General features: G+C 47.9%; 118 protein-coding genes, 1 other RNA gene, 4 pseudogenes and 1 riboswitch (2 of these 124 cut by a window edge). Of the genes and pseudogenes, 80 read left to right on the top strand and 43 right to left on the bottom strand.

The genetic code is table 11. The annotated features are described in order from the left end of the window. Window positions 1-138, bottom strand: partial view of a GbsR/MarR family transcriptional regulator gene (locus tag ACKTRM_RS15865; RefSeq protein ID WP_007409974.1) — the 5' portion only. 420 nt of this gene lie to the left of the window's left edge; only the first 138 of its 558 coding nucleotides appear in the window; the start codon lies at window positions 136-138; the stop codon falls past the left edge of the window. A 260-nt stretch (window positions 139-398) separates the two neighbouring features. Between ACKTRM_RS15865 and opuCA the strand changes: the two genes are divergently transcribed. Genes opuCA through opuCD form a run of 4 tightly spaced genes read left to right on the top strand, consistent with a single transcriptional unit; the run spans window position 399 to window position 3,835 of the window. After that, window positions 399-1,538: an osmoprotectant ABC transporter ATP-binding protein OpuCA gene (gene opuCA / locus ACKTRM_RS15860; protein ID WP_003151651.1), complete on the top strand. Its 1,140-nt coding sequence runs from the start codon at window positions 399-401 to the stop codon at window positions 1,536-1,538. Between the two features lie 20 nt (window positions 1,539-1,558). After that, window positions 1,559-2,212 carry an ABC transporter permease gene (locus ACKTRM_RS15855; RefSeq protein ID WP_003151654.1) on the top strand — a complete coding sequence of 218 codons (654 nt, stop codon included), beginning with the start codon at window positions 1,559-1,561 and terminating at the stop codon, window positions 2,210-2,212. A 37-nt stretch (window positions 2,213-2,249) separates the two neighbouring features. Continuing rightward, the gene (opuCC, locus tag ACKTRM_RS15850) at window positions 2,250-3,143 is read left to right on the top strand and encodes an osmoprotectant ABC transporter substrate-binding lipoprotein OpuCC (RefSeq protein ID WP_123912820.1); all 894 of its coding nucleotides are present in this window, start codon (window positions 2,250-2,252) and stop codon (window positions 3,141-3,143) included. A 17-nt stretch (window positions 3,144-3,160) separates the two neighbouring features. Then, window positions 3,161-3,835: a glycine betaine/carnitine/choline/choline sulfate ABC transporter permease OpuCD gene (opuCD, locus tag ACKTRM_RS15845; RefSeq protein ID WP_012118473.1), complete on the top strand. Its 675-nt coding sequence runs from the start codon at window positions 3,161-3,163 to the stop codon at window positions 3,833-3,835. Window positions 3,836-3,870: 35 nt separating this feature from the next. Here opuCD and ACKTRM_RS15840 read toward each other — a convergent pair whose 3' ends face one another. Beyond that, window positions 3,871-4,404, bottom strand: coding sequence for a GbsR/MarR family transcriptional regulator (locus ACKTRM_RS15840; RefSeq protein WP_003151660.1), 534 nt, complete (start codon window positions 4,402-4,404; stop codon window positions 3,871-3,873). A gap of 285 nt (window positions 4,405-4,689) precedes the next feature. Between ACKTRM_RS15840 and ACKTRM_RS15835 the strand changes: the two genes are divergently transcribed. The 9 genes from ACKTRM_RS15835 (at window position 4,690) to ACKTRM_RS15795 (ending at window position 12,533) form a co-directional block, all read left to right on the top strand. Beyond that, on the top strand, window positions 4,690-5,835 hold the full coding sequence (locus ACKTRM_RS15835; RefSeq protein WP_012118472.1) for a betaine/proline/choline family ABC transporter ATP-binding protein: 1,146 nt from the start codon (window positions 4,690-4,692) through the stop codon (window positions 5,833-5,835). A gap of 16 nt (window positions 5,836-5,851) precedes the next feature. After that, the gene (locus tag ACKTRM_RS15830) at window positions 5,852-6,505 is read left to right on the top strand and encodes an ABC transporter permease (RefSeq protein ID WP_007409977.1); all 654 of its coding nucleotides are present in this window, start codon (window positions 5,852-5,854) and stop codon (window positions 6,503-6,505) included. Window positions 6,506-6,519: 14 nt separating this feature from the next. Continuing rightward, on the top strand, window positions 6,520-7,437 hold the full coding sequence (locus ACKTRM_RS15825) for an osmoprotectant ABC transporter substrate-binding protein (protein WP_012118471.1): 918 nt from the start codon (window positions 6,520-6,522) through the stop codon (window positions 7,435-7,437). Window positions 7,438-7,455: 18 nt separating this feature from the next. Further along, the gene (locus tag ACKTRM_RS15820; RefSeq protein ID WP_007613829.1) at window positions 7,456-8,133 is read left to right on the top strand and encodes an ABC transporter permease; all 678 of its coding nucleotides are present in this window, start codon (window positions 7,456-7,458) and stop codon (window positions 8,131-8,133) included. A gap of 110 nt (window positions 8,134-8,243) precedes the next feature. Continuing rightward, window positions 8,244-8,957 carry a lantibiotic protection ABC transporter ATP-binding protein gene (locus ACKTRM_RS15815; RefSeq protein WP_012118470.1) on the top strand — a complete coding sequence of 238 codons (714 nt, stop codon included), beginning with the start codon at window positions 8,244-8,246 and terminating at the stop codon, window positions 8,955-8,957. Next, window positions 8,954-9,688 carry a lantibiotic immunity ABC transporter MutE/EpiE family permease subunit gene (locus ACKTRM_RS15810; RefSeq protein ID WP_012118469.1) on the top strand — a complete coding sequence of 245 codons (735 nt, stop codon included), beginning with the start codon at window positions 8,954-8,956 and terminating at the stop codon, window positions 9,686-9,688. Before ACKTRM_RS15815 ends, ACKTRM_RS15810 begins: the two co-directional genes overlap by 4 nt. Beyond that, window positions 9,685-10,455: a lantibiotic immunity ABC transporter MutG family permease subunit gene (locus ACKTRM_RS15805; protein ID WP_012118468.1), complete on the top strand. Its 771-nt coding sequence runs from the start codon at window positions 9,685-9,687 to the stop codon at window positions 10,453-10,455. Before ACKTRM_RS15810 ends, ACKTRM_RS15805 begins: the two co-directional genes overlap by 4 nt. A gap of 21 nt (window positions 10,456-10,476) precedes the next feature. Continuing rightward, entirely contained in the window at window positions 10,477-11,139 is a 663-nt protein-coding gene (locus ACKTRM_RS15800; protein ID WP_007613820.1) for a response regulator transcription factor, read from the top strand. Then, window positions 11,130-12,533 (top strand): sensor histidine kinase, encoded by a 1,404-nt coding sequence (locus ACKTRM_RS15795; RefSeq protein WP_012118467.1) that lies wholly within the window; start codon window positions 11,130-11,132, stop codon window positions 12,531-12,533. Before ACKTRM_RS15800 ends, ACKTRM_RS15795 begins: the two co-directional genes overlap by 10 nt. A gap of 84 nt (window positions 12,534-12,617) precedes the next feature. On the opposite strand, the gene ACKTRM_RS15790 is transcribed toward ACKTRM_RS15795, so the two are convergent. From ACKTRM_RS15790 to ACKTRM_RS15780, 3 genes are all read right to left on the bottom strand, one after another. Then, window positions 12,618-12,935: a winged helix-turn-helix transcriptional regulator gene (locus tag ACKTRM_RS15790; RefSeq protein WP_003151672.1), complete on the bottom strand. Its 318-nt coding sequence runs from the start codon at window positions 12,933-12,935 to the stop codon at window positions 12,618-12,620. Between the two features lie 81 nt (window positions 12,936-13,016). Continuing rightward, window positions 13,017-13,448, bottom strand: a complete 432-nt coding sequence (locus ACKTRM_RS15785) for a helix-turn-helix domain-containing protein (protein WP_012118466.1) — start codon at window positions 13,446-13,448, stop codon at window positions 13,017-13,019. Between the two features lie 24 nt (window positions 13,449-13,472). Next, window positions 13,473-13,883 (bottom strand): helix-turn-helix domain-containing protein, encoded by a 411-nt coding sequence (locus ACKTRM_RS15780; RefSeq protein WP_003151677.1) that lies wholly within the window; start codon window positions 13,881-13,883, stop codon window positions 13,473-13,475. Between the two features lie 195 nt (window positions 13,884-14,078). Here ACKTRM_RS15780 and ACKTRM_RS15775 point away from each other — a divergent pair, with 195 nt between their 5' ends. The 8 genes from ACKTRM_RS15775 (at window position 14,079) to ACKTRM_RS15740 (ending at window position 20,259) form a co-directional block, all read left to right on the top strand. Further along, the gene (locus ACKTRM_RS15775; protein ID WP_087920807.1) at window positions 14,079-14,264 is read left to right on the top strand and encodes a helix-turn-helix domain-containing protein; all 186 of its coding nucleotides are present in this window, start codon (window positions 14,079-14,081) and stop codon (window positions 14,262-14,264) included. Window positions 14,265-14,387: 123 nt separating this feature from the next. Beyond that, entirely contained in the window at window positions 14,388-14,618 is a 231-nt protein-coding gene (gene secG, locus ACKTRM_RS15770) for a preprotein translocase subunit SecG (RefSeq protein WP_003151681.1), read from the top strand. Between the two features lie 118 nt (window positions 14,619-14,736). Next, window positions 14,737-15,477, top strand: a complete 741-nt coding sequence (locus ACKTRM_RS15765) for an alpha/beta hydrolase (RefSeq protein ID WP_007409986.1) — start codon at window positions 14,737-14,739, stop codon at window positions 15,475-15,477. 18 nt (window positions 15,478-15,495) lie between these two features. After that, on the top strand, window positions 15,496-17,829 hold the full coding sequence (gene rnr, locus ACKTRM_RS15760) for a ribonuclease R (RefSeq protein ID WP_012118465.1): 2,334 nt from the start codon (window positions 15,496-15,498) through the stop codon (window positions 17,827-17,829). Between the two features lie 139 nt (window positions 17,830-17,968). After that, window positions 17,969-18,439: an SsrA-binding protein gene (smpB, locus tag ACKTRM_RS15755; protein ID WP_003151688.1), complete on the top strand. Its 471-nt coding sequence runs from the start codon at window positions 17,969-17,971 to the stop codon at window positions 18,437-18,439. A gap of 167 nt (window positions 18,440-18,606) precedes the next feature. Then, window positions 18,607-18,969, top strand: a transfer-messenger RNA (tmRNA) gene (ssrA, locus tag ACKTRM_RS15750). A 75-nt stretch (window positions 18,970-19,044) separates the two neighbouring features. Continuing rightward, window positions 19,045-19,350 carry a barstar family protein gene (locus ACKTRM_RS15745; RefSeq protein WP_012118464.1) on the top strand — a complete coding sequence of 102 codons (306 nt, stop codon included), beginning with the start codon at window positions 19,045-19,047 and terminating at the stop codon, window positions 19,348-19,350. A gap of 114 nt (window positions 19,351-19,464) precedes the next feature. Continuing rightward, a complete protein-coding gene (locus ACKTRM_RS15740; RefSeq protein ID WP_023357135.1) occupies window positions 19,465-20,259 on the top strand; it encodes an SDR family NAD(P)-dependent oxidoreductase in 795 nt (264 codons plus the stop codon). Between the two features lie 51 nt (window positions 20,260-20,310). On the opposite strand, the gene ACKTRM_RS15735 is transcribed toward ACKTRM_RS15740, so the two are convergent. After that, window positions 20,311-21,192 (bottom strand): LysR family transcriptional regulator, encoded by an 882-nt coding sequence (locus ACKTRM_RS15735; RefSeq protein WP_023357134.1) that lies wholly within the window; start codon window positions 21,190-21,192, stop codon window positions 20,311-20,313. A gap of 151 nt (window positions 21,193-21,343) precedes the next feature. On the opposite strand from ACKTRM_RS15735, the gene ACKTRM_RS15730 reads away from it, so the two are divergent. The 9 genes and pseudogenes from ACKTRM_RS15730 to ACKTRM_RS15690 all read left to right on the top strand — a co-directional run bounded on the left by ACKTRM_RS15730 (window position 21,344) and on the right by ACKTRM_RS15690 (window position 28,402). Next, a complete protein-coding gene (locus ACKTRM_RS15730; RefSeq protein ID WP_012118461.1) occupies window positions 21,344-21,883 on the top strand; it encodes a GNAT family N-acetyltransferase in 540 nt (179 codons plus the stop codon). Beyond that, window positions 21,880-22,692 (top strand): annotated as a pseudogene (locus tag ACKTRM_RS15725) (amino acid ABC transporter substrate-binding protein). The gene ACKTRM_RS15730 and the pseudogene ACKTRM_RS15725 overlap by 4 nt, the downstream one beginning before the upstream one ends. A gap of 25 nt (window positions 22,693-22,717) precedes the next feature. After that, entirely contained in the window at window positions 22,718-23,530 is an 813-nt protein-coding gene (locus ACKTRM_RS15720; RefSeq protein WP_012118459.1) for an amino acid ABC transporter substrate-binding protein, read from the top strand. 22 nt (window positions 23,531-23,552) lie between these two features. Next, window positions 23,553-24,275 (top strand): amino acid ABC transporter permease, encoded by a 723-nt coding sequence (locus ACKTRM_RS15715; RefSeq protein WP_012118458.1) that lies wholly within the window; start codon window positions 23,553-23,555, stop codon window positions 24,273-24,275. 15 nt (window positions 24,276-24,290) lie between these two features. Continuing rightward, complete coding sequence (locus ACKTRM_RS15710; RefSeq protein ID WP_012118457.1) at window positions 24,291-24,998, top strand: amino acid ABC transporter permease; 708 nt, start codon at window positions 24,291-24,293, stop codon at window positions 24,996-24,998. Then, window positions 24,995-25,774, top strand: a complete 780-nt coding sequence (locus ACKTRM_RS15705; protein WP_012118456.1) for an amino acid ABC transporter ATP-binding protein — start codon at window positions 24,995-24,997, stop codon at window positions 25,772-25,774. The genes ACKTRM_RS15710 and ACKTRM_RS15705 overlap by 4 nt, the downstream gene beginning before the upstream one ends. Continuing rightward, window positions 25,771-26,778, top strand: a complete 1,008-nt coding sequence (locus ACKTRM_RS15700) for an LLM class flavin-dependent oxidoreductase (RefSeq protein ID WP_012118455.1) — start codon at window positions 25,771-25,773, stop codon at window positions 26,776-26,778. Before ACKTRM_RS15705 ends, ACKTRM_RS15700 begins: the two co-directional genes overlap by 4 nt. 11 nt (window positions 26,779-26,789) lie before the next feature. Continuing rightward, window positions 26,790-27,077, top strand: a complete 288-nt coding sequence (locus ACKTRM_RS15695; protein WP_012118454.1) for a glutaredoxin family protein — start codon at window positions 26,790-26,792, stop codon at window positions 27,075-27,077. Beyond that, window positions 27,074-28,402, top strand: a complete 1,329-nt coding sequence (locus tag ACKTRM_RS15690) for an LLM class flavin-dependent oxidoreductase (RefSeq protein ID WP_012118453.1) — start codon at window positions 27,074-27,076, stop codon at window positions 28,400-28,402. Before ACKTRM_RS15695 ends, ACKTRM_RS15690 begins: the two co-directional genes overlap by 4 nt. 201 nt (window positions 28,403-28,603) lie before the next feature. Here the strand turns inward: ACKTRM_RS15690 and ACKTRM_RS15685 are convergent, their stop codons facing one another. Genes ACKTRM_RS15685 through ACKTRM_RS15675 form a run of 3 tightly spaced genes read right to left on the bottom strand, consistent with a single transcriptional unit; the run spans window position 28,604 to window position 31,026 of the window. Beyond that, window positions 28,604-29,389 (bottom strand): amidohydrolase family protein, encoded by a 786-nt coding sequence (locus ACKTRM_RS15685; RefSeq protein ID WP_007410004.1) that lies wholly within the window; start codon window positions 29,387-29,389, stop codon window positions 28,604-28,606. Window positions 29,390-29,392: 3 nt separating this feature from the next. Beyond that, a complete protein-coding gene (locus tag ACKTRM_RS15680; RefSeq protein ID WP_012118452.1) occupies window positions 29,393-29,809 on the bottom strand; it encodes a carboxymuconolactone decarboxylase family protein in 417 nt (138 codons plus the stop codon). After that, window positions 29,809-31,026, bottom strand: coding sequence for an MFS transporter (locus ACKTRM_RS15675; RefSeq protein WP_012118451.1), 1,218 nt, complete (start codon window positions 31,024-31,026; stop codon window positions 29,809-29,811). Before ACKTRM_RS15675 ends, ACKTRM_RS15680 begins: the two co-directional genes overlap by 1 nt. A 103-nt stretch (window positions 31,027-31,129) precedes the next feature. On the opposite strand from ACKTRM_RS15675, the gene ACKTRM_RS15670 reads away from it, so the two are divergent. Next, a complete protein-coding gene (locus ACKTRM_RS15670; protein ID WP_012118450.1) occupies window positions 31,130-31,981 on the top strand; it encodes a helix-turn-helix transcriptional regulator in 852 nt (283 codons plus the stop codon). A 354-nt stretch (window positions 31,982-32,335) separates the two neighbouring features. Beyond that, a complete protein-coding gene (locus ACKTRM_RS15665) occupies window positions 32,336-32,971 on the top strand; it encodes an FMN-dependent NADH-azoreductase (protein ID WP_012118449.1) in 636 nt (211 codons plus the stop codon). 44 nt (window positions 32,972-33,015) lie between these two features. Here ACKTRM_RS15665 and ACKTRM_RS15660 read toward each other — a convergent pair whose 3' ends face one another. Further along, window positions 33,016-34,056 (bottom strand): oxidoreductase, encoded by a 1,041-nt coding sequence (locus ACKTRM_RS15660; RefSeq protein ID WP_012118448.1) that lies wholly within the window; start codon window positions 34,054-34,056, stop codon window positions 33,016-33,018. Between the two features lie 138 nt (window positions 34,057-34,194). Between ACKTRM_RS15660 and csoR the strand changes: the two genes are divergently transcribed. From csoR to ACKTRM_RS15630, 6 genes are all read left to right on the top strand, one after another. Further along, on the top strand, window positions 34,195-34,500 hold the full coding sequence (csoR, locus tag ACKTRM_RS15655; RefSeq protein WP_003151723.1) for a copper-sensing transcriptional repressor CsoR: 306 nt from the start codon (window positions 34,195-34,197) through the stop codon (window positions 34,498-34,500). A 75-nt stretch (window positions 34,501-34,575) separates the two neighbouring features. Beyond that, complete coding sequence (gene copZ / locus ACKTRM_RS15650) at window positions 34,576-34,782, top strand: copper chaperone CopZ (RefSeq protein ID WP_015240581.1); 207 nt, start codon at window positions 34,576-34,578, stop codon at window positions 34,780-34,782. 83 nt (window positions 34,783-34,865) lie between these two features. Then, window positions 34,866-37,295: a heavy metal translocating P-type ATPase gene (locus tag ACKTRM_RS15645; RefSeq protein WP_023357132.1), complete on the top strand. Its 2,430-nt coding sequence runs from the start codon at window positions 34,866-34,868 to the stop codon at window positions 37,293-37,295. Window positions 37,296-37,444: 149 nt separating this feature from the next. After that, window positions 37,445-39,556 (top strand): heavy metal translocating P-type ATPase, encoded by a 2,112-nt coding sequence (locus ACKTRM_RS15640; RefSeq protein WP_012118445.1) that lies wholly within the window; start codon window positions 37,445-37,447, stop codon window positions 39,554-39,556. Between the two features lie 117 nt (window positions 39,557-39,673). Beyond that, the gene (locus tag ACKTRM_RS15635) at window positions 39,674-40,345 is read left to right on the top strand and encodes a DsbA family protein (RefSeq protein ID WP_012118444.1); all 672 of its coding nucleotides are present in this window, start codon (window positions 39,674-39,676) and stop codon (window positions 40,343-40,345) included. Further along, a complete protein-coding gene (locus tag ACKTRM_RS15630) occupies window positions 40,335-40,754 on the top strand; it encodes a disulfide oxidoreductase (protein ID WP_012118443.1) in 420 nt (139 codons plus the stop codon). Before ACKTRM_RS15635 ends, ACKTRM_RS15630 begins: the two co-directional genes overlap by 11 nt. A 33-nt stretch (window positions 40,755-40,787) precedes the next feature. Here ACKTRM_RS15630 and ACKTRM_RS15625 read toward each other — a convergent pair whose 3' ends face one another. After that, on the bottom strand, window positions 40,788-41,588 hold the full coding sequence (locus ACKTRM_RS15625) for a zinc-dependent metalloprotease (protein ID WP_012118442.1): 801 nt from the start codon (window positions 41,586-41,588) through the stop codon (window positions 40,788-40,790). 222 nt (window positions 41,589-41,810) lie between these two features. Between ACKTRM_RS15625 and ACKTRM_RS15620 the strand changes: the two genes are divergently transcribed. The 5 genes from ACKTRM_RS15620 to ACKTRM_RS15600 all read left to right on the top strand — a co-directional run bounded on the left by ACKTRM_RS15620 (window position 41,811) and on the right by ACKTRM_RS15600 (window position 51,016). Further along, window positions 41,811-42,419: a trimeric intracellular cation channel family protein gene (locus ACKTRM_RS15620; RefSeq protein ID WP_012118441.1), complete on the top strand. Its 609-nt coding sequence runs from the start codon at window positions 41,811-41,813 to the stop codon at window positions 42,417-42,419. Between the two features lie 191 nt (window positions 42,420-42,610). Then, the gene (gene helD / locus ACKTRM_RS15615) at window positions 42,611-44,926 is read left to right on the top strand and encodes an RNA polymerase recycling motor HelD (RefSeq protein WP_012118440.1); all 2,316 of its coding nucleotides are present in this window, start codon (window positions 42,611-42,613) and stop codon (window positions 44,924-44,926) included. A 174-nt stretch (window positions 44,927-45,100) separates the two neighbouring features. Then, window positions 45,101-46,909 (top strand): assimilatory sulfite reductase (NADPH) flavoprotein subunit, encoded by a 1,809-nt coding sequence (locus tag ACKTRM_RS15610; RefSeq protein WP_012118439.1) that lies wholly within the window; start codon window positions 45,101-45,103, stop codon window positions 46,907-46,909. A 27-nt stretch (window positions 46,910-46,936) separates the two neighbouring features. Further along, on the top strand, window positions 46,937-48,652 hold the full coding sequence (gene cysI, locus ACKTRM_RS15605; protein WP_012118438.1) for an assimilatory sulfite reductase (NADPH) hemoprotein subunit: 1,716 nt from the start codon (window positions 46,937-46,939) through the stop codon (window positions 48,650-48,652). 348 nt (window positions 48,653-49,000) lie between these two features. Next, window positions 49,001-51,016: a Na+/H+ antiporter gene (locus ACKTRM_RS15600; RefSeq protein ID WP_012118437.1), complete on the top strand. Its 2,016-nt coding sequence runs from the start codon at window positions 49,001-49,003 to the stop codon at window positions 51,014-51,016. Window positions 51,017-51,055: 39 nt separating this feature from the next. Here ACKTRM_RS15600 and ACKTRM_RS15595 read toward each other — a convergent pair whose 3' ends face one another. Continuing rightward, window positions 51,056-51,541 (bottom strand): hypothetical protein, encoded by a 486-nt coding sequence (locus ACKTRM_RS15595; protein WP_012118436.1) that lies wholly within the window; start codon window positions 51,539-51,541, stop codon window positions 51,056-51,058. Between the two features lie 221 nt (window positions 51,542-51,762). Here ACKTRM_RS15595 and ACKTRM_RS15590 point away from each other — a divergent pair, with 221 nt between their 5' ends. Continuing rightward, entirely contained in the window at window positions 51,763-52,593 is an 831-nt protein-coding gene (locus ACKTRM_RS15590; RefSeq protein WP_007410023.1) for an aldo/keto reductase, read from the top strand. A gap of 33 nt (window positions 52,594-52,626) precedes the next feature. Here ACKTRM_RS15590 and ACKTRM_RS15585 read toward each other — a convergent pair whose 3' ends face one another. The 7 genes from ACKTRM_RS15585 to modA form a co-directional block, all read right to left on the bottom strand. Beyond that, window positions 52,627-53,772: an ABC transporter permease gene (locus ACKTRM_RS15585; RefSeq protein ID WP_012118435.1), complete on the bottom strand. Its 1,146-nt coding sequence runs from the start codon at window positions 53,770-53,772 to the stop codon at window positions 52,627-52,629. Window position 53,773: 1 nt separating this feature from the next. Then, entirely contained in the window at window positions 53,774-54,868 is a 1,095-nt protein-coding gene (locus ACKTRM_RS15580) for an ABC transporter permease (protein ID WP_012118434.1), read from the bottom strand. 23 nt (window positions 54,869-54,891) lie between these two features. Beyond that, the gene (locus tag ACKTRM_RS15575; protein WP_012118433.1) at window positions 54,892-55,827 is read right to left on the bottom strand and encodes an ABC transporter ATP-binding protein; all 936 of its coding nucleotides are present in this window, start codon (window positions 55,825-55,827) and stop codon (window positions 54,892-54,894) included. A 119-nt stretch (window positions 55,828-55,946) separates the two neighbouring features. Continuing rightward, window positions 55,947-57,050, bottom strand: a complete 1,104-nt coding sequence (locus ACKTRM_RS15570; RefSeq protein WP_041482269.1) for a sensor histidine kinase — start codon at window positions 57,048-57,050, stop codon at window positions 55,947-55,949. A gap of 5 nt (window positions 57,051-57,055) precedes the next feature. Then, a complete protein-coding gene (locus ACKTRM_RS15565; RefSeq protein WP_012118431.1) occupies window positions 57,056-57,703 on the bottom strand; it encodes a response regulator transcription factor in 648 nt (215 codons plus the stop codon). Between the two features lie 94 nt (window positions 57,704-57,797). Then, window positions 57,798-58,481, bottom strand: coding sequence for a molybdate ABC transporter permease subunit (gene modB, locus ACKTRM_RS15560; protein WP_023357129.1), 684 nt, complete (start codon window positions 58,479-58,481; stop codon window positions 57,798-57,800). Further along, a complete protein-coding gene (modA, locus tag ACKTRM_RS15555; RefSeq protein ID WP_012118429.1) occupies window positions 58,462-59,259 on the bottom strand; it encodes a molybdate ABC transporter substrate-binding protein in 798 nt (265 codons plus the stop codon). Before modA ends, modB begins: the two co-directional genes overlap by 20 nt. A 117-nt stretch (window positions 59,260-59,376) precedes the next feature. Here modA and ACKTRM_RS15550 point away from each other — a divergent pair, with 117 nt between their 5' ends. Continuing rightward, entirely contained in the window at window positions 59,377-60,303 is a 927-nt protein-coding gene (locus tag ACKTRM_RS15550; RefSeq protein ID WP_012118428.1) for a substrate-binding domain-containing protein, read from the top strand. A gap of 30 nt (window positions 60,304-60,333) precedes the next feature. Here the strand turns inward: ACKTRM_RS15550 and ACKTRM_RS15545 are convergent, their stop codons facing one another. Together ACKTRM_RS15545 and ACKTRM_RS15540 are read right to left on the bottom strand one after the other, a co-directional pair. Beyond that, window positions 60,334-62,190 (bottom strand): LTA synthase family protein, encoded by a 1,857-nt coding sequence (locus ACKTRM_RS15545; RefSeq protein ID WP_012118427.1) that lies wholly within the window; start codon window positions 62,188-62,190, stop codon window positions 60,334-60,336. Between the two features lie 41 nt (window positions 62,191-62,231). After that, a complete protein-coding gene (locus tag ACKTRM_RS15540; RefSeq protein WP_003151759.1) occupies window positions 62,232-62,714 on the bottom strand; it encodes a metal-dependent hydrolase in 483 nt (160 codons plus the stop codon). A gap of 183 nt (window positions 62,715-62,897) precedes the next feature. On the opposite strand from ACKTRM_RS15540, the gene sspJ reads away from it, so the two are divergent. Further along, the gene (gene sspJ, locus ACKTRM_RS15535; protein ID WP_012118426.1) at window positions 62,898-63,038 is read left to right on the top strand and encodes a small acid-soluble spore protein SspJ; all 141 of its coding nucleotides are present in this window, start codon (window positions 62,898-62,900) and stop codon (window positions 63,036-63,038) included. A gap of 121 nt (window positions 63,039-63,159) precedes the next feature. Beyond that, a riboswitch (Lysine riboswitch) is annotated at window positions 63,160-63,340 on the top strand. A 110-nt stretch (window positions 63,341-63,450) separates the two neighbouring features. Further along, complete coding sequence (locus tag ACKTRM_RS15530) at window positions 63,451-64,863, top strand: amino acid permease (RefSeq protein WP_007613722.1); 1,413 nt, start codon at window positions 63,451-63,453, stop codon at window positions 64,861-64,863. Between the two features lie 157 nt (window positions 64,864-65,020). Here the strand turns inward: ACKTRM_RS15530 and ACKTRM_RS15525 are convergent, their stop codons facing one another. Beyond that, window positions 65,021-65,959 carry an iron-hydroxamate ABC transporter substrate-binding protein gene (locus tag ACKTRM_RS15525; protein ID WP_012118425.1) on the bottom strand — a complete coding sequence of 313 codons (939 nt, stop codon included), beginning with the start codon at window positions 65,957-65,959 and terminating at the stop codon, window positions 65,021-65,023. Between the two features lie 247 nt (window positions 65,960-66,206). Between ACKTRM_RS15525 and ACKTRM_RS15520 the strand changes: the two genes are divergently transcribed. The 3 genes from ACKTRM_RS15520 to ACKTRM_RS15510 are packed head-to-tail and all read left to right on the top strand — an operon-like array spanning window position 66,207 to window position 69,076. After that, entirely contained in the window at window positions 66,207-67,244 is a 1,038-nt protein-coding gene (locus ACKTRM_RS15520) for a FecCD family ABC transporter permease (RefSeq protein WP_029973587.1), read from the top strand. Beyond that, window positions 67,244-68,254, top strand: coding sequence for a FecCD family ABC transporter permease (locus tag ACKTRM_RS15515; protein ID WP_012118423.1), 1,011 nt, complete (start codon window positions 67,244-67,246; stop codon window positions 68,252-68,254). Before ACKTRM_RS15520 ends, ACKTRM_RS15515 begins: the two co-directional genes overlap by 1 nt. Before the next feature lie 18 nt (window positions 68,255-68,272). Beyond that, complete coding sequence (locus ACKTRM_RS15510; RefSeq protein WP_012118422.1) at window positions 68,273-69,076, top strand: ABC transporter ATP-binding protein; 804 nt, start codon at window positions 68,273-68,275, stop codon at window positions 69,074-69,076. Between the two features lie 38 nt (window positions 69,077-69,114). Here the strand turns inward: ACKTRM_RS15510 and ACKTRM_RS15505 are convergent, their stop codons facing one another. The 3 genes from ACKTRM_RS15505 to ACKTRM_RS15495 all read right to left on the bottom strand — a co-directional run bounded on the left by ACKTRM_RS15505 (window position 69,115) and on the right by ACKTRM_RS15495 (window position 71,040). Continuing rightward, complete coding sequence (locus ACKTRM_RS15505) at window positions 69,115-69,537, bottom strand: regulatory YrvL family protein (protein WP_012118421.1); 423 nt, start codon at window positions 69,535-69,537, stop codon at window positions 69,115-69,117. A 69-nt stretch (window positions 69,538-69,606) separates the two neighbouring features. Then, complete coding sequence (locus tag ACKTRM_RS15500) at window positions 69,607-70,767, bottom strand: oxalate decarboxylase family bicupin (RefSeq protein WP_012118420.1); 1,161 nt, start codon at window positions 70,765-70,767, stop codon at window positions 69,607-69,609. A 117-nt stretch (window positions 70,768-70,884) separates the two neighbouring features. Then, entirely contained in the window at window positions 70,885-71,040 is a 156-nt protein-coding gene (locus tag ACKTRM_RS15495) for a YvrJ family protein (RefSeq protein ID WP_012118419.1), read from the bottom strand. A 242-nt stretch (window positions 71,041-71,282) separates the two neighbouring features. Between ACKTRM_RS15495 and ACKTRM_RS15490 the strand changes: the two genes are divergently transcribed. The 5 genes from ACKTRM_RS15490 to ACKTRM_RS15470 all read left to right on the top strand — a co-directional run bounded on the left by ACKTRM_RS15490 (window position 71,283) and on the right by ACKTRM_RS15470 (window position 75,625). Further along, entirely contained in the window at window positions 71,283-71,819 is a 537-nt protein-coding gene (locus ACKTRM_RS15490; RefSeq protein WP_087920805.1) for a sigma-70 family RNA polymerase sigma factor, read from the top strand. Then, entirely contained in the window at window positions 71,816-72,052 is a 237-nt protein-coding gene (gene rsoA, locus ACKTRM_RS15485; protein ID WP_003151778.1) for a sigma-O factor regulator RsoA, read from the top strand. The genes ACKTRM_RS15490 and rsoA overlap by 4 nt, the downstream gene beginning before the upstream one ends. A 172-nt stretch (window positions 72,053-72,224) precedes the next feature. Continuing rightward, window positions 72,225-72,944: a response regulator transcription factor gene (locus ACKTRM_RS15480; protein ID WP_003151779.1), complete on the top strand. Its 720-nt coding sequence runs from the start codon at window positions 72,225-72,227 to the stop codon at window positions 72,942-72,944. Next, window positions 72,941-74,683: a HAMP domain-containing sensor histidine kinase gene (locus tag ACKTRM_RS15475; RefSeq protein WP_012118418.1), complete on the top strand. Its 1,743-nt coding sequence runs from the start codon at window positions 72,941-72,943 to the stop codon at window positions 74,681-74,683. The genes ACKTRM_RS15480 and ACKTRM_RS15475 overlap by 4 nt, the downstream gene beginning before the upstream one ends. A 63-nt stretch (window positions 74,684-74,746) precedes the next feature. Then, a complete protein-coding gene (locus ACKTRM_RS15470; protein ID WP_012118417.1) occupies window positions 74,747-75,625 on the top strand; it encodes an SMP-30/gluconolactonase/LRE family protein in 879 nt (292 codons plus the stop codon). 51 nt (window positions 75,626-75,676) lie between these two features. On the opposite strand, the gene ACKTRM_RS15465 is transcribed toward ACKTRM_RS15470, so the two are convergent. After that, window positions 75,677-76,468, bottom strand: coding sequence for an SDR family NAD(P)-dependent oxidoreductase (locus ACKTRM_RS15465; RefSeq protein WP_012118416.1), 792 nt, complete (start codon window positions 76,466-76,468; stop codon window positions 75,677-75,679). 187 nt (window positions 76,469-76,655) lie between these two features. Here ACKTRM_RS15465 and ACKTRM_RS15460 point away from each other — a divergent pair, with 187 nt between their 5' ends. The 11 genes from ACKTRM_RS15460 (at window position 76,656) to ACKTRM_RS15410 (ending at window position 86,491) form a co-directional block, all read left to right on the top strand. Further along, window positions 76,656-77,600 carry an ABC transporter substrate-binding protein gene (locus ACKTRM_RS15460; protein ID WP_012118415.1) on the top strand — a complete coding sequence of 315 codons (945 nt, stop codon included), beginning with the start codon at window positions 76,656-76,658 and terminating at the stop codon, window positions 77,598-77,600. After that, window positions 77,563-78,609, top strand: a complete 1,047-nt coding sequence (locus tag ACKTRM_RS15455) for a FecCD family ABC transporter permease (RefSeq protein WP_012118414.1) — start codon at window positions 77,563-77,565, stop codon at window positions 78,607-78,609. Before ACKTRM_RS15460 ends, ACKTRM_RS15455 begins: the two co-directional genes overlap by 38 nt. After that, the gene (locus tag ACKTRM_RS15450) at window positions 78,606-79,832 is read left to right on the top strand and encodes an ABC transporter ATP-binding protein (RefSeq protein ID WP_012118413.1); all 1,227 of its coding nucleotides are present in this window, start codon (window positions 78,606-78,608) and stop codon (window positions 79,830-79,832) included. Before ACKTRM_RS15455 ends, ACKTRM_RS15450 begins: the two co-directional genes overlap by 4 nt. Next, the gene (locus ACKTRM_RS15445; protein ID WP_007613687.1) at window positions 79,829-80,398 is read left to right on the top strand and encodes a cob(I)yrinic acid a,c-diamide adenosyltransferase; all 570 of its coding nucleotides are present in this window, start codon (window positions 79,829-79,831) and stop codon (window positions 80,396-80,398) included. Before ACKTRM_RS15450 ends, ACKTRM_RS15445 begins: the two co-directional genes overlap by 4 nt. A 164-nt stretch (window positions 80,399-80,562) precedes the next feature. After that, window positions 80,563-81,831, top strand: coding sequence for an MFS transporter (locus ACKTRM_RS15440; protein ID WP_012118411.1), 1,269 nt, complete (start codon window positions 80,563-80,565; stop codon window positions 81,829-81,831). 166 nt (window positions 81,832-81,997) lie between these two features. Then, complete coding sequence (locus ACKTRM_RS15435) at window positions 81,998-82,378, top strand: protein liaI (RefSeq protein ID WP_007410056.1); 381 nt, start codon at window positions 81,998-82,000, stop codon at window positions 82,376-82,378. A gap of 13 nt (window positions 82,379-82,391) precedes the next feature. Beyond that, complete coding sequence (gene liaH / locus ACKTRM_RS15430) at window positions 82,392-83,069, top strand: stress responsive protein LiaH (RefSeq protein ID WP_007410057.1); 678 nt, start codon at window positions 82,392-82,394, stop codon at window positions 83,067-83,069. 105 nt (window positions 83,070-83,174) lie between these two features. Continuing rightward, window positions 83,175-84,044, top strand: a complete 870-nt coding sequence (gene liaG / locus ACKTRM_RS15425; RefSeq protein ID WP_012118410.1) for a LiaG family protein — start codon at window positions 83,175-83,177, stop codon at window positions 84,042-84,044. Between the two features lie 26 nt (window positions 84,045-84,070). Continuing rightward, window positions 84,071-84,802, top strand: coding sequence for a cell wall-active antibiotics response protein LiaF (gene liaF, locus ACKTRM_RS15420; RefSeq protein ID WP_012118409.1), 732 nt, complete (start codon window positions 84,071-84,073; stop codon window positions 84,800-84,802). After that, window positions 84,799-85,881: a two-component system sensor histidine kinase LiaS gene (gene liaS, locus ACKTRM_RS15415; protein WP_012118408.1), complete on the top strand. Its 1,083-nt coding sequence runs from the start codon at window positions 84,799-84,801 to the stop codon at window positions 85,879-85,881. Before liaF ends, liaS begins: the two co-directional genes overlap by 4 nt. Continuing rightward, entirely contained in the window at window positions 85,859-86,491 is a 633-nt protein-coding gene (locus tag ACKTRM_RS15410; protein ID WP_012118407.1) for a response regulator transcription factor, read from the top strand. Before liaS ends, ACKTRM_RS15410 begins: the two co-directional genes overlap by 23 nt. Window positions 86,492-86,532: 41 nt before the next feature. Here the strand turns inward: ACKTRM_RS15410 and ACKTRM_RS15405 are convergent, their stop codons facing one another. The 3 genes from ACKTRM_RS15405 to ACKTRM_RS15395 are packed head-to-tail and all read right to left on the bottom strand — an operon-like array spanning window position 86,533 to window position 90,159. Continuing rightward, the gene (locus ACKTRM_RS15405) at window positions 86,533-87,645 is read right to left on the bottom strand and encodes a Ger(x)C family spore germination protein (protein ID WP_012118406.1); all 1,113 of its coding nucleotides are present in this window, start codon (window positions 87,643-87,645) and stop codon (window positions 86,533-86,535) included. Beyond that, window positions 87,642-88,742: a spore germination protein gene (locus ACKTRM_RS15400; protein WP_012118405.1), complete on the bottom strand. Its 1,101-nt coding sequence runs from the start codon at window positions 88,740-88,742 to the stop codon at window positions 87,642-87,644. Before ACKTRM_RS15400 ends, ACKTRM_RS15405 begins: the two co-directional genes overlap by 4 nt. Next, window positions 88,717-90,159, bottom strand: a complete 1,443-nt coding sequence (locus tag ACKTRM_RS15395) for a spore germination protein (protein WP_012118404.1) — start codon at window positions 90,157-90,159, stop codon at window positions 88,717-88,719. Before ACKTRM_RS15395 ends, ACKTRM_RS15400 begins: the two co-directional genes overlap by 26 nt. Window positions 90,160-90,275: 116 nt before the next feature. On the opposite strand from ACKTRM_RS15395, the gene ACKTRM_RS15390 reads away from it, so the two are divergent. Further along, complete coding sequence (locus ACKTRM_RS15390) at window positions 90,276-90,461, top strand: YvzF family protein (protein ID WP_003151806.1); 186 nt, start codon at window positions 90,276-90,278, stop codon at window positions 90,459-90,461. A gap of 67 nt (window positions 90,462-90,528) precedes the next feature. Further along, window positions 90,529-91,917 (top strand): class II fumarate hydratase, encoded by a 1,389-nt coding sequence (fumC, locus tag ACKTRM_RS15385; RefSeq protein WP_007410064.1) that lies wholly within the window; start codon window positions 90,529-90,531, stop codon window positions 91,915-91,917. 36 nt (window positions 91,918-91,953) lie between these two features. Here the strand turns inward: fumC and ACKTRM_RS15380 are convergent, their stop codons facing one another. Further along, a complete protein-coding gene (locus tag ACKTRM_RS15380) occupies window positions 91,954-92,829 on the bottom strand; it encodes a TetR/AcrR family transcriptional regulator (protein ID WP_007410065.1) in 876 nt (291 codons plus the stop codon). Between the two features lie 178 nt (window positions 92,830-93,007). On the opposite strand from ACKTRM_RS15380, the gene spxO reads away from it, so the two are divergent. Continuing rightward, a complete protein-coding gene (gene spxO / locus ACKTRM_RS15375; RefSeq protein WP_003151811.1) occupies window positions 93,008-93,172 on the top strand; it encodes an anti-adapter protein SpxO in 165 nt (54 codons plus the stop codon). Window positions 93,173-93,198: 26 nt separating this feature from the next. Here the strand turns inward: spxO and ACKTRM_RS15370 are convergent, their stop codons facing one another. Further along, a complete protein-coding gene (locus ACKTRM_RS15370; RefSeq protein ID WP_012118403.1) occupies window positions 93,199-94,554 on the bottom strand; it encodes a sensor histidine kinase in 1,356 nt (451 codons plus the stop codon). Continuing rightward, window positions 94,551-95,228: a response regulator transcription factor gene (locus tag ACKTRM_RS15365; protein WP_007410069.1), complete on the bottom strand. Its 678-nt coding sequence runs from the start codon at window positions 95,226-95,228 to the stop codon at window positions 94,551-94,553. The genes ACKTRM_RS15370 and ACKTRM_RS15365 overlap by 4 nt, the downstream gene beginning before the upstream one ends. A gap of 276 nt (window positions 95,229-95,504) precedes the next feature. Here ACKTRM_RS15365 and ACKTRM_RS15360 point away from each other — a divergent pair, with 276 nt between their 5' ends. Beyond that, window positions 95,505-96,866, top strand: a complete 1,362-nt coding sequence (locus tag ACKTRM_RS15360; protein ID WP_012118402.1) for a S1C family serine protease — start codon at window positions 95,505-95,507, stop codon at window positions 96,864-96,866. A 46-nt stretch (window positions 96,867-96,912) separates the two neighbouring features. Here the strand turns inward: ACKTRM_RS15360 and ACKTRM_RS15355 are convergent, their stop codons facing one another. Then, window positions 96,913-97,377 carry a Dps family protein gene (locus ACKTRM_RS15355; RefSeq protein WP_041482217.1) on the bottom strand — a complete coding sequence of 155 codons (465 nt, stop codon included), beginning with the start codon at window positions 97,375-97,377 and terminating at the stop codon, window positions 96,913-96,915. 89 nt (window positions 97,378-97,466) lie between these two features. Next, on the bottom strand, window positions 97,467-98,309 hold the full coding sequence (locus ACKTRM_RS15350; RefSeq protein ID WP_012118400.1) for an oxidoreductase: 843 nt from the start codon (window positions 98,307-98,309) through the stop codon (window positions 97,467-97,469). A gap of 130 nt (window positions 98,310-98,439) precedes the next feature. Here ACKTRM_RS15350 and ACKTRM_RS15345 point away from each other — a divergent pair, with 130 nt between their 5' ends. From ACKTRM_RS15345 to ACKTRM_RS15330, 4 genes and pseudogenes are all read left to right on the top strand, one after another. Further along, entirely contained in the window at window positions 98,440-100,221 is a 1,782-nt protein-coding gene (locus ACKTRM_RS15345; RefSeq protein ID WP_012118399.1) for a M3 family oligoendopeptidase, read from the top strand. Window positions 100,222-100,339: 118 nt separating this feature from the next. Continuing rightward, window positions 100,340-100,777, top strand: coding sequence for a YusW family protein (locus tag ACKTRM_RS15340; RefSeq protein WP_012118398.1), 438 nt, complete (start codon window positions 100,340-100,342; stop codon window positions 100,775-100,777). Between the two features lie 155 nt (window positions 100,778-100,932). After that, on the top strand, window positions 100,933-101,757 hold the full coding sequence (locus tag ACKTRM_RS15335; RefSeq protein ID WP_012118397.1) for an ABC transporter ATP-binding protein: 825 nt from the start codon (window positions 100,933-100,935) through the stop codon (window positions 101,755-101,757). Window positions 101,758-101,759: 2 nt separating this feature from the next. Next, a pseudogene (locus ACKTRM_RS15330) lies at window positions 101,760-102,027 on the top strand (YusU family protein). A gap of 192 nt (window positions 102,028-102,219) precedes the next feature. Here the strand turns inward: ACKTRM_RS15330 and ACKTRM_RS15325 are convergent. Both ACKTRM_RS15325 and ACKTRM_RS15320 read right to left on the bottom strand, forming a co-directional pair. Further along, the gene (locus ACKTRM_RS15325; RefSeq protein WP_012118396.1) at window positions 102,220-103,260 is read right to left on the bottom strand and encodes a ketopantoate reductase family protein; all 1,041 of its coding nucleotides are present in this window, start codon (window positions 103,258-103,260) and stop codon (window positions 102,220-102,222) included. Between the two features lie 13 nt (window positions 103,261-103,273). Then, entirely contained in the window at window positions 103,274-104,020 is a 747-nt protein-coding gene (locus ACKTRM_RS15320) for an acetoacetate decarboxylase (RefSeq protein ID WP_012118395.1), read from the bottom strand. A gap of 120 nt (window positions 104,021-104,140) precedes the next feature. Between ACKTRM_RS15320 and ACKTRM_RS15315 the strand changes: the two genes are divergently transcribed. Then, the gene (locus tag ACKTRM_RS15315) at window positions 104,141-105,028 is read left to right on the top strand and encodes a LysR family transcriptional regulator (RefSeq protein WP_012118394.1); all 888 of its coding nucleotides are present in this window, start codon (window positions 104,141-104,143) and stop codon (window positions 105,026-105,028) included. A gap of 34 nt (window positions 105,029-105,062) precedes the next feature. On the opposite strand, the pseudogene ACKTRM_RS15310 reads toward ACKTRM_RS15315, so the two are convergent. Then, a pseudogene (locus tag ACKTRM_RS15310) lies at window positions 105,063-105,326 on the bottom strand (hypothetical protein); the annotation flags it as partial. Between the two features lie 94 nt (window positions 105,327-105,420). On the opposite strand from ACKTRM_RS15310, the pseudogene ACKTRM_RS15305 reads away from it, so the two are divergent. Beyond that, window positions 105,421-105,570, top strand: a pseudogene (locus ACKTRM_RS15305) (hypothetical protein); the annotation flags it as partial. Here ACKTRM_RS15305 and ACKTRM_RS15300 read toward each other — a convergent pair. Further along, window positions 105,524-106,399 carry a LysR family transcriptional regulator gene (locus ACKTRM_RS15300; RefSeq protein ID WP_012118393.1) on the bottom strand — a complete coding sequence of 292 codons (876 nt, stop codon included), beginning with the start codon at window positions 106,397-106,399 and terminating at the stop codon, window positions 105,524-105,526. The pseudogene ACKTRM_RS15305 and the gene ACKTRM_RS15300 sit on opposite strands and share 47 nt — an antisense overlap. A 132-nt stretch (window positions 106,400-106,531) precedes the next feature. Between ACKTRM_RS15300 and ACKTRM_RS15295 the strand changes: the two genes are divergently transcribed. Both ACKTRM_RS15295 and ACKTRM_RS15290 read left to right on the top strand, forming a co-directional pair. Then, window positions 106,532-107,272, top strand: a complete 741-nt coding sequence (locus ACKTRM_RS15295) for an SDR family NAD(P)-dependent oxidoreductase (RefSeq protein ID WP_012118392.1) — start codon at window positions 106,532-106,534, stop codon at window positions 107,270-107,272. A gap of 18 nt (window positions 107,273-107,290) precedes the next feature. Then, entirely contained in the window at window positions 107,291-107,671 is a 381-nt protein-coding gene (locus ACKTRM_RS15290) for a tautomerase family protein (protein WP_041482216.1), read from the top strand. Between the two features lie 34 nt (window positions 107,672-107,705). Here ACKTRM_RS15290 and ACKTRM_RS15285 read toward each other — a convergent pair whose 3' ends face one another. The 4 genes from ACKTRM_RS15285 to ACKTRM_RS15270 all read right to left on the bottom strand — a co-directional run bounded on the left by ACKTRM_RS15285 (window position 107,706) and on the right by ACKTRM_RS15270 (window position 110,523). Next, a complete protein-coding gene (locus ACKTRM_RS15285; protein WP_007410079.1) occupies window positions 107,706-109,301 on the bottom strand; it encodes an MDR family MFS transporter in 1,596 nt (531 codons plus the stop codon). Window positions 109,302-109,321: 20 nt separating this feature from the next. After that, window positions 109,322-109,783 (bottom strand): MarR family winged helix-turn-helix transcriptional regulator, encoded by a 462-nt coding sequence (locus tag ACKTRM_RS15280; RefSeq protein WP_003151828.1) that lies wholly within the window; start codon window positions 109,781-109,783, stop codon window positions 109,322-109,324. 138 nt (window positions 109,784-109,921) lie between these two features. Beyond that, a complete protein-coding gene (locus tag ACKTRM_RS15275; RefSeq protein WP_003151830.1) occupies window positions 109,922-110,254 on the bottom strand; it encodes a spore coat protein in 333 nt (110 codons plus the stop codon). A gap of 11 nt (window positions 110,255-110,265) precedes the next feature. Continuing rightward, a complete protein-coding gene (locus ACKTRM_RS15270; RefSeq protein ID WP_012118389.1) occupies window positions 110,266-110,523 on the bottom strand; it encodes a hypothetical protein in 258 nt (85 codons plus the stop codon). Window positions 110,524-110,612: 89 nt separating this feature from the next. Here ACKTRM_RS15270 and ACKTRM_RS15265 point away from each other — a divergent pair, with 89 nt between their 5' ends. Next, window positions 110,613-111,521: a proline dehydrogenase family protein gene (locus ACKTRM_RS15265; protein WP_012118388.1), complete on the top strand. Its 909-nt coding sequence runs from the start codon at window positions 110,613-110,615 to the stop codon at window positions 111,519-111,521. 29 nt (window positions 111,522-111,550) lie between these two features. Here ACKTRM_RS15265 and ACKTRM_RS15260 read toward each other — a convergent pair whose 3' ends face one another. Next, window positions 111,551-111,691: a YuzL family protein gene (locus ACKTRM_RS15260; RefSeq protein ID WP_003151836.1), complete on the bottom strand. Its 141-nt coding sequence runs from the start codon at window positions 111,689-111,691 to the stop codon at window positions 111,551-111,553. A gap of 190 nt (window positions 111,692-111,881) precedes the next feature. Here ACKTRM_RS15260 and ACKTRM_RS15255 point away from each other — a divergent pair, with 190 nt between their 5' ends. Further along, window positions 111,882-112,163: the 5' portion of a 3-hydroxyacyl-CoA dehydrogenase/enoyl-CoA hydratase family protein gene (locus tag ACKTRM_RS15255; RefSeq protein WP_012118387.1), read on the top strand. It continues 2,088 nt past the right edge of the window; only the first 282 of its 2,370 coding nucleotides appear in the window; the start codon lies at window positions 111,882-111,884; its stop codon lies beyond the right edge, outside the window.

The following is a 112,163-nucleotide window of genomic DNA, read 5'->3' as shown; positions in this document are numbered from 1 at the left end:
CGGCTTGCGGTTCATATAAATAATACCGAGCACACGTCCAAGTGTGGCCGGCATTCCGAATGTATGCATATTCTCGGCGATTCTCTCAATGAGATGCTCTTCAGCATGCCCGATGATATCAAGAGCGTTTTTTTCCACGGCTGATCATCCCTTCACTGGCTTTTCATGCTGACAATATATCATATTTTTTACAGTTGATGAAAAAGATGATGCGGCAGGATATGCGAGCTATCGGGAGCGATTGTAAGAACATCCGCATTGTCAGCGGGATAACATGAAAAAATACGTATATTGTATATAATTTCAACACATTGTAAACTTTTTATTTTACAAATTTCATCTTATAATAAAGATTATACTTTTCAGAAAAATAACGGAACCCTTCGGAGGTGCACGGATTGCTGAGATTAGAAAATGTATCAAAAGTCTATAAAGGCGGAAAAAAAGCTGTCAACAGCATTGATTTAAATATCGAAAAAGGCGAGTTTATTTGTTTTATCGGGCCGAGCGGCTGCGGAAAAACGACGACGATGAAAATGATTAACAGACTGATTGAGCCGTCATCCGGAAAGATTTTTATCGATGGCGAAAACATTATGGAGCAGGACCCGGTGGAGCTGAGACGGAAAATCGGCTACGTCATTCAGCAGATCGGACTTTTCCCTCATATGACCATTCAGCAGAACATTTCCCTCGTGCCGAAACTGCTGAAATGGCCGGAACAAAAGCGGAAGGAACGGGCGCGGGAGCTTTTGAAGCTCGTCGATATGGGCCCGGAATATTTAGACCGCTATCCTCACGAGCTGAGCGGGGGACAGCAGCAGAGAATCGGCGTGCTGCGCGCCCTTGCAGCGGAACCTCCCCTTATTCTCATGGATGAACCGTTCGGAGCGCTTGATCCGATTACGCGGGATTCCCTTCAGGAAGAATTCAAAAAACTGCAAAGAACATTGAATAAAACGATTGTGTTTGTAACCCACGATATGGATGAAGCTATTAAGCTGGCTGACCGGATCGTCATTTTAAAAGCGGGAGAGATCGTTCAGGCCGGCACTCCTGATGACATTCTCCGGAATCCGGCTAATGAGTTTGTCGAAGAATTTATCGGCAAAGAACGGTTATTGCAATCAAGACCGGATATTGAACGCGTCGAGCAGATGATGAATAAAAAGCCTGTCACCGTTACGGCGGACAAAACGCTTTCGCAGGCGATACAGGTGATGCGGGAACACCGTGTCGATTCCCTGCTTGTCGTTGATGACCTGAATGTGCTGCAAGGATATGTGGATGTCGAAATCATTGATCAGAACCGGAAAAAAGCGAGCCTCGTCGGCGACGTGCTCCGCTCTGATCTGTATACAGTCGAGCAGGGGACACTGCTGCGCGATACCGTACGCAAAATTTTAAAGCGCGGAATGAAATATGTACCCGTCGTTGATGAACAAAGGCATTTAGTCGGAATTGTCACGAGAGCGAGCCTTGTCGACATCGTTTACGATTCAATCTGGGGCGAGGAAGACCAGCTGGTGACAGGCTGACAAGGGGAGGAACGCTTACAATGAATGAAATGATCAAGTTTTTGCAGACGAACGGCGGAGAACTGTTATATAAAACGTGGGAGCATTTATACATTTCGATCATCGCCGTCATATTAGGCATTGTCGTCGCCGTTCCGCTCGGAGTGGCGCTGACGAGAATGAAAAAGGGCGCAGGCGCCGTCATCGGCGCCGTCAACATTGTGCAGACCTTGCCGAGTCTCGCGATACTGGCGTTTTTTATCCCGCTGTTAGGCGTGGGAAAGGTGCCCGCGATCGTCGCGCTGTTTTTCTATTCGGTGCTGCCGATTCTCAGGAACACGTATACCGGCATTCAAGGCGTAAACAAAAATCTGCTGGAATCGGGAAAAGGCATCGGCATGACGGTCTGGGAGCAGATCAGGCTTGTGGAACTGCCGCTTGCGGTTCCGGTGATCATGGCGGGCATCCGTACATCCACCATTTATCTGATCGGCTGGGCGACGCTTGCTTCCTTTATCGGGGGCGGCGGGCTCGGAGACTATATTTTTATCGGCCTGAATCTCTATCAGCCTGAATATATTATCGGCGGCGCCGTGCCGGTCACCATTTTAGCCATTATCATTGATTATCTGCTAGCGGCGACGGAACGGAAGGTGACGCCGAAAGGGCTGAAAGGACTGAAGGAAGTATCATAAGGAGTTGGCTGTTTTGAAAAGAAACCAAAAGAGATGGATGTGCGTACTGGCGCTGTCAGCTGCTCTGCTTCTAGGCGGCTGTTCCCTTCCCGGCCTGAGCGGGGCTTCCGATGATACGATCAAAATCGGGGCGCAAAGCATGACGGAATCAGAAATTATCGCCAATATGATCGCACAGATGATTGAGCACAATACAGACTTGAATACGGCATTAATTAAAAACCTCGGATCGAACTATGTCCAGCAGCAGGCGATGCTCGGCGGTGAAATCGATATCGCCGCGACGCGCTACTCGGGAACGGATTTAACGAGCACCCTCGGCATGGAAGCGGAAAAAGACCCGAAAAAAGCATTATCCATCGTCCAGAAGGAATTTGAGAAACGCTTCCATTACAAATGGTTTGATTCTTACGGATTTGAGAACACATACGCTTTTACCGTCACGAAAGAACTTGCGGAAAAAGACCATTTAGACAAAGTGTCCGATATTAAGAAGCATGCGGATCAATTTAAGCTCGGTGTAGACAATGCGTGGCTGAAAAGAAAAGGCGACGGCTATAAAGGCTTTACCGACACGTACGGCTTTGAATTCGGCACAACCTATCCGATGCAGATCGGACTTGTATACGATGCCGTGAAAAACGGGAAAATGGATGCCGTCCTCGCCTATTCAACGGACGGACGGATTAAAGCGTACGATCTGAAAATTTTAAAAGACGACAAGCGGTTTTTCCCGCCGTATGACTGTTCGCCGGTCATTCCCGACAGCGTGCTGAAGCAGCATCCTGAACTGAAGGGCATTGTGAATAAACTGATCGGCAAAATCGATACGGAAACGATGCAGGAATTGAATTACGAGGTGGACGGCAAGCTGAAAGAACCGTCCGTCGTCGCTAAAGAATTTTTGGAGAAACATCATTATTTTGAATAAGAAATGAGGTGGGGCAAATGGAAGTGCTGCAGCAGCTCGGCACTTATTATTCTCAAAACGGCGCCTATGTGCTTCAGGAGTTTTACCGCCATTTTCTCATGTCGGTATACGGCGTTTTATTTGCGGCGATCGTCGGTGTCCCGCTCGGCATCTTCATTGCCAGGCACAGAACATTAAGCGGCTGGGTATTCGCGGTGACAAACGTGATTCAGACCGTGCCGGCGCTTGCGATGCTTGCGGTGCTGATGCTCGTCATGGGGCTCGGCGCCAATACGGTGATATTGTCGCTGTTTTTATATTCGCTTCTTCCGATCATCCGGAATACGTACACGGGAATCGCCAGCATTGAACACGCTTATCTTGAATCGGGAAAAGCGATGGGCATGACCAAATTTCAGGTGCTCCGCATGGTGGAGCTGCCGCTTGCGCTTTCCGTCATCATGGCGGGGCTGCGGACGGCGCTCGTCATCGCGATCGGCATTACGGCAATCGGAACGTTTGTCGGCGCGGGCGGACTCGGTGACATTATTGTCAGGGGCTCAAACGCCACGAACGGAACCGCGATTATTTTGGCCGGCGCCATTCCGACAGCGCTGATGGCCGTTATCGCAGATCTTGTGATGGCATGGCTGGAGCGGGCGCTGAGTCCGGTGAGAAAGAAAAAACGAACCAAAGCGCCGAATGCGGCATGAAAAAAAAACGCCTTGCGGGTCAGGGCGTTTTTTTCTTATGGCTTCGGAACATGCTTGAAAATTTCTTCGCTTTCAAAAAACTCGATCAGGCGGCTGATCCAGTTGTAGTAATCAAGCCAATCCTTTAATTCTTTCAGCAGTTCGTTGATTTTTTCCTCAGCTTCTTCCGGCACGCCGTTTTCAAGGACGGCTGTCAGTTCGCGGTTCAGCTTTTTATGCATCATTTTATTTTTGCTGACGACCTTGCTCCATGTGGCCGTAAACAGCGTAATAAAGGTTTGGTAATAATCCTGCTCGACGTCGTATAAATCTTTGCGGACGCCTTTTTCAAACACTTTTTCCGCCAGATTGACGTCAAGCATTTCACGGACCGCCTGGCTCATTCTCGTTTTGCTCATGCCGGTCGCTTCTGATAATTCAGTTAAGGTCATCGGCTTGCGGTTCATATAAATAATGCCTAAAATGCGCCCCACCGTCGCGGGCATTCCGAATGTATGCATATTTTCAGCGATTCGTTCTATCAAATGATCTTCAGCTTGTTCGATTACGTGTAACGGATCTTTCTCCAACAGTTTCAATCCTTTCAGTCAGCAATTCCGATGTCAATATACCACATTTTTAAACCGGCGGAAATGCTCTTCCGAGAGAATTTGGCAGTAATCCGGAGCAATAAGAAGAACTTTGCCGGTCAATACGGGTTAATCAGTGCTTACACAACCTTTATATATAATATGGACAAATTGTAAACTTTTTAATTTACAAAGTTTAATTTATAATGGAAAACGTTCAATTGTCTGAAAAGTTAAATTTGAATTTAACGAATTGAATAAACTTCATCGTGGAGGTGTGAGTGTTTGCTGACATTAGAAAATGTCTCGAAAATGTATAAAGGCGGGAAAAAAGCCGTCAACAGCATCAACCTGAATATCGCCAAAGGCGAATTTATTTGTTTTATCGGGCCGAGCGGCTGCGGCAAAACGACGACGATGAAAATGATCAACCGCTTAATTGAACCGACAGAAGGCAGAATCCTGATAGAAGGCCGAAACATTATGGAACAAGACCCGGTGGAACTCAGAAGAAGCATCGGCTATGTCATCCAGCAGATCGGGCTGTTTCCGCATATGACCATTCAGCAGAACATTACGCTCGTTCCGAAGCTTTTAAAGCATCCTGCCGAAAAACGGAAGGAACGGGCGCGGGAGCTTTTAAAGCTCGTTGATATGGGGCCTGAATATTTAGACCGTTACCCTCATGAACTGAGCGGAGGACAGCAGCAGCGAATAGGTGTATTACGGGCACTTGCCGCAGAGCCGCCGCTCATCTTAATGGATGAACCGTTCGGGGCGCTTGACCCGATTACGAGAGATTCCCTTCAGGAAGAATTTAAAAAACTGCAAAAAACCTTACATAAAACCATCGTATTTGTTACCCATGATATGGACGAAGCCATCAAGCTTGCGGACAGAATCGTCATTCTGAAAGCGGGAGAAATCGTCCAGGCCGGAACGCCTGATGAGATTCTCAGATTTCCGGCGAATGAATTTGTTGAGGAGTTTATCGGCAAGGAACGGCTGATCCAATCATCCAGCCCTGATATTGAACGGGTGGAGCAGATCATGAATCCCGATCCCGTGACGGTAACACCTGAGAAAACACTGTCAGCCGCCATTCAGCTGATGCGTGCCGAGCGGGTGGATTCGCTGCTCGTCATTGATGAAAAGAACGTTCTCCAAGGTTATGTCGATGTGGAGATGATTGACCGCAAACGAAGACAAGCGGTAACCGTCGCGGAAGTGCTTTACCGGGATCTGTACACGGTCAGAAGCGGCACTCTGCTCCGCGACGCCGTCCATAAAATTTTAAAAAGAGGCATGAAATTTGTGCCGGTCCTTGATGAAGCCGGCCGGCTAACGGGAATCGTGACAAGGGCAAGCCTCGTTGACATCGTCTATGACTCCATCTGGGGAGAAGAGAATCAGCTCGCGGTGATGTCATGAGGAGGCTTCAATTGATATGAATCAGACCGTGCAATTTTTACAGGCAAATGGAGGAGAGATGCTTTATAAAACATGGGAGCATCTGTACATCTCATTAATCGCCGTCATGGCGGGCATTCTCGCCGCCGTTCCGCTCGGCGTCCTGCTGACGAGGATGAAAAGAGGAGCCGGCGCCGTCATCGGCATCGTCAACATCATTCAAACTTTGCCGAGCCTTGCCATTCTTGCGTTTTTTATTCCGCTTTTAGGCGTAGGAAAGATCCCGGCCGTTGCGGCGCTGTTTTTCTATTCGATGCTGCCGATTCTCAGAAACACGTATACGGGGATTCTCGGCGTCAATCGGCATCTTTTGGAATCGGGAAAAGGAATCGGCATGACGGCATGGGAGCAGATCAGGCTTGTAGAGCTCCCGCTTGCCGCTCCGGTCATCATGGCGGGCATCAGGACGTCTTCGATTTATTTAATCGGCTGGGCGACGCTCGCCTCCTTTATCGGCGGAGGCGGGCTGGGAGATTACATTTTTATCGGCTTAAACCTTTATCAGCCGGAGTATATTATCGCAGGCGCCGTTCCGGTCACAGTGCTTGCGGCAGCCGTCGATTACATGCTGGGGATGACAGAACGGAAAGTCACGCCTGACGGGCTGAAAAGCATAAAGGACGCTTCATAAGGAGGAGGTCTCTCATGGGGAATAGATGCAAAAAACGGCTGCTCGCAATGGCCTGTATCGGCATGCTGCTCCTTGGCGGCTGTTCGCTCCCAGGATTGAGCGCCGCGTCGGAGGATACCATCAAAATCGGTGCGCAAAGCATGACCGAATCAGAAATCATCGCGAGCATGCTCGGACAGATGATCGAACATCACAGCGGGTTGAAGACAACGGTTATTAAAAATCTCGGCTCCAATGCCGTACAGCAGCAATCCTTGATAAACGGTGATATTGATATCGCCGCGACGCGCTATACAGGTGACGCGCTGACCGGGACGCTTCGCATGGAGCCGGAAAAAGACCCGGACAAAGCGCTGCGGCTCGTTCAGCGTGAATTTCAAAACAGATATGACATGAAATGGTTTGATTCTTACGGCTTTGATAATACATACGTCTTTACCGTTTCCGGACAGCTTGCCCGCAAGTACCATTTAGAATCGGTATCCGATGTCAAAAAAGAAGCGTCTCATCTGAAATTCGGCGTAGATAACTACTGGATGAAGCTGAGAGGCAACGGATATCAGGATTTTATGAACACATACGGAATGTCATTTGAAGGCACGTATCCGATGCAGATCGGCCTTGTTTACGACGCGCTGAAAAGCAGAAAGATGGATATCGCGCTCGCTTATTCCACCGACGGAAGAATCATCGCTTACGGACTGAAAACGCTGAAGGATGATAAGCGGTTCTTTCCTCCGTATGACTGTTCACCCGTCGTTCCGGATCAAGTATTAAAAGAGCATCCCGAACTGGAGGGCGTGATCAATCAAATGATCGGCGCGATTGATACAAAGATGATGCAGAAAATGAATTACGAAGTTGACGGCCGATTAAAAGAGCCGTCCGTCGTGGCCAAGGAATATTTAGAAAAACATCATTACTTTGAATAACGGAAAGGAGATGTGCGGATGGACACGATGAAGGAGCTGTTTACGTATTATGCTCAAAACGGCAGTTATGTTCTGTATGAGTGCTGGCGGCACTTTCTCATGTCGGCGTACGGCGTCGTTTTCGCCGCCGTTTTCGCCATTCCGGCCGGAATTGTGACAGCAAGGCACGGGCGTCTCGCCGGCTGGGTGTTTGCTGTGGCGAACGTGATTCAAACCGTTCCGGCGCTTGCGATGCTCGCCGTCCTGATGCTCGTCATGGGACTCGGCGCCAATACGGTCATCACGGCTTTGTTTTTGTATTCACTGCTGCCGATTCTCAGAAATACGCACACGGGCATTATCAATATCGAGCACGCTTATCTCGAGTCGGGAAAGGCGATGGGCATGACGAAATACCAAATCCTTCGTATGGTGGAGCTGCCGCTTGCGCTTTCCGTCATTATGGCGGGTCTCCGAACGGCGCTCGTCATTGCCATCGGCATCACGGCGATCGGCACCTTCGTCGGGGCGGGCGGCCTCGGCGATATGATCGTCAGAGGGTCGAACGCGACAAACGGAACCGCCATTATTTTGGCGGGCGCCATCCCGACCGCGCTGATGGCGGTAGCCGCAGACCTGCTGATGGCGTGGCTGGAACGAGCCCTCAGCCCGGTGAAAAAACAAAAAAGAAAGCTGATCGTACGCTCAGCCTCATGAAAAAAAGCATTCTTCCGCGTGAAGGATGCTTTTTTTGATTTCTTGATTAAATTTTGATAACTGCGCTGTAAAGTCTTACTTATCAAATAACAAAGCAGAGGGGTAATCAAATGAGCAACATCTTAGAAACGAGACAGCTGCAAAAATCATTCGGCAGACAACAGGCAGTGGCTGATGTGTCTCTATCGGTTAAGCGCAACAGTATATACGGCCTGCTCGGTCCGAACGGCGCCGGAAAATCAACGACTCTTAAAATATTGACCGGAATCTTGCAGCAAACATCTGGCGAGGTTCTGTTCGACGGACATACATGGAAGCGCGAAGACTTGAAAAGCATCGGTTCCCTGATTGAAGCGCCGCCGCTTTACAGCAACCTGACAGCTGCTGAAAATCTGAAAGTCCGCTGCGTGATGCTCGGGCTGCCTGATTCAAGAATTGCGGAAGTGCTGGAAATCACGGGATTAACGGGAACCGGAAAAAAGCGCGCCGGACAATTTTCTATGGGAATGAAGCAGCGTCTCGGCATTGCGTTAGCATTATTAAACCGTCCGTCGCTCTTAATTCTTGATGAGCCGACAAACGGATTGGACCCGATGGGAATTCAGGATTTGCGGGAATTTATCCGCTCCCTGCCCGGACAGGGAATGACGGTTATTTTATCTAGCCACCTGTTATCAGAAGTCGAGCAGATCGCAGACCATATCGGAATCATCAGTGACGGCGTTTTAGGATATCAGGGAGAAATCAGCCGGGAAGACGATCTGGAGCGGCTGTTTCTGGAGGTAGTCAAATCAACACGGGAGAAAGCGGGGACAGGAAAATGATTCAGTACATGCAGGCGGAACACCTTACATCTAAAAGAACATTTATCAGAAAGCTGATCATTCTTATCCCGCTTCTGAACACGGCTTTTTCTTTTCTGCTGAATGCCGCCTATTTTATGACGGGCACGTTCAATTGGTGGGCGGTTATTTTCATGCCGCTCATGATTGCTCTAATGTGCGGTTTATCTGTTAAAAAAGAGAAAAAATCTGCGATTGACCGCGCGGTGTACTCACTGCCGGCTGACTTGAAGAGCATATGGTTCTCAAAAATAAGCTTGATCGCGCTGTATTCACTCCTGTCGCAAATCGTCTTTTTCATCATCATGTTTTTTCTTGGCCTTGTGTTTCCAGCAATTGCTGCGGTTCAGCTGAAAGGTATTGAAGCAAGCTCCCTTTTGTGGCTGACGACGCTTTGGGAAATCCCATTGTGCTTATGGATTGCCAGGCAGTTCGGGTTTACGGCAGTCATCCTCATGAATATGATCGCCGCCTTTGTTTTGGGTATTGTGCCGGCGTCCGGTTCATTGTGGTGGCTGAGTCCATGGAGCTGGTCAGTCCGGCTGATGTCACCGATTCTCGGGATCCATCCGAACGGAATTCCGCTTCCCGCAAACAGCGGCTTATTAAACGGAAACGTGATCATTCCGGCTATTATTCTTTCTATTCTTTCTTTTATCGCAATAAGTTTTGTTTCCGCCGTGTCTTTTTCAAAAGGGGGAAACCGGTCATGACCGTGCTTTTACGATATATGTGGGCCGATGTATTAAAAATGAAGCGTACGCCGCTCATATGGATGCATGCTGCGGCGCCGGTTTTATGCGCGGGATTTTTCCTGTTGTCTATGTATGGAAGGGTTCAGGAGCCTTATATGCTGTACAGTGTGTTTTTCAGCGCGATTGCCGTTTTATACCCTTTCATCATCAGTATTGTCTGCGGCATGTCTGCCTCCGTCGAGGAACAGGCGGGTCATTTTCAGATGATGCTGGCGGTTCCGTATTCTAAAATTATCAGTTTTGCGGGAAAGCTGCTTTTGCTGCTCCTATTGAATGTGTTATCGGCAGGTCTTGCCATCTGTCTTTATTTGGCGGGGATGAAATTTGTTCTTCACATCAATGATCTCCCGTATCTTCTCTTTTTAAAAGGAGGGGCGTGGCTGATTGCCGGCAGTATTCCGCTTTATATGATGTCTTTTTTTGTCAGCATAAAGTACGGCATGGGACCGTCCGGACTTTTAGGAGGAGCGGGATTATTAATGGCGGCGCTCATGAATACGGGACTTGGCGATACCATCTGGCGTTTTTTCCCGTGGGCATGGAGCGTGCGGCTTTCGGGCCTTGCAGGACTGCTGCATTTTGACAAAGTCAAAAAAGAGTTCCTCCCTTATGTAAGATACGATATGAGATTCGGAGAAATAATGTTATATTTTTCTATAGTGATATTATGTCTGGCCGGCCTCTATTGGTGCAGAAGATGGGAAGGGCGGCGTTCATATGAATAAAGGCAAGGAGCGATTCGGCCGGTGGCAAACATTTTAGCAATTGATGATGAAAAAGATATTCTCGTTCTGATCAGAAACATTTTACAGCGTGATCAGCATACAGTAACGATTCTGGAAAAAGCGGAGGATCAGTCATTGGATTTTTTTCAAGGCTATGATTTGATTCTTCTTGATGTCATGATGCCCGGAACGGACGGGATTGAACTCTGCCGGCGGATTCGGCCGCTGGTGGACAGCCCGATCCTGTTTTTAACGGCAAAGTCTGACGAAGAATCCATTGTGAAAGGCCTCATGACAGGCGCTGATGATTACATCACAAAGCCGTTCGGCGTACAGGAATTGATGGCAAGGGTAAACGCGCATGTCAGAAGGGAACGGCGGGAAAAGCATCAGACGAAACGGCTGATATCAGGCTTCATGTTTGATTTTGACAATAAAGAAGTATGGATTGATGACCGGAAACTGCCTCTTACGAAAAACGAATATAAAATCGTTGAATGTCTGGCACAGCATAAAAACAGAACATTCTCACGGGAGCAGATTTACGAGGAAGTGTACGGCTTGGACGGCGATGCGCTCTATTCAACCATTACGGAGTTTATCAGAACCATCCGGAAAAAATGTAAAGAACACGGGGCTGATCCGATCAAAACGGTGTGGGGTGTCGGATACAAATGGGAATAGCAAAAGGAAAATCCAGCATCCGCAAAGAGCTTGTCAAATTTACGATCACACTGTGTCTGAGCACGATGGGGGTGGCGGCATTATGTGTCGCCTTAAATGCCATTGCTATGAATGCCGGAGCGATCCTGCCCGCAAACTACAGCGAGCATGAGGCGGAACAGATCAAACCCCGCCTGAAATCAGCGGAAAAGATAACAGAAGACATGATCCCCGCAGGTATGACATACGCCGTTTTTGATAAAAAAACAAAGCGGATGACAAAAGGAACGATGACGGAACAAGATGCGGCCAACGCGAGAAAAAAGATTCAGCATCAGCCGTATTTTAATTATGCTCAAAAAGGATTCATGGTGATAAATCGGAAAGATGAATACGGCGTTCTCCAATATTCACTCAGGTCGGAATTTCAGTCGCCGCTGTTAAGGCGCTATCTGCCGAATTATGAATGGACGGGTCTTACGATTCTGATCACTTTGCTTCTTTTGACCGTTTTTATTGTGACGACGCGTTTCGCCAATCAGCTGAGACGGCATTTCAGCACACTCAGCTCCATTACGGCAAGCATTCAAAAACAGAATTTAAATATCAATCCAAAAAGGTCGCGTATAAAAGAATTTGACGATGTCATTGACTCTCTGCTGAAAATGAAAGACGCGCTTCAGGCATCTTTGGCGGCGCAATGGGAGGCGGAGCGGATAAAGAAAGAACAAATCGGCGCGCTTGCGCATGATATTAAAATTCCGGCAACGATCATTAAAGGAAATGCCGAACTGCTTCAGTTAACAGAACCTGATGAGGAGCAGGCGGAATATGCGCAGTATATTCTGGATGCCGGAAACAAAATCGAGCATTATGTCGGACAGCTGATCCACCTTTCTAAAGCGGAGGAGGCAGTTGCCGTTCATGTGGAATATACCGACCTCAAAGAGTGGATTCAAAACATATATCGTGACGCGGCGGCGCTTGCGGGGCCGAAACAGATTGATCTCGTCCTCAGCGAACGGGGAATTGACCGAATAGAAGCGCCGATCGATCATGAGCTGCTCCACAGGGCGGTCATGAATATCGCGGCAAATGCCGTCGACTATACGCCGGAAGGAGGGGAAATCCGTGTGGACGTCCTGTGCACCGATTCCGCCCTCCATCTCGCCGTATCCGACAGCGGAAGCGGGTTCTCGCCGGAAGCGCTGAAAAGAGCGACACAGCTTTTTTACACGGAAGATAAAAGCAGACATTCGGCGGGGCATCACGGCATGGGGCTTACATTCGCCCATCATGTCGTACATCTTCACCACGGCGAATTAATACTTGAAAATCAGGAGTCTGGAGGAGCCCGGGCGGAGATTCGAATTCCGCTGGAAGGCGTCAGACAAAAACAAGCCCTGCACGCCTGAGGGCTTGTTTTTCTGTTTAAGAAAAGCAAAAATAAAAACGGCTGTCCGTTTGAAAGATCAGCCGCTTATGCGGAAAAGAGTTTATCAGGAAGGATCAATCCATGTTGAAGACCACTTGGAAATTTCCTCTAAAATAGGGGCTAATGCGCAGCCTTTTTCCGTTAAAGAATACTCAATGCGGACAGGCGTTTCGGGGATAACATCCCGTTTGATGACACCTTCTGTTTCAAGTTCTTTCAAACGTTCTGACAAGACTCTTCCGCTTAAATTCGGAAGCGCCGCTTCAATTTCGCTAAATCGCTGCTGTCCGTTCAATAACTGAAAGACGATTAGAGCCACCCAGCGTTTACTTAGGATGTCGACCGCTTTTTCGAATCTGGGGCACATTTCTGATTGGTTCATGCTTTTTCACCTCGTCTTCTGCTATTATACCGCAAAATCGGAGGGAACGTACGTCTGGCGCTTGTTAAGTTGAGGAGAGGATCAAAAAGAGGATGAGGAATCCGGGGAGCGCTTTTTCGCTTCAGCCGCGATAAAATCAAAGTATTTGCTGACGCTTTCAATATCTTCTTTTGTGAAATACTGCCACTTTTTGCTGTCAAACAGCGGCAGATGCTCCGCGCCTCTGTCAACGGCGGTCTGATAGATGGCGCAGATGGATTGATAGCTTTCGGAGGTTTCGCGGATTTCTTCCTGAAATGCCTTGATGTGTCCGGCCCGCGCCATTAACTCCTCGTACGGAATTTTTAATGTGTCCGCCAATTTTCGGATGGTCGCGGGTTTAGGAATGCCGCGGTGCCCGTTTTCAATTCTGGAAATGGTCGCCGAGCTGACGCCGGAATAGACGGCAAGCTGATTGACGGTAAGCTTCCGGGCGCGGCGCAGCTCTCTTAATTGCTTTCCGAATGTGTTCAATAAGATCGCCTCACATGTGCAAAGTCATGAGTCTTCATTTGTTCTTTTTTTGGCTTCAGCCGATAAGAACGCAAAGTATTTATCAAGCAGAACCAGGTCTTCTTTCGACAGGTGCCGCCAGTTCTCCCGCTCCAATAGGGATAAATCATGCAGCTCATACGTTTCGGCTTTTTCCAGCAAGGTGCAGCCCGTGTCGTACGGGGCTCTCGTTTCCTGAACGGTCTCTATGTATCCCGCCGTCTGCATCAGTTCCTCATACGGGATTTTTAACGCATCTGCGAGCTTTTTAATGGTTGCAGGTTTCGGCACCCCGCGTTTGCCGTTTTCAATCCGCGAGATTCCCGCGGCGCTGACGCCTGAATACGTTGCCAGCTGGTTCACTGTCAGATGCCTTTTTTCCCGCAATGTCCGCAATTGTTTCCCGAAGCTTTCCACAGTCTCTCCCCCTCCCGCGGTCTATTTATATTCTAGTATGTTTATTGACTAAAGGGAATAGCCAGGCTGGAAAAGTATTGACAAAAGTTAACAAAAGCCGTATCTTATGTATAAGAAAGAAAGTATTTGACAGAACGGAAGGTGAAGAAAGTGGTCGAAAAGATACAGATCAGAAGAGATTATGTGCTGCAGTATATGGTCAATAATGACTACTCGTTAAACCAGCTCGCCCTGGAGATCGGAATATCTCCCGCCACACTGAGCCGTGTACTGAATGGAGAGCGGAGGCCGGGCCAGCTGGTCATCGGAAAAATGCTCTATTACTTTGACATGAAATTTGAAGATCTTTTTTACTACGACTTTGTTGACAAAAGTCAATGATGATGGAAGATTCAAACGCATTTCCGTTTTTCTGACATGATGTGCACCGATACGGCGTGACATGCCTTTGTTTTTCATGTAAAATAGAAGCAATGTAGGCCAGTCAGTCTGGAGGTGTATGGGATGCACACATTATTGATTACCTTATTGGTCATCGTCAGTATTGCACTTATTATTGTCGTATTGCTTCAAACCAGCAAAAGCGCCGGTTTATCGGGTGCAATTTCAGGCGGGGCGGAGCAGCTTTTCGGAAAACAGAAAGCAAGGGGCCTTGATCTGATTCTTCACCGCACAACCGTTGTGCTGGCAGTCTTGTTTTTCGTGTTGACGATTTCGCTGGCGTATATCGTATAAGGCAATGTTTGTATAAGGTCTGATTTAATATCAGGCCTTTTTCTTGTTGAGAGACGGCGTTTGTTTCTCGCAAAACTGTGGAAAACTAAATTGAATGTGCAAAAAAGGGGTTATGAGCATGAAAATTGTGACACCAAAACCATTTACATTTAAAGGCGGAGACAAAGCGGTGCTTCTGCTGCACGGATTTACGGGAAATACGGCAGACGTCAGAATGCTCGGCCGCTACTTGAATGAGCGCGGCTACACTTGTCACGCGCCTCAATATAAAGGGCACGGCGTTCCGCCGGAAGAACTGGTACATACGGGGCCTGAAGATTGGTGGAAAGACGTCATGGACGGTTATGAATATTTACGGTCTGAAGGCTATGAAAACATTGCGGCCTGCGGACTGTCGCTTGGCGGGGTTTTTTCATTGAAATTGGGTTACACTGTACCCATAAAGGGAATTGTTCCTATGTGTGCGCCGATGCACATTAAAAGTGAAGAGGTTATGTACGAAGGAGTTCTTTCCTACGCGCGCAATTATAAAAAATTCGAAGGAAAACAGCCGGAGCAGATTGAAAAGGAAATGAAGGAGTTTGAAAAAACACCGATGAATACGCTCAAATCGCTTCAGGAGCTGATTGCCGATGTGCGCAAAAACGTCGACATGATCTATTCCCCGACATTTGTGGTTCAGGCACGGCATGACCATATGATTAATACAGAAAGTGCGAACATCATTTATAACGAGGTGGAAACGGACGACAAACAGCTGAAATGGTATGAAGAATCAGGCCATGTCATTACGCTCGATAAAGAACGGGACCTCGTTCATCAGGATGTGTACGAATTTTTAGAGAAACTCGATTGGTAACAAACAGGAGGTCGAATAATGGAAAAAGAAGCGTTTATGGACCGTCTTCTCGCGTTTATGAAGGAAGAGGCGTACAAGCCCCTTACCGTTCAGGAACTTGAGGAGATGCTGAACATCACGGAAGCAGATGAATTTAAAGAGCTGGTAAAAGCGCTGGTGGCGCTCGAGGAGACGGGACAGATCGTCCGCACCAGAAGCAACCGCTACGGGCTTCCGGAAAAAATGAATTTAGTAAAAGGAAAAATTTCCGCGCATGCAAAGGGATTCGCGTTTCTATTGCCGGAGGATACCTCTTTAAGCGATGTGTTTATTCCGCCGAATGAGCTGAATACGGCCATGAACGGCGATATCGTCATGGTGCGGCTCAATTCCCAGTCAAGCGGATCGAGACAGGAAGGCACGGTCATCCGCATCTTGGAAAGAAGCATCGACCGCGTCGTGGGCACATACACAGAAACGAAAAGCTTCGGTTTTGTCATCCCGGATGATAAGAAAATCACGAGTGATATTTTTATTCCGAAACATGCCAATAACGGCGCTGCGGAAGGCCATAAAGTCGTCGTCAAACTGACAAGCTACCCTGAAGGCAGAATGAACGCCGAAGGAGAAATCGTTGAAATACTCGGCCATAAAAATGATCCGGGCATCGATATTTTATCAATTATCCATAAGCACGGCCTGCCGGGAGATTTTCCGGCTGAAGCGATGGAGCAGGCAACAAGCACGCCGGATACCATCGATGAAAAAGACATCAAAGACCGCCGTGATCTCCGCGATCAGGTCATTGTCACCATTGACGGCGCGGATGCGAAGGATCTGGATGACGCCGTCACCGTGACAAAGCTTGATAACGGCAGCTACAAGCTCGGCGTCCATATTGCCGACGTCAGCCATTACGTCACGGAGAATTCCCCGATTGACAAAGAAGCGCTGGAAAGAGGGACAAGCGTGTACTTGGTTGACCGGGTCATTCCGATGATTCCGCACAGACTGTCTAACGGAATCTGTTCTTTAAATCCGAAGGTCGACCGCCTGACGCTTTCCTGCGAAATGACAATCAACCAGCAGGGCCAGGTGACAGAGCACGAGATCTTCCAAAGCGTCATTAAAACGACGGAAAGAATGACCTATTCAGATGTCAACCGGATCCTCACAGAAGACGACGCCGAGCTGAAAGAAAGATATGAGCCGCTCGTCCCGATGTTTAAAGACATGGAACGTCTGGCGGAAATTCTCCGGGCGAAACGGATGGACCGCGGCGCCGTGGATTTTGATTTCAAAGAGGCGAAAGTGCTCGTCGATGAGGAAGGCGCCGTAAAAGACGTCGTCATCAGAGAGCGCTCAGTAGCGGAAAAGCTGATTGAAGAATTCATGCTTGTCGCAAACGAAACGGTGGCCGAGCACTTCCATTGGATGAACGTGCCGTTTATTTACCGGATTCACGAAGAGCCGAACGCCGAAAAACTGCAAAAGTTCCTGGAGTTCGTCACGACATTCGGTTATATCGTTAAAGGAAAAGCCGGAGACATTCATCCGCGCGCGCTGCAAAGCATTCTTGATGAAGTGCGGGACCGTCCGGAAGAAACGGTGATTTCAACCGTCATGCTCCGTTCCATGAAGCAGGCGAAATACGACCCGCAAAGCCTGGGCCATTTCGGGCTGGCGACTGAATTTTATACGCACTTCACATCGCCGATCCGCCGTTATCCTGACTTAATCGTTCACAGGCTGATCAGAACGTATTTGATCAACGGACAATCGGACGAAGCGACTCAAGAAAAGTGGGCCGAACGCCTTCCGGAAATCGCTGACCATACGTCAACGATGGAACGGCGCGCCGTTGATGCAGAGCGGGAAACGGACGATCTGAAAAAAGCGGAATATATGCTTGATAAAATCGGCGAGGAATTTGACGGCATGATCAGTTCCGTCACGAATTTCGGAATGTTTGTCGAGCTGCCGAATACGATTGAAGGTCTTGTGCACGTCAGCTTTATGACGGATGATTATTACCGTTTTGACGAGCAGCATTTCGCCATGATCGGCGAACGCACGGGCAACGTTTACCGGATCGGAGATGAAATCACGGTCAAAGTCGTCGACGTCAATAAAGATGAGAGAAACATCGACTTTGAAATTGTCGGCATGAAAGGCACCCGCCGTCCGAGAGAAACGACAGGCGACCGCAGAAAACGCGGCAGACCGGCGCGGAAACGCGTGTTAAACAGCAATACCCCGGCTTCACCGCCGAAATCGGAGGAAAAAGGGGAATGGTTTACAAAACCGAAGAAGAAAAAGAAAAAACGCGGTTTCCAAAACGCGCCGAAACAAAAACGCAAAAAGAAGAAGTAAATGCGAAAAGCAAATGGGGCAAAATGCTCTGTTTGCTTTCTTTCGCAAGCCGCATTTTCATTGTCGCGGAACGCTCCATTTGCTAAAATAAAGCGTATCGCACACATGAACGGTTTTTGCGGAGAGAGGAGGATAAGGCATGCCAAAAGGATCAGGCAAAGTATTATCACAAAACAAAAAAGCAAACCATGATTACTTTATAGAAGAAACCTATGAAACAGGCATCGTGCTGCAGGGAACAGAGATTAAGTCCATCCGCGCCGGCCGCGTAAACATGAAGGATTCCTTTGCGAAAATCGAGCGCGGCGAAGTGTTCCTCCACAACATGCACATCAGCCCGTACGAGCAGGGAAACCGCTATAACCACGACCCGCTCCGGACGAGAAAGCTTTTGATGCACAGGAAAGAAATCAATAAGCTGATCGGCCTGACGAAAGAGAAAGGATATTCCCTCGTGCCGCTGAAGCTGTATTTGAAAAACGGCTTTGCCAAAGTGTTAATCGGCCTCGGAAAAGGGAAGAAAACATACGATAAACGCGAAGATTTAAAACGAAAAGACGCCAAAAGAGAAATCGAAAGAGCGTTCAGAGACAGACAAAAAGGCTTCTGATGCCTGAGCCTTGATGTGATAACTGCCGTATGCTATACTGTTCACACATCAGATTCACAGGCTGTTTATTGAAGACATTCCCAATTGAATTTGTCTGTGATCATGATATAATAACAGTACAGCCAGTTGAGCAAGAGCTTGATAGATCTCCCGTATACCCTTAACAAGGGGACGTTACGGATTCGACAGGGATGGATCGAGCTTGAGCTGCGAGCCGAGAGGCGATCTCGTTAACACGCACCTAAATATAACTGGCAAAACTAAAAGTTTTAACCAAAACTTAGCACTAGCTGCCTAATAAACGCAGCGAGCTCTTCCTGACATTGCCTATGTGTCCGTGAAGAGCACATCCAAGTAGGCTACGCTTGCGTTCCTGTCTGAGAACGTAAGAAGAGACTGACAGACTAGCTCTCGGAAGGCCCGCCCGCAGGCACGAAGACGAGTGAAACACGAAATATGCAGGCTACGCTCGTAGACGCTTAAGTAATCGATGTTTCTGGACGTGGGTTCGACTCCCACCGTCTCCATACATAACAGAGGAACCGCAGTGCCGTCACTTGACCGCACTGCGGTTTTTTCATGCCGAAATCAAGGAGTGAATGTGAATGGAAATCGTCATCATAGACGGAAAAGATGTTACCAGCACAGAAGCTTTACACCGAATCTTGAAAGATCAATTAGATTTCCCGGACTTTTATGGTGAAAATCTGAATGCCTTATGGGATTGTCTGACAGGCTGGATCGAATATCCGCTGACTTTGGTGTGGAAGAATTTTGAGATCAGTCAGAAGGAATTGGGTTTGGATGCTGATGATGTCTTGGAGCTGTTTCAAGAGGCTCAAGAAGAGTTAGGTAATCGGTTTGTCATTCAAATCGATCAGCCGTCAGCCGGGACAACGGACAGGCACTAAAAAGTGCGTACTTCCCCTCATCCATTTTTCTATCCGATAATAGGGACGGAAGGTTTCAGGCTTTCGATTTCTGTCCATATATAAGAAGAGACTTGCGATAGGGAGGAATGGATGATGGATTTGCAGTTGAAAGGAAAGACGGCGCTTGTGACGGGATCTACGTCAGGCATCGGGAAGGCGATTGCGGCTTCGCTGATTGCAGAAGGTGCGGCTGTGATCATTAACGGACGCCGTGAAGAAAAGGTGAACGAAACGATCCGGGAACTAGAGAAACAGACGCCGGATGCCCGTCTCTATCCGGCCGCATTTGATTTAGGCACGGCGGAAGGATGCGGCGCGATTTTTCAGCAGCACCCTGATGTGGATATTCTCGTCAACAATTTAGGAATCTTTGAACCTGCGGAATACTTTGATATTCCTGACGAAGAGTGGCTCCGGTTTTTCGAGGTGAATATCATGAGCGGCGTGAGGCTGACACGCCGGTATGCAAAGCGGATGATTGAACGGAAGGAAGGGCGGGTGATTTTTATCGCGAGTGAAGCGGCCGTCATGCCTTCTCAGGAAATGGCCCATTACAGCGCTACGAAAACAACGCAGCTGTCGCTGTCACGCAGTCTGGCCGAGCTCACGGAAGGGACGAATGTGACGGTGAATACGGTCATGCCGGGCTCCACAAAAACAGAGGGCGTCGAAACGATGCTTGAGTCGCTTTATCCCGGTGAAAACCTGACCGCGGCGGAGGCGGAGAGACGATTTATGAAGGAGAATCGTCCGACGTCGATCATTCAGCGGTTGATCCGTCCGGAAGAAATCGCTCACTTTGTCGCCTTTTTAAGCAGCCCGCTGTCGTCTGCCATTAACGGATCTGCATTGCGGATCGACGGCGGCTTGGTGCGGAGCATTATATGAGATGAATATACAAAAACCCCCGCAAAGTGGCGGGGGTTTTTGTAATGCGGATCACGCTGAAAACCGGCCGATGATCCTGCTGATTAAATCTTTTGTGGCGCAGTCAAAATGCTCTTCTTTTTGGTTTGTCAACAGCCCGACCGGCGGTGAAATTGTTAAGTTATGGATCGGAATGACCTTCGTGCCCTCGATCGGCTCTGAGTGCGCCGTCGCCGTAAAGATTGAGACGCCGATATTTTCCCTGACATAGTATTGGTGAGCCATGCTGCTGGTCAGCTCCATTTTTCGATAGCGGCTGCCGATGGACCGCTGCAGGTGCTGTTCAATTTGAATCCGGATCGGGCAATTGGCGGGCGTAAAAATCAGGCATTCATTTTCTAAGTCTTCGAGATTGATGCTTGCTTTGGCGGCAAGGGGATGTCTGTCGGACACGATGACATTGAGCGAGTCATGGAAAAACGGATCGAAATAATTCTCCAGAATCAGCTCCGGCTCGCCGCATACGGCAAAATCAATGGCGCCCTCCAGCAGTTTGCGGCTGCATGTATTGGCATCATCCACGCTGACATTGACCGACATGTCAGGATAATCATCTAAAAACCCCCGCAGTACGGCAGGGAAGATCAGGCTTGCCGTCGGTTCGGATATGCCGATGTGAATAAGGCCGGCCTGCCCCTGTCTGATGTCGGCCAGAGTATGGTCAAGCACCTCGTATTGCGCGAGAAGCTGCCCGGCCCGCTCATGAAACAGCCGCCCCGCCCTTGTCAGCTTCAGCTTCTTTCCCCGTTCAAACAGCTGCGCGCCTACATCCTGTTCCAGCTGTTTAATCCGCATTGAAATCGTCGGCTGTGAGTAGTTCAGAATTTCGGCGGCTTTATAAAAGCTGCCTGACTGTACGATCGTATGGAACGTCTTAATGGTGCGTAATTCCAACGAAATCCCCTCCCGGCTGTTCATTAATTTTCTTGAACCTTTCCTTTACTTTTTTTGATTAGTCAAATAAATCAGTTTGCTTTATAGTATAAACAATCAAAGCTTAGTAAACAAATTGGAATTATATATTTTTGCGGGGAGAGTGACCGGAATGAGTGAAGACATATTTCGATTGGCTGAGAAAAAGGATGCGCCGGAGTTTTTAGAGCTGCTGTACAGCGCGTTTCAGCCGATCCGCAATTTGGAGATTGACTGGCCGTCGGCGCGGGCCGACATCGATATGGTAACAGAAAATATTGAAAATCATTCAGCCGTCGTGCTTGAACGGGACGGACGGCTTCTTTCAACAATTACGATCCGTTTTCCGTGGGAGAGTGAAACGCCTCCGTCAAAATATCCGTTCGTCTGGTGGTTTGCGACGCTTCCTGAGCTGAAGGGGCAAGGCATCGGCAGCAAACTTTTGACTTATGTGGAGGAACACGTGCTGCGGGATACGCTGAAGGCCCCGGCCATCACGCTCGGCACTTCGGCGCGCAAGCATCCCTGGCTTGTAGATATGTACAGACGGAGGGGGTATGAAGTGTATTTTGAGCAGGAGAAAGACGGAGACATCGGAGTCATGATGAGAAAGGTGCTCATACCGGAGCGGTTTGACGCGTCGCTGTTAGGCACACCGAGCTGGGCGCAATGATAAAAAAACGGATCAGAGCCGGCTGTCTGCTTCTGCTGCTCGGCGTGCTGGCCGGGTGCGGGTAAGGAGAAAGCACAAAAGCGGGGAGCGGCGTGCAGACCGTCATTGTCGGCACGGGAACTGATTTTCCGAACATTGCTTTTATGGATGAAAAAGGCGAGCTGACCGGCTATGACATTGAAGTGATGAAAGCCATTGATAAACAGCTGCCGCAATACAAATTTGTCTTTAAGACGATGGATTTTTCGAATCTGCTTACAAGTCTCGGAAACCGGAAAATTGACGTGATCGCGCACAATATGGCGAAAAATAAGGAACGGGAGAAACGCTTTTTGTATCACAAAATCCCGTATAACTACTCGCCGATGTACATCACGGTGAAGGCGGATAATGACGCGATACACACGCTCCGGGATTTAAAAGGGAAAACCGTCATCGTCGGCGCGACGTCAAACGCGGCGGATTATATGACGGCATACAACAAAACCCACGGCAGCCCGATACATTTGAAATACGCCGGGCAGGGCAGCAGTGATACAGCAAACCAAATGGAGACAGGACGCGCTGACGCCACCGTATCCACGCCGTTTGCCGTCGATTTTCAAAATAAGACGCACGCGTTCAAACAAAAAACGGTCGGTGATGTGCTGCTGGATACCGAGGTGTATTTTATGTTCAATAAAAACAGCCAAACCCTGGCCGACGATACGGATCGGGCGATTCAAAAGCTTGAGAAGGACGGCACATTGAAAAGACTGAGTGAAAAATGGCTCGGCGCGGATTATTCAAAATCAAGTTTCACGAAATAATTGAAGCAGAAAACGGGGCGATCACATGAAAATAAGATTGGCGGTCATGTCATTAACAATTGCCGCAACGGCGGCGTTATCAGCCTGCGGCGCGGGCGGGGAGGCGGCATCAGGCAATCAGAAAAACGTGAAGAACATCACGGTCGGCACGGGAACTCAATTTCCGAATATTTGCTTTATTGATGATAAAGGCAAATTGACGGGCTACGACGTTGAGCTGGTGAAAGAGCTTGACAGGCGCCTGCCGGACTATCGTTTCACTTTTAAAACGATGGATTTCTCCAACCTGCTTGTCAGCCTCGGCCAGCATAAAGTCGATATCGTAGCCCATCAAATGGAGAAAAGCGCCGAACGGGAGAAAAAATTTCTGTTCAATCAAGTCGCGTATAACAACTTCCCGCTGAAAATCACGGTGCTTCAAGAAAACGGGAACATTCACGGCATTGATGACTTGAAAGGAAAGCGGGTCATTACAAGTCCGACGTCAAACGGCGCGCTTGTGCTGAAAAAATGGAATAAAAAACACGGCAGTCCGTTTGAAATCGCTTATGCCGGCCAAGGCTCCAACGATGCGGCAAATCAGCTGAAATCCGGCCGCGCCGATGCGACGATTTCTACGCCGTTTGCCGTCGATTTCCAAAACAAAACGAGCGCGATCAAAGAAAAAACGGTCGGCGGGGTGCTGTCAAATGCCAAAGTGTTCTTTATGTTTAACAAAAATGAACAAACGCTGAGCGATGACATTGATAAAGCCCTGCAGGAAATCATTGATGACGGCACGCTTAAAAAGCTGAGTGAAAAGTGGCTCGGCGCTGATTATTCAAAGGAGCAATATTAAGTGAAAAAGAGAGGGATCGGCAATGGAAAAAGCGTTTGATATCAGTATGATCGCGTCCTTTGTGCCGACATTGCTCGGGTATTTGCCCGTCACGCTGTATATATTGGCGGTGTCTTTGCTGTTCGGCTTTCTATTGGGGCTGCTTTTGGCGCTGCTCCGCATCTATCGTATTCCCGTTTTGAATCAGTTTGCGAAGCTGTATATCTCTTTTTTCAGAGGAACGCCCATCATGGTGCAGCTGTTCATTGTATTTTACGGTATTCCGGCGCTCACGGCGCTCGCCGGGATTGATACCTCCAAAATGGACCCTTTGTATGCGGCCATCGCCACGTACGCGCTGAGCAGCGCGGCAAGAGCGGCCGAAATCATCAGGGGAGGTGTGAACAGCGTCGACCGCGGGCAGGCGGAGGCGGCTTTCAGCATCGGGCTGAACGGGGGGCAGACATTCCGGCGCATCATTCTGCCGCAGGCGCTTGTGCAGGCCTTTCCCAACATCGGAAATATGGTGATCGGTTTCTTAAAAGATACATCACTCGCTTTTTCGATCGGGGTGATGGATATGTCGGGCAGAGGACAGACCTTGATTACATCGAGCAATCATTCTTTAGAAGTGTATATCTCGCTTTCTGTTCTGTATTATGCGGCCGCCCTTTTATTTGAATGTGTCTTCAGATGGGCCGAAAAACGAATCAAGAAAGATGAGACGCGCCTTGTGACGGTTTTTGACATGAGCGCGCACGGCTGAAAAGGAGGGAGAACAGTGGAGCTGGACATTCCATTTATCGGCACTGCGATCAAACAAATGATGAAAACCGTTCCGCTTACATTGGCGATGACGGTCATTCCGATTATTGCCGGATTTTTCATAGCTCTCGGCAATATCACGGTGCGTATATTCCGCATCAAATGGCTGCTGGCCTGCTCAGCGTTTTACGTGTCTTTTTTCCGCAGCACCCCGGCGATTCTCCATATTATGCTGATTTATTTAGGGGTTCCGCTGATTGCCGATCAATTCAGCCGCGCGTTTCATCTCGGCTGGTCGGCCAATCAGATTCCGGTCGCCGTGTTTGTCATCATGGCACTGTCATTAACGGCAGGCGCTTATATGACGGAAATTCTCCGTTCCGGGATCATGGCCGTCGATACGGGGCAGGCGGAGGCGGCATATTCAATCGGCTTGACGCGGAGCCAGATGATTCGGCGCGTGGTTCTGCCGCAGGCGTTCATGATATCGCTGCCGAACTTCACCAACATAGGCATCGGCTTTTTGCATACCACTTCCATCGCGGCAATTGTTGCGGTGCCTGAAATTACAGGAACGGCGACGATTGCGGCATCCGATAACTATGCATTTCTGGAAGCATTTATCGGGGCTGCCGTGATTTATTGGGGATTAACGCTGATTCTCGAAGCTGTAAACAGTCTGGCGGAAAAAAGGGCGGCCAGATATCAAGGAGGCGCATTATGATCGAAATCCGAAACATTCAGAAACATTTTGGCAGTCATCACGTGCTAAAGGGGATCAATTTAAGTGTCCGGAAAGGAGAAGTCGTGACCATCATCGGCCCGAGCGGTTCCGGGAAAACCACTTTTCTGCGCTGCCTTAATTTACTTGAGCGGCCGGATGAGGGCGCCATTTCGCTGCACGGTGAAGTCATTAACTGCAAAAAGCCTGCCAAAAAAGACATTCTCAGACTGAGGAAACAGACGGCGATGGTTTTTCAGCAATATCATTTGTTTTCGCATAAAACGGCGATTCAAAATGTTATGGAAGGCCTGACGGTCGCAAGGAAAATGAAAAAAACAGATGCGTACGCCATTGCCGAGCGGGAACTGGCCAAGGTGGGGCTTCAGGATAAATTGAACGCCTATCCGAATCAGCTGTCGGGAGGCCAAAAGCAGCGGGTCGGAATTGCCAGGGCGCTTGCCATTCATCCTGATGTGATGCTGTTTGATGAACCGACCGCAGCCCTCGATCCGGAGCTTGTCGGCGAGGTGCTCGAGGTGATGCTTAACATTGTGCGGACCGGCGCCACCATGATCATTGTCACACATGAAATGGAATTCGCCAGAAGAGTGTCCGACCGAATTGTGTTTATGGATGAAGGAGCAATCGTGGAACAAGGAACGCCTGAGGAAGTCTTTTACAAGACGAAAAAAGAAAGAACGAAGAAGTTCCTCCGCCGCGTGCTGCCTGATTACGGTTATGACATAAAAGAGCGCATAAAGGAGCCTGTCGTATGATTCGTTTAAGCATTTTAGACCAAAGTGTCACCGCGGAAAACCAAACCGCAGAAGAAGCCTTGCGGCAAACGGTGAGATTGGCTCAGGAGGCCGAACAATACGGATATGACCGTTTCTGGGCGGCGGAGCATCATAACAATGAAGAGATAGCGGGATCAGCGCCGGAAATTGTTCTGGGGTATCTTGCCGCAAGCACGAAAAAAATCCGTCTCGCGTCCGGCGGGGTGATGCTGCAGCATTACAGTCCTTATAAAGTGGCAGAGCAGTTCCGGGTTCTGTCCGCTCTTGCTCCCGGCCGAGTGGCGCTTGGTGTCGGCAAAGCGCCCGGCGGATTTCAGCTGTCAACCGATGCGCTGCAGCGGGAGCTTATCCAGCCCGCCCGTTTATTTGAAGAAAAGCTTGAGGAGCTGACTCATTTCATCCGAAATGATTTTCCGGACTCGCACCGCTACGCGTCATTGCGGCCGGCGCCGCATACTGAGTATGCGCCTGACCTCTTTTTGCTCGGCGGCAGCGCGGAAAGCGCGATATCCGCGGCCAAACTCGGCATTTCCTTCGTTTTCGCCTATTTCATAAACGGTGAAGAGGCTGCGTTAGAAAAAGCGCGCCACGCCTTTGACGAGCATCTGCCGAAAGGCTCTAAGGCGGAATTTCACCTTGCGCCGATGGTCTTTACCGCGCATACAAAAGCAGAAGCGGAAAAACACGTGGTATCGCGTGAGTCGGTCAAAATCATTCTCGAAGACGGCAAAAAGGTGAATGTCGGTTCCCGGGAACAAGCGGAAGCGTTTCTTGAACAAGTCACGCAGCCGTATAAGCTGATTACACAAAAGACGGGTGTGATTGCCGGGACAAAAGAAGAGACTGCCGCCGAGCTGCGACGATTATCCGTTCAATACAGCATTACTGATTTTGTGATTTTGTCGCCTATCAAAAACGCTGAGGAAAAACGATTGTCTTACCGGCTGTTAAGCGAAGCGGTGCAGCCGGCCCCACAATTATAGGAGGGATGAACATGAGTTATGAAGTAAACGTTGTGGTCTGGAGCAAACAGGGCTGCTCCTATTGCGATGAAGTGAAAGGATATTTGCGGGAAAATGCCGTTGCATACGAAACAATTGATGTGACAGAACGGGACGAATTGCGTGACGTGCTGCAGACGAAGTACGGCATCCGTCATGTTCCCGTCGTTGAAATCGGCAGCGGTGACAGCCGTGTGTATCAGGCCGTTACTCAAGTCGGCATTGAACATGTAGAACGGGCGCTTGCTGATTACGAGGGGAAAAAGGGGGAGAGAAAATGAGCCGGACGGATCTTATTCAATTCGGAGCCATGATTCACGGTGTCGGCGGCACAACGGACGGCTGGCGTCATCCCGACGCCGATCCGACAGCAAGCACGAATGCGGCGTTTTACAGGCAAAAAGCGCAGACTGCTGAAAGAGGGCTGTTCAGCTTTGCTTTTATTGCGGACGGCTTGTTCATTTCTGAAAAGTCCATCCCGCATTTCTTAAATCGGTTTGAGCCGATCACTATTTTATCGGCGCTTGCCGCCTCTACAACCCACCTTGGTTTAATCGGCACATTTTCCACATCATTCACTGAGCCGTTCACCATCGCAAGACAGCTGATGTCTCTTGACCATATCAGCGGCGGCCGGGCGGGCTGGAATCTCGTCACCTCTCCGCAGGCGGGAGCCGCGCGCAATCACAGCAAAGAAAGCCTTCCCGACCACAGCCGGCGCTACGCCATCGCCCAGGAACATGTGGACGTGGTGCGCGGTCTGTGGAATTCCTGGGAAGAAGATGCCTTCGTCCGCAACAAAGAAACCGGGCAGTTTTTTGACCCTGACAAACTGCATCGCCTGTATCATAAAGGCGAGTATTTTCAAGTGGAGGGTCCGCTGAATATCGGCCGGTCCAAACAGGGAGAGCCGGTCGTTTTCCAAGCGGGGTCTTCAAAAACCGGCCGGTCGTTTGCCGCGAGGAATGCAGATGCAGTCTTTACGCACTCCAATTCACTTGAGGAAACGAAGGCTTTTTATGATGATGTGAAGAAGCGGGCGGCGGATTACGGCCGGGACGCTTCCAAGCTGCGGATTTTTCCGGGAATCAGTCCGATTATAGCCGGCTCACAAGAAGAAGCGGAAGCGAAATACCAAGAATTCGCCGAGCTGATTCCGATAGAGAACGCCGTTAAATATGTGGCCAGATTTTTTGACGATTATGATCTGAGCCGTTTTCCGCTGGATGAGCCGTTTCCTGATTTGGGCGACGTCGGGAAAAACGCGTTTCAAAGCACGACAGACCGTATCAAAAGGGAGGCGAAAGCCCGGAATCTTACGTTGCGTCAAGTGGCGCGCGAAGCCGCGTTTCCGCGAACCCATTTTATCGGCACACCTGAACGTGTAGCGTCATTAATTGAAACATGGTTTCAGCGGGAAGCGGCGGACGGGTTTATCATTCACTCTGACATCCCGGGCATGCTTGAAGCCTTTGTGGATCATGTCATACCAATCCTCCAGGAAAAGGGGCTGTACCGAAAAAGCTATCCGGCCGATACACTGCGGGGGAATCTCGGGTTGGATATTCCGGTCTGTAAATCAAACCCGATTTTGAGCAGAAGCTAAATGTTTCTGCTTTTTCTGCTGCTTGTCATTCCCGTCATTAAAGGGATCCCGCCAGCATTTTGGATAAGAAAAGAGCCGATTTACTCCGTTAACCGTTAAGAGTAAATCGGCTCTTTATTATTTAAAAGACGTAAGGAATGAAAACCTGCTGAATGCAATCCTTCAAACTTATATTCCCTAAGAAATTGTTATAAAAATAAGTTAAATCTTTAAGAGGTTAGCAATATTTCCGCCTAGTACTCGTTGTACGACTTCTTCACTTGAAGCATGGCGTTCAACTGCCAACTTATTTAGGAATGGATCACCATATGGAAAATCAGAACTAAATAAAGTTTTCTCTGGGAGTTCTTTTATAGCCAAAGATAATGCATAGGTTGTATAAAATGCAGAAATATCTAGGTAGGCGTTCTTTGTTTCTTTTGTTAATGCAATAACTTGCTGCCAATGAATCCCTCCCAAATGGCCATAGATTACAGGGACAGTGGGATATTTACGAGTTAAAGCGAACAATTCCTGAATATCATTTAAATTGAGTGGATGGAATGTATGCACCCAAATCGGAAAGGAATTATAATCACTAGCTGCCTGGAATACAGGCTCAAGCATTTTAATTTGGCCTGAACCAAGGGTGAATTCTCCAAGTCCCTTCATTTTATAATCTTTTACAATCTTCTCAACCCAATCATGCAGTTCTCCGGAGGAACTTAAAAGGGGAACTGATCCAAATCCAATAAAACGGTCAGGATATTTTGCGATAGCATCCCTTAATTCTTCTAGAGCTTTTACTCGTGCTTCTAGGGGGTTTATCTCGTTATTTAAAATTTGATTCAGTACATCCATTTCCTGAATAAATTCATCGTAGCTTTCACTTTTTTCTGGATGAACAAGCGTAGAGAATAAAATAGTTTTATCTATCCCGCTTGAATCCATCATTTCAATGTGTTTTTCTACAGGTAGAACTACGTGGGCATGACTATCAATGATCATTTTTTACTCTCCTTCCAATAAATTGGATGACAGCTGATTTCGTCTTTTAGAAAATACTTCAGTAGCTATTGTTAAAATGGTATTTAATGCGACAGGAAAGCCTGCATAAATTAACATTTGCATCATAGCTTCCACAATTTCTTCTTCGGTCCATCCGACATTTAAAGCTCCGTTAATATAAAACTTTAATTGTTCTGTATTTCCTAAAGCAGTCAGACCAGCAACTGCTGCAAGAAGGCGGGATTTTAAATCTAATCCCGGTCTGGAAAAAATTTGACCGTAATTAAATTCCACAGCCAAAGTTCCCAAGTCAGGTGCTGCTGAATCTTTAAAACTGTTCACGATATTTTGATAGTTGTGCGGATCTATTTTTGATAGAACTTCCAATCCCTTTTTGTAGTTTTCTGTATTTTCAGACATTAGATATGACTTCCTTTCTCGAATTCTCTATTTTTTACTGTTCTTTTTTTAGGTAAGCTAAATAAGGAACTAAAAGCAATACCTATCATGAGTATCCCAACTGTACATACTCCATACCAATGCCATTTGCTCCAAGCAAGTACACCTAGATATGATCCTAAAGATCCGCCTAAGAATGTAGATACCATGTATAAACCATTTAATCTGCTTCTCTTTTCAGAAGATAGTTGAAAGATAGCAGCTTGACAAGCAACTTGATTTGCTTGCGTGCCAACTGTTACTAATAGTGCGCCAAGGAGTAATCCCGGTAACCAATATCCTAAGAATATTAAGGTCAGAAAAGCGATTAAAGAAATAAACATACATAAGGTATTAGCAAATTTTGATCCTTTTTTATCGATCACCCGGCCAATCATGGGAGTTGCAAAGGCTCCAGCTATTCCCACTAAACCTATTAAACCTGCCGCGGTGCTCCCATAAGAATAAGGAGAAGTATTTAATAAAAAAATAAGAGTTGTCCAGAAGGCACTAAAGGAACCAAACATCATTCCTTGACTCAGGCAAGCTTTTTGCAACACTTTTTCTTTTTTAAATAACGGGCCTAAAGATGCAAGTAATGTTTTATACTGCATTGCATGATTTCCTTTGCTTTTTGGAAGATACATTGCCATTAAAATGATCATTATCATTGTGCCAGCAAAAGAAGCCCAATACATTGATCTCCATCCAAAATGGGAATCTGCAAAACCACTGATAAATCGAGCGCCTAAAATCCCACACACTAAGCCAATGGCAACATTCCCTAACACTTTTCCTCTGTTCTCTTCTGAAGCTAAATTAGCAGCAAGAGGAACAATAATTTGAGGGACTATGGTAACAAATCCAAGAATTAAGTTTGCTGCAATCAGCCACGTTACATTCATTGATAAAGCAGTTGCGGCTAAAATTATACATACAATAGATAATAAACTTAGGATCAATTTTCTCCGTTCAAAAATGTCACCTAATGGTACCAATAAAAGATTTCCCAAGGCATATCCCACTTGAGTTAAAGTTGCTACAATTCCTATATTGTTTTCAGAAACGTGAAAAGTATTTGCCATACTGACTAAGAGCGTTTGATTTAAATAGACATTAGCTACTGTAAAACCACATGCTGCAGCCATGAGGAGAACTAATCCTTTCGGGAAAGGCTCAGCCCTATTTTTGAAAATCATAAAACTCACCTCCTTCATTTATTAGAATAGATGAAGGTTTATAATGGGAATAGGAGTGTGTTTATCCTATTATTAAAACTACTACTTATAAGGGGAGAAGTTCATGTTAAGTGACAAAGAAAGAAGGAAAGAACTAGGGGATTTCTTAAAAACACGACGGGCGCGATTATCTCCTCAAGACTTTGGTTTACCTATTGGTCCGCGCAGAAAAACAGAAGGACTGCGCCGAGAAGAAGCAGCTCAGCTGGCAGGAATAGGAGTAACCTGGTATACATGGTTAGAGCAAGGGCGTGATATACAGGTATCTTCAGACGTATTGGAGGCTATTTCGCGTGTATTCAGGTTAAATGAAGAGGAAAAAGAGCATCTATTTTTATTAGCAAATCGGCCATTGCTATCTAAGGTGGGAAGACCTCTCGTTGAAAGTGTAAATAGCGTCCTGAAAAATGTATTGAGTCAATTAGAATACTGCCCTACATATGTAACCGACGAAAAATTGAACATAGTAAGCTGGAATAAAGCTGCTGCCGTGGTTTTTGGTGACTTTAATAAAATGAATGATCGAGATCGTAATGCAGTCTGGCGTTGCTTTACGTCTAAAGAATACCGAGAGCTCTTTCTTAATTGGGAAGATCATGCGCAACGCTTGATTGCTCAATTTCGGTTAGCCTATACACGTTTTGTCGGTGATGAGTGGTTTAAAGATATCATTAAAGAACTTACCAATAAGAGCCCTGAGTTTCGTAATTGGTGGTCCAAACATGAAGTTCTAGGTACTCCTTGCGGCAAAAAAACACTGCTGCATCCTTTAGTTGGAGAAATGATTATGGATCATATTACTCTTCAAGTGTACGATGCCCCTGAACTAAAATTAACCATTTACCAACCCCGCCAAGAAGGTGAAACAGAACAGAAAATGAAACATTTGTTAAACTGGCAAGCAGACCTGCAATAAAAGAGTGTGATAAATTCGAACGTATGAAGCGGAATTCGTTTGTCTCTAATATAAGAGCAGGAACATTTTGCATGGATAAATTCCACACAACTGTCTGAAATGAAACAGCCGATTTAGGCTTAACATGGTCAAAATCGGTCTTTTCTTTGTCGAAATTTGCTTAACGCGGGTTTTTTTCGATTTGCTGGAGGTACTTCTTGCAGCCTTTTCAAAAAAATATACTGATTTCGAGATATTATTGTTGCGAAAAGATTTTTTTGTAACTATAATTATTACAGAACTGATCAGTATAAAAAAACATTCATATTTCATAATAAATGTGTGTGTAATCTGAAAACGAAAGGGCTGTTTACAATGGCAAAAGTACTTTATATCACTGCTCATCCTCATGATGAAAAGACATCTTACAGCATGGCGACAGGAAAAGCGTTTATCGATTCTTATAAAGAATCAAACCCGAATGATGAGGTTGTACATATCGACCTTTACAAAGAGAACATTCCTCATATCGACGCGGATGTATTCAGCGGCTGGGGAAAACTTCAATCCGGCACAGGTTTTGAAGAGCTTTCTGAAAACGAAAAAGCGAAAGTCGGCCGTCTGAACGAGCTGAGCGATCAATTCGCGGCAGCTGACAAATACGTATTCGTCACACCGCTTTGGAACTTCTCATTCCCGCCTGTTATGAAAGCGTACCTTGATTCTGTGGCTGTAGCCGGAAAATCATTCAAATATACAGAGCAAGGCCCGATCGGTCTGTTGACAGACAAAAAAGCGCTCCACATTCAGGCGCGCGGAGGCTATTACTCTGAAGGACCGGCGGCTGACATGGAAATGGGCCACCGTTACATCGGCATCATGATGAACTTCTTCGGCGTTCCTTCTTTCGACGGATTAATCGTTGAAGGCCATAATGCTGAACCGAATAAAGCACAGCAAATTAAAGAAGATGCGATTGCCCGCGCGAAAGAAGCCGGAAAATCATTCTGATCTTAAAAAAAACTCCCCGCCGTACGGCTGGGAGGTTTTTCATATTAAAGGGCAATCGTCCGTTTTTGTTCGCTGCTTTTCATCGCCGCTTCAATGACACGGATGACATCGATGCCTTCTTTTGCCGTAACGGGAAGCGGTTTTCCGTTTAAGATGCTGTCTGCCAGCAGTTTGTAGTACGTAAGGTAAGAGCCGTTCTCAGAGGGGATTGTTTCTGTATGCCTTTTCTCATCCGCTGCGATTGTCAGCTCTCCGAAGTTGTCAGGATCATCGGCGCCCCAGCTGTCGTCAATCGGCTTTTTGCCCGCTGAAAGCGCATCTTCCTGTCCATCCATTCCGTATTTGATAAAGCTTGCATTCCGTCCGTGAATCTGATAGCGCGGGCCGCTTGCCGCATTCATGGAGCCGGATTGAAGAATGACCTGAAGTTTGCCGTAATGGAGCGCGGCCAGAAAATTATCAACGGTTTCACTGTTGTCCCGCTGTTTCATCACATGTGCGGTGACGGATTCCGGCATTCCGAAAAGCAGAAGTGTCTGGTCAATAATATGTGAACCGAGATCATACAGCGTTCCCGTGGCGGGTCCGTTCTTTTCGCGCCATTTTTCCTGTACAACCGGGTTGTATAGATCGTAGCTGACTTGATATGTATGAATGTCTTGAAGCGCCCCGTCCCGAATCAGCTTTTGTATCGTTAAAAAGTCATTGTCCCAGCGCCGGTTGTGATACACGCTCAGCAAGACGCCTTTATCTTCAGCCGTTCTTCTCAGCTCCTCCGCTTCTGCTGAAGTCGCCGTCATCGGTTTTTCCACGACGGTGTGTTTTCCCGCCAGGAGACATTTCATCGCTGATTCATAATGCATTCCGCTCGGTGTCGTAACAATGACGAGATCAATGTCAGGATCACCGGTAATGTCTTCAATCGCGCGCACGGCTTCAGCCCCCGGCAGATCACGTTTGACCTCCTCCGTTCTGGACGTCATGACTTTTTTGATCTGATAATCATCAAGGACGTCCAAAAGCGGCGCATGAAAAACTTTACCCGACAAACCATATCCCAATATGCCGACTTGTATCGTTTTCAATGAGTTTCCCCCTCTTGATAAGTGATAACATTATATACCCCGCGGGTGTACTGGTAAAACTTGTGTGTTGAAAATTTTTTACACCGGATTTTCAAGTCTGTATAATGAAGATAACGAAGAAAAAAACCGAGGTGGAAAATGGACAAACATACCGAGCATCAATCGTTAAATCATAAAAGCGCCAAAGAAAAAGACCAGATCCTGAACCGGCTGAAACGGATTGAAGGCCAAGTCAGGGGCATTCAGAATATGGTGGATAACGAACGATACTGCGTGGATATTCTCGTGCAGATTTCAGCCGTACAGGCGGCCATGCAGAAAGTCGCGTTTCATCTGCTGGAAGATCACGCCCATCACTGCGTAGCCGGCGCCATTGAGAGCGGAAACGGGGAGCAGGCGATTGCCGAGCTGCTTGATGTTGTGAAAAAAATCGCAAAATCATAAAATAAAATGTTTTGAAATACCCTACAGGGGTATGGTAACATGAAGAAGAAAAAACAAGACGTGGAGGGAATTATCATGGAACAAAAAACACTGCAAGTCGAAGGCATGTCATGTCAGCACTGCGTCAAAGCAGTAGAGACCGGAGTAGGAGAACTGAACGGAGTGACGGCGGTTCAGGTGAAATTGGAAGCCGGACAGGTGGATGTGACGTTTGATGAGAACAAAGTCTCCGTATCAGATATAAAAGACGCGATTGAAGATCAAGGGTATGACGTCGTATAGGGTTTATCGCGCTTCGGGAACGGGCGCGGTTTTCTTTTATGAAAATGATACCCCCTGGGGGTTTGTGAGAAGAGGTGAGGGCATTGAGTGAACCGAAAGAGATGACCATTCAAGTGGGAGGCATGACATGCGCCGCCTGCGCTTCAAGAATTGAAAAAGGGCTGAAACGGATGGACGGCGTCAATGACGCTTCCGTCAATCTTGCGCTTGAGACCTCAAATATTTCCTATCAGCCTGACAAAATCGAAGCTGGCGCCATAAAGGATAAAATTGAAAAACTCGGCTACCATGTTGTGACGGAAAAAGCCGAGTTTCAGATTGAAGGCATGACGTGCGCCGCTTGCGCCAATCGGATTGAAAAGCGCCTGAACAAAGTAGGGGGAGTTGACAGCGCACCGGTGAATTTCGCTTTGGAAACGGTCACCGTTGAATACAATCCGAAAGAGGTGACACCGAAAGAGCTGAAAGAGACCGTGGCAAAACTCGGCTACAGATTAGACGAGAAGCAAGCGGTTGATGGAGATGGCGGATTATCCCAAAAGGAGAAAGAGCAGCGAAAGCAGCTGATCAGGCTGATATTTTCTGCCGTTCTCTCCTTTCCGCTTCTATGGTCGATGGTCAGCCATTTTTCTTTTACTTCTTTTATCTGGATGCCGGATATCCTGATGAATCCGTGGCTGCAATTCGCGCTTGCCACCCCGGTGCAGCTCGTCATCGGCTGGCCTTTTTATATGGGAGCGTATAAGGCGCTGAGAAACAAAAGCGCCAATATGGATGTTCTCGTTGCGCTCGGAACGACGGCCGCTTACGCATACAGCCTGTACATGACGATTGCGTCTCTCGGACGAGACGGACATGTAGAGGGGCTTTATTATGAAACGAGCGCCATTTTGCTGACTTTGATTTTGCTTGGAAAGCTTTTAGAGATGAAAGCGAAAGGCCGCTCATCAGAAGCGATTAAAAAGTTAATGAAGCTTCAGGCGAAGACGGCGGCGGTTGAGCGGGAAGGGAAGGTACAGGTGATTCCGATTGACGAGGTCCGGACGGGGGATATCGTATATGTGAAACCGGGAGAACGTGTTCCTGTCGATGGCGAAGTGATTGAAGGCCATTCCGCAATTGATGAATCGATGATTACGGGGGAGAGCATGCCTGTCGATAAGTCTCCCGGAAGCACTGTCACCGGGGCGACGATCAATGCAAACGGCTTTCTCAAAATCAGAGCGGTGAATGTCGGGAAAGATACCGCGCTTGCACACATTATTAAAATCGTGGAAGAAGCCCAAGGATCAAAAGCCCCCATTCAGCGGCTCGCGGATCACATTTCAGGCATTTTCGTCCCTATTGTGCTGGGGCTGGCCGTGCTGACTTTTCTCATTTGGTATGTATGGGCGGCGCCGGGACAGTTTTCTGAAGCGATCGGCAAATTCATCGCCGTGCTTGTCATTGCCTGTCCGTGCGCACTCGGGCTCGCCACTCCGACGAGCATTATGGCGGGCTCCGGACGCGCAGCTGAATTCGGCATTCTCTTTAAAGGCGGAGAGCATTTAGAAAAAACACAGCGTCTGACGACCATCGTACTGGATAAAACAGGAACGGTGACAAACGGCAGACCGGTTCTGACAGACGCCGTACCGGCAGAGGGAATGAACGAAGAGGAACTCCTGCGGCTGGCGGCGGCCGCCGAAACGGGATCAGAGCACCCGCTTGGAGAAGCCATCGTGTCAGGAGCCGAAAAACGGGGGATTGCCATCCCGAAAATCACCCGGTTCCAAGCCCGGATCGGTTCCGGAATATACGCCGAGGCTGACGGCAGAACGATTCTAGCCGGATCAAGACGGCTGATGGAATCGGAACACATCGAACATGAGGCGCTGCTTCCGCACATGGCCCGCTTGGAGGCGGAAGGAAAAACGGTGATGCTTATTGCGGCAGACGGCAAAGCGGCGGGGCTTATCGCAGTCGCCGATACAATCAAAGACACATCTCCGGCCGCGGTGAAACGCCTGAATGATATGGGGCTTGACGTCATCATGATGACCGGTGACAACAAAAAGACCGCGGAAGCCATTGCAAAAGCCGCGGGCATCGGCAGCGTGATCGCCGAAGTGCTTCCCGAACAAAAGGCGGCGGAAATTTACCGGCTGCAAAAAGAAGGCCGGCGCGTGGCGATGGTCGGTGACGGCATCAATGATGCTCCGGCGCTGGCTGTGGCCGATATCGGAATGGCCATCGGCACCGGCACAGATATCGCAATGGAAGCGGCGGATATTACGCTGATCCGCGGTGACCTGAACGGCATTGCCGACGCCATCGGCATGAGCAGGCTGACCATGAGAAACATCAAGCAGAATTTAGGCTGGGCATTGGGATACAACAGCATCGGCATTCCGATTGCGGCGGCCGGCTTTCTGGCCCCGTGGGTGGCAGGCGCTGCCATGGCGTTCAGCTCAGTATCGGTCGTCCTTAATGCTTTGCGTTTACAGAAGGTAAAAAAAGACAAAATGGGCTGATGCCTGTTTTGTCTTTTTTATTGACACTTTATTCAAAGCCTGCATATAATAGAGAAAACACATATATGAGTATATGTTCATATATATAAATTCGTTTAGCTGTATTGATGTTATGGGAATCCTATTACGGAAAGTAGGGTGAGTCGAAAATGAAAGCAGCCAAAGGTGAATTTGTATTAGACGGACTTGATTGCAGCAACTGTGCAAAAAAAATAGAAAACGGCGTAAAAGCCATTGACGGCATAGACGGCTGTGCTGTCAATTTTGCGGCAAGCACCATCACGGTCTCAGCCGGCGGCAAAAACGAGCAATGGATGAAAGACGAAGTCGCGAAAAAAGTAAAGTCCATTGATCCTCATGTGACCGTTCGTTCGAAGCACGAAGACAAACCCGGCGAGGATGAATACCGCAAAAAGCTGCAGCTGATGTTAGTGAGGTTGGCTGCGGGAGCCGTTTTGGCCGTCATCGCTTACTTCGCGCACACGGGCGCCGTCCTTGAGTTTCTGCTCTTTTTTGCTTCGTATTTGATCATCGGCGGCGATATCGTAGCCAGAGCGGGAAAAAACATTGTCCGCGGCCAGGTATTTGATGAGCATTTTCTGATGGCGCTTGCCACGATCGGCGCATTTATGATTCATCAGTATCCGGAAGGCGTCGCGGTCATGCTGTTCTACCAAATCGGTGAATTGTTTCAGGGAGCGGCCGTCAGCCGATCCAGAAAATCGATCAGCGCGTTATTGGACATCCGTCCTGAGTACGCCAATGTGAAAACGGAAAACGGCATGACTGCCGTTCCGCCGCAGGACGTCAAAGTCGGACAGGTCATCGTCGTGAATCCCGGAGAACGGATTCCGTTGGACGGAAAGGTGCTGAGCGGTTCTTCGATGGTTGATACATCCGCTTTAACGGGCGAATCCGTGCCGAGAAAAGCGGAGCCGGGGCAAGATGTGATGGCCGGATTTATGAATCAGAACGGCGTGCTTCATATTGAAACCTCTAAAGGATATGAAGACTCTGCCGTGTCAAAAATATTGGATCTGGTCGAAAATGCGGCCGGACGCAAAGCGAAAACGGAAAACTTTATTTCGAAGTTTGCCAAGTACTATACACCGGCCGTTGTCATTGTTGCGGTGCTTCTCGCCTTTTTACCGCCGCTTCTCGTGCCTTCAGCCGCGCTATCCGACTGGGTGTACCGCGCGCTGATTTTCCTTGTGATTTCTTGTCCGTGCGCACTCGTCGTCTCCATTCCGCTCGGGTTTTTCGGCGGTATCGGAGCTGCGTCTAAAGCAGGGGTGCTCGTGAAAGGAAGCAACTATTTAGAAGCGCTCAATCAGGTGGCATACGCCGTGTTTGATAAAACGGGAACCTTAACGAAAGGCAATTTCGCCGTTACTGATATCAAACCGGCGGCGGGATTTACGAAAGACAGCCTGCTTCATGCGGCTGCGCTTGCGGAAGTCCATTCCAATCATCCGATAGCTTCTTCCATCCGTGAAGCTTACAATCAACCGCTCTCGGCTGAGGAGATTGAAGAATATGAAGAAATACCCGGACACGGCATTCGGGTGAAAACCGGCGGATCAACGATTTTAGCCGGAAATCAAAAACTGATGGCAAAAGAACAAATCGCTTCCGGCACAGCTGAAAACAACGGAACCGTTGTCTATGTCGCCGTTGATCAGCAGTATGCGGGGGCGATCGTGATCGCCGATGAAATCAAAGAGGACGCCAAACAGGCCATTGCCAATTTAAAAGCGCTCGGCGTGAAGCGGACAGTGATGCTGACGGGTGATTCAAAGCAGACCGGAGAAGCTGTCGGCCGAGAGCTCGGTATTGATGACGTGTACACAGAGCTTTTGCCGGGTGACAAGGTAGACCGCGTCGAAGAACTTGAAGCGGCGCTTTTACCGAATGAAAAACTGATGTTTGTCGGCGACGGGATTAATGATACGCCTGTGCTTGCCAGAGCTGACATCGGAGCTGCCATGGGGGCTCTCGGCTCTGATGCCGCCGTCGAAGCGGCCGATGTCGTCCTGATGACAGACCAGCCGTCAAAAGCAGCCGAAGCCATCCGGATTGCACGCCGCACACGCCGGATCGTCTGGCAGAACATCGGATTTGCTTTAGGCGTAAAAATCATTTTTCTCCTGCTTGGCGCATTCGGATTCGCCACCATGTGGGAAGCGGTCTTTTCAGATGTAGGCGTCACGCTGATCGCCGTTGCCAACGCGATGCGCGTCATGAGAGTGAAAGCGGAATAATTGTCAAAGATAATTCGTTTTTCAGGGTTTTCTTAAACAAGGTTGTCTTGGTAAAATAGAGAAGCGGGCCATCCGGCATCCGCTTCTTTTTTATTTTAAAAACAATGAGGTGTCTGAGTGAAAAAGAAACAATCGTCTGCAAAATTTGCGGTGATTCTGACGTTAATCGTTGTCGTTTTATTTGCGGCCATCGTAATTATTAACAACCAAACGGAAAAAGCGGGCGAAACAGTCGCCGAACAGCCTTCCATTAAAGGACAGCCCGTGCTCGGCAAAGACAGCGCCCCTGTTACGGTAGTTGAATTCGGAGATTACAAGTGTCCGTCATGCAAAGTATTTAACAGCGATATCTTTCCGAAAATCAAAAAAGATTTTATCGATAAAGGCGACGTGAAATTTTCATTTGTGAACGTTATGTACCACGGAAGCGGCTCGCGTCTGGCGGCTCTTGCTTCAGAAGAAGTGTGGAAAGAAGACCCGGCATCATTCTGGGCATTCCATGAAAAGCTGTTTGAACAGCAGCCGTCAAGCGAACAGGAATGGGTCACGCCTGCATTGCTTGAAAAAACGGTCAAAAGCACCGCGAAAAAGGTTGATCCTGACAAGCTGAAGGAAAACCTTGATAAAGAGACATTTGCAAAAGAGCTGAAAGCTGACACTGACCTGAATGATAAATTAAACATTACGGCGACACCGACGATTTATGTAAATGACAAAGTGATTAATGACTTCTCTAAATATGATGAGATTTCAAAAACGATTAAGAAAGAGCTGAAAAATGAAAAATAGAATCGTATTTTTATATGCTTCTTGGGTGATAGCTCTTGCTGCCATGCTCGGCAGCCTATATTTCAGCGAGATCAGAAAATTCATACCGTGCGAGCTGTGCTGGTATCAAAGAATTCTCATGTACCCGCTTGTCCTGATTTTAGGAATCGCCACCTTCCAGGGTGACACGCGCGTGAAAAAATATGTGCTGCCGATGGCCGTCATCGGCGCGTTTATATCGATCATGCATTACCTTGAGCAGAAGGTGCCCGGTTTCAGCGGCATCAAGCCGTGTGTCTACGGCGTGCCTTGCTCATCTGAATATATTAACTGGTTCGGTTTCATTACCATTCCTTTCCTGGCATTGACGGCATTTATTCTCATTATTATCTGCATGTGTTTTGTCAAAACGGAACGCGCGGCAAAATAAAGAGCCTGCTCCATGGGAGCGGCTCTTTTTCTATTATTTGTACCAAGCTTTGTTTGTCGCAATCTGTCTGTTATGGGAGCTGTCCCAAATATCCACGGAATAGGCATAATCATAATTCATGACGCAGCGGATGCCGCTGCCTTGGGCGTCATGCTGAAGTCCGAAGTTATGGGAAAACTCGTGCTGTGCAGCTTTCGCCGTGTTGGCCGTTCCTTGATCAAGGTTCACGCTGAAAGCCGGGCCGCTCGGTTTGCCGTTATATACATACGCGATACCGCCGGCGTCAAAACTTGATTTTGCGGTAAAACCGACGACAAAATGATAATTTTGATTTCTGAAGCTGCCTTGGAGATTCGATAAAATCTGAGAACTGTTTGAGCCGGAGGAATTCCAAGCCTGCACGGCCTGTACGACGAAATCAATGTTGTGATCACGGTTAAAAGCAACATCCGCCTGCTCCACGATCTGGACGATTCGCGTTTGCCAGTCGCTGTATTTGGCGCGGTATTCAGCGTCCGCCACCGCCAGCACTCTGACCTTCTGGCTGCCCGTGCTGGCTTTAGTCGAGGCTTTATCCTGACTGACATTGGCATTGAATCGTTTCGTGCCGACCTGCTTGCCGTTTTCATCCAGAATTTTTGTGCCAACCGTCTGTTCGACTTGGACCGGGCCCTTCAGATCTTTAAAATGATCGGCTTTCGGAAGCGGGTCCGTATACACCGTTTTCGCCGGCTCCGCATGAGTGTGCGAATGCGTATGGCTTTCGGCTGACGGCAGGCCGGGAATTAATCCGGCGGCCAATAAAACAGGAAAAACAAGTGAACTGATTTTCATCTCATAACCCCCTTTTTGTTAGAGAAAGTATTCAATGAAACTTCCAATAAACCTCCCAAAATAGTATAAAATAGGTAAATATTCTTGCTCCCAGCCGTTGCGGGTGAGGTTGTCCCGGGTTAGGAATCAGAATCTTTCAAAAATAAGGTTGATTTTAAGAGAAAGCGATTATAAAATCTAATGGTCGTCAGAAAATTTAACAAATAAAAAGGAGCATATGGAATGGCCTGGGAGCTGCTTAGTGTAATCGGCATCATTGCGTTTGCGGTCAGCGGAGCGATTGTTGCGATGGAAGAGGAGTATGATATTTTAGGCGTGTATATCTTGGGGATTGTAACGGCGTTCGGCGGAGGAGCGATCCGAAATCTGCTGATCGGTGTTCCGGTCTCCGCCTTGTGGGAGCAAGGCGCGTTTTTTCAAATCGCTCTCACATCAGTTACGATTGTCTTTTTGTTTCCGAAGCTGCTGTTAAGGCATTGGAGTAAATGGGGCAACCTATCCGATGCCATCGGGCTTTCGGCGTTTGCCATCCAAGGCGCTTTATATGCCGTGAAAATGGGCCATCCGCTCAGTGCGGTGATTGCGGCAGCGGTCCTGACCGGCAGCGGGGGCGGCATCATACGGGATTTGCTCGCGGGCAGGAAGCCGCTTGTGCTCAAGGCGGAAATTTATGCAGTCTGGGCCGCGCTCGGAGGGTTAATCGTCGGCTTGGGCTGGCTGGGAAATTCGTTTGGGTTGTACGTTCTGTTTTTCGTGCTTGTTGTTTGCCGCGTTTGTTCCTATATGTTTAAGTGGCAGCTGCCAAACCGTTCTTTTCGTTTAGATAACTAACATCAAAAAAACCGATTTCAAAGCGAAATCGGTTTTTTTGCATATAAATAACCCATATCTTGATTGATATTGGGTGAATGTGCTAAGATGAATTGTATTTGCCTATTTTATTATATATTAATTATATGTATCCAATTTTATTTTACAGTATTTCGTATGTGTTTGTCAACTATTTTCTGGAGGTGCCGTTCATGAATCAGCAGGATAAGGAATGGAAGGAAGAGCAGTCAAGAATAGATGAAGTGCTGAAGGAGCTCCGCAAAAAAGAGCGGTCTCTGGAAACATCATCGGGCGGATTGAAGCAGGATATTGTCGGGCTGAGAAAAACGTTTTGGGATGATGTCACCGTGAATATGGATGACGCCCACGAAGCGGCTGAGACATTTTCAAGCATTAAACAGCAGGCGGAAATGCTTTCAGAACGTGAACGGACGCATCGGCTTCAATACCGGCAGCTTCAAAAAATCCAAAAGCTGAAAACCTCTCCTTACTTCGGCCGTGTCGATTTTACGGAAAAAGGGGAGTCCTCTTCCGAGCGGATTTATATCGGGCTGACTTCTTTGATGGATGAAAACAACGAGCAATTTCTCATTTATGATTGGCGCGCGCCCATCTCATCTCTTTACTATCAATATTCCCCGGGAAAAGCCCGCTATGAAGTTCCCGAAGAAACGATAGAAGGAGACATCACACTGAAGCGGCAGTTTATCATTAAAAACGGGACGCTTAAAGCGATGTTTAACACGGATATGACGATTGGTGACGAAATGCTGCAAGAGGTGCTGAGCGGGCATTCCGGACAGCATATGAAAAACATCGTGTCAACCATCCAAAAAGAACAGAACGAAATCATCCGGGATGAAAAAAGCAAATATCTCATCGTTCAGGGAGCCGCCGGAAGCGGGAAAACATCCGCGGCGCTTCAGCGGGCCGCTTACTTGCTGTACCGCGGGCGCGGGGTGCTTGATGCCCGTCAGATTGTATTGTTTTCCCCGAACATTTTGTTCAACAGTTATGTTTCCGCCGTATTGCCGGAATTGGGAGAAGAGAATATGGAGCAGGCCACCTTTCAGGAATATATCATCCGCCGGCTCGGACGAAAGTTTGATTGTGAAAGCCCGTACGAGCAGCTTGAATATTGCCTGACTGAACAAAATCAGGACGCACTTTCCGTAAGGCTCGCAGCCATTGCTTACAAAGCGTCATCAGCTTTCCAGGCCATGATTGACCGCTACGCCTGCTCGCTTTCCGGCTCGGGCCTGATGTGTAAACAGATCAGCTTCCGGGGAGACATCCTGATTTCAAAAGAACGGATTGAAGCCTATTTTTATTCGCTTGATCAGCAGCTGCCGATTCCGAACAGAGCGGAGCTGACAGCGGAATGGCTTCTCGCGGAAATCAGCGCTCTCGAAAAAAAGGAGCGTAAGAAGGAATGGGTCTTGCAGGAGAGCGAGCTGCTTGATAAGGAAGACTATGCTGAGGTTTATCAAACACTCAAGAAGCAGGCGGCAGATGATGAACCTGCATTTGACGACCATCAGCGCGAACAGCGGCTGCTTGGCGCCATTATTGTCGGCAAAGCCTTTAAACCGATTAAGCAGGCCGTCAGACGGCTCGGCTTTCTCGATATAAAACGGATGTATCTCCGGCTGTTTTCAGACTGGGGAGCTGATGAAAAGCCCGATCATTGGGAGAGCATCGGCGCTTTGACCAGAAACGCATTTGCAGAACGGTCACTTCCGTATGAAGATGCCGCTCCGTATCTGTATTTGCAGGATCTGTTAGAAGGAAAAAGAAAAAACACACAAATGAAGCACGTCTTCATTGATGAAGCGCAGGATTATTCCCCATTTCAGCTCACGTATATTCAAAGCATCTTCCCAGCGGCAAAGATGACGGTGCTCGGTGATGTCAGCCAGTCGATTTATGCCCACACCATTACGGGCCCTTCTTCCCTCGCCGGCTGCTTTCGCAATGGTGCAGAAAAGTATGTCAGCCTGAAGCGGACTTACAGATCGACGCGGCAGATTGTTGAATTTACGAAAGCGCTGCTGGCTGACGGCGATGACATTGAGCCTTTTAACCGGAACGGGGAAAAACCGCGTGTTTTGCGGACGGATACAGAAAATGCGCGGCAGGAACAATTGGCGGATACAATCCGGGAGCTCAGACAAAAAGGCTGGGAGACGGTCGCCGTCATCTGCAAAACGGCCGCGGAAGCCAAAAAAGTGTTTCAGGCGGTCAGCGCCGAGAGCGGTGTCCGCTTGATCAATAAAGAAAACCAGCCTTTTCAAAAAGGGGTATGCGTCATTCCCGTTTATTTGGCAAAAGGCATTGAGTTTGACGCCGTCATTGCCGCTGATGCCTCTGCTGCCCAGTACAAAAGCGAACATGACCGTAAGCTGTTATATACGGCCTGTACGCGGGCGATGCATCATCTGACCGTATTGTCTCCGGGAGAACACTCTCCTTTTATTAAAGAAGTGCCCGCCGGCTTATTCGTGTAAGCCCTTTGCCAAGTGCAAAGGGCTTTTTATCATTAGTAATCTTAATCGTTGTCATCATGATTATATATTTTACTTACATACAAACTTTCGGTAAAGTTTCAATTAGAATATTATTTTGACAATTCCTATAGAAATAACGTACGTTACGTTTAATTCCTTGTGAGGTGGATATCGTTGCAACTTCAGGTCATGAACAGTCCGTTTAATCAGGAGCAGGCAGAGCTCCTTAACCGCCTTCTGCCGACCTTGACAGAATCACAGAAAATCTGGCTGAGCGGTTATTTGGCTGCGGCCCGGTCCGAATCCGGTGAAACAGCCGCACCCGCTGCTCCGGCTCCTGCAGAAAGCCCGGCAGTCTCAAGAGAAGTGACCGTATTATACGGATCGCAAACGGGAAATGCGGAAGGTCTTGCGAAACAGACGGTAAAGACGCTTGAGGAACGGGGATTCCAGGTCACCGTCGCGTCGATGAACGATTTCAAGCCGAATAATCTGAAAAAAGTAAATAATTTACTGATCGTGGTGAGCACGCACGGAGAAGGCGATCCGCCGGATAACGCGCTGGCCTTTCATGAATTTCTTCACGGCAGACGCGCGCCGAAGCTTGAAGCGCTCCGTTACTCCGTTTTGGCGCTCGGGGACAGCTCGTATGAATTTTTCTGCCAGACCGGCAAAGAGTTTGACGAGCGTCTTCAAGAGCTCGGCGGCACCCAGCTTGCGCCGCGGGTTGATTGCGATCTTGATTATGATGAGCCGTTTTCTGAATGGCTTGACGCGGTCATCGGCGGTTTGAACGAAGGAGCGGGAAATCAAACAGCCGAAGCGCCTGCCGAGACGCCGGCTCTCGGTGAATCCGTTTATTCCAGAACGAACCCGTTTCGGGCGGAGGTTCTTGAGAACATCAATCTGAACGGACGCGGTTCGAATAAAGAGACACGCCATCTTGAGCTTTCGCTTGAAGGGTCGGGTCTCTCGTATCAGCCCGGAGACAGCCTCGGCATCTATCCGGAAAATGATCCGGCGCTCGTTGATGAGCTGATCAATGAGCTGAAATGGGACCCAAAACAGGAAGTGGCGGTGAATAAACAAGGAGAGCGCCTCCCGCTGAAAGATGCGCTTACTTCTCATTTTGAAATAACCGTTTTAACAAAACCGTTCCTGCAAAAGGCCGCACAGTTTACGGCTGACCAAAAGCTGAGTGAACTTCTGGCCGAAGGAAACGAAGAGCAGCTGAAAGCGTACATCAACGGCCGTGATCTGCTTGATCTCGTCCGGGATTTCGGTCCGTGGGAAGCGACAGCGGAAGACTTTCTTTCCATCCTGCGTAAAATGCCGGCCCGGCTCTATTCGATCGCAAGCAGTTTAGAAGCGAATCCGGAAGAGGTGCATCTGACAATCGGAGCGGTCAGATATGACGCGCACGGCAGAGAACGAAAAGGCGTCTGCAGCATTCTTTGTGCGGAAAGACTCCAGCCGGGAGATACGCTTCCGATTTACATTCAGCACAACCAAAACTTCAAGCTGCCGGAAAATCCGGATACACCGATCATTATGGTCGGGCCGGGGACAGGCATCGCGCCGTTCCGTTCCTTTATGCAGGAGCGTGAAGAAACCGGAGCTGAAGGGAAAACATGGCTGTTTTTCGGGGATCAGCACTTTGTCACTGATTTTCTGTACCAGACGGAATGGCAAAAATGGCTGCAAAACGGTGTTCTCACAAAAATGGACGTCGCTTTTTCCCGGGATTCGGAGGAAAAAGTATATGTGCAGCACCGCATGAAAGAACAAAGCAAAGAGCTTTATGAATGGCTGCAGCAGGGAGCCTCCGTATACATCTGCGGTGATGAACAGCATATGGCGCATGACGTGCACCAGGCGCTTCTCGATATCATTCAGGAAGAAGGCGGCATGAGCCGTGAAAAAGCGGAAAGCTTCCTGGCAGACATGCAGCAGAAAAAACGCTATCAGCGTGACGTATATTGATTTTGGTTTGAAAGGAGCTTATTCAGCATGGTGAACAACATTTTAAAAGCGCCGGAAGGCCCTCCAAGTGATGTTGAGGAAATTAAAGAAAAAAGTGATTATTTGCGCGGCACATTGAAAGAAGTCATGCTCGACCGGATTTCAGCCGGCATCCCGGACGATGACAACCGGCTGATGAAGCATCACGGAAGCTACTTGCAGGATGACCGCGATCTCCGTAATGAACGTCAAAAACAAAAGCTTGAACCGGCTTATCAGTTCATGCTGCGCGTTCGGATGCCAGGCGGCGTGTCAACTCCGGAACAATGGCTTGTCATGGATGAACTGGCGCAAAAATACGGAAACAATACATTGAAGCTGACAACGCGTGAAACGTTCCAAATGCACGGAATTTTAAAATGGAACATGAAAAAAACGATTCAGAAAATCAATGCGGCGCTGCTTGATACCATTGCGGCCTGCGGAGATGTCAACCGAAACGTCATGTGCGCTTCAAATCCGCACCAGTCTGAAATTCATGCGGAAGTATACGAATGGTCGAAGAAATTGAGCGATGACCTTCTTCCGCGCACGAGAGCCTATCATGAAATCTGGCTTGATGAGGAACGTGTGGCGGGCACTCCTGACACGGAAACGGAACCGATGTACGGGCCGCTGTACCTGCCGCGGAAATTCAAAATCGGAATCGCCGTGCCTCCGTCCAATGATATCGATGTCTATTCTCAAGATCTCGGCTTCATTGCCATCGTGGAGGAAGGCCGTCTTATCGGATTCAACGTTGCAATCGGCGGCGGTATGGGAATGACGCACGGCGATACGGCCACTTATCCGCAGCTTTCAAAAGTCATCGGCTTCTGCAAACCGGAGCAGCTGTATGATGTAGCGGAAAAAACCATTACGATTCAGCGCGATTACGGAAACCGTTCCGTCAGAAAGAATGCCAGATTCAAGTACACTGTTGACCGTCTCGGGCTGGAAAACGTAAAAGCCGAGCTGGAAAACCGCCTCGGCTGGCAGCTGGATGAAGCGAAACCTTATCATTTTGACCATAACGGCGACCGTTACGGATGGGTGAAGGGTGTAAAAGGTAAATGGCACTTTACGATGTTTATCGAAGGCGGCCGCGTCACGGACTATGAGAATTATAAGCTGATGACGGGATTGCGTGAAATCGCCAAAGTCCATACGGGAGATTTCCGTCTCACCTCTAATCAAAACCTGATTATCGGCAATGTCTCGAGCCAGAAAAAGAAACAAATCAGCGCATTAATCGAACAATACGGTCTGACAGACGGCCGGCAGCATTCCGCCCTCCGCCGCAGTTCAATGGCTTGCGTCGCGCTTCCGACATGCGGGCTCGCCATGGCCGAAGCCGAGCGGTATCTGCCGAAATTGATTGATAAGATTGAAGACATTGTTGACGAAAACGGGCTGCGGGATGAAGAAATCACCATCCGTATGACCGGATGCCCGAATGGCTGCGCCCGCCATGCGCTCGGCGAAATCGGATTTATCGGAAAGGCGCCCGGAAAATATAATATGTATTTAGGAGCGGCGTTTGACGGCAGCCGTTTGAGCAAAATGTACCGGGAAAATATCGGTGAAGAGGAAATTCTGAGTGAGCTTCGCACCATTCTCCCGCGCTACGCGAAAGAGCGTGAGGAAGGCGAACACTTCGGCGATTTCGTCATCCGCGCCGGCATCATTAAAGCGACGACAGACGGCACGAATTTTCACGAATAAGATGAGCACTTAAAACCAAGGATAGAGACACACTGACGGTGCGTTCTCTATCCATTACTAAGAAGCATAAACGCTGCATCGCGTCATGAAACAGATGACGCAGCTTGCGAAAAAGCCTGTTTTCAGAGAAAACAGGCTTTTTCTTTTTCCGGAAAAAATGTAGCTGAAGGCAAAAAAAGTTCCCCGTGAGCACGTTATGAGAAATTTTAAATAAAAACGGGTAAAATAAAAGAAGAATGGTTGCGTGCGGAAAATATATTGAATCTGCCCGATCATCGGCTCCGGCCTTTGGCAAAGGCAGAGATCAGGCAATAATGATATGATGCAGCAGATGAAGGAGGTCATGCTTTGGACATATTTTTAGTCGTACTCGTACTTTTAACCATCATCGCGATCTCAAATATCGTAAATCGGTTTGTCCCCTTTATCCCGGTGCCTTTGATTCAGGTGGCGCTCGGTATCATTGCGGCGTCATTTCCGCAGGGGCTTCACTTTGAACTGAATACCGAATTGTTTTTTGTTTTGTTTATCGCTCCGCTGCTTTTTAACGATGGAAAACGGACGCCGCGTGCGGAACTTTGGAATTTAAGAGCGCCGATTCTGCTGCTTGCGCTCGGGCTCGTGTTTGCCACGGTGATTGTCGGCGGTTACACGATTCATTGGATGATTCCGAGCATTCCGCTGGCTGCCGCGTTCGGGCTGGCGGCGATACTGTCACCGACTGACGTTGTCGCGGTCAGCGCGCTGTCAGGGCGAGTGAAGATGCCAAAAGGCATTCTGCGTCTCCTTGAAGGAGAAGGACTGATGAATGACGCATCCGGCCTGGTCGCTTTTAAATTTGCGATTGCGGCTGCCGTGACGGGCGCATTTTCGCTGGCGCAGGCCGCCTTCAGTTTCGTTCTGATTTCAGCCGGCGGTTTACTCAGCGGTGTCGTCATTTCTTTTTTGATTATCCGTTTCCGGCTGTTTTTGCGCCGCCTCGGCATGCAGGATGTCACGATGCATATGCTGATTCAAATTCTGACGCCGTTCGTCATCTATCTCGCGGCTGAAGAAATCGGCGTTTCCGGCATTTTAGCTGTTGTGGCCGGCGGCATCACGCATGCGGTGGAGCAGGACCGTCTTGAATCAACGATGGTCAAACTGCAAATCGTCTCTTCAAGTACGTGGAATATTATTTTGTTCATTCTGAACGGTCTTGTTTTCGTTATTTTAGGGGCGCAAATACCGGATGTGGTTTCCGTCATCTTTAATGATACCGCGTTTAACAATATGATGGTCATCGGGTACATTATCGTCATTACGCTGACGTTAATGATTCTCAGGTTTTTGTGGGTGCTGTTTTTTTGGAACGGCAAGTGGTTTTTTAATAAGGATCAGAGCATTTATAAACCCGGCCTGCGCTCGACCCTGCTGATTTCGGTTTCAGGCGTCAGGGGAGCGGTCACGCTTGCGGGTTCCTTTTCCATTCCTTACGTGCTCTCTGACGGCTCACCGTTTCCTGAACGGAATTTGATTCTCTTTTTAGCCGCGGGTGTTATTATGTGCACATTGGTGCTGGCGACAATTGTACTGCCGATTTTGACAGATAAGCCGGAAGACAATGTGAAAGAGAAGAAAGTCAAATTGCTGACAGCGAGACGGAAGCTGATAAAGGCTGCCTTAACCGCCATTAAAGAAAATATGAATGAGACAAACAAAACGGCTTCTTTTGCGGTCATTGCCGAATACAATGAGAAAATGAAAAATCTCAGATTTCAGCAGTTCACCGTCAAAAACCGCACGAAAAAAGATGAGCGGAAAGTCCGCGCCCAAGGGATACAGGCTGAACAGGAAGAATTGCTGCGGCTGATTGAGCGGGGCGACATACCGGAAGAAACGGCTGACAGCCTTCAGGAACGGTTTGATGAACTGGAAGTGCTGTATACGAATCCGTTTAAAGTCGGCTTATCTAAGAAAAAGCTGAAACGCCTGATGTACTGGATCTTTTTCGGTGAACAAAAAAAGCCGGAAATGACGATTTTAAATGAAGAAGGCCTCATCCGCGCCACAAGGGTTAAAACGGCAAAAGCGGCCATTGAAAGCCTGAAAAAACACATGACTGAAGAAAATAAAGATGTGACGCTTGCCGTCATTTCCTTTTACAATCACCTGATTTTCAGGCTGGGGCACTCGTATCACGAACAGAATCCGAGCCGCCGTTTTGAAAATCAAAAACTCGAAATCAAACTGCGGGCCGTGCAGGCCATCCGCAACGAAATCCAAACATTGTTCGAAGAGCGGGAAATTTCCCGCGATATGTCACATGAGCTTCGCCAATACATCAATGATGTGGAAGCGGCCATGCTTGACGGAGATGAATAAATCAAAAAAGTCCGGCATCTGTCGCCGGACTTTTTTTGATTACGGACGATGGAATTCGACGTGATCGCCGTCGCGGTCAAACCAGCCTCTGAAGGCCCAGTTGATCCAGCCGCCATCACCTTTATTGGTGAAGCTTCCGTCTTCAAACACCCAAATGCCGTACGTGATGCCGTCATAAACGGCGGAACCGTAAAACTGAACGCCGTTAAAATGATCTTCATATTCCTGGCTTAAATTAAACACCATGACGTTATATTTTTGTCCGGAAGCGTAGAATGAAGATTCCATTAAGTTTTTGACGAAGCCGTCACGGTTTTGCGCCGACTTAATCGCGTCAGCAATCGAATTGCCGATGCCGAGCAGGTCAACGTCAATGTTTAATCCGACATCTTTTGCTGAGGCATCTGATGATTGCTGTGCCATGTTTTGAGGGACCGGGGTTTCTTTTGCGGATACAAAGGACAGAGGAGTCAGAGACAAAGCGGCGCCAAGGGCAACGGACATCGGGATACGCATACGTTTCATATGATTTCCTCCTTCAATTGTGTGGTGGCTACAGTAGCGATTTACCCGGACAGTTACCCGGTTAACCGGAATTTTTGAAAAATAGGAAAATAATAACGGAAGTGGTGCTTGGGCACTAAAGATGGTTTTTGTGATGACGATGAGCGTATAATTGGTTTCTTACAGCGGAAATGTGAGATAATAATAACCGTTTACATAATGACTAGAAAGGATGGTTCAACGTGGCAAAAAGCTTAAAAGATACTGTAAAGCTTCATAATGGCGTTGAAATGCCGTGGTTCGGCCTTGGCGTCTTCAAGGTGGAAAACGGAAGCGTAGCGGCGGACTCCGTCGAAGCGGCAATCAGAAACGGCTACCGCAGCATTGATACGGCGGCTATTTACAAAAATGAAGAGGGTGTCGGCGAAGGCATCAGAGCTGCGGGCGTTGCCAGAGAAGAGCTGTTCATCACGTCAAAAGTGTGGAATGAAGATCAAGGATACGAAACGACACTTGACGCGTTTGAGAAAAGCCTTGAGCGCCTCGGCCTCGATTACCTCGACCTTTACCTGATTCACTGGCCGGGCAAGGATAAATATAAAGACACATGGCGCGCTCTTGAAAAGCTGTACAAAGACGGTAAAATCCGCGCAATCGGCGTCAGCAACTTCCAAGTGCATCATTTAGAAGAACTGCTGAAAGATGCTGAAATCAAGCCGATGGTCAACCAGATTGAATTCCACCCGCGCCTGACTCAAAAAGAAGTAAGAGATTTCTGCAAAGCGCAGGGCATTCAAGTGGAAGCATGGTCTCCATTGATGCAGGGACAGCTCCTCGATAACGAAGTGCTGTCACAAATTGCGGAAAAACATAACAAATCGGTTGCTCAAGTGATTTTGCGCTGGGATCTTCAGAACGAAGTCGTTACCATTCCGAAATCGATTAAAGAGCACCGCATCATAGAAAATGCCGATATTTTTGATTTCGAACTGTCACAGGAAGAAATGGAAAAGATCAGCGCATTGAACAAAGACGAGCGTGTCGGCCCGAATCCGGACGAGCTTCTGTTCTAAGAAAAAAACAGCCCTTTACGGGGCTGTTTTTCTTTACATAAATGTCTGTGTCTGACGTTTTACGCTGAACCTGTATGCGGCTATTAATAACAGGGCGGCGGCGAAGGCTCCCAAAATGATGATGTTCAGCATCAGGCTTTGGAACGTGCGGCCTTGCTGCAATTGATCCACCGTATCGAGCACCCAGCGCTGAGGCAGAAATTCGGCGATTGTCTGCACCGTTTTCGGCATAATATTGCCCGGAAAGAAGCAGCCGGCCAGCAAGCATGTCGGCACGACGATCAAATTCAAAAGCGCCGATGCCGAAGCGCTGCTATTGGAAAAACCGACGGCAATAAAGGCGACCCCGATCGCGCTTAATGCAAACAGCATCATCAGGACGAACAGCTGCCACAGCGGGAATGACGGATGAATATGAAAAGCGGCGCCCATAAAGAGAACGGCGAATAGAATTTGGACGGCCATGATAATGATATTCACCGCCGCGTTCGCCAATACATACTGCTTTGATGTGATCGGCGTTGACAGAAGCCTGTAGTATGTCCTGTTTTCTCTCTCTTTAATCATTAGTTCCGTCAGGTTGCCTGCGGAATAGAGCATAATGATAATGAGATACCCGATGACTGAGTAAGTCATTTCTTTATGGTTCGATGTATCTTGTAAAACAGCGGACTCCGTTTGAATGGGAGAATGCTTGAAATCGGCGTACATCGCCTGAAAGGCCTTTGCGTCTCCGCCGGAGGATTTGCCGATTGAGGCGATGCTGTTCATATAATTGTACAAATAAGAGCTGACATATCCGGTGACCTGGGCGCCTTTCAGCGAGGTCATGCCGATGTGAGACGGTTTCCCGTCTTTTACGCTTTGGGAGAAGCCTTTTTCAAACGTAATGAGCGCCTCCATTTTTCCTGAAGCGATCTTTGATGTGGCGGACGCAGCCGTTTCCTCCGAAATCTTCACATGATCCAGTCCTTTTAAAAACGCGGCCGTATCCTGCGCCACTTCTCCGCCGTCTTGATCGAGAATGCCGATATTGAGCGTTTCGGCTCCGCCGTTGGCATTGGTCATGAAGGAGAGGAAGACGCCGATCAGCGGAGCCCCGATATAAAGAATGAGCTGTTTTTTGCTTTTTGTAATCCCTTTGAGAGTGTGCGCAAACAGCCACCAGAAGTTTTTCATATTACAGTCCCTCCCGTCTTTGAAACGTAAATGCGGCGATCAGCAAAAAGAGTGCCGCCAATGCTGTATTTAAACCGAGTGCAGGCCATGCCGCTGATACATCATTTGCGTAAATGATGCTGTTAATCGCCTTATTGATCCAGGATAAGGGCGACAGGGCGGAAATTCCTCCGCCTTCATATTTGTAATAGGCGCCGCCGATAATGGACATCACCTGAACGATGATGACGGTGATTAATCTGGCGCTTTCGGGTTTTCTGGTCAAATAGCTCAGGCTGAGTCCGAAGCTGACGGCCAAAAGAATTTCAGAAACGAGAATCAAAAGCACAAGTCCCATGTGGCTGCCCCAATTCGCTTTTAAGATAAATTTGCTGAAGGCGACAACGGCAAGAATCGTCAGAACATTCACAGCCAAAATGCCGAGCATCTTTCCGAGAAAGATATCGCTTTTCCGGAGCGGGGCGGCGATCAGGCGATCTGCGGTGTGCCGTATTCTTTCCCCGCGGAATAAGCTGCTTGCAAAAATCGAGGCGTACAGCCCGATCATCGTCGTCATGGATATCGCGTAAAAATCTTTCGCTTTCGGTTCTTTCGCTTTGTGTAAAGACGTCTGCTTCATATAATCGCTTTTGATTTGTCCGGCGGAAGGCGCCTTATGCGCCTTGTAAGCGGCGGCGCCTGCTTTGTATTGATTGGTAAAAGCGGTCAGCATGCCTTGGACGATCGTGCCGTTTATGCCGCTCCGGTCATTTGTATAGACTTGAAAACCGGTGTTTTTTACAGTGACGAAAGCATCCGCCTGATTTTCTCGAACCTCGTTTTTGCCTTTTGCCTCCGTGTCCGCTTTTTGAAAATAGACATGCTCTTTTTTGGCGGCTTTCATAAACTCAGTGAAATCATGAGAAAGAGGGCCGTTTGACTGGTCCGTATATACGACCTTGATGTTCCCGACCGTCACCTCTGAATCAAAGGCGTTTGATAATGCCGCAGTGAAAATCAGCATGAAGACGATCGGAAAAGCAAGCATGAAAATAAAAGTCCGTCTGTCGCGGAAACTGATTTTGATTTCTTTCCCGGCGATGTGCAGAATATTCATTTGCAATCCTCCTTTCAGTGAGGTCAGTCGCGCAGGCTTCTGCCTGTCAGCGTGAGAAATACCGTTTCTAAGTCAGGGGCCTGTTCCTGCAAGGAGCGGATTTCAATTCCTTTGTCCATGAAGTACCGGATCAGGCGGTTTAAATTGTTGACCCCTGTGTCAGAGCTGATTTTCACGCTGTTTTCTTCCAGTGTGGCGGCTCTGACGCCGGGCAGCTCCTGAATATCGCCGAGGCTGATGCCGTTTCCGGATGACAGCTCAATCACGACGTCCTTCGTGTCGGTAATGATGGAGGTCAGCTGTTCTTTTGTGCCTTCTGCGATGACTTTTCCATGGTCGATAATGGCGATGCGCGTGCATATTTCTTCCACTTCCTCCATGTAGTGGCTCGTGTAGATGATCGTGCAGCCCATTTCATTCAGCTTTTTCACTGATTGCAGAATATAATTTCTTGATTGCGGGTCAATACCGACCGTCGGTTCATCCATGATGATCAGTTTCGGCCGGTGGGCAAGAGCGCACGCAATATTGAGCCTGCGCTTCATTCCGCCGGAAAAATGCTTCGGCAAATATTTGTGTTTATCGCTCAAGCCGACGAATGTCAGGGCCTCCTCGACCCGTTCTTTCAGAGCCGCCCCTCTCAGGCCGTACAGCCCGGCGAAGAACTTCACATTTTCATAGGCGTTTAATTCTTCGTAAATCGCGAGGTCCTGAGGGACGATGCCGATATTCATTTTCGCTGCTTTGCTATATTTGAAAATATCTTTTCCGAGAAACAGAATGTCTCCGCCTGAAGGTTTTAAAAGGCCTGAGATCATATTGATCGTCGTGCTTTTTCCGGCTCCGTTTGCGCCGAGAAACCCGAAAATCTCACCTTCTTTTACGGCAAGCGACATCTGGTCAACGGCGGCATAATCACCGAATTTCTTACTCAGCTGTTTGAGCTCCAAAATGTTCATGTTTCCACCTCTATGTCTTATGATGCTCTTATTATAAAAAAAAGAATGAACGGCCGTTAGTGCAGCTGTTCATTCCTTTGACATGAGAATCTTCATATTTTTCACATGAAAACATTCACTTATTCAACCGGAAGCAATGTCGTGACGGAAAAACCGGCCGTGCCGTCAAAAATAACGGTTCCGTGCAAGACGGCCGCCCGTTCTTCCATACCGAGCATGCCGAGGCCTTTTTTAAAGCGGACGGCGCCGTTTCCGTTATCTTTCACTTCCGCTTTCACGGCTTTGTTCAGCACATGGATATCAATGAAGATCTGTGTGGCATCGGCGTATTTCATTGCATTGGTCAAGGCTTCGGTTACGTTTTCCTGAATGACTCTCCAATGCATTTGCGTCAGCCTGTCCAAATCGCCTTGATGCGTAAACGGAACCGGCATCCCGTTTTTGGCCGAAAATTCATCAATAAACGTTCTTAATCTGTGAATGCCCATTTGTTCAGCGGGCGGTTTCATATTTTTCAGCGTAATACGGATATCCTCTATGCCCTCTTTGGAAATGGTAATGGCATTTTGGAGCAGTTCAGCCGCTGTGTCCGGATGGGAGCCGAGCATCCGTTTCGCCGCTTCCATCTGAATGAGCGCGCCTGTCATGGAATGGCCGATTTTGTCATGGATGGCTTGGGACAATCTGTTTCTTTCTTCGAGTTTGCCGGTATACTCCGATTGTTTGATATATTCCGTGCTGCTGTGCAGCTGTTTCGTCAGTTTTTCAATGCTTGAGCGCATGTTGTCTGACTGCTCTTCATATTTTTTCAGCCGGTCGCTGGACCGGGCGGCCAAAACGAATATCGCCAAGCAGAACAACGTCATGACGATATAAGTCGGAAGGTCGCCGTACGGGATAAATAAAAACGGCAAAAACACGAGCAGGCAGAACACATAGCGGTGAACCGGATATTCGGCAAGAACGGCAAAAATGGCGGGCGGCAAAAGAAACAGAAACGCCGGATGGCCTAAGGCGGAAAGCCAAGCGGTCAATGCCAGCGCCATGAGGGTGATCCCGCGCCTCCAAGCGGTCTGCCTGATCATGCAGACCGCAATGCCCAAAGATAGATAAAGCAGCAGAAACAAGACGGCGTACGGTGTGTAAAGGCGGTCTGCCGATACGAACAAAAAAGCCGTATAAAAAATGGCGATCAGTCTGCTCATCAGCATCCAAAAATCCATACCGTTCAACGCCCGTTATCCACCTTCCCGGTGATATAATAAATCGCGATCTGCGTTCTGTGCTCAAGCCCCGTTTTCCCTAAAATAGAGGAAATATAATTGGCCGTCGTCCCTTCAGAAATGAAAAGCTGTTTTGAAATTTCCCTGTTCGAGAATCCTTTCGCAATAAGCGACATGATGCTGAGCTCTCTTTCAGTAAACTGGCTTTCATCAATCTGATGCGCGGCTTCCGCCGGCCGGGAAAGGCTGTCTTTTATTTTATCCAGTACGGTGTCCTGAAGAATGCTGTGCCCGTTGAAAACGCTTTTGATCGCATCGCGGATCCGTTCCGGTTCGGTATTTTTTAATAAATATCCTTTCGCGCCGTTTTTAATCGCTTCTAAAATATACTCATCGTCGTCAAATGTCGTCAGGATCATCGGCTTCGTATCCGTTTCCTCCGCGATCCGTTTTGCGGCTTCGACGCCGTTCATCACCGGCATGCGGACGTCCAGCAAGGCGATATCGACGGAATTGTGTTTACAATACTCTGCCGCCTCGAGGCCGTTTTCCAACGTTGCCGATACAGTAAATTCCTCATATGTATGCAAAATGATTTTCATTCCTTCTCTGATGAAAGAATTATCATCCGCGATAATGACATTAATCTTCATGGCCGCACCCTTTGTGTGTTTTTTGTTTCATTATATACCATCCGATTTTAAATCAAAAAGCCTCCCGGCGAAAGGTGCGCGGAAGGCGGATCGGTCAAGCGGGTTTTTTCAATTGGATGAAAAACAGCATCAGGAAAGAAATGATCACAATACAGATCACCCACCCCCAGGCGAGTGTTTCATTGCCGGAGTCCATCGCGACGTAAATCGCTGTCGGCAGCGTTTGGGTGACACCGGGAATATTTCCCGCAAACATTAAAGTCGCCCCGAATTCACCTAGCGCACGTGCAATACTGAGAATGCTTCCGGTCAAGAGGGAGGGAAAGGCAAGCGGGACGGAAATGCGGGTGAACACCTGCCACCTGCCGGCTCCGTCTACTTTCGCCGCTCCCTCAATGTCGGCATCAACCGCGGCGAAGCCCGTTTTAGCGGACTGATACATAAGCGGGAAGGCGACAATGGCCGAAGCGATCACCGCGGCCGACCACGTGAAAATGACGGGCTGGTGAAAAATCCGCTCGATCGTCCGGCCGATAAAGCTGTGTTTCCCGAAAATAATAATGAGAATGAAGCCGACAACGGTAGGCGGAAGAACGAGCGGGAGCATAAACAGGGTCTCCACAGCCGTTTTTCCGGGAAATCGCGCTTTCGCCATCCAGGCGCCGGCAAGCGTCCCGAGAATGATGACGGCGATGCCCGATGCCAAAGCCACCTGAAACGACAGTACGACGGGAGTGAAAAACTCCGAAGCCGTAATGTTACTTGGCAGTAAATCCATATTTCTTAAACACTTTCATTGCTTCATCTGACTGCAGATACTGATAAAACGCTTCTGCTTCTTTACGGTGCTTTGTATCCTTGACGATGCCGACAGGATAAACGATCGGATCGTGCGTTTTCGCCGGCGCTTCATCGGTGATTTTCACCTTTTTCGAAATCAGCGCGTCTGTTTTATAGACAAGCCCGGCATCGACATTTCCGGTTTCAACATAAGAAAGCACCTGGCGAACGTCTTTTGCATAGACGACTTTATCTTTTACCTTGTCCCACAGGGATAATGTCGTCAATGACTGTTTGGCGTATTGTCCGGCCGGAACGGATTCAGGCGTGCCGAGCGCAATTTTTTCCGCGCTGTCTTTTTTCAGGTCATTCAGATGTGTCAGGTGTGCGCTGTTTTTCTCAGGTACGATCATGACGAGATCATTTTTCAAAAGATCCGTGCTGTCCTTTTTGTCGATATCTCCGTCATGAACGAGCTTTTCGAATTTATCTTCGGCTGCCGAGAAGAATAAATCAGCTCCCGCGCCTTGTGAAATTTGTTTTTGCAATGTGCCTGATGATCCGAAGTTGTCTTGAATGGTTACGTTTGAATGTGATTTTTCGTAGTTGGTCTGGATTTCTTCAAGTGCATCCTGAGCGCTGGCTGCCGCAGAAACGGTCAGCGTGACTTTTTCGTTTTGTCCGCCTTTGGACGATTGTCCGGATGAGCAGCCCGCAGTTGCCAGGAAAACGGCCATAGCCGCAGTTGTGAGTAGTGTCGCTTTCTTTTTCAACATTGTGCACCCCTTATAGCTAAATATCATTAGATCAAACTAATTATAACGCAATTGTACGTGATGGTGCGGTTTTTTTTCAATATCTGAACAGTTATAATAAAAACGGAGCGTGATAATATGACAGAAGCCACTTCCTATACAATAGAAGAAGTTGCGGGCCTTTTGAAGGTCTCCAAACTGACAGTATATGATTTGATAAAAAAAGGACTCATTCCGGCGTACAGGGTCGGAAGACAGATGAGGGTCGATGAAGAGGACTTAAAACAATATAAAGCAAACATGAGAATGTCAAAAAAGCCATCCGTATCAGAAGCACCTGACCCGTCCCGCGGGCGGGAGCCGGAAAAAAGGCAGTCCGTTATCATCAGCGGGCAGGATGTGTCGATGGACCTTCTCAGCAAACAGCTGGAACAAACAATACAGGCGGCTCCGCTCCGCAAGTACAGCGGCAGTTTGAACAGCCTGATCGAGATGTACCGCGGAGCTTGTGACATCGTCAGTCTGCATTTGTACGATGGGGAGACGGGGCAGTATAACATCCCGTATGTGAAGCGCATCCTTTCAGGGGAGCCGTTTGCGCTTTTTCATGTCGTGCTTCGTCAGGCCGGATTATATGTGAAAAAGGGCAATCCGCTGAACATTCAGGGCTTTCAGGATTTGAGCCGAAAGGATGTCCGCATCGTCAATCGCGAAAAAGGATCAGGCGCGAGGGTGCTGCTGGATGAACAGCTCAGATCATTCGGCATCACGCCGTCTGATGTCGCCGGCTATCATGACATTGTCACGGATCATCTGTCAGCGGCTTCACAAGTATCAAGCGGAAAGGCGGATATCGGAGTCGGGTCGCAGCATGCGGCGCATATGGCGGGCACGGACTTTATCCCGGTGATCAGTGAGCAGTACGATGTGGTCGTCTTAAAACAAAACCGGGAGCTTGTTCAAAGCGTGCAGGACATTCTTAATTCTGAGGAATTCAAGTCCCAGCTTTCTCAATTATCCGGATATGATACGAAAATGACCGGACGGCTCATATATGAAACATGAAAAATCCCTCCATATAACGGAGGGATTTTTTTATTGCTTATAAAACCGCAGCAGGTCGCCGTTTAATATTTTATCGGAAAGCATCAGCTCTTGTTCCGCTTTTTCTTTCTCATCGCTGCACGCGCTCATGTCAGAAAGCGGTTCACCCGTTTTACGGCTGTAACACGTATTTTTCGTATAAATATGATCATCCGTGATAAAGCTGCCGTTTCTCAGCACCGCAAACGGCGTCCGCTCTCCGGAAAACAGATCATTGCCGAACTGAATGCTGCCTTTCGTTTCAATGCCGAGCAGGTGAAGCAGCGTCGGTCTTACATCAACCTGTCCCGCGGCCGAAGCAATCGTTTCCGGCGCACGGTCGGTCACCCCGGGAATATGAATGATAAACGGCACGCGCTGAAGCTGAACCGTATCAAACGGAGTGATTTCCTCTTTCCCTAAGAATTCGGCAAGTCCTTGATTATGGGCTTCGGATATACCGTAATGATCTCCCATCAGGACGATCATCGCGTTGTCATACAGTCCTTCTTTTTTCAGCTTCTTGAAAAAGTGTTTCAGGGCCTCATCTTCATAGCGGACCGTCGTCACATAGCGGTTTAATAACTCGCTGCTTGTGTCCGGTTCCTCAATGAGCTGATCCTGTTTATCAATTTCAAAAGGAAAATGGTTGGTCAAAGTCAGCAGGCTCGCGTAAAACGGCTGCGGAAGCTTCTTTAATTTTTCCGCTGACTGTTCGAGAAACTCCTTATCCTTCAGGCCCCAGCCTGTTGAATTTTCCTGTGTCACCTTAAATTCATCCGCGTCGAAAAAACGGTCGATTCCGAATGCCCCGTACATCTCATCCCGGTTCCAAAAGGCTTTATGATTGGCATGCAGAACGGCTGAATAGTATTGACGGTCTTTTAACATATGGTACATCGTATTGAACCGGTGGCCGCTTTTTGTAAAAAAAACGGCGCCGCTTGAAGACGGATACAGCGAATTCGCAGTAATGAATTCTGAATCTGAGGTTTTTCCCTGTTCAGTCTGCTGATAAAAATGAGTGAAGTCATAACTTTTTTTCCGCAGTTTATTTAAAAACGGGGTAATCTCCCGTCCGTTGACCCGCTCATCCATTACAAAACGCTGGGTTGATTCGAGCGTAACAAAAATCACATTGCGCCCCTTTGCGAGCCCGAACTTTGATTCGGACGGCCTGCTGTAGTCGGCTTGAGTGTAATTTGCGACCGCCGCAAGGCTGTCTTCGTCGGCAAACGCTTTAGCCCCTGCATTCAGCGTCTGCGAAATGGTGTCATACAAATGAAAGTGGAACAGGCCGATTCCTTTTACGAGCGCTTCACGATCAAAAGGGTGCTTGAACAGCTTCGGCTGCTCAGCCTCAGACAGCGCAAGGTTGCACAGCATGAGGCCGGCTGATGCCCACGCATACGCTTTAACGGTACGGGTGCTGGCTTTTCCTTTACCAGCTTTATGCCTTTTACCAAGATAAAACAAAACCGCAATATCCAAAAATAAAGCGATATAAAGCGGGTGAAACAGCTCTTGGACGCTGCTTCCCATATCGCCCATATTGCTCGCCTGAAACAAAACCGGTATGGTGATAAAATCAATATAAAACCCGTAAAACACCGTATTCGCGATTAAAATTCCCGTCAGCATCACATTCGCCGAAAGCAGAAAGATCCGCTGTTTTTTTTCTGTCAGCAGCAGGGCGATGCCGAACAGCGGCACAATGAAGCTCAGCGGATTAATGAGAAGCAGACATTCCTCAAGAACCGAATTGTTCTGCAGATCAAAACCGAGCTTATAAACGGCATAGGTTTTCATCCACATGAACAGGATGGACAGGCATAAAAACCGATGATTGCTGAAAAAGGTTTTCTTCATATGTATGACTCCTCACCCTAAAAGCGAAAGATGCTTTTTGTTTAAGAGATGCGGCCGTGAACCAGTTCGTATAAATAATAGCAGGATACAATCGTTAAGCCGGCCAGCACAAGCTGCTCCGAAAAACTCCCCGTTCTCATATAAAGGGGCAGACGGAAGCGGATGGCGGACGGAAACAGCAGTTTAATGCCGTTGACGGTCCATGCGTCAAGCACAAGATGGCTCGCCATTCCGATCATCAGTCCGGCGGAAATGCTCGGATTCGGAATATAGGTTGCCGTAATGAAAAACATAATAAGCATAAACAGCAGGCTGTGTGTAAACGTTCTGTGGCCGAACACCGTGCTTACGATTTTGGACAGAACGGGCAGCGTCCTGCCGATTTTGCTTTTCGTATGGCATATGTCGGGAATCAGCGCCCCGAGGGCACCCGCTGAGGTCATAAGGACCGGATCATACCCGTAATAATACGCAATTGCGGAACAAGAAGCGATGCCTCCCATGATGTGTGTTTTTCCTGTCATTTTTCGCTTCTCCTTTTTATTTTTGCCAAAATCCCCTGAATTACAAATATATCAAGAGAATGCATGTTTGATCAACAAACTTTACCTGTTCCGCCAAAAGGAAGGAGACGCGGATTCCGCATATTCTGCCGCGGAAAAAGACACATTATAGGTGTACCTATATTTGATAAAGAGGTGATACAGATGTCTTTCTTTAACAAAGAAAAAGGAAAAAACAGCGATAAAAACAAAAACGTCATTCAAGGCGCGCTTGAAGACGCCGGTGCAGCTCTGAAAGACGATCCGCTTCAAGAAGCTGTTCAAAAGAAAAAAAACAACCGCTGACCATATAAGACGGGTAGGGCGAACGCTCTATCCGTTTTCATCTAATTTTTCCCTTTGACAGATCTTTTTATCTCTGATAACCTCTGAGTAGAATTGAATGATAAAAATCCTCACTCTTTCTCGGTGAGGTAGAGGTTGCGCTTGATGATGAGTCGCACATGCCAGGCTGATAGGGGCCGCAAAACATGTGTTAAAGGCATCAGCGCCGAAGTGTAAAGAAAGCCGATCCTTCTTTATGCTGGGACTGTATCTGAATAAGTGCAGGACTGCCGCGTGCTTTTTCGCGGAGGGCTATCCGGAGATCAAGGGTGTGTGTGTTTCTTTAAGCATGGACTTTTGTTCAGGCTTTTTTTGCGTGTAAATATGATCTCGGGGTCTGGTCCGTACGAATGAACAACCAGGAGGTACAGGAATGGAACAGACGAAAAAATGGGGTTTTTGGTTATTAACGGCGTTTGTCGTAGGAAATATGGTAGGCTCGGGCATCTTTTCGCTTCCGAGTTCGCTCGCAAAAATCGCGAGCCCGTTCGGCGCCACATCGGCATGGCTTTTAACGGGAGCCGGTGTGTTAATGATCGCGCTGGTCTTCGGCCACTTATCCATCCGCAAGCCTGAGCTGACGGCGGGGCCGCAAAGCTATGCGCGTGCGCTGTTCAGCGATCGGAAAAAAGGGAATGCAGCGGGCTTCACGATGGTGTGGGGCTACTGGGTGGCGAGCTGGATCAGCAACGTGGCGATCATCACGAGCCTTGCCGGATATTTAACATCATTTTTCCCGATTTTAACGGATAAGCGTGAAATGTTTTCGATCGGCGGTCAGGCGGTTACGCTCGGCCAGCTGCTGACGTTTGCCGTATGTACGGTTTTATTATGGGGCACTCACACGATTCTCGTCACCAGCATTAACGGTGCGAGTAAATTAAATTTCGTCACGACGTTTTCAAAAGTATTAGGATTTATCTTCTTTATCATTGCAGGTTTATTTGTGTTTCAAACGTCGTTTTTCGATCATTTTTATTTTCCGGTTCAAACAGGTCCTCACACAGTTGAGGGAATCGGCGGACAGATCCACAATGCGGCGATTTCAACATTATGGGCGTTCGTCGGAATTGAATCGGCAGTCATTTTATCCGGGCGCGCCCGTTCGCAGCGCGACGTGAAACGCGCCACCATTACCGGATTATTGATCGCGCTTGGCATCTATATCATCGTGACATTGATTACGATGGGCGTGCTTCCGCATGGTAAGCTTGTCGGCTCGGAAAAACCGTTTGTTGACGTATTGTACGCGATCGTCGGCAATGCGGGAAGTGTCATCATGGCGATTCTGGCGATTTTGTGTCTGTTCGGAACGATGCTCGGCTGGATTCTTCTCGGCTCTGAAGTTCCGTATCAAGCGGCGAAATCAGGAGACTTTCCCGCTGCTTTTGCAAAAACGAATAAACAGGGAAGCCCGGTTGTGTCGTTAATCGTAACGAACGTGATGTCACAGATCTTTATCTTTTCAGTTATTTCCCGGACGATCAGTGACGCGTTTACGTTTTTAACGACAGCGGCGACGCTCGCTTATCTGATTCCGTATCTCGTGTCAGCGTTTTACAGCCTGAAGCTCATTTTTACGGGTGAAACGTATGACGAGATAAAGGGTTCAAGAGTAAGAGACGGTATCATCGCCATCCTTGCCTGCATTTATTCTTTTTACGTCATTATTACCGGAACGGCCGATTTAACGACCTTTATTCTCGGTATCGGGCTGTTCTTCGTCGGTTTGCTGTTATATCCTTTCGTCTCAAAGAAATTTGCAAACAACAGACAATCGGTATGACAAAAAGACATCTCACGTCTGTGAGATGTCTTTTTTATTTGCGGCGGCGGGTTACGTTTTGACGGCGTGTATATGCGGTTAAATGGTCAGTGCGTCCGCTGAAAAAACGGTCAAGTGTAAAGAATAATAAAAAGCCGCTGTGACAGCGGCTTCGGGGTTACTTCGTTAAGCTTTTTGTGATGTAGTCGAGCTGGCCTTCAAGTGAGATCGGGTCTGAGAAATAGAAGCCGATCGGATCAATGCGGTAGACATGGTTTTGTTTGACAGCATCGAGGTTCTTCCAGATTGAGCTGTCAAGCACGCCTTTGTCGTCACCGCCGGCCTGCCATGGCCCCATAAAGATGTAGTCTCCCGCGAAGTCAGGCAGTTTCTCGAGTGAAATGCTGGCGTAGCCCGGTCCTTGATTAATGGCTTTTTCCTGCGTCAGTTTTGTGGCCTTCAGCCCGAGTTTGTCATAAATGATGCTTCCGCCGCGGCCGAAGTCTTTACCGAATACATAGATGTCTTTTCCGTTTGTCTGCATGATGGAGATGGTTTTTGAGCCGACCGCTTTTTGAACCTTTGTTTTAGCGGCAGCGGTTTTCTTATCCCATTCAGCCAGCCATTTGTCTGCTTTATCTTCAGTGCCTGTCATTTTCGCAAACTCTTTGAATTGATCAATGTTGCTGAGCTTGTCATATTTAATGGCGATGGTCGGCGCGATTTTTTCCAGTTTTTCAATATCGGCGCCTTGTGTCGTCCAGACAACGATTAAATCCGGCTTTAAGTCAATGATTTTTTCAACGGACGTGCCGTCGCCGATGTTTGTCACACCTTTTGTTTTCCCTTTGTAATAAGGGTTTTTAAATACGTTTTGCGGCGCGCCGACAACATTGATGCCGAGCTGTTTAAAGTCGCCGTAGTAGCCGTCAGCCATGACGACGACCCGTTTCGGGTGCTTCGGAATTTTAATATTGCCGTTTTCGGCTTTATACGTGATGGTTTCTTCTTTTTCAGAAGAACCTTTCGTGTCTGAAGAATTGCCGCATGCGGCCAAAGCGGCGATGAGCAGCATGGCAATCAGCGCTGCGCCGATTTTCTTGTATGTATGGAACATCTGACATTCCTTCTTTCATGAAAATTAGTGATAAAGAGAATCATTATCAGTGTGATTATATCACTGCTTTCATAGAGAAGCACGCTCTTTTTTAAGAAAAACTTTCTTTTTTTATATGAAATTAGGTCTATTAAAAGAGAAGATAAAAGTGCTATACTGAAACAAGTCATTGATAATCATTATCATTACCATTCTTGTTTTGAGAAAGGAAGAACGAGTGTTGGGTCTATTGAAAAAGAAACAGACAATGACGGCTCAAGGGGCATCAGGGAGTGAAATCCAGTGGACGGCGCGTTCATTCCGGGCGGCTGTGCTGCTGTGTGCCGGGATTGCGGTTTTATTGATCGGCGCGGCTCTGTCTGTTTCCATCGGAGCTGCCGATATTCATCTGCGGACGGTGTGGGATGCTCTCTTTCACTTTCAGCCGCAAAATACATCTCATCAAATCATACGCGATCTGAGGCTGCCGAGAACCGCTGCCGCCGCGCTCGTCGGGGCTTTTTTAGCTGTGTCCGGGGCGATTATGCAGGGGCTGACGCGGAACCCGCTTGCTGAGCCTTCCATTATGGGCGTGACGTCGGGGTCAGGATTTGCGATCGCATTGGCGTTTGCTTTTTTTCCGGGGCTCTCTGCCGCTGGGCTTGTTTTGTGGTCCTTTGCGGGAGCGGGAATCGGAGCGCTTATTGTGTTTGGCATCGGCCTGTTTTCAAAAGGCGGTCTGACACCGGTGAAGCTCGCGCTGGCCGGTACGGCAGTCGGCTATTTCTTAACGGGGCTTTCAAGCGCGATTGCGATCCGTTTTGATGTCGCCCAGGATGTGAAGTTCTGGTATGCCGGAGGAGTCGCTTCCGTGAAATGGGAAGGCGTGCAGCTGCTGTTGGCGGTCGGGGTTATCGGACTTTTGCTGGCATTTCTGATTGCGCGCTCAGTGACGGTGCTGAGCTTGGGTGAGGAGCTGGCCAAAGGGCTCGGGCAGTACACATCGCTTGTGAAAGTAATCGGAATGTTTGTCGTTGTCCTCTTGACGGGGGCTTCAGTCTCAGTCGCCGGAGCCATTTCTTTTATCGGCTTGGTGATTCCGCATATCACCCGATTTTTAGTCGGGGTAGATTACAGGTGGATCATTCCCTGTTCGGCGGTATTCGGCGCCGTTCTGTTAGTCTTCAGTGATATTGCCGCAAGACTCGTCAATGCGCCGTTTGAAACACCGGTCGGCGCTTTAACCGCCCTTATCGGCGTTCCCTTTTTCTTTTATTTGGCGCGCAGGGAAAGGAGAGGGCTGTAATGAATGTAAAATCGAAAAAACCGCTGGCGGTCATGGCCGTTACGTTTTTGCTCATATGCATCGTCTTTTTTATCAGCTTAAACATGGGTGTGATCCGGATTGCGCCTCTTGATACGCTACGTGTCTTTTTCGGACAGGGGGATGCCCGGGATCAGCTCGTTTTATTTGAATTCAGACTGCCGCGCATGGTGCTGTCATTGCTGGTCGGCGCCGGAATCGCGGTTTCAGGCGCGATTTTTCAAAGCGTGTCTCAAAATGACTTGGCGGAGCCGGGCATTCTCGGTATTAACGCCGGGGCGTCTTTGGCGGTCGTTCTGTTTATCTTCTTTTTTCAAGGATCAGCTGTTGATTTAAGTATGGCCGGTACATGGCTGCTTCCGGTGAGCGCTTTGGCGGGGGCTTTTCTGGCTGCGCTGCTCATCTATGTGCTGGCTTGGAAAAAAGGCGTTTCACCTGTCCGGCTCGTTTTGGTCGGGATCGGCGTCAATGCGGGGTTTAATGCGCTTCTCTTGATTTTTCAGCTGAAAATGGACCCGCGGGATTTCATGCAGGCGCTTGTATGGATTTCCGGTTCGATTTGGAACGCCAATTGGAAAATGGTGCTGTCCATTTTGCCGTGGCTGCTGGTTCTTTTACCGTTCAGCCTCTATAAAGCCAGGTATTTAAATGTGCTTCAGCTCGGTGATCAGCTGGCGGCGGGGCTTGGCACCCGGGTTGAAAAGGAGCGGCGCGTTCTGCTGATGTCCGCCGTTGCCCTGACCGCGTCATGTGTTGCGGCAGCCGGCGGAATCGCTTTTCTCGGACTCATTGCGCCGCATTTGGCCAGAAGGCTTACCGGGCCGCGCCACCAGACGCTTATCCCGGTTTCGGCTTTAATCGGCGCATTTTTATTTCTGCTTGCCGATACGCTGGCGAGAAATGTGCTTGCGCCGTCCGAAGTTCCCGTCGGCCTGGTGATTTCCGTGCTCGGAGCGCCGTATTTTGTATATTTGCTGATGAAAACGAAATAGAGGAAGGAGACTGCCGCGATGAACTCATTATCGGCGGAACAGCTTACTGTCGGTTATGGCGACCGTTTGATAGCGAAAGAATTGGATATCGCCATCCCGAAAGGAAAAATTACAACGCTGATCGGTCCGAACGGCTGCGGAAAATCGACGGTTCTCAAAACGATGTCAAGAATCATGAAACCGAAATCCGGCGCCGTCTATTTAAACGGACAGGCGATCATGCAAAAATCCACGAAAGACATCGCCAAGGAAATGGCAATTCTTCCGCAGACGCCTGAAGCGCCGAGCGGGCTGACGGTGTACGAACTTGTTTCTTACGGCAGGTTTCCGCATCAGTCCGGAATGGGCCGTTTGAGTGATAAAGACCGTGACATGATCAAATGGGCGCTGGAAGAGACGGGGATGGCCGAATTTTACGACCGGCCGATCGAAGCGCTTTCCGGGGGGCAGCGGCAGCGTGTGTGGATCGCCATGGCGCTCGCTCAAGAAACGGAGCTGCTGCTTCTTGATGAGCCGACCACTTATTTAGATCTCGCCCATCAGCTTGAAATTTTGCAGCTGCTGGACAAATTAAACAAGGAGCAGGGCCGTACCATTTTAATGGTCATTCATGATCTGAACCATGCCGCCCGTTTTTCCCATTACATGATCGCCCTGAAAAAAGGGCGCGTCATCAAGGAAGGAACGGCGGAGGAAGTCATGACTCCCGGCATATTGAAAGACGTTTTCCAAATTGACGCACAGATTGTAAAAGATCCGCGCACGAACAAACCGGTCTGCTTAACCTACGATTTAATCCGGCATGAAAACGCAACGGTATGATGAAAAAAAAACGCAGAGCCATTCCGGCCTGCGTTTTTTTATTGCGCCCGGGGCTGCTTTTCTCCGGAGACGCATTTATCCAAAACGAAAAAAACCCCCGCCACAATCAGCTCCTCCGTCGTTGACAGCCAAATCTTTTCAATCAGTTTATCCGTCGTATACGCGGTCATCCAGAGGAACAGCAGCTGAACGGTGCTGGCTAAAAGGAGAAAAGGCAGCCTGCCCGTCCCAAAAAAGGTAAAGCTATGTATCATCAGCCGCTCAAGCGGTTCAAAACATAAACCGAGAAAAATAAAAAGCACGGAAAAAAGCAGGACGTACGCCATCGATCCGTAGCTCGTCCCGGCTAATGAAAATACGGCCATCATCACGATAAAATACCCGAATAATACGGCAGCGGCTGCCAGGGCATACCGGAGCACCTGAAGAATAAACATTTTCGTCCCGTTTTGATTGATCATCTGTTCAGCTCCTTTTCACACAGAGGAGACTTGCAGAGACGGAACTCTGCAAGCCGGTGTGTATCTTCTTCAGCATTTCTTTTTGACGACAGGGTGTTTCTCTTTCGAAAGAATATCCGTAAAGTCTTTGCCCAGATCCAGATGCTGCTGGACGAATTTCTCAGGAAGCATGGCAAGCCATTGGTTCAGGGACACATCGGCATAGTGGTCATCCTTGAAGATTTCCAGGAAGACGAGCGGCTCATCTCCCAAATTCTCCACATAGTGGCCCATTGCGAACGGAACGTAACCGACATCCCCGGCCTGATAGTTAAATGTTCTTGCATGGCCGTCTGATGCAAAAACCGTCATCCGCCCTTTACCGGAAATATAATACTGCCATTCATGCGTGTTCGGATGCCAGTGCAGCTCTCTCATTGCGCCCGGTTCGACCACGACAAGCGCTGAAGCGATCGTTTTGGACACTTTGAAGTTTGTGGAATCCGCGATATATACTTTGCCGCCATCCGTCTCAGCAGTCGGGCCTTCATCCAGCAGGCGGTAAGTGAACGGATAAGGCACTTCACCGTTCGGGCCTTCCACAATGTCATCTTTCAGCTTCCCGGGAACCGGCTCTTCAAAGATATATTTTTCTTTCCCGGGCAGGCCGGCGAGGTCTTTTTCTGAAACCCCGAAGTTGCTGGCAATGACATCAAGCGGTGTGTGGGCAAGCCAGTCAGTCACTTGGAATGTGCTGTTTTCTGAGAAAGAACCGTCATCAAAAACCAAGAGGAATTCACAGCCTTCTTTCAGCGCCTGAATGGAGTGCGGCAGGCCTGACGGGAAGTACCACAGATCTCCTTCCTTCACGTCATCGATAAAACTGCGTCCCTGTTCATCAACAATCGTGACCCGCGCTTTGCCCGTCAGCATATATGCCCATTCCGCTTCTTTATGCCAGTGCAGCTCACGGATGGCGCCCGGTTTTAAACGCATGTTGACAGATGCCAGATTTTCAGAAATCGGCAGCTCGCGAACGGTCACCTCACGCGCGTATCCGCCCTTTTCCAGCCGGTTGTGCACATCTGAGAAAGAGAATTTCATATTATCCACTGTGCCGTGATCCGTTTCCGGCGGCGTCAGCATATCCGGATTTTGGCGGTCTCTTTCAAGGTTGCGCGGAATCGTGACGGTCGCCCCTTTGTCTCCTCTGATCGGCTGCGGGATATTGCAGTTATTTTCTTTTGACATGTAAATCGTCTCCTCTCAAGCTTTGTTTTTTCAGAAAGAGAATGTGAAAGGCCTTTCGTTTTCCCTTCTGCTTTGTTAAGTGATGCGTTCCGATGAAAAGTCAACTTCGTGTGAAAATTAATTTTTCATTTTTTGATCTTTCAGTTCCGTCATCAGTTCGATCAGGGCGTCAAACTTCTTCTCAAACCGTGTGAGAAGATACATGGCAATCAGAGCCGGAAAGCCGAGATTGCCGATCTGTCTGACCGCTTCTTCTATAAAAACCTGATCCATTATCAGCCACCTCCTGACTTGACCTGCAGTCATGTATATAAGTGAAAGAAAGAGCGGCTCCTGTAAACCTGATATCCCGGTTGAGGGTCTTTTTTTTGTTCCGGCAAATCCGGGACATAAGGAGTGCGGAATCTTAGTCGGAAAGGAGTAGTTTACTTTTTTTTGCTTTCTTTCATTTAATTTAAATAGGGGGCGGTTTTATGGACTATCAAGTTCTTTTACGGTCAAAATGCAAGGAAATTATGAAACATCCGATCGTTAAACATTTTTTAAGTGACCCAAAGCATTACGAGAAATTTAAAAATGTGCTGGAACATTCAGACGAGAAGGATGCAAAATCACTGGACGACCATTTTAAACAGTTTTATAAGGAAATCCGGATCATCAAATATATGAACTCTATGATCCGGATTTTCTCCATCGATTTTGACAAGCGCATCCGTAAAAATCAGAAGCGCTATCCGCTGACGGTGGATCAGCCGGAGGGAGGTGAAGCGCTTCCCTATGAAATGGGAAAAGACGCGTATGAAGAGTTTCTGCGGAAGCAGGGGGATTTGAGCCAGCATGTCCAAAACCGTGATTTATACGAAGCGCTTCAGACGTTAACCGATAAACAAAAAAGCGTGCTGACGAATATTTATCTTCACGGAGCGACGATGAAGGAGATTGCCGAGTCGCTGGGTGAATCACGGCAGAACATTTCCAATATTCATAAAAAAGGGCTCGACAATCTCAGAAAGCAGCTGGACAAGCAAAAAAAGGGGGAAAATAAGCAGTGAACGGGCCATTTGACTTCAACAAAGAGAACACAGATACCGACGAAATGGAACTTTTGATTTCGCGTTTTTCGCCAATGATAAAAAAAAAACTGAGCAATACATCATACCAGGAAAGAGAAGATCTTGAACAAGAATTGAAGATTAAAATAGTTGAAAAAGCGGACATGCTGTTATGCCAGGAAGTGCCGGGTTTTTGGGAATTTATACTTCATCTTATAAATGAAAGCTCCTGACAAAAGCGGCGGGATGATTGATATTCCGCTCTGACAACGTGAGAAAAACGAGAAGAGATGTCCGTCTCGTTTTTCTTTTCTGTTTCCCCGCAAGACCTCCGCACTAAAAAAGTACCAAATCTTATCCATATAATGATATGATGAAAAAAACAAAGAGAAAGGAACGTCCAAGGTGGAAAATGCGTCAATTTTAATTGTAGACGATGAGAAGGCGATCGTTGATATGGTCAAACGCGTTCTCGTCAAAGAAGGCTATCACAACATTAAGACAGCCGGAAGCGCTGAGGAAGCGATCGAGTTTGTTAAACATGAAACCGCGGATCTGCTCGTGCTGGATGTGATGATGGAAGGCATGTCCGGTTTTGAAGCATGCACCGAAATCCGGAACTATACCGACGCTCCGATCTTTTTTCTGACCGCCCGTTCTTCTGATGCGGATAAGCTGTCAGGATTTGCATTGGGAGCTGACGATTATATAACAAAGCCGTTTAATCCGCTCGAATTGGCGGCGCGGATCAGAGCGACGTTAAAGAGAACCTATAAGCGCGAAGAGAAAACGGCGGTAAAGACGTATTCATACAGCCATTTTTCCTATTCACCGCAAAACGCCGAGCTGATCGTCGGGGGCGAGCCCGTCAGCTGCTCCGCACAGCTTCTGCAATTGCTTCAATATTTCTGTGAACACCCTGATGTGGTGCTCTCAAAAGATCAGATCTATGAAAAAGTATGGGGATATCCGTCTTACGGCGACAACAACACCGTCATGGTGCATATCCGCAAGCTCAGAGAAAAAATTGAAAAAGACCCCAGCAATCCGTCCTATATTGTAACGGTGCGTGGCCTCGGTTATCGGTTTATTCCCGATCAAGGAGAAAAAGGAACCCGCTCATGAGAATGCGCGGAAAATTTCTGCTCCACTTTTTCGGACAGCTGCTGCTTGTCATCCTGCTGATGTCCGTTTTGGCCGTCGCTTCTTTCTTCTATTTGGATTGGCGTTTCAGCGAAGCGGAAGCCAATGCGGGACTGACCAAAGCGACGGCAGACTCGTTTGAAGCGTGGCTTGATAAAAACGAAGACGGCACATGGGATGTCGATGAGTTTTTAAAGATGTCGGTCCGAAAGCAGAAGGGCTGGCTGCAGATCATTAATGATAATGAAAAAACGGACTACGCGTACAGAGTGCCGAAAGACGTCCCGAGCCATTACAGCAGAAAAGATCTCTTATCCATTTACCAGTACCGGAATTTTGACAACTACAAGCTGAATTACTGGACGGTCACGATAAATGATGAGACCTATTTGATTCTGTTCGGCTGGAAATCCGCCAGTGAGCAGCTTCTCACTTACATCGAATCACAGGAGCCATCCCTCGCTTCCCTTTCTCAATATAAAAAGAGCACGATTGATTATATTAAACGGGAAAAAGGGGCGGTCTACCTTCTCGAAGACAGCGGCAGACTGCTCGGGGATATCAACAGCACGAAAAAAGAACGGAACACCGTCAATGAGCTTGAATTGCTGAAATACAGTTCCAAGCCGTGGAATTACAAACGGGAAATTTCTTTTAAAAGACTCGATAAAACGAAATGGATGGTCGCGTCGGTGCCGAACCCCGTGTACATCCCCGATCACGAGTTTAACAAATCATTTTTGAGAAATGTGATGAAAACCCTCTTCCTCTTGATCGGAATTTTAGTATTTATGATCTGCATCTTGACCATCTGGTACTCTTTCCGTTTCGGCTGGCCGCTGTTTCATACCATCAAATGGCTCGTCAATTTATCAAAGGGCCGGCTTGAAGAGCCGAAGAACCGCAAAGGACAGCCGGTCAGCAAAAACAAAAAAGGCAAAACAAAACAGCCGTTCCGCTTTTTCGCCGAGATTTTCGAATCGATGGATCAGCTGACCGACACGCTGAAGCGGGATAAGAAAAACAGAGAAAAAATCCAGGCGACAAGGGAAGAATGGATCGCCGGGCTGAGCCATGACTTAAAAACCCCGCTGAGCACGATTTACGGCTACAGCATGATGCTCGAATCGAAGCAATACGACTGGACCCCGGAAGAAGTCAAAGAAATGGGGCAGATCGTCCGGGAAAAATCAGAATATATGTCGAAGCTGATTGAGGACTTAAACTTAACATACCGCCTCAAAAACGCGGCCCTCCCGATCGAACGGCGGCTGATCAACGTCGTGCCGTTTATCAGAAACGTCACGAACGATTTCACGAAAAACACGTTCTCGGAAGGCTATGACATCGCCTTTGAAACCAAAAAGGAAGACATTCTTTTCGCCATTGATGAAGCGTGGTTCCGCCGTATTCTGGAGAATCTGCTGGCAAACGCGGTTAAGCATAATAAGAAAGGGACCGCCATTCGGGTCGTGCTTGAGGAATCAGCCGAACAGCTCATTCTGAAGGTGAAAGATAACGGAAGAGGAATGGACGACGAAACGATTCACCAGCTGTTTAACCGTTATTACCGGGGAACGAATACGAAAGGCCCGTCAGAAGGAACGGGACTCGGGCTCGCCATTGCCAAGGAGCTGGTTCACCTTCATAACGGAACCATCCATGTCAACAGCAGAATCAGCGCCGGAACGGTGATTACGATTCTTTTTAAAAAAGATTGAGTTTGGACGCCGCTTTGTCGGGAATAACAATAGAAGACTGACAAGCAAAAGAGGTGTTCACACATGGAAGCAGCATTACGAGCAGATACGAGAGCAGTTATCGGAGAAGGCCCTTTATGGGACAAGGATAAGCAATGCCTGTACTGGGTGGATATACTGGGCAGCCAGCTGCATATCTTCACTCCGGCTGACGGAATCAACCGTTCCGTTAAATTCAAATCATTTGTCACGGCTCTGGCCTTGTATTCAAAGGAAGAGCTGGTGATGACGATGAAAGACGGTTTTTACCTGTACAATCTTCGGGAAGACACATTGACGAAGATGAAGCAGCCGAAAGACATGCGGGAAGATATCCGTTTCAATGACGCAAAATGCGACCCGTCCGGCAGATTATGGGCGGGAACGACGAGCATGGAAGGCAAAGAAGAGGAGGCTTCGCTGTACCGTCTGAATACGGACGGCAGCCTTGCCAAAATAAAAGACCAGGTCTCCACCTCGAACGGTTTGGATTGGGATCGGGACCGAAACCTGATGTACTATATCGACACTCCGACGCAGGAAATCGTCTGTTATGCATACGATCCTGAAACCGGGGCCGTATCAGATCCGAAAACGGTCTACCGCTTTCCGGAGTCGCAAGGATCTCCCGACGGAATGACCATTGACCGTGACGGAATGCTGTGGGTGGCTCTGTTCGGAGGCGGCCGTGCCGTCCGGATTGACCCGTTTTTGCATAAGGAAATTGCATCTATCGAAGTTCCGGCGAAATACGTCACCTGCTGCGCGTTCGGAGGCAGAGACTTAAACACGTTATACATTACGACCGCGACGGAAAAATTGACGGAAGCCGAAAGACTTGAGCAGCCGCATGCGGGCGGCCTGTTTTCAGCAGAGCTTGAGACGGGCGGCTGGGAGCCGGTTCCGTTTGCAGGCATGATGTAAAAAAAAGCCCTGGCATATTGGGAAGTCCCCATTGTGCCGGGCTTTTTTGTGTTAAATGGAGCGGATGATGCCGCCTTCAACCCGCTGTGCGGTGCCATTAATGGCAGAAGCCGCTGATGAAGCGAGAAATACAATCGTATTGGCGACTTCTTCCGGGGTTGCATAGCGCTGAATCAATGATGTCGGTTCATTCACTTTAAAATAATCCCGGACGAAGCTGTCTGTGTCTTCTCCGGCAGCCTTTGCGGCTCCTTCCATGTAAGAAGCGACGCCTTCGGTCCATGTCGGTCCCGGCAGCACGGAGTTGACCGTGACATTTGTGCCTTTCGTCATTTCCGCCATTCCCCGGGACAAGCTGATTAACGCCGTTTTCGTCATTGAATACGGAATCATTTGCGCAAGCGGTTTGACACCGGCTTCACTGGAGATGTTCAGAATCCGTCCGCTGTTTCTCTCGAGCATTTGCGGCAGAAAACGCCGGCACAGGCGCACGGCGCTCATAACATTCACTTCAAAATACCGAGTCCATTCGTCATCAGACACCTCAGCGAAGTCTTTTACTTCAAAAAAACCGAGATTATTGACGAGAATATCGACTTCCCCGATTCCGCCGGCGCGCTTTATCAAGTCATCCGCCTCATCCTGACGCGATAAATCCGCAGCGATGCCGTGAACCGTTCCGTAAGCGGAAAGCTCTTCAACCGTCCGTTCCACAGTTTCTTTTTTTCTTCCGTTTATAATCACCTCGGCGCCTTCGGCTAAAAAGCTTTTTGCCGCAGCTTTTCCGATGCCTGAGGTTGATCCTGTAATCAACACGAGCTTTCGTTCAAGCTGTAATTCCATAATAATCCTCCTTTTCACACCATTGTGTAACAGTATACATGATGAATTTTAGTGTGTACGAACAATTTGCTTTCATGCAAAAAGGCCGGATATACAAGCCTTAAAGACTTATAGTATAATTACTGCGAAAAAAGGATACGAATGTCAAAGAGACAATCGTTTACCATAATCAGGGGGAGTTAAAAGAATGAAGAAGATCACTGCCGTCTGGGCGGCGCTCTTGGTCACCGCCTTTGTGATCGCCGGCTGTTCCGGCGCACAGGAAGAAGGAAGCGCGGCCAAACAAAAAGCCGTCTCAACCGAAGCATTCCCGGTAACCATTAAGGATGCCGCGAACGAAAAAGTAACCATAAAGCAGGCACCGGAAAAAATCGTTTCCCTCATGCCGAGCAATACGGAAATTACATACGCGCTCGGACTGGGAGATAAGGTCGCAGGCGTCACGACAAATGATACATATCCGAAAGAAGCGGTAAAAAAACCGAAAGTCGGAGATATGAATGTGAACGCTGAAAAAGTCATCGCGCTGAAGCCGGATCTCGTGCTTGCCCACGCGTCCTCTATGTCCGCTTCCGCCGATGCGATGAAGCAACTGAAAGATGCGGGCATCACCGTCTTAACGGTCAATGATGCGCAATCGTTCCAAGACGTGTACAAATCAATCAGCATGATCGGGAAAGCGGCCGGCAAAGAAAAGCAGGCGGATAAGCTGATCAAATCGATGAAATCCGACCTTTCCGGCATAGAAAAGAAAGCGGCGGCCATTTCTGAAAAAGACGAAAAGAAAGTATTCGTCGAAGTGTCTCCTGACGGCTACACGACGGGGAAAGGCACGTTTATGAACGAAATGCTTGAAGATATACACGCGAAAAACGCTGCCGGCAGCCAGACCGGCTGGGTGCAATTGACGGATGAAGCGATTGTCAAAATGAATCCGGACGTCATCATTACGACAGACGGCGTAAAGGCCGCTGAAGTGGAAAAACGCGCCGGCTGGGGTGCCGTCAATGCGGTCAAACACCACAATGTCTATTCTGTTGATCCTGACCTTGTCACACGCTCAGGCCCGCGCCTTGTCAAAGGGGTCGAGAAGCTTGCGGAAAGCGTTTATCCTGAAACGTTTAAAAAGTAACCGCCCGCTGGCCTACACGGTCAGCCTGCTGTTTTTAGCCGTTTGTACGGCACTCGGCATTTCAATCGGCAGTCTGCATATTCCTTTATCCGACGTTTTTTGGATCGGGATCGGCCGGACATCCTCGGCTGACCCTATGAATGTAAATATTATGATGAATATCCGCCTGCCGAGAGTCGTTCTGGCTGCCCTTGTCGGAGCCGCGTTATCCATTGCGGGAGCGGCGTTTCAGGGACTTCTGAAAAATCCGCTCGCCGACCCTTATACACTCGGGGTATCTTCGGGAGCCTCAGCGGGAGCCGTTATCACCTTGTTTTTCGGCATTCAGATTCCCGTCATCGGCCGGTTCACACTACCGGTTGTCAGCATCGCCGCAGCCATTGCGGTCATGGCGGCGGTTCTGTTTTTCAGCCGCCTCGTTCATGCGTCGATGTCGGTTTCGACGCTCATTTTGACAGGCATCATCATGAATTCTTTTCTCGGGGCTCTCATTTCGCTTGTGATCGCTTTAACGGGCAATGATCTGCTCCCGATTGTCCGCTGGCTGTTAGGAAGCGTGTCAATGAGGGGCTGGGGCTATGTCGCGCTGTTTCTGCCTTTTTTTCTGGCCGGGACGGCGCTTCTGCTTATCAATGGCAAAGAATTAAACATTATGACTTATGGAGAAGAAAAGGCAAGGCTGTTAGGCGTCAGTACGGGAAAAAGAAAATGGCTGATGATCGCAGCCGGATCTCTGCTGACGGGAGGAGCGGTTGCCGTCTCGGGGACGATCGGATTTGTCGGTCTTGTCATTCCCCACGTGACACGGCTTTTGTGGGGGACGGATCATCGCCATTTACTGCCGCTGTCAGCATTGACGGGCGCCGGGTTTCTCATTTTGGCGGATTTGTTTTCCCGCACCGTCATTGAGCCTGTCGAATTGCCGATCGGCATTATGACGGCTTTGGCGGGAGCGCCTGTGTTTGCCTTGATTCTGCTTCGCCAGCATCATGGAGGGAAACGCTTATGATCAGGGTGAGCAGCCTGTCCGGCGGGTACGGAGGCCGGATGATTGTGGAAGATGTCAGCTTTACCGCCGGAAAAGGTGAATTTGTCGGCATACTCGGTCCGAACGGCTCGGGAAAAACAACGCTGATGAAATTGCTGACGGGAATGCTCTCTCCGTCAAAAGGCGAGGCGCTCGTCGCAGGCAGGCCTGTCGGCGGATACAAGCCGCGGGAGCTTGCGAAAATCATGGCCGTTTTGCCGCAGCATACAGAGCAAGCTTTTACATTTACCGTTAAGGAAACAGTGTCTTTCGGCAGATACCCGTATCAAAAAGGACTCTTCAGACAGATGGATCAACATGACGAAGACATTGTCCGGGAAGCGATGGAAATGACGGGCATCGACCGATATGCGCAGCAATCCGTCCGCAATCTGAGCGGCGGGGAGCGGCAGCGCGTCTTTCTGGCGCAGGCGCTGGCTCAGCAGCCTGAGGTACTGTGTCTGGATGAGCCGACGACCTTTCTTGATCTCAAATATCAGAAAGACCTGCTTGATACGGTGAAGCGGCTGACGAGAGAAAGAGGCCTGACGGTCATCAGTATTTTTCACGACCTAAACGCCGCAGGCCAATATTGTGATCAGCTCCTGATGATGAAAGACGGACGCGCTTTTCCGAAGCAGACGCCGGATCAGGCTTTGAAAAAAGAGACGATTGAAGACATTTACGGCATCACCGTCAGCGCTGTTGCCCAGCAATCGTCGCCGAAACCGCTGATCGCGTTCATGCCGGAAGCGCAGGAGGAAAGAGAGCCTGTCAACGTTCCGTTCGCCTCTCTGATAAACAAAAGCGGAAATACCGTAACGCTTCATACAGAACGGCCGTTCAGAATGTTGTCAACCGCATCTGACGGCCCGGGCTTTTCGTGGAGCCGCCGGCTTTCCGGCTCAGCTGCCGCTGGTTTGATCTGCCGTACGTTTGATTCGGTCACAATTGCCGTGACTGCGCAGCATACCGTTTGGGTGCTGATCAGCGGACGTTTATCGGAACAGGGATTTGTACGGCTGTTAACGGCAGCGGCTGAAGCGAGAATGCAGGCTCTTTCCGGCAGACAGGCAAAAGGCGACATTGTCATTTGTGCCTTGCAGACAGGAGAGGCGATGGACGTCCCTCACGCGGAAAGAGCCGTCAGAAGAGGAACCGCGGCATGTGTAAAAGCGGCGGAAGAAGGAGGAATACAACGATGAAGCTGTATACGAAAACCGGCGATAAAGGACAGACAAGCCTGATCGGCGGCAGAACGGATAAAGACAGTCTGCGGGTTGAAAGCTACGGGACGATTGATGAGCTGAACAGCTTTATCGGGCTTGCGCTTGCGGAGCTTGATGATTGTGAGAATTGCGGTGATGTGAAAGCCGAACTCCGAAACATTCAGCATGAGCTGTTTGACTGCGGCGGCGACTTGGCGACGGTCACTGAACATAGAAGCTATACATTAAGAGAGACATCTATTTCCGCATTGGAAGACTGCATAGACCGTTACACGGCTGAAGCGCCCCCGCTTGAGAAATTTATTCTTCCGGGCGGGCATAAGGCGGCTGCTCAGCTTCACATCGCGCGGACCGTCACGAGACGGGCTGAGCGTCTCGTCGTGAAACTCGGCAAAACAGAAGAGATAAACGATACGGTGATGCGTTACTTGAACCGCCTGTCTGATTATTTTTTCGCGGCGGCAAGAGCAGTTAACGCAAGACAGGGCGTTCAGGATATAGAATATGAAAGAAGCGCCGCGGTATTCCGTGATGATGAATAACGTTTTGTTCAGCCGGCATCAGCAAGCCGGCTGTTTTTTTATAGAGATATCCATCAATTGAACCTTTATTGACAGGAGGAAAATGTATCTTATGCATTATTGACTGAAAAATTAAAAAATGAGATATTATAAGAAACATTGTAAAATAATGGGGGATTTGATAGATGGATACATATAATAAGAGCGAGAGCATCTGGAATAAAAATTTCACCCTTCTGTTTATCTCAAGGCTGGTTAAATTGTCAGGCGACGGTTTTGCCTTTAATTCCATTCTGTGGTTTTTGATTTTTGACGGGGAAGGCGCGATCGGCACGTCCCTGCTCATTGCGGTCACGTTCCTTCCGGAGGCGATGCTGGCGCCGATTACCGGGCCTTTTATGAAGCAGCATACGCTGAAATTCTGGATGTATTTCTCCGACCTGACGCGCGCGGCGGTCGTGTTGATCATTCCGGTCTGTTACTTTAACGGTTTTTCTCCTTTATGGTTTGTCATGCTTCTCATGATTGTGCATTCAGCCACGGGAGCCGCTTATAATCCTGCATCTATCTCATTAATCCCCAATATTGTCGGAGAAAGCAGCCTGCAGAAAGCGAATGCGGTCATCCAGTCATCAGGCCAGATCGTCAGGCTTGCCGCCATTACGCTGAGCGGGGTGTTCTTAACATTTATCAGTCCCGCTTATTCTTTGTTTATCGCTCTTATATTCTATCTTCTATCAGGTTTTCTCGTACTCTTTATGTCATACCAAGTCCAGCATGCCAAACAGGATCCAGTCGCTGTCAGACAGCGCGGGACGTATTTCGGAAGGCTCAAACGGGGTTTCGTTCTTGTCAGGAAACACCAGATTTTATACCCGCTCGCCATCTATTGTATCTTCATGAATTTTGCGGCCGCTCCGTGGGAGGCGCTCTCTGCCGTTTATGTCGCCGAAGATTTAAACATGCCGCCGATCATCTACTCGCTTTTGAAAGCGACAGGCACGGGCGGAGCCTTTTTAATGGGTTTTATTTTGGCTAAGGTGAAGGTGAACAAATACGGTCTCCTGTTTGTGTCAGCGGGAATCATAGAAGGAGCGGCATTTTTCATCACCGGCCTCAACACTTTTCTGCCGCTCGTCTTCCTCGCCGCATTTGCGTTCGGATCTGCCGTCAGCGCTATTAATGTGCCGGAATATACGATTATTCAGACATCTGTGGACCATGATGACCAGCCGCAAGTCTATGCCGTCATCCATATGATCTCAAACATATCCATTCCGCTCGGCGCGGTTCTTTGCGGATACGCGGCTAACGCCTTCGGTCCCGGAAAAGTCATTGCCGCCGGCGGTCTCGTTGAAGTCCTGTCCGGTCTCGGAATATTGTTCTTTACGAAGCTGGCCAAAGCCGAACGTTCAGATCTCATCAGGGAAAAAGAAGCGAGCATCAGAATATAGATTTTTCGTGAAACGCCCTGCGCCGTCCGGTGCAGCGGCGTTTTTTTATGCGAAGGTCCGGGGGCTTATACGACTCCGGTCTGATATGAAAATCAATCTCTGACTCGTTTTGCCGGCCGCGGGATTTGTTTATAGTAAAGACAAGGAAAACGAAAGGAGGATCTGCATGAATATAAATGGCAAAACGGCAGGCGGCTTTCTGCTGATTGTGTTCGGACTTTCTGTCTTTTTCGGAGGAGGCCATTTCGCATTTATCATCCCGCTGGCGATCGGAGGCCTGATGCTTTACTGGGGAATCAAACGTTTTTCAAAAGGCCGGGCGGTATCGGGTATCATCGCGGGCGTCATCGGAGCTATGATTCTCGTCGGTTCTCTTCCATTTATCGTTGCGATCGGACTGGCCGGCGCCATGGTGTATTTCGGGTGGAAGATGATGAAGCAGGGCGGCTCAGACACCGCTTCCCGCCAGTATGAACCGGAAGCGGCATCACCGGGCTATCAATCCGGATTTGACTCTGAATGGGAAGAATTTCTGAAGAAAAAATAAGGAGGAAGACAAAATGGTCTTAAAAAGAATAAGAAATATGTTCGTCGCATCTGTTAACGAAGGGCTTGATAAATTAGAAAATCCGAAAGTCATGCTGAATCAATATGTGCGTGATATGGAAAGTGACATCGCTAAGGCGAAACAAACAATTGTCAAACAGCACACGATCGTCCATCAGTTTAAGAAAAAACAGGAAGACGCCTCCGAAACGGCGGCAAAACGGAAAAACCAGGCTCAGCTTGCTTTCGACGCCGGGGAAGAGGAGCTGGCGAAAAAGGCGCTGACTGAAATGAAATACCTTGAGGGAAAAGCGGCCGAACATGAAAAAGCGTATGAGCAGGCGAAAACACAGCTGGCAGAGCTGAAAGAGCAGCTGGAAACTTTAGAAACGCGCCTTCGCGACGTAAAGGATAAAAAACAGGCGCTCATCGCCCGCGCGAACGCGGCAAATGCGAAGGAACATATGAACGCTTCTTTCGACAAAATTGACAGCGAAAGCGCCTACAGAGAGTTCCTTCGAATGGAAAGCCGCATTGAAGAAATGGAAGTCCGCGTCAAATACGGCACTTCAGCTGAGGCGAACACAGAATACAGCCGCTCCCAATATTCAGACGAGGTGGAAGCTGAGATTGAAAAAATGCGCTCGCTTTCTCTGGAAAAAACAGAGCGTCAAAAAGCGGCTCATGAATAATGTGCACAAGGGAAGATCGGCGCGTTTACGCCTCTTCCCTATACGCACGTATCAATTCTCCGGCTTTTCCTTTATAATAAAATGAATGAAAAAGGATGGAACGTAATGAAGCGTAAGATTGCCAAAGGACTGATGGCGGCGTCCGTTCTGATCTGCTGTCTGTTTTTGGTGAAAGAAGTGTTTGCCGGGCGTTTTTTTCCGTTGTACGAAACAGAAGCGGAATCGGCAAGCATACCGCCGCGTGCCGTCAACAGCCTGTCGGTTTCATCGGAACAGACGGATGTAAAAATCATCGCGGAAGCGCGGAATGATATCGCGGCAAACATGACGGGACCGGCGGGGAAAATGTTTGTCCAAAGCAGGGGAAAGACCCTCAATCTTAAAGCGAAGGAGAAAGGGTTCCAATTTCTGAATCTCTTTCAGCGCCCTCTGCTGATTGTCCGCATTCCGTATGATTATCATCGGGACATCACCGTCCATACATCAAGCGGCAGCATTGCCGTCGACGGAAACAAGGGGCTGTCTCTTGCGCACCTCGGCGTCCGTTCTGTAAGCGGGAATATGTCGCTGAAGCACGTGAAGACGGATGTGTTTGAAGCGAAGGGGCTGTCGGGCAATCTCACAGCAGCAGGCTTTGCGGCAAAAACGGGGGCTGTCCGCTTATCCTCGGGACATGTCGGGCTTCAACATGTGGCGGGCGCCCTTGACGTGCGGGTCGCTTCCGGCAGTGTCGACGCCTCGCTTGAGACGGCGGATGCTCCCGTATCCGTCAGGCTTGCGAGCGGCAGCGCAGCGATCAGCCTGCCGAAAGACGGAAGTTTTACGGTGAACGCCGAGACGGCAAGCGGAAGGATTCGGCCGTCTTATTCCTTTGAGAAAACGAGTAAGGAAGGCGGGGCATTTACCGGCATGAAAGGCAGCGGCGCCAGGCCGATTGATATAAAAGTGACGAGCGGCAATATTGCACTGCAATAGTCAAGGAAAGGAGGGGCAAGCAGCTGATGGCAAAAAAACAGATTCTCGGACTTATCATCGCCTTATTAGGCGTCAGCATGTTTTTGCGTATTATCGGCATCGGCGACTTCTTGTTTTGGCCGCTCTTTTTTCTGATTACAGGTTATATTTTTAATAAATATTCCCGCGGCTGGCTCGGCTCCGTCCTGTATATCTTCGCCGCTTTTTTATTTTTGAGGAACCTGTTCAGCGCCACCTTTAACCTGTTCGGCTATGCCTTCGCCGCCTTTCTCATCTACGCGGGCTACAGGCTCCTGAAAGGAAAGCGCGTGCATGAACATAAAGAGAAGAAAATCAATCTTGAAAAAGAAGAGCAGCCAAAGCCTTCCGCCCAGACGGAAAGCAGACAGCCGGACCTCCGCAGCTTTTTTATCGGCGAGCTCCGGATGATGAAGGACCCGTTTGAGCTGAATGATTTAAATGTTTCCGGATTCATCGGCGATGTGAAAATTGATTTGTCAAAAGCGATGATTCCCGAAGGAGAAAGCACGATGACCATCAGCGGTGTCATCGGCAATGTCGATGTGTACGTCCCGCCGGATATCGAAGTGTCCGTCAGTTCATCGGCTTTTATCGGCGATATGAACCTGCTCGGCTCTAAGAAAAGCGGCATGAGCCCGAATCTGTATAAAGTATCGTCTGAGTACGGCGACTCGCCGCGGCGGATTAAAATTTCAATTTCGTTATTCATCGGCGATGTGGATGTGAAGTATTTATGAGGAAAAAATTACTCGCCAATATTCAGTGGCGCGCCATGCGGATGACCGCGGGACTCAGTCTGCTCCTTTGCGCGGTGTTTATTACGCTGATGCTGCTGTATTACGGGCTTGACCCGATGCTGCTGTTTTCTTCCGGCTGGTTCGGTATTCCGTTTGTGGTGATCCTTCTTCTGGCGTCTCTTTCGGCGGGATTGATTTCCGGTTATGTATACGGCGGCCGCCTGAAAACAAGAATGGATACACTGATTGAAGCGGTTTTGAAATTTGAAAACGGCAATTTTGCTTATCGGGTGCCGCCGCTCGGCGATGATGAAATCGGTCTGGCGGCAGACCAGCTCAACGAAATGGCCAAGCGGGTCGAGCTCCAGGTTACATCGCTGCAAAAGCTCTCCAACGAGCGGGCGGAATGGCAGGATCAAATGAAAAAATCAGTCATCACTGAAGAACGCCAGCGGCTGGCGCGCGATCTGCACGATGCCGTCAGCCAGCAGCTCTTTGCCATTTCTATGATGACATCCGCCGTCTTAGAGCAGGTGAAAGATGCGGATGACAAAATCGTCAAACGAATTCGCATGGTTGAACATATGGCGGGGGAAGCGCAAAACGAGATGAGAGCGCTGCTGTTGCATTTGCGGCCCGTCACTTTAGAAGGAAAAGGCTTAAAAGAAGGGCTGATTGAGCTGTTAAAAGAGTTCAAAGCGAAGCAGCCGCTGGATATTGAGTGGGACATCAGCGATACGGGTGTGTCAAAAGGCGTTGAAGACCATCTGTTCCGCATCGTGCAGGAGGCGCTTTCCAACGTTTTCAGACATTCAAAGGCGACCAAGGTCACCGTCAGGCTCGGCGCGAAACATCAAAAACTTCAGCTTAAAGTCATTGATAACGGGGCGGGTTTTACGATGGATCAAGTGAAAGCATCCTCATACGGCCTGCATTCCATCAAGGAAAGAGCGAGTGAAATCGGCGGCATAGCGGAAATTATCTCCGTAAAGGGAAAAGGCACGCAGATCGACGTGAAAGTCCCGATTTATCAGAAAACAAAAGGAGAGAACGAAAGTGATTCGAGTGTTACTGATTGATGATCATGAAATGGTCAGGATGGGTCTGGCCGCGTTTTTAGAAGCACAGCCGGACATTGAAGTCGCCGGTGAAGCATCAGACGGGCAGCAGGGCGTCGATCTGGCCGCAGAGCTTTTGCCGGATGTGATTTTAATGGACCTTGTCATGGACGGCATGGACGGCATCGAAGCGACAAAACAGATCTGCGCGACACTCAATGACCCGAAAATCATCGTGCTGACGAGCTTTATTGATGACGACAAAGTGTATCCGGTGATCGAAGCGGGAGCGCTCAGCTATTTGCTGAAAACGTCCAAGGCGGCAGAAATAGCCGAAGCCATCAGAGCGGCTGCCAAGGGCGAACCGAAGCTTGAATCGAAGGTGGCGGGAAAAGTGCTGTCAAGGCTGCGCCATTCAGAGAATCAGCTTCCGCATGAAACGCTGACAAAAAGAGAACTGGAAATCCTCTGTCTCGTCGCGGAAGGCAAGACGAATAAAGAGATTGGTGAAGAGCTGTTCATTACGATTAAAACGGTGAAAACCCACATTACGAATATATTGTCAAAGCTTGATGTCAGTGACCGCACGCAGGCAGCCGTATATGCCCACCGCAATCATCTCGTGACATAAGAAAAGGAGAGCGGCGCCAGCACACTCTCCCGAAGACGGGGTCATTGGGACATTCCCTTTGTTCCGAAATCCCTGATGGCGACTTTGACTTTGTATTCAATATCCGATTCACTGAAGTGATGATCCCAGTCAGAGGATATCTTTTTCCATTTATCGGGATAATGAATCCGGACTTGATCGCCTAACCCGGTAATATCCACTTTCAACTCATGCTGCATGTAATCAATGAATGCCATGACATCTGAATGAATGCTGCGTTTTACCGCGTTTTTGATTTCATTTATATAGGACTCCTTGAAAGAATCTTCTTTCGGGTTCCAATCCTCAGACAGACGGCCTTCAACAAACCGGGTTACGATAAACTTGAATTTTCCATTTTTATATTTTGTTTTTACATTATATTTGCTGGAAAATACTTCGAAGGATAAATAATGATTGTCATGCTTTGCAAACGTGACGCCTCCCTTTACCGTGCCTGTGAACAGGTTCATATTCTGGACTTGTAAAGGCGTTAAATTCGCATACCAGAATTTATTTTTAATAATGGTAGCGCCCCAGATTTCCAGTCTGCTGCCCACTTGGCGCACTTGAGGAAGGGCAAAGGTCTCGCCTTTGGCGATTTTCTCTGATATTTCCCCCAATGTCACGGGCGCCATCATCCGGATGGTGACCGAATTATTCTCCGTTAAGTCATAGATCGTATTTGACGCAGGTTCTCCCTGGTCACTGATTTTGAAAATATCTTTCGTTTTATCCGGCACCGTCATCACATTGCAGCTTCTTCTCGTACCGTTGTCCCTGATAAATTGGTTCATCAATGCGTCAAGCGGGATGTGATCCTTTAACAGCGCTTCGGAAAACAGCATGATGCGCAAGTGCTGGGAGAATGCGGGGTGATTTTTTAACGATGCCGTCCTTAAAGCTTGATGGACGGTTTCCCCGGGAGTGGAAGTCACCTTTGTCGTATTGCCTGACGACGACTGCTGGGAACTTGCTTTTTGCGGAACCAGAATCTGCTGTGTCACTTCCACGTTTTCTTCCTCGGGTTTATCGAGCCCGACTCCGATAACGAGGCTCAAGTCTTCTAAATTGCGGCTGTCCCAGCAGCCGGCCAAAAGCAATGTGCAAAGGATGATTACGATGTATGTCTTCATTGCGCTTTTTTCACCTTCCTTTTCACAGCGACGACTCCAAACATCAGTAAAGGCAGCAAAAAGAAAACCAAGAAGATATAGCCGAGAATATCACTGAACAGCATCAGCTTGTTAGCGTCTTTTGGCATCAATGATCCGAAGAATGTCGCAATTCCTACGAAGATGATCCCTTTTTTCTGCTTCAGCCCGAAAATTTTATTAAGAGCTGAAGTCGCGAAATATCCGTATGATACATAGGTGGCGAAAAATTGGATAATCCAGACAACAAGCAAAAAGGACTCGAACCTTTCAATAAAAAGCCCTTTGATTTCAAATGATTGAAAGAGCGCGATCGTAGGCCAGATCATTGTTTTGACATCCTGGGTGGTTAAGGCGCCGACGACGAGAACGTAGGTAATGATGTATAAAATAATCGGGATGCCAAAGCCCATGGCCGACATGCGGAATGTGTGCTTTTTATTTTTGAGGTACTCGGGGAGAAACAGCATAATCTCAACTCCCAAGAAGGAAACAGAAACGACGGTCAAGGAGGCCATAACGGGAGAAAATCCCTGCCCGAGCACCGGCCGCAGGTTGTCCAGATCAAATATTTTAAAGCTGAAAGAAAACACCACCAGCAAAATAATGATCGTAATCGTTAAATAGAAAGGAAAGAGCCTGCCGATATCGCTCATGCCGCCGATAATTAAATAAACGGAACAGGCGATAAAGATAAACAGCGTGACCGGCACGGGCGTTCTTTCCAATAAAAAGAACTTGACCATTTCCGCCATCGCCCGGGCTTCGAAGCTGGCGACTCCTATAAAATAGAGACAGATCATAAGATTGACGATATTTCCCGCCCATTTGCCGAGTCCTTCATTCATATAATCAAATAATGATCCGTACTGATGCTTTTTCATAATGAGCGTATTGAGATAAATCAAAAAGATAAAGATGACGCCTTCCAGACATAACGCGATCCAGCCGTCCGGCGAATTTGCCCTTGATGACAGCGCCCGCGGCATGGTGAGGAGTCCCGCGCCGAGCATCGTGTTTGAAATCAATGCTGTCCCTTGGTAGCTTGTAAGCTTATTGTGAGTTGTTTTCTGGCTCATTTACGTTTTTCGCCTCTTTTGGTTGATTTTTAATAGGGAGACGGAGAATAGAGTCGTTTGCGTTTTTTAAGCTGAAAAATCCATTCGGCGAGAAATACGGAGAACCGAAGCTTCGCTGTCTCGATAAATGAGTGTAGATCGCCAGCATAAATAAAATCATGCCGTACAGCCCGAAAGCTGCCGCGGTAAACATCGAAATGAAACGGAGCACACGGAACGACAGACCCATCCCGTACTGCGGCACCGTAAATGAAGCGAGCGCGACAATGCTGACCACGATGACCATGATGGAGCTGACAATATTCGCTTCAACGGCCGCCTGGCCGATGACGACTCCGCCCACCAATCCGATCGTCTGGCCGAGCGGGCTGGGAAGCCTCAAGCCCGCTTCTCTCAGCAGCTCTATCGTAATTTCCATTACCATCGCTTCAATGATAGGCGGGAAGGGAACGTTTTCTCTGTTCGCCGCGATGGTGACTGCAAGCGATGTCGGCAGCAGCCCTTGGTGAAACGAAACGAGGGCGATATAAATAGACGAAAAAAACAGCGTAATAAAAATAGACGTAAACCGCAGCACCCGGATGAGCGAGGCGGAAATCCACCGTTCATAATAATCATCGGGAGACTGCATTAAAATTCCTAAAGAAGCCGGAACCACCAGCGCAAACGGCGAGTTGTCGACAAGGATGGCGACGCGGCCGTTGAACAAGGCGGAAGAGACTTTATCAGGCCGTTCCGTATTTTGTATTTGCGGAAAGGGCGAATACTTATTATCCTCAATAAGCTCCTCAAGCGTTCCGGAATCCTGGATGTCGTCCATCTTCACTTCGCTGAGGCGCTTTACAACATCGCTGACGACAGACGGGTCCGCCTTATCATCTATGTACATGACAGTGGCGTATTTTAACTTATTTTCTCCGATCGGAACCTTTTTCGTTTTCAGCTTCGGATGGTTCGTGCGCTGCCTGATCATGGCGACGTTTGTATCAGAATCTTCTATGAAGGCGATTTTCGGACCTCTTACGACCTTTTCGGATGTGGGTTCATTCACGCTTCTTTTTTCTCTTTTTCCCGTGGACAAAATGTATACGCTGTCAAGTCCGTTAATAAACACGGCGCATTTTCCCCGCAGAATGGAGATGACGGCTTCCTTCGACGTAAAGACGGGACGGGCGTCGATCTTATCAAGACGTTTCGTCACCGTATCCAGCGTCAGAGTGTCTTCCTCCTGAAGCAGCGTTTCAATCGCCTCTTTTATTTTGTCTTCGTCGTTCATTTCACTCAGATACATATAATAAAAAACAAGCCCGTTCGGAAGCATCTTTTTATTTTGAACCAGGTCATCATTCTGCTCTACGTGGGGAAGCACCAGTGCCAGATTAACGTGTATGTATTCCTTGAATTCCGATTGCGCCATCGACAGTCACCCGCCTTCCAATCCTTAATTGAGGTTATCTTTTCCTGTTAAAAAAATGATATACTATGATAAAGTATTTAATGGTACAAGTTTTTTTATGAAAGCGGAGGAGAGATGTGGCACAAGTCAGACTGGCAGGAAATGCCGAAGAAATTGAACAGCTCATCAAATCATTTGAAGCGCATTACGAAGTGGCTTACACGTCGAAAGAATACCGTAAAACAAATCCGAAGTATAAATACTCTAAGGATTCGCGCGTCTATCTTGAGCTGAAATTAAAAACGGCCAAGGCCGAAAAATAAAAAGGGTTTCATCTGTTACTGGCGAATAATACTCAGGGTGAAGCAACTGTTATGGAGGGATACATAAATGGACTACAGAATTGAAAAAGACACCATGGGAGAAGTTAAAGTTCCGGCAGATAAATTTTGGGGCGCTCAGACACAGCGCAGCAAAGAGAACTTCAAAATCGGTTCAGAAAAAATGCCTCAGCGTGTTGTGAAGGCGTTTGCAATATTGAAACGAAGCACAGCGATCGCCAACGAACGCCTCGGCAACTTAGAGTCTGAAAAAGCACAGGCGATTGCCGCTGTATGTGACGATGTTTTAAACGGCAAATACGACGATAACTTTCCGCTCGTTGTCTGGCAGACGGGAAGCGGCACGCAAAGCAACATGAATATGAATGAAGTGGTGGCCAACCGCGCGACTGCTTTATTGAAAGAAAAAAATTCCGAGCTGAAGATTCATCCGAATGATGACGTCAACCGCAGCCAAAGCTCAAACGATACATTCCCGACGGCGATGCACGTTGCTGCGGTTCTTGCCGTATATGAGCAGCTCGTTCCGGCGCTTGATCAGCTGCGCGCGACGCTTGATGAAAAAGCGAAAGCTTATCAGGATATTGTGAAAATCGGACGCACGCATTTGCAGGACGCCACTCCGCTGACGCTCGGACAGGAAATCAGCGGCTGGGTATACATGCTTGACCGTTCGAAAGAAATGATTCTTGAGTCAACGGAAAAAATCCGCGCGCTTGCCATCGGAGGCACGGCAGTCGGCACGGGAATCAACGCCCATCCGCAGTTCGGTGAATTCGTCGCGGAAGAAATCACAAAAGTAACGGGGCAGACATTCAAGAGTTCTCCTAACAAATTCCATGCGCTCACAAGCCATGATGAAATCACTCACGTTCACGGCGCGTTAAAAGCATTGGCTGCCGACCTGATGAAGATTGCCAACGATGTCAGATGGCTGGCAAGCGGCCCGCGCTGCGGAATCGGCGAAATCGTCATTCCTGAAAATGAGCCGGGAAGTTCTATCATGCCGGGCAAAGTCAACCCGACGCAAAGTGAGGCGCTGACAATGATCGCCGCGCAAGTGATGGGAAATGACGCGACAATCGGATTTGCGGCCAGCCAAGGAAACTTCGAGCTGAATGTCTTCAAACCGGTTATTATCTATAACTTCCTGCAGACCGTGCAGCTGCTCAGTGACGGAATGAATTCCTTCCATGACAAATGCGCTGTCGGTATTGAGCCGAACCAAGAGACGATTCAGGAAAATCTCTCTAACTCATTAATGCTTGTTACGGCGCTTAACCCGCACATCGGTTATGAAAACGCCGCGAAAATCGCCAAGCTTGCCCACAAAGAAGGCCTGACGCTGAAAGAAGCGGCATTACAGCTGAACCTTCTGACAGAAGAACAATTTAATGAAATGGTGCGTCCGGAAGATATGGTGCACCCGAAAGCATAAAAGGAAAGAACGGCTGCAGTCATTGCGGCCGTTCTTCTAAATAAACTGCTGTTTCAGTAAAAATCTGAGCTGTTCTGCATCTTCAGCCAGCAGGTCGGATTCCTTCAAATTCAAAATCATTCCTTTGATGATTGCCGGTTTCGGCGACTTTTTCTTCATTTCTGCTTCCAGAATATCCAAGCTCTCGGTGAATTCAGATGCTTGCGTCTTGTCCATCGTGCCGATGCGCGTGCGGAGGGTCTGCAAGATCGATTGGCTTAAAGGATCGGGCTGCCCGTTATGAAGGGGGCCAAACAGTGAGCTTGCCTCATCAAGAGAAATAAACGCTTCATCATGTCTGTCCGCCATTCCGTTTACGATGTCATCAATTCTGTGAATCACGGTATTTGCCAAAAGCGAAGGCTGTACGGACCGGCCGGTCAGAATGAGATATTCAAGATACATCTGACTGATTCCTTCTATTAAAAAACAAAGCTCGGCTGTGTATGGTTCAGCTTTTTCTCCGTAAATCGCAAGAAGACTGTCGATATGAAACTGCAGGATCGACCGGCGGATTCTCTTTCCGCACTGCGCCGCTTCTTCGGTATAAGGAAGTGAACCGTCTTTCATCTGCACGGTAATAAAATCCTGATGGGCGAGAATCGATTCGTAAAACACCGCAAGCTGTTTTTGGTAAGCAGCTCTCGGACTGTCACCCTCCGTTTGGATCGTCGTGATTCGGGTAAACGTTTTATCATAGTAGTAATTCAGCATGGATAGAAGCAGTGCTTCTTTGGAAGGAAAGTATAGATAAAAAGCGCCTTTTGAGATTTTGCATTCATCGGCGATTTCCTGAACCGATGTAGATTTGTACCCTTTTCGGGCAAACAGTTTAATTGCTGCTTCAATGATCAGCTTTTCTTTTTCCTTCAATGGTTCCACCCTTTCGGAGCCAGGAGGCTGGCTTGTGCTTCTCATGTATGACTATATGGTCATATTGATATTCCGTAAATTTAACCTGATTGTAACTTGTTTTTTTGTTTTGTTTTATTTATATTATAAAGTGAGCTGACCGAATGGTCAAAGTTCTGGCGAAAGGGTGAATCTGAAAATGAAAGAATTAGATGAAATGATCAGCCGCTTGCGAAACAGAGGAATTAAAGTCGAAAAGGTGAAATATCCGAAAAAGACAATTTGTGAAAAGAAATGGGTTCATCAATGCCAAAAACCGCTGAAAGCAAACTACAGAGATTTTAACGGCTATTCCTTCACATAAAAAAGACTGCAATGAAACACTACAGTCTACTTTGGTATGATAATTCGGTAGATTACACCCGATTGGTCATTTTCAATTGAAATTGATGCTTTATGCAGGGTTAAAATCCGTTTTACGATGCTGAGTCCTATGCCGAACTCGCCTTTCTTCCCTTTATTAAAAGGCTCGTACAAGCTGGATAGCATCTCATCCTCAATCGGAGGCCCGTCATTTTCAACCGTCATGACAATCTGCTGCTGATTTTGCCTGATCCGAATGTGAATCGCCGTTTCTGCATAGCGGATTTGATTTTCGAGAATGTTTTCAAGAAGTTTGCTCCATTGTTCCGGATCACCGGGCATCATTAATGCATCTTCTGTTTCAACGGTCCACGATAATTCCTTCCGGGCCCATTTGAGCCGTTCAATGACTTCTTCCGTGACCTTCACAATGTCAAATGTCTCATGGTGCACCCGCTGCTTCATTAAATAATCAAGCTTCGTTAAATATAATAAATCCTTAATTTTCTTCTCAAGTTTTTCTGCTTCGCCTTCAATGACATCAATTGTGGTTTCCAGATCCCCCTTAGGAAAAATCCCGTCCTTTATTGATTGAGTATAGCCCCTTATCACCATGACAGGCGTTTTTAAATCATGAGAGATATTTTGCAGGAGCGTTCTTTCCGTTTCGTCTTTTTGCACCAGCTTGCTCCGCATGTCTTCAATGGTATGGCCTAATTTTCCGATTTCGTCTTTTCTGTCGACGATGACCGGATCATCCCAATCCTGTTTTGAAATCCGTTTGACATGCTTCTCTAAGGAAACGAGCGGGCGCGAGAGATATTTGGCAAGCCAAATCGCCGGAATCCAGCTTAACAAAATCACGCCGGCAATGATAAAGAGCAGCTGCTTGAACAGGGTGTATGCCAGATCATCACGATAAGAATCAAGGGCGTAAGACAGCATCATCGCATCCTGGCCGTTAATGGTGAGGCCTTTTTTAATGACGAAAAATACTTTTTCACCGCTGATGTCCGCGCTGTATCGTTTCGTGACGCTGTGCTGGCGGCCCGCGAGCTTGTACACCTTATGGATAAAGGAAGAAGAAAAGTAGTTCAAGTCTTTGTCACTGGCCGATTCCTCCCGTTGCGGCAGAAGAACGTGCTGAACGGATCGGAAAGTCGTCGGAGCGGTCGCATCCTCGCTGTAATATCCCCGCTCGATCGACCCGGGCAGCCGGTACTCCGTCAGTACATGCTGTTCATTTTCAATGGTCGTATACGTTTCATCCGTGAAAAAATTACGCAGCGTATTTGAGAACAGCACGAGAAGCAGAATCGAAATGGCTAAGAGGATGCCTGAGATGACCACCCATATTTGAAAAGCAAGCGGCTTATTTTTCATGACGTCATCATCCTGTAGCCGAATCCGTAAATGGTTTCAACCTTTAACCCGGGCATTTTTTTTCGCAGCCTCCGCACAAGATCATCGACCACCCGGTCAGTGCCGAAATAATCATGGCCCCATATTTTCAGCAGGATATCTTCTCTGGAAAAGGGGTGTCCTTTATGATGAAGAAATAAAAGCAGCAGATCAAATTCCTTAGACGTCAAATTGACCAGGCTGCCGGTTTCATCATAAACCTCTCGGGCATCTTCGATCACATTGTAGGAAGAAACGGTGATGCCGGTTTTCTTTGCGGCGGGCTGTTCTTTATACACGAGCTCCAGCAGCTTCTGGACCCGTATAATAAGTTCTCTCGGCAAAAAGGGCTTGGCGATATAATCATTGCTTCCGAGCTCCAACCCGAGGACTCTGTCAATATCGGCATCCCGCGCGGAAATGAAAATAACCGGCACATCGGGATCTTTTTCTTTTATTTCTTTTATCAATGTATAGCCGTCCGTATCCGGAAGCATGATGTCAAGAATCCACAAGTGGGGAGACGGCTGCATCTGCTTTCTGGCATCTTCGCCTTTTGTGAAAGATGTAATGTTCCAGCCTTCATTCTCTAAATATTTTGTGAGCAGTTCATTCAGGTTATCCTCATCTTCAACTAGATAAATGGTGTATGACAAGGCATTTCACATCCTTTCAACGTCATTATACTAGTTTTAACACACTCAAGCCGCATTTTCATAATTTCACATATTCTTTTCATTTTTATCCCACAATGTTTGTTTATGATGTGTATAAGGGAAGAAAGGAAGAAAAAAAGCGGGGAAGATAACATGTTCAAACACATTTTGTTTTGGAGCTTTGCTTTTCTCCTTATTATTGGGACAATAGAACTTGTACATGCGATGAATATGTAATCGATAGAATGAAAATATGCTGAAGGAGTGTGCGTGAATATGAATGATCATCGAGATGACGGCAGAAGCCGCGATCAGTCAGATCTTTCACATACGGAACAAAACAGAAATGAACAGCAGCAGATCAGCCATCAGGAGCCCGAGCTGCTCGAAGGGCCCGTCTCGAAAGAAGCGGAAAACGAGATGGCGGCCGGTACGGAATTTGAAAAAACGGCTGCCGTGAAAAAAGAAAAAAAACGGAGAGCCGCTTGGCTGAGCCCGATTTTAGGCGGCATTATCGGCGGCGGCCTCGTGCTTGGCATTGTGCCAAACCTGCCGGGTGAGCAGCATAAGACAGAAGCCGTTTCTGATACGAAACAAGTTCAGTCTTCGAATTTTACGTCAACGCCTTTGAAAAATACCTCAAGCGTAGCGGATATGGTAGAAGATTTGGAGCCTGCGATTGTCGGAGTGTCCAACTACCAAGCTTCGCAAAGCAGCCAGTTCGGACTTGACGGCGGTTCAAGCTCTGAAACAGAGAGCGGCACGGGGTCAGGCGTCATCTTCAAAAAAGACGGCGAAAAAGCGTACATCATTACAAACAATCATGTCGTAGAAGGTGCGAACAAACTGTCGGTCACTCTTTACAATGGGAAAACCGAAACGGCAAAGCTTGTCGGAAAGGATGCCATCAGTGACTTGGCTGTATTGGAAATCAGCTCGTCCAATGTCAAAAAAGCGGCCAGCTTCGGGGATTCCTCCAAGCTCCGCATTGCCGATAAAGTGATTGCCATCGGCAACCCGCTCGGCCAGCAGTTTTCCGGCACCGTCACACAAGGTGTCATCAGCGGGCTGAACAGAACGGTAGACGCCGATACATCCCAAGGCACAGTGGAAATGAACGTGATTCAGACGGATGCGGCGATTAACCCCGGAAACAGCGGCGGCCCGTTAATCAACTCAAGCGGCCAAGTTATCGGGATCAACAGCATGAAAGTCAGTGAAAACGGCGTGGAGTCACTCGGCTTTGCCATTCCGAGCAATGATGTAGAACCGATAGTCGACCAGCTGCTTGCAAAAGGAAAAGTCGAGCGCCCATTTTTAGGTGTGCAGATGATTGACATGGCGCAAGTGCCGGAAACCTATCAGGAAAACACGCTCGGACTGTTCGGCGACCAGCTGTCTAAGGGTGTTTACGTAAAAGAAGTGCAGTCCGGCTCGCCGGCTGCGAAAGCGGGCATCAAATCAAATGACGTCATTGTACAATTGAACGGCAAAGATGTCGGCAGCAGCGCCGATATCAGACAGATCTTATATAACCAGCTGAAAATCGGCGATAAAACGACTGTTCAAGTTCTCAGAAGCGGAAGCAAAAAGACGCTGAACGTCACATTAACAAAACAAACTGAAAGCGCAAGCTGAACGCATAAAAAAAGCTGAACCTGCAACTGAGGTTCAGCTTTTTTCGTTATTCTCCCAAGTAGGCTGACAGCATCCACACATGCTTGTCCGCTTCTTCAACTAATCCGACAAACAGGTCGGCAGTTGACGGGTCATTTTGTTCCTCGGCGATGCCGATGACAAATTTTGATTCGCGGCTGATTTGTTTATAGTCTTGAACCAGTGATTCCACCATTTCAGAAGCCGTTTTTTCCTGACCTTCATCCGTAATGGAAGCTTGTTCAAGGTAAGCGTGTAAAGTCGCCGCAGGCTGTCCGCCGATGGCCAGAAGTCGCTCTGCGATGGCATCCGCCGTTTCCGCCGCTTCGTTATACAGTTCTTCAAATTTTTCATGAAGCGTAAAGAAGTGCGGGCCTTTTACATACCAATGGAAGCGGTGCAGTTTAGAGTAAAGGATAAACCAGTTTGATAATTGTGTGTTCATTGATTTCTCAACAAGAGTTTCAGTTTTTTTCGCGTTTTGTGTATTCATATTCATCGTCCTTCCTGTCATCTGATAATTTAATTATACCACGTATCAAATAAAAATCAATACTAAATTATAATAATTATAATTTATGTTTAAGTGAACAGCTTTTTCTTTATAATCGATTCCCAGGCAGACCACGGAAAGAGTGAGCGGAAAGCCAATGTCAGCTTAACGCCCCTGCCGATCGGATACCGCAGTTTCTTCAGCCGTTTCCTTTGTGCCAATTGATAAATCAGCTCCGCTACGTCATCAGGATCCCCGCTTTTGGATGCGTTGGCTTTGAAGTAAGCTTCGATTTGCTGATAATAGCGGTAATAGGGCGAATCTTTGCCGGGTGCCGTAAGATGATTGGACAGAGACGTCTCCCATATAGACGTTTTATAGGAGCCCGGTTCTATTAAAGCGGCATCAATTCCTAAAGGCAGCAGTTCGAGGCGCAGGCTCTCTGTAAATCCTTCAACCGCGAATTTGGAAGAGACATACGGAGATAGAGCCGGGAAACCGGTCAGTCCGCTGATACTGCTGATATTGAAGATTTTCGCCCCGCTATGTTTTCGCATATAAGGCAGCACGGTTTTTGTGACGTGAATCAGACCGAATACATTTGATTCATACTGCTGTCTGTAATGTTCCATCAGCACATCGTCAATAAACCCCCCGTACGCAGTGCCGGCGTTATTGACGAGCAGGTCAATCGGTCCGAAACCGCTGATGGTGTTCCCGAAGTCAGACACCGACTGCTCATTTGTCACATCTAAAGAAACGACCGTAACATGTTCGGATGCACCCGCTTGAGCGGCGGCCTCTTTCAGTATTTCAGCTTTCTCCGGCTGTCTGGCTGTTGCGATGACGTGATAAGACCGGGCGAGCTTCAGCGCTGTCAGCAGCCCGAATCCGCTCGTCGCGCCGGTTACAATGGCAATTTTTCTGTTCATAATAATCCTCCCCGTTTGTTCTTATCTCATAGTGTATAACATCTCGCAGAAAGAAGGAGAAATCGTTCGGAAATATGTCAGAATTGTTTTATAATGGAGTCAGCTTCGGATAGAAAGGGGTAAAGAAAAGATGGCATTAGAGGGATTGAAGGAAACATGGGATTTAAACTCCATTTTTGAGGGCGGGAGCCGGTCGGAAGAGTTTCAGCAATACATACAAGAGCTCAAAAATCATCTAAGCGCTTTTCAACATGCGGTTGAAGCGTTTACGGTTCCAACGCATGCGGATGAAAGCCGGGAGCTGATCAATCTGATTGATAGGTTTGAACGGTCGGCGATCATGATCAGGCAGGCGGGAGCGTTCGTCGGCTGTCTTCAGGCTCAGAACACTCATGATCAGAAAGCGAATGAATGGAGGGCGCGGATCAATCAGCTGAGCAGTGATTTTAAATCCGCTCTGGTCACCCTTGACGATACACTTGCCCGGATTGACGAGCCGGTCTGGGAGGAGCTGCTGCAAAAACCGGAACTTCAGGATCTCACATATGTTTTAAATGAGAGAAGAGACCGGGTCAAAGAGAAGCTCAGCGCTTCAGAAGAAAGGCTGATTGAGGGCCTGGCCGTTGACGGCTATCACGCATGGGGCGACCTGTATAATGCGGCTGTCGGCAGAATGAAGATTCCGTTTGAGGATAAAGAGCTGTCGGTCGGCCAAGCGGAAAATATGATGGCGCACCCGGACCGGCGGATCAGACGTCAAGTGTTCAAAGAGCTTAATGAAGCGTGGAAAGGAGAAGAGGAGCTTTTCGGCAGCACGCTGAACCATCTGGCCGGCTTCCGCACGGAAATCTATAAAGCGCGGGGCTGGAAAAGCGCTTTGGAAGAGCCGCTTGCGATCAACCGGATGAAAAAAGAAACGCTGGATGTCATGTGGCAGGTCATTACCGATCATAAAAAGCCTTTTGCCGAATACCTGAATCGAAAGGCGTCTCTTTTAGGGCTTGAGCGGTTGAACTGGTATGATGTGGACGCGCCGATCGGCGAGGCTCCGAAAGAATACACATTTGATGAAGCGGCCAATCTGATCGTCAGCCAATTTTCGACGTTTGGCAAAAAGCTGTCCGCATTTTCGGAAAAAGCGTTCCGTGATCGGTGGATAGAAGCGGAAGACCGCAGCGGCAAACGGGTCGGCGGTTTCTGCACCAGCTTTCCCGACAGCGGAGAATCCCGGATTTTTATGACGTTTTCCGGAAGCGCTTCGAATGTATCGACGCTGGCGCATGAGCTCGGTCACGCGTTCCATCAGGAGGCCATGCTTCAAGTGCGGCAGCTGAACAGAGCCTACGCTATGAATGTGGCTGAAACAGCCTCGACCTTTGCGGAAATGATCGTCGCCGACGCCGCTTTGAAACAAGCGGAGACAAAGGATGAAAAGCTGTTCTTGCTTGAAGATAAAATTCAAAAAAGCGTAGCCATGTTTATGAATATTCATGCGAGATTTTTATTTGAAACGCGTTTTTATGAAGAGCGCAAGCAGGGCGTCGTTCCGGCTGAGAAACTGAATGAACTGATGGAAGCGGCGCAGAAAGAAGCGTTTTGCGATTCATTAGGGGAGTACCACCCTCATTTCTGGGCGTCGAAACTGCATTTTCATATTACGGGAGTGCCGTTTTACAACTTTCCGTATACGTTCGGTTACTTATTTTCGCTTGGAATATATGCAAGAGCTCTTCGGGAAAACGCGGATTTTGAAGAAAAATATATCGCGCTTTTGTGTGACACGGCTTCGATGACTGTTGAGGATTTGGCGATGAAGCACCTTGGAGCGGATCTGACGGAACGGTCGTTTTGGGAAGACGCGGTCCGCCTTGCCGTACAGGATGTGCAGGAATTTTTAGAGCTGACTGAATGATAATCTTGAGATGAACCGGCCGGAGTGTTATCGCTCCGGTTCTTTTTTGTTTAATGAATGACAGCCGCCTCCCTTGGAAATACCTAAAAACGATCGGAATGGAATGGGAGTGAACCGCATGAAATGGATCAGAACGGCGGGCGTTTTATGTCTTACGCTGATGCTGATTGCCGGCTGCCGATTGAATGAAGAAAAACGGGAAGCGGAACAAGACAGCACACCCGTATCATCCGCGAAGCCGGTTCCTTACAGCAGCTTTTCCCTTCGCGTCAGCTACGGAGCCGGAGAGCATAACCGCTATGAAGGTTTGTATGAAAGAAAAGACGGTCATGAAAAGGCTGACATCCGGGACAAGCTCTCAGGGGTTCACAGAGAGGGCGAGGAAGCGCTTGATGAAATGAAGATGATCCTCGGAGAACTTGCCGTAAACAGCCGGATGCAGGAAAGCGAGGTCGTCCGGCAGGTGCTCTCGGCTTTTAATTTGGACAGCCGCTATGACCATTTTTATCTGAAACTGAAAAAGAATGATGGAGAAATGACGGAAATAAAAAAATAACCGCCGCCCGCTGCTTTTTTGCCCAAAACTAATTGATAATGATATTCAGAGTCATTAATTTCTGTTACAATATAATCATGATCTCACGTTGAATGTTTAGGCAATTTGTTTATATACATAGTGTTGGGAAACTCAAAAAAGGAGCGGTTAGCGGTATGAGTGCAATTTCTACAGAGACGCTGAGCTTAGGGTACGGAGAAACTGTTATCATTGACGAATTGGATGTCGCGATTCCAAAAGGCGAAATCACTGTATTGATCGGAAGCAACGGCTGCGGAAAATCGACGCTTTTACGTTCATTGGCCCGGCTGATGAAACCGAGGGGCGGTTCTGTGCTTTTAGAAGGAAAAGCCATCGCTAAGCTTCCGACGAAGGAAGTGGCAAGAGAGCTCGCTATTTTGCCGCAGAGTCCGTCAGCTCCCGAAGGCCTGACGGTGCATCAGCTTGTGAAGCAGGGAAGATACCCTTATCAAAGCTGGCTGAAGCAATGGTCCAAAGAGGACGAAGACGCAGTGGCAAAAGCGCTTAAAGCGACGAAGCTTGAGGAAATGGCCGACCGTCCGGTGGATTCCTTGTCAGGCGGACAGCGCCAGCGCGCATGGATTGCGATGACACTCGCTCAGGATACGGATATCATTCTGCTTGACGAGCCGACAACCTATCTCGACATGACGCATCAAATTGAAATTCTTGATTTGCTGTTTGAATTAAATGAAAAAGAAAAACGCACAATCGTCATGGTGCTGCACGACCTGAATCTGGCATGCCGTTATGCCCATTATCTGGTCGCCATTAAGGATAAACAGATTTACGCAGAGGGCCGTCCCGAAGAAGTCATCACTTGCGAGCTTGTACAGCAGGTCTTTGCGATGAACTGCCAGGTAACGCAAGATCCGCTGTTCGGCACGCCGCTTTGCATTCCGCACGGACGCGGCAGATGTATCGTGCAGGAAGCGGCCCTCACCGCCCGATTGTCATAATCATGAAAAAGGGAAGGGAACGGTATGGAAGAGAAACTGCAGCAGCAGCTGGACGGCCTGCTTGAGAAATACACGGAACTATTGCTTGGCGAAACAAACCCGGATGTAAAGGAAGAAGTCAGGCAGTGGATTTTGTATACACATATTGCAAAAAGCATGCCTCCGCTCGTCAAACATTGGAATCAATCCTACCCGGACGCCAAAGAGGGCATCAAAGCTGCGATACAGCATATTAAACAGCTCAATGAAGCACACAGAAAAAAACAATAAAAAAGCTTTCGGCATCAAAGAGAGGTGTCGGAAGCTTTTTTTGCTGAAAAGGAATCAATAAAGGCGCCGTTCAATTCATAGCGAAGACCATTAATGTAACTAATGCACCCGTTTGTTAACGTATATTTCTTCCGCTTGCTGAACCAAGAAAAAAGGACCGCCGCAGCAATCCCTTTCTCTCTTTCCTATATATCACATTTCCTTTCGGATACGTAATAACTCTTCAAATGCTTTTATATTTGTATCAAAATTGGGCACTGTTTGAGATTCCTCGGCACATTTGACTTGTGCTACAACCAAATCATGAAAAGGTGTTGAAATGCCAGTACCTTCTGCCATTTTGGGAATAACTCCATTAATATAATCAATTTCAGTTTTGCGTTTTTTCTCAAGATCCTGGAGCATACTTGCTCTTAGCAGCCTAGATGGTTCCATGGCTGACCTAAATGTTTGGATACGTTCAGGAATGTCATTTTCACTTCTTAATTCCAAAGATTCTAAATCAAGGCCGCCCATTTTCGCAAATTTGACACCATTGGCGTGTCCAACCTTAATCGTCTCATCTGCGATATGAACTGCACTAACAATGCCGATTTCATGGTCAAGAATGTCTCCGTATTCTCCGTTTAATGCTGCCGATAAACCACTGAATGCATTATTGATAAGTAATTTTGACCACTTCGTTCCAACTAAATTATCGGAAATATGTGTTCCGCCGATAAGGTCTAAAACCGATTTAATACGCTGGATTCTTTCTGTTGTTTCACCATGTAATTCTCCAATTTGAAAAGCGTACTCTTTAAATTGAGTATACTCAGTTGTAAGTCTGGATACGCCTGGTTCAATAAATGTAGCACCAAATTCAACAGAACCTGCAATAACACGTTCATCACCAACGATCGAAGCAACTTTCTGTTCAGGTATACCGTTTTGCAAGGAACATACTACACTGTCATCCTTTAAAAAAGGCAGCAACTCTTTAAGGATGGAGTCATTATATAATTGTTTCGTCAGAAGTAATATTAAATCATACTTTCCTGATTTGTTTTCAGGGGTGATAGCTTTCACCTTTGCTTGAAGTTCCGTTGTACCAACTACTTTAGCACCAATTTGATTTAGAGTATCTACATGTTCTTTGTACGAATCAATCAATTCGACATCCATTCCGCCAGCAGACAGATATGCTCCAACAATGGTTCCTAAAGAACCTGCTCCTAAAACTGCAATTCTCATTGTAAACGTCTCCTTATTTTTCCTCTAAGTAGTTATAAACCGGCTGTGCTGCATTTAAGGTTAAATCTGTAAGGATATGAGATGCTGAAACAACTTCTAATACAGGCAAATCTGCAAGAGGTGCCAGAGCATGTTCAAATAATTGAAGCCGCGCCGGTCCAGTCCAGGCACCTTTAACTTCTATATTTGTTATTTGCGTCCGCACCAAATCACAAACCCTTAAATCACCATTGTAATCAGTAGCAATCTTAACCATAAAATTAGGTCGGCAAATTTCCCTTTTCGCTTTTTCCTTGTCCATTTCGAAATGTTTATACCCCATAGTCGCAGTTGCCACACGAAGACTGCCATAATCTAATGTGCCAACAAGAGTATCAGAGTCTATATACAGCTTAGGGGCACCCAATTTCTTTGGATATGCAGTAAGTTCCCGTCCGCTTGCAATAGCCGGGAAATTGTCTACATACATAGAATGTACATAATCTCCTTCTTCACCATTAAAGCTGACAGGGATGACTTGTCCTGCCTCTGTATAGGCACCAAGTCCGGAAACATCGGGCATCCACATCACTTCGAATTTCACTAAAGGTTCAGTAATTTCAAGAGGTTCCGGCACTGCTGCACGTAAAGCTTTTTCATCCGTTCGGTAAATAATATTTAAATATTCACGGTTAACAAATTTATAATTTGGGATAGGATAAGCAGGGGCTGTTAGTGGCGTATTTAAATTTTTTGCTATATCTTTCACATCAATTTTCATTGAATGACACCCTTTCCTTTTCTTTAACTATGCTATTATCTTACATTCGCATTTACATTTAATCCAATACATAATAAGGTATATATATATTTATTGAAATAAATGAGGGGGTGCAGACAGATGGAATTGCTGCAGCTAAAATACTTTCAGACAGTTGCCTATACTGAACATATATCTAAAGCAGCAGAACAATTAAAGATTGCCCAGCCTTCTTTAAGTCTCACTATAAAAAGACTTGAGAATGAACTGGGAACAACCTTGTTTGAGAGAAAAGGCAGAAATATTAAGCTGAGTTCAGCAGGGAAAATTCTTTTAAAACGTGTAAACAGGATTTTTACTGAGATTGAAAATGCACAAACGGAAATTCAATTGGAGGAACATCGAATTTCTGACACCATCAGAATATCTATTTCCAATCCAAGATTCCTTGCAGGACTGATGAGTGAATATATCAACCGCTCTCCTCAATCAAAAATTCTCCAAGCAATCGGAGTTAAAAGCGAGATCATAACAAGTTTAAAAAAAGGGGACATTGATTTAGGAATAACAGGTCATCCAATTCAAGATGAAGAGATAGAGAGTTGGGTGCTGGTAAATGAAGATATTGTTCTGGCTTTGCCCTCAAACCACCGATTTACGGGTAAAACAGAAATTTCTTTACGCCTTGTCGCCGATGAACCATTTATTACCCTTGCTAATAATGAAGAGTATAGCGGTTTTACAGCCTCGCTTTGTGAGAAAGCTGGTTTCACCCCAAATATTGCATTTGAGGCAGATTCTCATTTACTGGTCGAGATTATAAAGCTGGATCAAGGTGTGGCGTTGCTTCCTATTTCAGTTTGCAGAACATTGGGGCTGAATTTTATAAAAGTGACTGATCACTCTGCTTCATATCCAGTCGGCTTATCTTGGATGAGACATAAGCTGTTATCTTCTTCGGTAAGAAATTTTCGTGACTTTATTATGTCGTACTATAAAGATAACTATGAAATGTTTAAAGTTTATTAAAGGATTCCATCACTATTTTTTGAATTTTTACCCCTTACTCAACTGCACCGTTAGCGGCATAAGAAAAAGGACACCCCTTCTCCAGCTTTTGATGTTTTCTTTTTAGGGATGTAATGAGGGGGTCCTTGTTACTTACACTCATTCCCCGTTTCACTTGTTGCGGGGTGGGTACTTGCGATTGTTGGTTTCTTAAAATTTCGAACGGAACCCCTTGTTGTTATACAACGTTGCTTTTGCAATGCCGGCTTCCTTTGACACGCTGTTAAAAATTAATGTTTTTAGTTGGTTTTAAAAGCCTGCTATTAGAGCCGTTTTGCTATACGGATCTCGTGGATTTTTTCAATTGTTCTTTTCGATCATAATTAGATATTTGCTGAACGGTAAAACATTGGAAGCAATCCTGCCCGGACGCCAAAGAGGGCATCAAAGCCGCGGCACAGCACATTAAACAACTCAGTGAAGCTCACAGAAAAAACAATAAAAAAGCTTTCGGCATCAAAGAGAGGTGCCGGAAGCTTTTTTTGCTGAAAAGGAATCAATAAAGGCCCGTAATGCACAGCTCATATATGAATCCTTCCGCGTAACGAATTCCGTTTTCATCATGCTGAAAGATTCGGGAATGGTCCATATCCGAACCGCGCCTAGTGCGGCGTGCTGAGTAATTACGCTTCGCGGGAGCAGCGTAATGCCGAGCCCCGCTGTCACTCCCCCGATAATCGCTTCAAGGGTGCCGAATTCCATAATGGCCGGATGCGCCGTTCCAATGGAATGAAGCCACCGCTCTAATGTGTCACGATACGTGCAGCCCGTGCTGTACACAAGAAGCGGCTTTTTTACCGCTTCTTCTATAGCGGTGACGGCAGCGGGAGTCACGACAACGGCTTCTTCTTCAAAGGCCGGGATGGAGTGCAAATCCGGATGATGAAAGTGACAGCCGATAAATGCGCCGTCCAATTCATAGCGAAGAACTTTATCGGTTACATATTGTGTATGTCCTGTCGTAAGGGACAGCTCCACATCAGGATACCGCTCATAGTAAGAGGCTAAAAGTTTCGGCAGCCTGACGGCGGCTGTTGTCTGGGTGGAGCCGATCATAAGCGGTCCGCTTGGCTTGTCTGTTGAAGCGAGCGCCATTTTGGCTTCTTCTATCAGACCGACGACCTGATCCGCATAATGGAGGAGCACCGTGCCGCTTGAAGACAGCGTCATCCCGCGGTTATGGCGGAAAAACAGCTCAGTTTTCAAATCTTCTTCCAGCTGGCGGATTCTGGCCGTCACGTTTGACTGCACATAGCCGAGACGCGCAGCCGCCTTTGTAATGGAACCTTCACGGGCCACCATCTGAAAAATTCGCAAATCTCCGCTTTCCATTGTCATCTCTCCCTCTTTGCTATCATTTTTTGTGATATGAAACATCTTTAACAATCATTATACGAAAATGCACATCTCCATTACAATAAACATATCAGCTGATGAACATCGAACGTAAGAGGAGAAGAAGCCATGAATTTACAACATAAAACGGCACTGGTCACAGGCGGCGGTACAGGAATCGGAAGAGCGGCGTGCCTTGCCTTAGCAAAACGGGGAGCGGCTGTTGTCATTAACTATTCACATTCAAAAACGGAAGCGGAACAAACGGCAGAAATCATAATAAAAGCAGGCGGACACGCGATGACCATTCAAGCGGACGTTTCTATAGACAAACAGGCGAGAGACATGGTGAACGAAGCGGCCAGCCGATTCGGAAGCCTTGATTTACTCGTAAATAATGCGAGCATCACCAGACATATTCCGCTTCATGATTTGGAATCTGCAACGAAAGAAGTATGGGATGAATTATTTGCTGTCAATGTAAACGGGATGTTTCATTGCGCAAGAGCGGCAGCGTCTCATATGAAAAAGCAAAAGTCAGGCGCTATTGTGAATGTCGGGAGCATCGCCGGCCTGACGGGAGCGGGTTCTTCCCTTCCGTATGCCGTTTCCAAAGCGGCGGTGCATGGCCTGACAAAATCATTGGCCCATGCGCTGGCGCCGGACATCCGTGTATGCTGTGTCGCGCCCGGAGCCGTTGCAACAAGATGGTGGACGGGTCGGGAAGAGACGATGTATCGGCTTGCCGGAAGCCTTCCGCTGGAACGGATCGCTGCTCCGGAGGATATCGGTGAACTGATTTGCTCTGTGCTGGAGCAGGAATCACTGACGGGACAAATCATAACAGCCGATTGCGGCCAGACGATGTGACGAAAGGAGAGAGAAATGATGCCGTTTGTACAGATTCATTTACAGAAAGGGAAAAGCGGATTTTGGCTTAAAAAAATGAGCGCCGTTATTCATACCGCGATGACGGAGATGATTGATGTTCCGCATGGTGACTATTTTCAAGTGGTGCACCAGCACGAAAAAGGGGAGTTTTTCTATGATCCGTCATATCTTCAAGTTGAGCGGAGCGATGAACTGATGTTTATCCGCTTTACTTTGAAAAACTCCAGAACAACTCATCAGAAACAAGCATTCTATCAGCATTTGGCTGACCGGCTGCACGAAAAGCTGGGCGTCAGAAAAGAAGATGTGTTTATCGTCCTCTCAGGCAATGCGGCGGAAGACTGGTCATTCGGAAACGGAGAGGCCCAGATGATATAAAAAAATCCCGCGGCATCCGCGGGATTTTTCTTTGTTAAACGGCTTTCGCCTTTTCTTCTTGTTTGCCTGTCTTTTTGTTTGTCAGTTTAATTGATTTAACAAACAGCGTGAGGATCAATCCGGCAGCGATAAAGGCCAGGCCTGTGAAAAACACGCTGTGAAGCGAATCCATCAGTGACGTTTTCAAAACCGGCACGATATGGGAAGAAAATGCGGCCGGAATCTGCTTAATCGATTCCTGGCTGAACAAGGATTGAAGCAGCCCTTCAGGATTCTTGTCAATCATACCTTTAAACTGGGCGGCAAAGGCACTTGCCTGTTTCGGGAGTGAGTCTAAGTAAGGCACCAGTCTGTCGGTTAAAAGGCTTCCTGATCTGGCATTCATGACAGCGCCGAGCACCGTAATGCCGAACGTTCCCCCGATCATCCGGAAAAATTGGCTTGAAGAGGTCACAACACCCAGCTCTTCTTTTGAAAACGTTTCTTGCAGAGCGAGCGTGAGAAGCGGCATGACGAGCCCCATTCCCAGACCGATCACGGCCATATAGCATGTAGCCGCGAGCTTGCTTGTATCCAGCTGTAAGGTCGTTAATAAGAAGAAGCCGACGGCCATGATCAGCATGCCGATCATGATTTGCGGTTTAATACCGATCTTATAAACCAGCTGGCCTCCGATAATACTTGTGATAATCATAGATACCATCATCGGTGTCATAATCGTGCCGGACGCGGTGGCGCTGACTCCGATAATTCCCTGCATAAAGAAAGGAACGAACGTAACGGCGCCGAACATGCCGATACTCATGAAAAAGCCGATCAGATTCAGTACGGTAAACGTTCTGTTTTTAAACAGGTACATCGGCAGAATCGGTTCTTTTGCTTTGATTTCAGCGAAAATGAATCCGACAATCCCGGCAAGTGCAAGCGCAAAGAGACCGAGAATCTGCCAAGAGCCCCATGCGTAATCCTTTCCTCCGAAGCTGAGCGCGAGGAGGAGGCTGACGATTCCGACGATCATTGTGAAAATGCCGGCGATGTCAAAGTTAATCGGCCCGGTCTGTTTTCTGCCTTGAAGTCCTCTTGCGATAAAGATCACGGCTAAAATTCCGACAGGCAGGTTGATATAGAAAACCCATTTCCAATTTAATGAGTCAACAATCCAGCCCCCGATTTGCGGGCCGATCACGGAAGCAAGCCCGTAAATCGCCCCGAAAAGCCCTTGGAACTTGGCACGCTGTTTCCCTGTGAACAAATCCCCGATGACGATCATAGCCATCGGCATCATGACACCGCCGCCGATTCCCTGAAGTCCGCGGAAAATAATCAGTTCCGTCATGTTGCTGGCCATTCCGCACAGTGCGGAAGCTCCCATAAAAATCAATAAACCTGATACATAGACGACGCGGCGCCCCAATAAATCTGCAAGTTTCCCCGCAATCGGAACGATCGTCGTCGAAGTTAAAAGATATGCCGTGGTCAGCCACGTCATCATGCTTAATCCCCCGAGGTCACCCACGATTTTAGGAATCGCTGTTCCTACGATGGTGCCGTCAAGGGCTGAGAAAAACATGGCGATGATTAAGCCGGTTATTAATAATGTGCGTTTTGGATCTTTCTTTTCAATGCTCATGTTTCGGCAGCTCCTCTTTTCTATTCGTTTTCTTTTTGATCAGCCGCGTATTTCTCGGCGGCTTCCGCTACTTTGCGGATGATGTTCACGGACTGAATCAGTTCATCGTCAGTCAGAACGGACAGGTTTCGCGCCAGTATCGCTTTCCGCCCTTCCACAACATCTTCGAATTTTGTTTCGCCTTTTTTGGTGAGGCTGATGTCGATGACGCGTCTGTCTTGCTGGTTATGTTTGCGGACGATAAGTCCTTTTTGTTCGAGGCGGTCGGCCATCAGCGTCACTGCGCTCGGCTTTACCTCCATGCGTTCCGCAATTTCGGAAACTTTGCAGCTCCCGTGTTTTTTCAGGCTGGCTAAAACAAATAATTGGGCAGGCGTCACCTCGTGTTTTGCCATGCTTTCCACCATTTCGGGCTGTATGTTTTGCAGCAGCGTCTGAAGAGATTTCTGGATGTCAGACACATATTGATCCGCGTTTTTCATAACTCCTCCTCATCTTGTTCCTCGAGAAAATAATTAACATTAGTTAAATATAAATAAGGATTAATGACAAGTCAATCTTTTTGTGCAAAAATAAAAAAAGGATTGATGCTTGTCGAAAACATCAAATCCTTCTTCGTTTTACTGCTGGTAGGGAGACTGCTGCTGAATGGTCTGCCGGAACTTCTGATACGATTGCTGAAGCTTTTGGGTATCGGCTGCTTCAATGGAATACCAGCCATTTTGAAACATCACATCGTATAATCTTCTTTGCGCTTTTTGTGACTCATCGAAAATCGCCTGAATATCTTGATAAAGAGACTCGTGGCTGAACTCGTGCAGGGCTGTGCAATATGAAGCCGTGATGTATTTTTCCGTCGTCAGCAGCTCATTCACCAAGTCTCTGTCATTCATTTGCGCCGTATTGGGCACTGGCGTTTGCGGATTCGTGATTTTTTGATTTTGCTGTTCCATGTATTGTCCTCCTATTGCATATAGCCTGTTGTTGTCTGTCCGCCTTGATCGGGGTTCAAGCGGCCCAATATGTGCTGATAATGTTTCTGATGCATCCGGCCGATTTGATCAAGCTCTTGTTTTAACGTCTGATTCTGGCAGTGTTCCGCCATAAAATGCGCTTTTTTCATGGCAAGCAGATTCCAGTTCAGCATGTCCTCAAGATACAAATGGTCTTTCGTTGAGATGACGGCAGGCGGCAAGTTTCCGTTCTGCTCTTGGTTGTTCATATAAACGCCTCCTTCAATTCTGTTCTTTTTAGCTTTCTCTGCGATCGGGATTTCATACACGAATAAAAGAAAAAGGAGGGAGTTCATCCTTGCTGCGGAGCATATGTTTATTTTTGTCGAAAAATAAAATGCTTACAAAATTCGCCCAGGCTTACGGAATCCGCTTCGGTGCGGGAAGGTTCGTTGCAGGGGAAACACTCACGGAAGCTGTGAAAACGGTAAAGCGGCTGAACCAAAAAGGGCTGTCGGCTTCGATTGATTACCTAGGTGAATATGCGGGTTCAGAGAAGGATGCGAAAAGGACGGCGGAAGAATGTAAAAAAGCAATCAGGGCGATTGCCGAGAATCAACTGGATTGTGAGCTGTCGCTGAAATTAACATCCATCGGTCTGGATATTTCCGAGAAGCTCGCGGAACAGCATGTCAGAGACATATTGACGGAGGCAAAAGAACGCTGCGTGCCTGTAACGATTGATATGGAGGACTATTCAAGATGCAGCCGTACGCTTGAGCTGTATAAGCGGTGCAAGCCGGATTTCCCGGTGCTCGGCACCGTCATTCAGGCTTATTTGTACCGCGCAGCTGAAGATATCAGCGGTCTGATGCCATACAAGCCGAGGCTCAGGCTTGTAAAAGGCGCTTATAAAGAATCGGCGGCCGTTGCATTCCCTGATAAAAAAGCAACCGATCTTCATTTTCAGCAGCTGATTAAGCTGCAGCTTTTGAGCGGCCATGAAACGGCGGTGGCGACACATGATGATGACATCATTTCTTATACGAAAACACTCATCAGCGAACATCAGATTCCCCGGGAGCAGTTTGAATTCCAAATGCTGTACGGCATCAGAACGGAGCGCCAGAAGGAGCTTGCCGAAGAAGGATACAGGATGAGGGTGTATGTCCCGTACGGAACCGATTGGTACGGGTACCTGATGAGAAGAATTGCCGAGCGCCCGGCAAATGCGGCATTTGTGCTGAAAGGGATCTTCAAAAAATAACGGCTGCTCCAAAAAGCAGCCGCAGCATGTTATTCCATGTTGTCTTTTTTATATTGCTGATTTTGGCTCGTCCGTTTGCCGCCGCCGTATTTTTGCTTCGGTCCCGCATTTCCTTTCATGCTGGCCGCGCTCACTGCGGCAGAAGACGGATCTTTTCTCCCTCGCACCATTCCCTTCACCTCCGGGTTTAAGTTTCCCGCCCGCGCCATGGAACATGCGGAAGCAGAAAAATTTAAAAAAATTCCATATTTGCTATTGAAGTCATCCTGAAAATCTTTTAAGATGAAAGAAGAAAAGGGTTTCATTTTTTTTGCCGAAAAAATGAATGACTATTCATTCAAAGTTCAAGGGGGATGACTCATGCACAAGTTTATAAAGAAAGCAGCCGTTCTCGGATCAGGCGTCATGGGGTCCGGAATTGCCGCGCACTTGGCTAACATCGGAATTCCCGTCCTGCTGCTTGATATTGTGCCAAACGAGCTGACAAAGGATGAGATGAAAAAAGGGCTGACATTAGAAAGCCCGGAGGTCCGCAGCAGACTGAGCCGATCGGCCATGCAAAAGCTGCTGAAGCAAAAACCGGCGCCGCTGACTTCGGCTGCCAATCTCGACTATATAACGGCGGGGAATTTGGAAGATGAC

This window comes from Bacillus sp. D7-8 (genome assembly GCF_052055895.1).
Taxonomy (GTDB): domain Bacteria; phylum Bacillota; class Bacilli; order Bacillales; family Bacillaceae; genus Bacillus; species Bacillus velezensis.
The sequence above is the reverse complement of the archived record's forward strand: the minus strand, read 5'-3'. Positions and strand labels throughout refer to the sequence as shown.

Coding starts and splice junctions, on each gene's coding strand:
- ACKTRM_RS15855 (WP_003151654.1), top strand. CDS start 1,559: ATGAATGAAATGATCAAGTTTTTGCAGACGAACGGCGGAGAACTGTTA.
- opuCC (WP_123912820.1), top strand. CDS start 2,250: ATGTGCGTACTGGCGCTGTCAGCTGCTCTGCTTCTAGGCGGCTGTTCC.
- opuCD (WP_012118473.1), top strand. CDS start 3,161: ATGGAAGTGCTGCAGCAGCTCGGCACTTATTATTCTCAAAACGGCGCC.
- ACKTRM_RS15830 (WP_007409977.1), top strand. CDS start 5,852: ATGAATCAGACCGTGCAATTTTTACAGGCAAATGGAGGAGAGATGCTT.
- ACKTRM_RS15825 (WP_012118471.1), top strand. CDS start 6,520: ATGGGGAATAGATGCAAAAAACGGCTGCTCGCAATGGCCTGTATCGGC.
- ACKTRM_RS15820 (WP_007613829.1), top strand. CDS start 7,456: ATGGACACGATGAAGGAGCTGTTTACGTATTATGCTCAAAACGGCAGT.
- ACKTRM_RS15815 (WP_012118470.1), top strand. CDS start 8,244: ATGAGCAACATCTTAGAAACGAGACAGCTGCAAAAATCATTCGGCAGA.
- ACKTRM_RS15810 (WP_012118469.1), top strand. CDS start 8,954: ATGATTCAGTACATGCAGGCGGAACACCTTACATCTAAAAGAACATTT.
- ACKTRM_RS15805 (WP_012118468.1), top strand. CDS start 9,685: ATGACCGTGCTTTTACGATATATGTGGGCCGATGTATTAAAAATGAAG.
- ACKTRM_RS15795 (WP_012118467.1), top strand. CDS start 11,130: ATGGGAATAGCAAAAGGAAAATCCAGCATCCGCAAAGAGCTTGTCAAA.
- ACKTRM_RS15790 (WP_003151672.1), bottom strand. CDS start 12,935: ATGAACCAATCAGAAATGTGCCCCAGATTCGAAAAAGCGGTCGACATC.
- ACKTRM_RS15775 (WP_087920807.1), top strand. CDS start 14,079: ATGGTCAATAATGACTACTCGTTAAACCAGCTCGCCCTGGAGATCGGA.
- secG (WP_003151681.1), top strand. CDS start 14,388: ATGCACACATTATTGATTACCTTATTGGTCATCGTCAGTATTGCACTT.
- ACKTRM_RS15765 (WP_007409986.1), top strand. CDS start 14,737: ATGAAAATTGTGACACCAAAACCATTTACATTTAAAGGCGGAGACAAA.
- rnr (WP_012118465.1), top strand. CDS start 15,496: ATGGAAAAAGAAGCGTTTATGGACCGTCTTCTCGCGTTTATGAAGGAA.
- smpB (WP_003151688.1), top strand. CDS start 17,969: ATGCCAAAAGGATCAGGCAAAGTATTATCACAAAACAAAAAAGCAAAC.
- ACKTRM_RS15745 (WP_012118464.1), top strand. CDS start 19,045: ATGGAAATCGTCATCATAGACGGAAAAGATGTTACCAGCACAGAAGCT.
- ACKTRM_RS15740 (WP_023357135.1), top strand. CDS start 19,465: ATGGATTTGCAGTTGAAAGGAAAGACGGCGCTTGTGACGGGATCTACG.
- ACKTRM_RS15730 (WP_012118461.1), top strand. CDS start 21,344: ATGAGTGAAGACATATTTCGATTGGCTGAGAAAAAGGATGCGCCGGAG.
- ACKTRM_RS15720 (WP_012118459.1), top strand. CDS start 22,718: ATGAAAATAAGATTGGCGGTCATGTCATTAACAATTGCCGCAACGGCG.
- ACKTRM_RS15715 (WP_012118458.1), top strand. CDS start 23,553: ATGGAAAAAGCGTTTGATATCAGTATGATCGCGTCCTTTGTGCCGACA.
- ACKTRM_RS15705 (WP_012118456.1), top strand. CDS start 24,995: ATGATCGAAATCCGAAACATTCAGAAACATTTTGGCAGTCATCACGTG.
- ACKTRM_RS15700 (WP_012118455.1), top strand. CDS start 25,771: ATGATTCGTTTAAGCATTTTAGACCAAAGTGTCACCGCGGAAAACCAA.
- ACKTRM_RS15695 (WP_012118454.1), top strand. CDS start 26,790: ATGAGTTATGAAGTAAACGTTGTGGTCTGGAGCAAACAGGGCTGCTCC.
- ACKTRM_RS15690 (WP_012118453.1), top strand. CDS start 27,074: ATGAGCCGGACGGATCTTATTCAATTCGGAGCCATGATTCACGGTGTC.
- ACKTRM_RS15685 (WP_007410004.1), bottom strand. CDS start 29,389: ATGATCATTGATAGTCATGCCCACGTAGTTCTACCTGTAGAAAAACAC.
- ACKTRM_RS15680 (WP_012118452.1), bottom strand. CDS start 29,809: ATGTCTGAAAATACAGAAAACTACAAAAAGGGATTGGAAGTTCTATCA.
- ACKTRM_RS15675 (WP_012118451.1), bottom strand. CDS start 31,026: ATGATTTTCAAAAATAGGGCTGAGCCTTTCCCGAAAGGATTAGTTCTC.
- ACKTRM_RS15670 (WP_012118450.1), top strand. CDS start 31,130: ATGTTAAGTGACAAAGAAAGAAGGAAAGAACTAGGGGATTTCTTAAAA.
- ACKTRM_RS15665 (WP_012118449.1), top strand. CDS start 32,336: ATGGCAAAAGTACTTTATATCACTGCTCATCCTCATGATGAAAAGACA.
- csoR (WP_003151723.1), top strand. CDS start 34,195: ATGGACAAACATACCGAGCATCAATCGTTAAATCATAAAAGCGCCAAA.
- copZ (WP_015240581.1), top strand. CDS start 34,576: ATGGAACAAAAAACACTGCAAGTCGAAGGCATGTCATGTCAGCACTGC.
- ACKTRM_RS15640 (WP_012118445.1), top strand. CDS start 37,445: ATGAAAGCAGCCAAAGGTGAATTTGTATTAGACGGACTTGATTGCAGC.
- ACKTRM_RS15630 (WP_012118443.1), top strand. CDS start 40,335: ATGAAAAATAGAATCGTATTTTTATATGCTTCTTGGGTGATAGCTCTT.
- ACKTRM_RS15625 (WP_012118442.1), bottom strand. CDS start 41,588: ATGAAAATCAGTTCACTTGTTTTTCCTGTTTTATTGGCCGCCGGATTA.
- ACKTRM_RS15620 (WP_012118441.1), top strand. CDS start 41,811: ATGGCCTGGGAGCTGCTTAGTGTAATCGGCATCATTGCGTTTGCGGTC.
- helD (WP_012118440.1), top strand. CDS start 42,611: ATGAATCAGCAGGATAAGGAATGGAAGGAAGAGCAGTCAAGAATAGAT.
- cysI (WP_012118438.1), top strand. CDS start 46,937: ATGGTGAACAACATTTTAAAAGCGCCGGAAGGCCCTCCAAGTGATGTT.
- ACKTRM_RS15595 (WP_012118436.1), bottom strand. CDS start 51,541: ATGAAACGTATGCGTATCCCGATGTCCGTTGCCCTTGGCGCCGCTTTG.
- ACKTRM_RS15585 (WP_012118435.1), bottom strand. CDS start 53,772: ATGAAAAACTTCTGGTGGCTGTTTGCGCACACTCTCAAAGGGATTACA.
- ACKTRM_RS15580 (WP_012118434.1), bottom strand. CDS start 54,868: ATGAATATTCTGCACATCGCCGGGAAAGAAATCAAAATCAGTTTCCGC.
- ACKTRM_RS15575 (WP_012118433.1), bottom strand. CDS start 55,827: ATGAACATTTTGGAGCTCAAACAGCTGAGTAAGAAATTCGGTGATTAT.
- ACKTRM_RS15570 (WP_041482269.1), bottom strand. CDS start 57,050: ATGGATTTTTGGATGCTGATGAGCAGACTGATCGCCATTTTTTATACG.
- ACKTRM_RS15565 (WP_012118431.1), bottom strand. CDS start 57,703: ATGAAGATTAATGTCATTATCGCGGATGATAATTCTTTCATCAGAGAA.
- modB (WP_023357129.1), bottom strand. CDS start 58,481: ATGGATTTACTGCCAAGTAACATTACGGCTTCGGAGTTTTTCACTCCC.
- modA (WP_012118429.1), bottom strand. CDS start 59,259: ATGTTGAAAAAGAAAGCGACACTACTCACAACTGCGGCTATGGCCGTT.
- ACKTRM_RS15550 (WP_012118428.1), top strand. CDS start 59,377: ATGACAGAAGCCACTTCCTATACAATAGAAGAAGTTGCGGGCCTTTTG.
- ACKTRM_RS15545 (WP_012118427.1), bottom strand. CDS start 62,190: ATGAAGAAAACCTTTTTCAGCAATCATCGGTTTTTATGCCTGTCCATC.
- ACKTRM_RS15540 (WP_003151759.1), bottom strand. CDS start 62,714: ATGACAGGAAAAACACACATCATGGGAGGCATCGCTTCTTGTTCCGCA.
- sspJ (WP_012118426.1), top strand. CDS start 62,898: ATGTCTTTCTTTAACAAAGAAAAAGGAAAAAACAGCGATAAAAACAAA.
- ACKTRM_RS15530 (WP_007613722.1), top strand. CDS start 63,451: ATGGAACAGACGAAAAAATGGGGTTTTTGGTTATTAACGGCGTTTGTC.
- ACKTRM_RS15525 (WP_012118425.1), bottom strand. CDS start 65,959: ATGTTCCATACATACAAGAAAATCGGCGCAGCGCTGATTGCCATGCTG.
- ACKTRM_RS15520 (WP_029973587.1), top strand. CDS start 66,207: ATGACGGCTCAAGGGGCATCAGGGAGTGAAATCCAGTGGACGGCGCGT.
- ACKTRM_RS15515 (WP_012118423.1), top strand. CDS start 67,244: ATGAATGTAAAATCGAAAAAACCGCTGGCGGTCATGGCCGTTACGTTT.
- ACKTRM_RS15510 (WP_012118422.1), top strand. CDS start 68,273: ATGAACTCATTATCGGCGGAACAGCTTACTGTCGGTTATGGCGACCGT.
- ACKTRM_RS15505 (WP_012118421.1), bottom strand. CDS start 69,537: ATGATCAATCAAAACGGGACGAAAATGTTTATTCTTCAGGTGCTCCGG.
- ACKTRM_RS15500 (WP_012118420.1), bottom strand. CDS start 70,767: ATGTCAAAAGAAAATAACTGCAATATCCCGCAGCCGATCAGAGGAGAC.
- ACKTRM_RS15495 (WP_012118419.1), bottom strand. CDS start 71,040: ATGGATCAGGTTTTTATAGAAGAAGCGGTCAGACAGATCGGCAATCTC.
- ACKTRM_RS15490 (WP_087920805.1), top strand. CDS start 71,283: ATGAAACATCCGATCGTTAAACATTTTTTAAGTGACCCAAAGCATTAC.
- ACKTRM_RS15475 (WP_012118418.1), top strand. CDS start 72,941: ATGAGAATGCGCGGAAAATTTCTGCTCCACTTTTTCGGACAGCTGCTG.
- ACKTRM_RS15470 (WP_012118417.1), top strand. CDS start 74,747: ATGGAAGCAGCATTACGAGCAGATACGAGAGCAGTTATCGGAGAAGGC.
- ACKTRM_RS15465 (WP_012118416.1), bottom strand. CDS start 76,468: ATGGAATTACAGCTTGAACGAAAGCTCGTGTTGATTACAGGATCAACC.
- ACKTRM_RS15460 (WP_012118415.1), top strand. CDS start 76,656: ATGAAGAAGATCACTGCCGTCTGGGCGGCGCTCTTGGTCACCGCCTTT.
- ACKTRM_RS15450 (WP_012118413.1), top strand. CDS start 78,606: ATGATCAGGGTGAGCAGCCTGTCCGGCGGGTACGGAGGCCGGATGATT.
- ACKTRM_RS15445 (WP_007613687.1), top strand. CDS start 79,829: ATGAAGCTGTATACGAAAACCGGCGATAAAGGACAGACAAGCCTGATC.
- ACKTRM_RS15440 (WP_012118411.1), top strand. CDS start 80,563: ATGGATACATATAATAAGAGCGAGAGCATCTGGAATAAAAATTTCACC.
- ACKTRM_RS15435 (WP_007410056.1), top strand. CDS start 81,998: ATGAATATAAATGGCAAAACGGCAGGCGGCTTTCTGCTGATTGTGTTC.
- liaH (WP_007410057.1), top strand. CDS start 82,392: ATGGTCTTAAAAAGAATAAGAAATATGTTCGTCGCATCTGTTAACGAA.
- liaG (WP_012118410.1), top strand. CDS start 83,175: ATGAAGCGTAAGATTGCCAAAGGACTGATGGCGGCGTCCGTTCTGATC.
- liaF (WP_012118409.1), top strand. CDS start 84,071: ATGGCAAAAAAACAGATTCTCGGACTTATCATCGCCTTATTAGGCGTC.
- liaS (WP_012118408.1), top strand. CDS start 84,799: ATGAGGAAAAAATTACTCGCCAATATTCAGTGGCGCGCCATGCGGATG.
- ACKTRM_RS15405 (WP_012118406.1), bottom strand. CDS start 87,645: ATGAAGACATACATCGTAATCATCCTTTGCACATTGCTTTTGGCCGGC.
- ACKTRM_RS15400 (WP_012118405.1), bottom strand. CDS start 88,742: ATGAGCCAGAAAACAACTCACAATAAGCTTACAAGCTACCAAGGGACA.
- ACKTRM_RS15395 (WP_012118404.1), bottom strand. CDS start 90,159: ATGGCGCAATCGGAATTCAAGGAATACATACACGTTAATCTGGCACTG.
- fumC (WP_007410064.1), top strand. CDS start 90,529: ATGGACTACAGAATTGAAAAAGACACCATGGGAGAAGTTAAAGTTCCG.
- spxO (WP_003151811.1), top strand. CDS start 93,008: ATGAAAGAATTAGATGAAATGATCAGCCGCTTGCGAAACAGAGGAATT.
- ACKTRM_RS15370 (WP_012118403.1), bottom strand. CDS start 94,554: ATGAAAAATAAGCCGCTTGCTTTTCAAATATGGGTGGTCATCTCAGGC.
- ACKTRM_RS15360 (WP_012118402.1), top strand. CDS start 95,505: ATGAATGATCATCGAGATGACGGCAGAAGCCGCGATCAGTCAGATCTT.
- ACKTRM_RS15355 (WP_041482217.1), bottom strand. CDS start 97,377: ATGAATACACAAAACGCGAAAAAAACTGAAACTCTTGTTGAGAAATCA.
- ACKTRM_RS15350 (WP_012118400.1), bottom strand. CDS start 98,309: ATGAACAGAAAAATTGCCATTGTAACCGGCGCGACGAGCGGATTCGGG.
- ACKTRM_RS15345 (WP_012118399.1), top strand. CDS start 98,440: ATGGCATTAGAGGGATTGAAGGAAACATGGGATTTAAACTCCATTTTT.
- ACKTRM_RS15340 (WP_012118398.1), top strand. CDS start 100,340: ATGAAATGGATCAGAACGGCGGGCGTTTTATGTCTTACGCTGATGCTG.
- ACKTRM_RS15335 (WP_012118397.1), top strand. CDS start 100,933: ATGAGTGCAATTTCTACAGAGACGCTGAGCTTAGGGTACGGAGAAACT.
- ACKTRM_RS15325 (WP_012118396.1), bottom strand. CDS start 103,260: ATGAGAATTGCAGTTTTAGGAGCAGGTTCTTTAGGAACCATTGTTGGA.
- ACKTRM_RS15320 (WP_012118395.1), bottom strand. CDS start 104,020: ATGAAAATTGATGTGAAAGATATAGCAAAAAATTTAAATACGCCACTA.
- ACKTRM_RS15315 (WP_012118394.1), top strand. CDS start 104,141: ATGGAATTGCTGCAGCTAAAATACTTTCAGACAGTTGCCTATACTGAA.
- ACKTRM_RS15300 (WP_012118393.1), bottom strand. CDS start 106,399: ATGGAAAGCGGAGATTTGCGAATTTTTCAGATGGTGGCCCGTGAAGGT.
- ACKTRM_RS15295 (WP_012118392.1), top strand. CDS start 106,532: ATGAATTTACAACATAAAACGGCACTGGTCACAGGCGGCGGTACAGGA.
- ACKTRM_RS15290 (WP_041482216.1), top strand. CDS start 107,291: ATGCCGTTTGTACAGATTCATTTACAGAAAGGGAAAAGCGGATTTTGG.
- ACKTRM_RS15285 (WP_007410079.1), bottom strand. CDS start 109,301: ATGAGCATTGAAAAGAAAGATCCAAAACGCACATTATTAATAACCGGC.
- ACKTRM_RS15280 (WP_003151828.1), bottom strand. CDS start 109,783: ATGAAAAACGCGGATCAATATGTGTCTGACATCCAGAAATCTCTTCAG.
- ACKTRM_RS15275 (WP_003151830.1), bottom strand. CDS start 110,254: ATGGAACAGCAAAATCAAAAAATCACGAATCCGCAAACGCCAGTGCCC.
- ACKTRM_RS15270 (WP_012118389.1), bottom strand. CDS start 110,523: ATGAACAACCAAGAGCAGAACGGAAACTTGCCGCCTGCCGTCATCTCA.
- ACKTRM_RS15260 (WP_003151836.1), bottom strand. CDS start 111,691: ATGGTGCGAGGGAGAAAAGATCCGTCTTCTGCCGCAGTGAGCGCGGCC.